A 115343-nucleotide genomic window follows, 5' to 3' on the forward strand; every position below is an offset into this window, starting at 1 on the left:
GCGGTACGGCACTTACGCCAGCGACAGCCCTTGTAGACGGTACATATTATGCAGCTCAGGTAGTTGACGGCTGTGAGAGCGCAGATAGAACGGAAGTAACCGTTACGATCACGAAGACTCCGGCACCGACTATTGATGATGCTACACCAGAGTTCTGTCTGAATGAAAATAAAACGATAGCTGATCTACAAGTTGTAGGAGTAGGCATTAAATGGTACACAACTGCTACGGGCGGTACAGCATTGCCAGAAACTACAGTGCTTGAACACGGGGTAACTTATTACGCAAGTCAAACAGCCAATAGCTGTGAAAGCTTAGAACGTTTGGCGGTAACTCCGGTAGTTAATGATTGTAGTGCTATCTTATCAATAACGAAGGTTGCGAATGATAACAGGGTGAAAGCGGGCGAAAGCACAAGCTTTACACTAACGATCACAAATACAGGTCCTGGTGTGCTGGAAGATGGTGATATCATTAGATTGTTTGAATTACCAAGTGAAGGATTAACGATCGACGGCTATAGTATCAGCAGTGGTAACGCAACAATTGCAGCGACAGGTACTGGTAATACAGCAAATATTACGGTGAGCGAGTTTATAGCAATTGGTGGTACGATTACAGTTGAAGTGACGGCAACGGTATCCGTAGAAGCACCTGAGACAATAAGTAATGGTGTGAAAGTATGGGGGCCAGATACGCCTGATACAGAGGATCCAGATGATGAAGATGAAACACCTGAGATTCCAGTAGATTTCCCATTAATTGAAGCTGTAGATGATTTTGCTGAGGTATTAGCAGGACAAATGGTGAAAATACCTGTTCTTGCCAATGATATCGTTAATGATGTGAGATGGGATATAGACCCATCAACTGTACAACTTGTTCAAGGGCCTACCGGCGGAAGAGTAGAGGTATTGCCGTCAGGAGAGGTCGAGTTCTATGCACCTACGAATAATTTAACTCAGGTTACATTCACGTATCGTGTGCAGGATATAACGGGTAAATTTAGTAATATCGCTACCGTAACAGTAACCATACTGCCGAATCCATTGGTGATTCCGAATATAATTACTCCAAATGGCGATAATAAAAATGATGTATTTTTCATCAAAGGATTGGAGATGTACGATAAGGTGTCGTTAAGTATCATCAACCGTTGGGGTAATGAGATTTACTTCAATGAAAACTATAATAATACGTGGGGTGGAATGGGATTGAATGATGGTACGTATTATTATGTGCTTCAAACGGTGAAAGATGGCAAAACGGAATCACATAAAGGTTGGGTGTTAATCAAAAGCAAATAATTAGATAGATCTTAAACGAATAATCCATGAACAGATTAGCTAAAAAATATATGTTGTTGTTGTCCGTAACCCTTTTAGGAATAAAAGGGTATGGACAACAGAACATCCAATTTACCCAGTACATTTTTAATTCAATCAGTGTGAATCCAGCTTATGCTGGATACAAGGAGGAATGGTTTGGGCAAATGGGTTTGAGAAGTCAATGGACAGGTTGGGACGGTGCTCCCCAGACGGGAACGATTTCAATTGATGGCGTGTTGGATCCTTACGAAAGGAGACACGGGGTAGGTCTTCAGATTACAGCAGACAAACTTGGAGCGCAAGCCGCTACCAGTATTTATGCGAACTATGCACTGCGTCTACAGTTGGATAGAGCAGATGAGCATCGATTGAGTCTAGGTATTGCCGGAGGGGTGACTCAATACAGTCTTGACGGAACTAAATTGATATATAATGACGATGATGATCCCGTTATACCTACCGGTAAAATTGGAACCTGGCGTCCGGATATTCGTTTAGGTGCTTACTACAGCAATCCAAGGTGGTATGCGGGGGTATCCGTACAGGATCTATTTGCTGGCAGTGAGAGTGGTGAAGATTATCAGTTTAATCAAAATTCGCTGGAAAGCTTATACCGTAGTATTCACGGCTATTTTATTGCTGGAGCTCTTTTTGAATTGGATCAGGCTTTATTACTTCGGCCCAGTATATTGGTCAAAGATGATTTTAAAGGGCCAACTTCAGTGGACGTCAATGCAATGTTTATTTTCAACGACAAATTTTGGATCGGTGCGGGATATCGTACACGTGCCCGAATTTTTAATCGAGACTATACCGATTACTCCGCAAATAAGTTGAGCTCATTGAACTCGGTGAGTGGAGTTGCGCAATTTTATGTGTCTCCAAAATTCCGTATTGGATACTCTTACGATCACATGTTGAATCGGATGAGTGGTTTGCAGAGCGGTACACATGAGGTAACATTAGGTGTCACATTCGGTCGTGTAGGTCGCCAGGTATTAAGTCCAAGATATTTTTAATCCGTTTTGAAAACAATTATGAAAGAATTACTATCAAGAACGCATAAGATAACGGTAGGTTTGCTTGCTATAGGACTTTGGGCGGGTGTAAGTCAATTCGGATATGCACAAGAGCAGCCTAGTCGTCAACAAAGGGCCGCGCAATTCTACTATAACATGGAATATGCGAATGCCGCCAAGGCCTATGAGCTAATTGTCAATAAAGATAATCCAGAGTTAGAACCAATGGAGCGTCTCGCTTCTTCTTACCTGTATATCAATCAATATGCGTTGGCTGAAAGCTGGTATGCGCGTGTTGTACAACATGAAAATGCTAATGAACAATCTTTCTTGGATTACGCGAGGGTTTTACAATTGCAGGGAAAATATAGCGAGGCAAAAGCGGCCTATGCGAATTATCAGTCTAAGTATGGTCATAAAGCGGAAATATCACGTGCCATTACAGGGACAGACTCTGCTTCTTTTTGGATGGAAAACCCTTCTAAGCATGTCATCGCGAACGAGCAGGAGATCAATACCTCATTGGCGGAATTTGGTTTGATACCGACTAGCGGTGGTGTATTGTATGCGGCCGAGCCGAATAGTTTATTGGCGGAAAAAAGTGGTATGACGGGGCAGCCTTATCTTAAAATATACTCGGCTACTCGAAATGATGATGGATCATTGAGCTATCCAAATGTAATGCCGGATGCATTTAACGATTCGAAATTTCATCTGGGACCCTTAATTACGGATTCGGAAGAAGAGGTATTGTATGTAACGCGCACCTATCCGGGTAAACAGGTTGAAAAATACCGCGCAAATGGACAGAGATGGAGAAAACAAAATCTTGAACTTAAAATATATAGAAAGCAAGGGAATGATTGGATCGAAGAGGATTTTATTTATAACAATGTAAAAGAGTACTCCGTAGGACATGCAGCTTTGAGTGCCGATGAAAATACACTTTACTTTGCGTCGGATATGCCGGGAGGAAAAGGAGGGGTAGATATCTGGTTTTGTACCAAGCAAGCCGACGGTAGCTGGGGAACACCTGTGAATGCAGGAAATAATATCAATACGGATGGAGACGAAGTATTTCCTTCGGTATTCGATAATATATTGTATTTTTCCAGTACAGGTCATGTGGGTATGGGCGGCCTAGATATTTTTCAGGCAAAAGGCCAAAAAGGGAATTTTGAAAAGCCTCTAAATATGGGGTATCCCGTGAATTCTCCGTCAGATGATTTCGCTTTTGTCGTCGTCGGAGATAATCTGGACGAAAACTTTGGTTACCTTTCCTCGAATCGCCAAGGCGGTATTGGATCGGATGACATCTATTCATTCCGCTATCCGAAACCAAAAATTACGGTTACGTTAGAAGGTATTACAAAGGATAAGAAGACTGGAGAACCATTGTCATTTACTTCCATCAGCTTATCAGATAAAGACGGTAAACTTGTTACAACGGGTAGCAGCAATGATAAGGGGATATTTAGTTTCGAAATTGCTAGAAATACAGCATATCTTGTGTTAGCAGACAAAGCGGGATATATGGCAGACAGTGTGGCTGTACCGGGGGTAATACCACAACAGGACACCACTATACATGTGGTATTGAATTTACAACCTGTTAATAAAGTAGGCGAAAAATTTGTGCTGGAGAATATTTACTATGATTTTGATAAGCATAATATCCGTCCGGATGCAGCTATAATTTTGGACAAATTGGTTACTACGTTACGTAATAATCCAACCCTTAGAATTGAACTTTCAAGTCATACCGATAGCCGCGGAAGTGATTCATATAATATGAAGCTTTCGGATAGACGGGCGAAATCGGCAGTGGATTATATCGTAAGTAAAGGAATTGCGGCCGATCGATTGGTCGCGAAGGGATACGGTGAAAGCCGCTTGGTTAACAAATGTGCCAATGGGGTGAAATGCACGGAGGAAGAACACCAGCAAAACAGAAGAACTGAAGTGGAAGTATTGGCATTTTAAAAAGAAGATACGTTTCCAAAAAATGAGCCCGGATAATTTATCCGGGCTCATTTTTTTTGAAAAAAAATGGAGAAAATAAATCCATCGGCTTCGTTGTCTCGTATATGGTATTAAAAAGGTAATCGAAACGATAACTAAAACAAATTATACCATGAAAAGAGAAAATCCTAAAAACCCATCTATTGTTACACGGAAAGGTGTAGCACAGGATGGTCGCTTGAGAAGACGTGACTTCTTACGGTTTGCCGGTGCAGGTGCAGCTGGAATTGCGGTACTTGGAATGAGTGGTTGTAAGAAGGATAATGATACCGTCGATATGGGCGGTAAAGATTATTATTTCGGAAGTGGAGATATTGCTATCCTCAATTATGCGTATGCCTTGGAGCAATTAGAAGCGGCATTTTATATTCAGGTCGCGAACTCCTTCTATACAGGAATTACAGAGTGGGAGCGAATGCTTTTCACAGATCTTCGTGACCATGAAGTGGCTCACCGTGAGTTTTTTAAGACCGCTCTCGGAAATAGTGCGATTAAAAATTTGGAATTTAATTTTTCTGCAGTGAATTTCTCGAGCAGAAACAGTGTTTTGGCAACGGCTAAGGCGTTTGAAGATCTAGGGGTTTCAGCCTATAACGGTGCAGGCTGGTTGATTAAAGATGAAAATTACCTCTTACTCGCAGGTAAAATCGTATCCGTTGAAGCAAGGCACGCGGCGCTGGTACGCGATCTGATTGACAACGGAACATTTGCCAACTCCGAGGTGATTGATAGTAATGGCTTAGATGTCTCTAAAAGTCCTACGGAAGTATTGCAGATAGCGGCTCCATTTATCAATACGAAAATTGATGTAAAAGATTTACCCACCTATTAATCCCTCATACGATGAACTTATTTAATATTTTTGAAACGATAACGCAGGTTGATCCTGAATTCAACGAACGCGTGAGCCCTCGTCGTGAAGCAATTCGCAATATGGCTTCTTTTGGTAAAAAAGTGACACTGGCAGCTATGCCTTTTGTCATGAGTGACTTATTTAAAAAGGCGTATGGGCAGACCCCAACCGATGTCAATGGTGTACTCAATTATGCACTTACATTGGAATACCTGGAAGCCGAGTATTATACATTAGGTGCCGCAGCTTCTAATCTTGTACCTTCGGGTAAACCTATGGGTGCGATTACAACGATCAGGGATCATGAGGTAGCACACGTTAATTTCTTGAAACAGGTTTTGGGAAATAATGCGGTCTCTAAACCTACATTTGATTTTACTGCAGGAGGTACATTTGCCAATGTGTTCAGCGACTATGACACGTTTTTGGCGTTGGCACAGGCCTTTGAAGATACTGGAGTACGTGCCTATAAAGGACAGGCAGCTATCCTTAAAGGAAATAAAGTGGTGTTGACGGCGGCATTACAGATTCATTCGGTAGAGGCGAGACATGCCTCACATATACGGCAGATGCGAAGAGCTCGAGGTGGGGTAGCAGTAAATCAAAAGCCATGGATTACGGGAGCTAATGATAGTGGAATTGGAGCTGTAGTGGATCCGATCTATGCAGGTGAGGATAACAAGGTACAAGCTGGTGTAGATATTACTACGCTAAATGGTATAGGTGGGAAAGTCTCTATGGATGCGGCAACGCAATCATTTGATGAACCATTAACTGCAACAGCAGTGCTGGACATTGCTCAACTGTTTATAAAAGCTTAGTCGAAGTAGTGGTAGATGGGGGTTTGTCCAAATTGGCGAACCCTCTTTTTTTTGTCCGGCTAGATATTTCCAATCACATAGAGCTGTGACAATGTCGGTGTTGGATTTCCACCTTCTTTTTCTAAAGTGATGGCAAAGGTTTGTGCTTTTTCAATGCGATGCATCGCATTGATTTCGCCGATATCTTCTAATGGGAATACACCTGCATCTACAGGAGTGCCATCTACAATGGCCCACAATTGATATTGCATACCCTCCGGTGCGGCCGGTAGATTCTCCATGCTTAAATAGACTTCTGTCGTCTTTGTATTCCAGAATACATGTGCTTTGAGATCGGGGTGTTGTTCTACTCCCGCTAGTGTTATAGTTTTGATAGCAGGATCTTGAAGCAACTTCCATTTGTTTTGAAGTGATTGAAGCGCCAGCAGAGTTGTTTCATTTGCTGTGGCTAATTCAGAAATCGCGATATCTCGACGTCTATTTTCTTGTTGAAGGTAAATATTAGCACCTATACTTAATGCGCATAATAGCGATGCGGCAATAGCAAAGTTTCGGGTCGTAAGTGAACGTACCGGAACAGCCGCGTCTTCTACAGCAGGTTTATCATCCGGAGAAAATGAAGCCGCTGCTTCGGGAATTTCTGCAGCAGGTTGCTGAGAGATTTTGTTCCAAATTAAATCTTTAACTTCTGTTGGAGGTGGAATAGCATGAACACTGGCAAAATCTTCAAGCGTTTTTTGTGCTTCAAGGATAGCTTGCTCAACTTCAAGATTATTTTTGCGTACGCATTCCAGGATACTCACCTCTTCTTCAGTGGCGAGTCCCATGACATAAGCTTCAATAATGCCTGACGATATGTATTCTTTTATGTCCACTATTATTGGTATTCTTTTAATATTCTTTTTAATTCTAAGAGCGCTCCTCGGGTACGTGTCTTGACTGTCCCCAAAGGGATGTCAAGTTTAACGGCAATTTCCTGTTGCGTATATCCTTCAAAATATGCCATCTCAATAAGTTGCTTCCAATCAGTTTTTAACTCGTTAAGTACAGTTTTAAAACCGATAAAATCTACATCCTCTGCAATAGTAAAGTTATGTTTTTCTTTATCATCTACGATATTTGGAAGAGATTGGTTTTTTTGCTCGTTCTGAACTCCTTTTGATTTGATACAATCTATCGCGACATTACGTGCTATATTAATCATCCAGGTATAAAGCCTTCCTTTAGTGGAATCAAAAGTATCTACATGATTCCATATTTTGACAAAGACATCCTGAATGACCTCGTCTGCATAAGTTTTGCTGAGCACTATTCGGATGATGACACCATAAAGAGCTCCAGCATAGTTGTCGTAAAGATAATTAAATGCCCGCTGATCTTTATTTTTCAATAAAGAAATCAATGTAGTTTCCTCAAGATAGTGTATTGGGCTCAATCAATTCGTCTTAGATGTTAAATATAGGAATTAGAATTGGTTTCTGCGTAATAAATTCCTTTTTAATACTTTTTGAATCTGTTATTTTTCAATTATCTACTTTCAACTAAAAAACGTAGTTTTGCAGTTGAAGCAAACTGGTTCTATCGCTGTCTCGCCTTAGGCGGGAAAGAGGAAAGTCCGGGCAACATAGAGCGACACGCTTCCTAACGGGAAGGATTCTACTTCGGTGGAATACAGAAAGTGCCACAGAAAATATACCGTCTGCCCAATTGGGTAGGTAAGGGTGAAAACGTGAGGTAAGAGCTCACGGTATTGTATGGCGACATGCATTACGGTAAACCTCGTGTGTTGAAAGACCAAATAGGTTACGAAACTCGAAGGCTGCTCGTCTTCTACCGGTTTATCGGTATTCGTAATGGGTAGGTTGATGGAGCTTGTGCGTAAGTGCAAGCCTAGATAAATGATAGAGGACTGATTTATTTCGGTTACAGAACCCGGCTTACAAGGTTTGCTTCTTTTTAAAAAGCTTAATTCTATATATAATCATATATGACTACCGTATTAATTATTGACGACGAAAGACCCATTAGAAGCTCATTACGAGATATTCTTGAATATGAAGAATATAAAGTTTTGGACGTGGACAATGGTATAGAAGGATTAGAGATACTGAAGAAAGAGAAGATTGATCTGGTATTGTGCGATATTAAGATGAATAAAATGGACGGTATGGAGGTGCTTGTTGCCGCAAATGCCATCACGGATGTACCATTCATCATGATCTCGGGGCATGGCACGATCGAAACGGCTGTTGAAGCTGCACGAAAAGGGGCCTATGACTTCCTGGAGAAACCTCTTGATTTGAATAGATTGCTGATTACGGTGCGTAACGCCCTTGAACGGGGAAATCTAGTCAAAGAAACGAAAGTGCTGAAACGTAAAGTTTCAAGAACGAAAGAGATCCTTGGAGGTTCGGATGGTATCACACTGATTAAAGATACGATTGATAAAGTCGCTCCTACGGAAGCGCGTGTACTGATTACAGGGGAAAATGGCTCGGGTAAGGAATTAGTGGCCCGGTGGTTGCACGAGAAATCCAATCGGGTTTCTTCGCCATTAATCGAGGTAAACTGTGCGGCTATTCCTTCGGAATTAATTGAATCTGAATTATTCGGTCATGAAAAGGGATCTTTTACTTCGGCAGTAAAGCAGCGTATCGGAAAATTTGAACAGGCAAATGGCGGAACGCTTTTCCTTGATGAGATAGGGGACATGAGTTTGTCTGCTCAGGCAAAGGTACTGCGTGCACTGCAAGAAAATAAGATTACACGTGTAGGCGGTGAAAAGGAAATCGATGTGAATGTACGTGTAATAGCGGCGACAAACAAAGATTTATTAAAGGAAATTGACAATGGTAATTTCCGTATGGACTTGTATCATCGCCTGAGTGTAATTCTGATCCATGTGCCGTCGTTAACGGAACGTAAGGATGATATTCCATTAATTGCGTCTGCATTCTGCGAAGAGATATGCAATGATTATAATATTCCGACAAAGGAAATCACGACGGATGCGATGAAAAGTTTACAGGCGTTACCTTGGACAGGTAATATCCGTGAGCTTCGTAATATGGTGGAACGTCTGATTATCCTAAGTGATAAAAAAATTACGGAAAAAGAGGTCAGTACTTTTGCAAACCCATCCGCGGCTAAGCATGTGGCGACTGTAGATGTAGCAAATAGAAGTACGGGTTTGGATTTTGATAATTTTCAGTCTTTTCAAGAATTCAAAGATTATGCGGAGGAGCAGTACATTACACATAAGCTCGATAAAAATGCATGGAATGTATCTAAAACTGCAGATGAAATTGGAATTCAACGGTCGCACCTGTACAGTAAAATGGAAAAATTTGGTTTAAAAAGAGATTAGATTAAAATGGAGAAAAGGTCAGCAATTGCTGACCTTTTCTCTTAATCATTAAATTTTCTTTTCTGTCTATTATATAGAATAAAAATAATCACCAGCAACAATAATCCTCCAATGATTAGAAATCCGGTAGGAGAATTAGTCTGTTCTACCTCCGCGGACTCCGCCCAAGCTGTATTCGCTAAAAGCGTAAGGAGTAACACACTTTTCCACTTACTCATAATTTTTCCTTTATTAATTTGTCAATCTTTAAACTTAGATAAATTTGTGTTAATATACAATTATATGCATTGAATATAATTACAAATTCACCGATCTATCCTTATTTCTTCGCAACAAGGATGCCAATCTGTGTCTAATTCCTAAACAATTTCTGCAATAAAGTAACCCGGTCTGTTTATGAGATCGCGTTTGTCGATGATTTCCTGAAGATTGATATGCCCGATAACATATTTAGCATCTTCCCCGTAAAATCTTTCGGATATGGAATTAAATACAATGTTTTCCAATGTGTTTTCGTCTTCATACCTAAGGTATACCTTGAGTTCATAGTCCGTAGTGTATTCAACCTGTTGGGCGTCAAGATGCTTTTTATACTCATACCGATAATCATATCGTAATGCGGTAATGTCTGAGAGCACCGCAGATCCTGTTGGATGTCCTCCGGCACCTTTCCCAAAGAAAAATTGTTCGTCGGCAAAGGCGGCTTTAACTAACACACCATTGTTTTCGTTTTCCACATTATATAAAATACTCTCTTTGGTCAAGAATTTAGGTAATACATAGAGCACGACCTCTTTTGAATTAATTTCCTTAGCTAAAGGAATTAATTTGATTTTGTAGTTCTTTTCCCGGGCATACCTTATGTCGACATGATCTAATTTATCTATACCGAGATTAAGAATTTTGTCGGGATTGATATAAATACCATAGGCATGTGAAGCAACGATCGCTAGTTTGTACTTTGCATCATAACCGCCCACGTCCAATGTGGGATCAGTCTCTGCAAAGCCCAAATCCTGCGCTTTTTTAAGCGCATCGCCATAGCTTTGATTTTCGTTAAAGATTTTGGACAGAATATAATTCGATGATCCATTGAATATACCCGATACGGAATGCAAAAGCTCATTGTCGTAATATTCTTCTAAATTTCGTATGATCGGAATACTACCGCAAACAGCACCTTCGTATAAAAGAGATGTTCCGGTTTCGTGTTGGATTTCTGTTAGCTCTTCCAGATGCAGAGCGATCATTTTCTTATTGGCTGAAACCACGTTTTTTCCGGAGCGAAGTGCACGGACAGTTAATTCAAATGCAGCATCTGCATCATCAATTAATTCTACTACGGTATTGATTTCAGGATCGTCTAAAATAGTGTTAGCATCTGTTGTGAACAATTCTGCAGGAAGATTACGTTTTTTGTCTGCATTTTTAATCACAAATTTTTTAATCTCTAAATTTAAATTTTTGGTTTTGATAATGTCATGCAATCCTTGTCCCACTACACCAAATCCAAACATGCCAATAGTTAGCTTTTTGCCCATTCTAATTATACCGTTTTTAATTTATATTCTTCTTTGGGTTGTCTTAAGCCCCAATAATTTCAAATTTTGGGATTCTCTCGCTTCCCAAAATATGTTAATCAAGTAGTCCAGCGGACTACTTGATTTTTTCAAATGCCTGTTCTAAATCAGCTTTGATGTCATCGATGTGTTCAATACCGACCGACAAACGCAATTGGCCTGCTATTACACCTGCTTTAACTTGTGCCTCATCCGACAATTGCTGATGCGTAGTTGCAGCAGGGTGAATGATTAGGGATTTAGCGTCTCCTACATTCGCTAAATGGCTGATTAACTCCAGCGCATCAATAAATTCATTTGCTTTTTCTGCGCCTCCTTTTACGGTAAAGGATAGTACAGCACCGTATCCATTTTTTAAATATTTTTGTGCATTTTGGTGGTACGGGTGATGTCTCAGACCGGGATAGCTTACCTTTTCAACCTGAGGATGTGCATCAAGCCATTGTGCTATTTCTAATGCATTGTCTACATGTCTTTGAACACGAAGTGATAGGGTCTCCAACCCTTGTACTAATAAGAAGGAGTTAAACGGAGACAAGGCTGGGCCGAAATCTCTTAATCCCTCTACGCGTGCACGAATACCGAACTGTATATTTCCGAAAGGACCTCCTTCGCCGAATACATCTGAAAATACCAACCCGTGGTATCCCTCAGAAGGTTCCGAGAATTGCGGATATTTTCCGTTGCCCCAATTGTAGTTTCCGCCATCGATAATAACACCGCCAATACTGGTGCCATGTCCGCCGATCCACTTTGTTGCAGACTCGACAACTACATGCGCCCCGTGTTCCAGTGGCTTGAATAAATAACCTCCAGCTCCGAACGTATTGTCGACGATCAACGGAAGGTCATGTTTTTTTGCGACGGCTACGATACGCTCGAAATCTGGAATATTATAACTTGGGTTGCCGATTGTTTCGACAAAAATTGCTTTGGTCTGATCATCGATCAAGGCTTCGATATTGTCTGCATCGCTATCATCTGCAAATCGTGCTTCAATACCTAATCTTTTAAAGGCTACTTTGAATTGGTTGTACGTGCCTCCATAGAGGTTAGCACCTGCTACAAAATTTTGACCACTTTCTAATATATTATTCAATGCGATAAATTGAGCTGCCTGTCCCGAAGCTACAGCCACAGCATATGCTCCACTCTCTAACGCCGCGATGCGTTTCTCGAATACCTCCGTCGTAGGGTTCATGATACGGGTATAGATATTCCCGAATTCCTTTAATGCAAAGAGATTTGCGCCATGCTCTGCACTATTAAACACATATGATGTTGTTTGATAGATCGGCAATGCTCTAGCGCCTGTCGTAGGATCAGCTTCTTGCCCTGCATGAATCTGTAAAGTCTCGAATTTTAAGTTTTTGTTATCTGCCATTTCAATGTTTGGTTTATTTATCTAAATATTATCAATTTCTATTTGATGTGTTGGTCGTCATATTGCCCAGCATATAAACTTACTGCTATAAGTATATTGATCTGATGCGACGACTAGCGCATTCGCATGAAACATGAGGTATAGATAGGGGTTGCGGATTGATTCTTGAATTTTAATGTCATAGTCTTATTTCATTTATATGCTCCAAAGCGGTATTGCTTTGGACAGGAATTGGCACCTTTTCAAATCTTTATTTGTAGGTTGCCAGTGGGTCACTGAGCCAGTCTCTCGCCACTTCTTTATAAACCAAGACCTATTTATCAAGGTGTTGATTAGGTGCACTACTATCGAAGTACATTGCAAATATATGTTTTGAAATCAATAGATGCAAGTATTTTGGCAGAAGTTTTGCTAATCGTTGTCGTTTGGCAATCCCAGGGACTAGCTTGATATCAAGTTCTGACTAGCTGGCCTATGAAAGCCGAATGTGTGGAACTTGGGAACGCAATGAATCTACCTTTAATGCCGAATATGTGCTCTCAATGTGCAGTTAATGTGGACTCAACATGGACTCATGGGCAAGTTGGGGATAAGTTGGGGATAAGTTAGGGTTCGGATATTGCGTTGATGATATCGTATTGCGTTATAATATTGATTTTTCCATAGGCATCTTCGACGAGTACAGCTTGCGTATCTTTATTGACGAAAGAAGAAATCTTATCGATCGATGTTTTTAAATCAACAAAAGGGAAGGGTTTAGTCATGATCTCTTCTACAGGAGAAGACTTGAGCATGGGATTTTCCAACAGTGACGACAGAATATCCGATTCGGTAACCTTTCCAACCACCATTCCCTGCTGTGTGACGGGGATTTGGGAAATATTTAATGTCTTCATTAAATTGAAGGTTTCTACTACAGATTGCGCGACGTCGGCAGTTACAATAGCTTGTTCGCCTCTTTTTTTCAATATACTTCTTGCGGTAAGTTTTTCATCTTCGAGAAATCCTCGCTCCCGTAGCCAGTCTTCGTTGTACATTTTGCCCATATAACGTGAGCCATGATCGTGGAATATGATCACCACAACGTCGTCGTCTTTAATGGATGCTCCGAGTTGTAATAATCCCGCTACGGCGGCTCCGGCAGAGTTTCCCGCGAAAATACCCTCTTTGCGTGCAAGGTCACGTGTCATTAACGCAGCATCCTTATCGGTTACTTTTTCGAAAATGTCGATCAAACTGAAGTTTACATTTTCGGGAAGGAAATCTTCTCCGATGCCTTCCGTGATATAGGGGTAAATCTCATTTTTGTCGAAAACACCGGTTTCCTTGTATTTTTTGAAAACCGAACCATAGGTATCGATCCCCCAAACTTTAATTTCCGGATTTTGCTCTCTCAGATATTTTGCAGCACCTGAAATGGTACCGCCCGTGCCTACACCTGCCACCAAATGGGTAATTTTGCCTTCGGTTTGCGCCCATATTTCAGGGCCGGTTTGTTCGTAATGCGCCAACGAATTGGACGGATTGTCGTATTGGTTGGCTTTCCATGCATTCGGTATTTCTTTTTGCAGGCGACTAGATACGGAGTAATAAGAACGCGGATCTTCGGGGTCTACATTCGTCGGACATACGATCACTTCGGCGCCAAAAGCTCGCAACGCATCAATTTTTTCTTTTGATTGCTTATCGGTAGTGGTAAAAATACAACGATATCCTTTGACTACGGCAGCTATTGCCAATCCCATGCCGGTATTTCCCGAAGTTCCTTCTATAATGGTGCCTCCCGGTTTTAGTAGGCCGGCTTTTTCGGCATCTTCTATCATCTTGACCGCCATACGGTCTTTAATGGAGTTGCCGGGATTGCTGGTTTCGATCTTGGCTAAGATGGTGCCTTTTAGACGCCGAGTTACTTTGTTCAGCCTAACTAGGGGTGTATTACCGATCGTTTCAAGAATATTGTTATACCACATTGTTTCTCGCTGTTTCGTTTGTCTACTACAAAAGTAGCTTTCTTTTTAAAACTTCAGGTGCTTTACCGTTAGACCGTTGTTAATGAGTTGTTTTAGCGCATCAATTCCAATGGTTAAATGGGTTTCTACGTATTTGGCTGTAACGGTTACATCGCTCTCGGCGGTCTTTACACCTTCGGGAATCATCGGCTGGTCGGAAACGAGCAGTAATGCACCCGTGGGTATTTTATTGGCAAATCCAACACTGAATATGGTGGCCGTTTCCATATCTACAGCCATAGCACGAATGGATTTTAAGTACTTTTTAAATTTTTTGTCGTGCTCCCATACGCGTCTATTGGTGGTATAAACTGTACCCGTCCAATAATCTCTCGAATGATCACGTATCGTGGTGGAAATGGCTTTTTGTAAAGCGAAGGCGGGTAGTGAAGGCACTTCTGGCGGAAAATAATCGGTAGATGTTCCCTCACCGCGAATCGCCGCAATTGGAAGTATAAGTTCGCCTACAGTTATTTTTTTCTTTAACCCACCCGTTTTACCCAAAAACAGAACTGCTTTGGGATTGATGGCCGATAGCAGATCCATTACCGTGGCAGCCATCGGACTGCCCATGCCAAAATTGATGATGGTAATGCCGCCAGATGAACAGGATAACATGACTTTATCTTCACCGTAAATGGGCGCATCATCGTTCATTACCGAAAACATCTTAATATATTTTGAAAAATTGGTCAACAGTATGTAATCTCCAAATTCTTCAAGGGGTCTTCCAGTATATCGAGGTAACCAATTGTTGACGATATCTGTTTTTGATTTTAATCCGGGGGTAATAGGGGTATCAACTAATTTTTTCTTTGCCATATATCTTAAAATAAAAAGGTTAACTGTTTTAATATAACAAAAAATCCCTCACATTGTGTGAGGGATTTTTCTAAGCAACTTGCAGCTTTTTGATATCTGATTTCGCAAATTTCTGCTTCGCATAGTCGAGCGTAATGTGCAGTGTCTTATCCTCACTTTCATCTTTCGATGTGGGTATTTCAAACATGGCATCGAGCATGATTGCTTCGCAGATACTTCGAAGACCACGGGCTCCTAATTTAAATTCCCATGCTTTATCCACGATAAATTCGAATACTTCCTCATCAAATTTTAACTCCACATCCTCATATTCAAATAATTTAACGTATTGTTTAACTAATGCATTCTTGGGCTTCGTCAGGATACTTAACATGGTTTCTTTATCCAATGGATTAAGATAGGTAAGCACCGGCAGACGACCAATTAATTCAGGTATTAAACCGAAGCTTTTCAAATCTAGCGGTGTGATGTACTTATAAAGATTGTTCAAATCTATGATTTCATCTTCTTCCGTCATTTTATACCCAACGGTTTGGGTTCTTAGACGATTGGAGATTTTCTTTTGGATACCATCAAACGCACCGCCACAAATGAATAAGATGTTGCTGGTGTTGACAGAAATCATTTTTTGATCTGGATGCTTACGTCCGCCCTGAGGAGGTACGTTGACATTTGTTCCTTCTAGAATCTTCAGCAACGCCTGTTGTACACCTTCTCCAGAAACATCTCTTGTGATCGAAGGATTATCACTTTTACGGGCGATCTTATCGATTTCGTCGATGTAAATGATCCCTCGCTCGGCTGCTGCAACATCGTAGTCTGCAGATTGAAGAAGTCGGGTTAATATACTCTCCACATCTTCCCCTACATATCCGGCTTCCGTTAATACTGTCGCATCTACAATAGAGAAAGGTACATTTAATATCTTAGCCACTGTTTTAGCCAATAATGTTTTTCCCGTTCCCGTTTCTCCCACGATGATTAAATTTGATTTTTCAATTTCTATCTCGTCGGATGTCACTTTTTGATTGAGACGTTTGTAGTGATTATATACGGCTACCGAAATAACTTTCTTGGCATCATCCTGACCGATTACGTACTGATCTAAATGCTGTTTGATTTCTAAGGGGCGGATGAGCTTCAGCGTCGATTGCAAAGATTTATTTTTGCGCTGATTTAATTCTTCAGCCAAAATCTCACCTGCTTGTGTCACACATCGATCACAGATATGTGCTCCATCCCCAGCAATGAGCATCTGCGCTTCATTCTTGTTAATACCACAAAAGGAGCATTGTATATCTCTGTTATTTTTACTCATTTTAATTTACTTAATTTCTTTTTTATGAGCTAATACCTCGTCGATCATACCAAATTCTTTTGCTTCGGCAGCTTTCATCCAATAATCACGATCTGAAGATTTTTCTACCCAATCATAGGTTTGACCAGAATGCTCCGCAATAATAGTATACAGTTCTTCTTTCAACTTCAGCATCTCGCGCAGGTTGATTTCCATATCTGAGGCCACGCCCTGCGCACCGCCCGAAGGTTGATGGATCATCACACGTGAGTGTTTTAATGCAGCACGTTTTCCTTTTGCTCCGGCAACCAATAATACAGCTCCCATCGATGCAGCCATACCAGTACAGATCGTTGCTACATCCGGTGAAATGTATTGCATGGTATCGTATATACCTAATCCTGCATATACGCTACCTCCCGGGGAGTTGATGTAGATTTGGATGTCGCGTTGTGCGTCGGTAGACTGTAAGAATAACAACTGTGCTTGTATGATATTGGCTACCTGATCATTTACACCATCTCCCAAAAAGATAATCCTATCCATCATCAAACGCGAGAAGACATCCATCTGTGCGACGTTTAGCTGTCTTTCTTCGACAATGTAAGGCGTCAAATTGGTGGGGATATTTGTCTCTAAACGAGAAATAAAACCGTCAACATGCTGACTACCTATTCTATGATGCTTAATTGCATATTTTCTGAATTCGTTTTTATCTATATTCATTTTGCTATTTTACTTTTTTATAAATTCAATGACTAATATAAATTTAATTTTATGAATAACTGTCTATTCAATGTAATTTGGTAACTCTTCTATAAATTCAAAAGACTCTTTTTCAAAATCTATTCTGCAATAATGGTGTTCTAATCCATTGCTTACTAATAATAACGGGATTTTATGAATACTGTTGTAATTCGCAATTTGCTGAAACGTATTTTGCGTAATTTTAACATGAGGTGCTTTAAATTCTGCTAAAAGAATCTTCATTCCCGCACTGTTGTATATCAATAAATCGCTTCTTTTTTGTAAGCTGTTTAGCTGAAGCCCGCCTTCTGTTTTCATCAGCGATTTAGGGTATTTTTTATGCTGATGCAAATAGTGGATCCAATGTTGTCTTACCCATTCTTCTGGTGTCAAAATAAGATTCTTCTTTCTGAGTATATCAAAAACGAAAACCTTCTCTTGATTTCGAGTCAACTTAAGGGGATAAGCAGGCAGATTCAACGGGATCGGCTTAAACATGGAACAAAGTTACGAAATTTTAGCAATGTATAAATCATTTGAGATTCAAAAAGAAATGTGAGATAATTGCGCATAAATCATTAATTTCGCCTATCCATGAATATCAATACGACGTTAAGCGATATCAAGAACAGGATCTATAAACCGGTGTATTTACTGCACGGTGAGGAGGCCTATTATATCGATTTGATCAGCGACATGCTAGAAAATTCGGTTTTAAATGAAGCACAAAAGGGATTTGATCAAACGATCTTGTATGGAAAAGATACTGATTTTTCGACGATAGTTAATGCTTCAAAGCGCTATCCAATGATGAGCGATTACCAATTGATCCTTGTTAAGGAAGCGCAGGCACTTAAGTGGAAATCTGATGACGAGCTATTTGCAAAGTACATCGAAAATCCAACGCCATCTACCATATTGGTTATTGCGTATAAGTATGGAAAGTTTGATAAACGTACGAAACTTTATAAGGCTATTGATAAAAGGGGCGTGGTACTGGAGTCGGCCAAATTGTATGATGACAAAGTCGCGCCCTGGATCGTTGATCAACTGCAGCAGGAGGGATGGCGAATACATCCGCAGGCTGCTGCCTTGATGGCAGAATACCTCGGTACCGACTTATCCAAGATAGCGAATGAGTTGGAAAAACTGATGCTCAATGTGCCGAAGGATAGTGAGATTTCATCTGCCGACATTGAACGGAATATTGGAATCAGTAAGGATTTTAATGTTTTCGAACTCAATGGCGCGTTGGGTAAACGGGATTCTTTAAAAGCCATTCAGATTGTAGATTATTTCGCAGCAAATCCAAAGTCCAACCCGTTTGTAGTCGTGATGGGGTCGTTGGCAGGATATTTCACGAAAATCCTGAAGTATCATTATTTGCAGGATAAGTCATCTCAGACGGTTGCGAAGGCATTGGGTGTTCACCCTTTTTTTACAAAAGAATATGACGTGGCTGCACGTAATTTTAACAAGCGGAAAACATTTGATATTATTAATACGCTGCGGGAATATGACCTCAAATCGAAGGGGTTGAATACTGGGCCAAATACGACAACGGCTGATTTAATGCGGGAAATGGTATTTAAAATTCTAAATTAATGATATGAGGAAACTTTTACTTTGGGTAGTGGGTATGGTGTTGTTGGGACAGGTAAATGGGCAAACAAGTGTGTATACGCTAATTCAGGCTGGAGGAAATCTAGGGTTTGCAAATGAGGGGTATAAAGGAGCATTTAAAGGATATACCATGCATTTTGTACTGGGGAAGAACTATTATGATAGGGCATTTCTGGGTGTAGGGGTAGGTAATGAAAGCTTTGACGGTAAATATAAGACGAATGATCCCTATGCAGAAGATCAAAAGGAATATGCTTATAGTAAACGTGTGTTGCCAATTTATATTGACGGCCGTCTTCCTATTGGAATAGTAGGGCAGTATTCAAGTATCGGAATCTATGCGAACGGAGGATATGCACCTGATTTGGGAGCTAGCTACGATAGAGGTTTTATGTTTAAAGGTGGTTTTTACTATCTTTACAATTTGAAGTCGGGTTTGGGGATTAATGCTTCTGCCGCCTATGGGTATCAACAGCTCACTGAAAAGAAAATAATAGATAATAGAGATTTTCAACACCAGCATTTTAATATTTCTGTTGGTATTATGTTTAAATAAAGATGGACGGAAAAACGAGAGCTAATATAAAACCGGGTATGGTCGTAAATATTGTACTAAAGAAAGACCAACGGACCGGGATTTTGACGGAAGGTGTCGTAAAAGAATTACTGACATCGGCCCCGTTTCACCACAGGGGAATTAAAGTACGTCTCCAAGATGGGCAGATCGGCCGTGTCCAGGAGATATTGGAAGAAGATGATTGAAATTTGGTGTGTTAACCGAGTTTCAATAATTTTGTTTTTAAAAAAATAATTTTGACTTTTTACTTTTTACTTTGTACCTTTGTCTCCCGTGAAAATTGATGTTTATTGTTTGATTTCAACTGAAAACATGTCTAATATCGACATTGAAAAAGTCATTTGATGATACCGGAAGCCCGTTTGGGCTTTTTTTGTATCTAAATTTTTAAACATCCTATATAAAAGAAGAGAGTAGAATATTATATATATAAAGATGACCAACTATAGTAAATTACCGGCAATTTTAGTCCTCGAGGATGGCACTGTATTTCATGGCAAAGCTGCTGGAAAAATAGGTACCACTACAGGTGAGATTTGTTTTAACACAGGTACTACAGGTTACCAGGAGATTTTTACAGATCCTTCTTATTATGGACAGATCATGGTGACGACCAATGCGCACATTGGTAATTACGGAATTGACGAAGACGATACGGAATCAAAAAAAATTCAGATCGCTGGACTTGTCTGTAAAAATTATAATATCAACTATAGCCGTAAAATGGCGGACGAATCTATTCAAACGTATTTTGAGACCGAAAATCTGGTCGGTATCTCTGATATCGATACACGTTCACTGGTGCGTCATATTCGTGATAAAGGTGCTATGAATGCGATTATTTCTTCGGAAAATTTAGATCCAGATTCGTTGAAAGTAGAGTTGGCTAAAGTGCCGTCAATGGCTGGATTAGAGCTTTCTTCGCGCGTATCTACGCAAGAGCCTTATTTTTATGGTGAAGAGGATGCACCTACACGTATCGCTGTTTTGGACCTGGGCATCAAGAAAAATATTCTTCGCAATTTTGACGCTAGACAGGTTTATGCGAAAGTTTTTCCGGCTAAAACGTCTTTTGCAGAAATGGAGGCATGGGGTGCTGAGGGCTACTTCATCTCGAATGGTCCCGGAGATCCGTCTGCAATGGACTATGCAATCGGTACGGTAAAAGAAATACTGGATGCGGATAAACCGATGTTTGGAATATGCTTAGGTCATCAAATCTTGGCATTAGCCAACGACATCCGTACAGAAAAAATGTTTAACGGTCACCGTGGTATTAATCATCCGGTAAAAAACATCATTGCTAACCGTTGTGAGATTACTTCTCAGAATCACGGTTTTGGCGTGTTAAGAGAAGATATCGAAAATTCGGATGCCGTGGAAGTAACACACGTCAATTTAAATGATAATTCGATCGAAGGTATTCGTGTAAAAGGGAAAAGAGCATTCTCTGTGCAGTATCATCCGGAGTCTTCTCCTGGTCCGCATGATTCCCGTTATCTGTTTGACGATTTTGTGTCGATGGTAAAAAACTAACATATTAAAAGTGATATAATAAGCCGGGCCGTGTAAAAGCCCGGCTTTTTTATGCTAATTTCTCCCTTACTCCAATATTGGCGATATCATAATAATATCTAAAAACCGCACGGGATTAGTTAATAATTTAATAATATTTGCTATTTTTGGAATAATAATAATTTTTGCTAACTTAGTGTTGTTGATACACTAAGTTAGTGTTGATTTAATAGACCATAAAGAAAGAAATGAGCTTAATAATTGATGTACATGCGCGTCAGATTTTGGATTCGCGCGGAAATCCTACTATTGAAGTAGATGTAACTACACAAAACGGTTTTGTTGGACGTGCAGCGGTTCCTTCCGGAGCTTCTACCGGTGCCTATGAAGCAGTAGAATTACGTGACGGTGATAAGACAAAATATTTGGGAAAAGGTGTTCTTAAAGCTGTAGAAAATGTTAATACCAGGATTGCGAAAGCTTTAGAAGGTGTTGATGTTTTTGAGCAAAATGCAATCGACAAGATCATGATCGATCTGGATGGTTCAGAAAATAAAGGAAATTTGGGAGCAAATGCAATTTTGGGCGTTTCCTTAGCTGTCGCAAAAGCTGCTGCACAAGAAAGTCACCAACCATTATACCGTTATATTGGTGGAGTAAATGCAAATACATTGCCCCTTCCAATGATGAATATTATCAATGGTGGATCGCACTCGGATGCGCCTATTGCATTTCAAGAGTTCATGATTATGCCAGTTGGTGCGCCTTCATTCTCTGAAGCTTTGCGTTGGGGTGCTGAAGTATTTCATGCATTGAAAAAAATATTACATGACAGAAACTTGTCTACCGCAGTAGGGGATGAGGGTGGTTTTGCGCCTACATTTGAAGGTACGGAAGATGCAATCGAGACTGTTTTGACAGCAATTAAAAGTGCTGGTTATACGCCAGGTCAAGATATTTGTTTGGCTTTAGATTGTGCTGCGTCCGAATTTTATGTGAACGGTAAATACGATTATACAAAATTTGAAGGTGATAAAGGCGCTGTGCGTTCTAGTGAAGAACAAGCTTCTTACCTAGCTGAATTGTCTGCAAAATATCCCATTATTTCGATCGAAGATGGTATGGGAGAAGATGATTGGAACGGTTGGAAAGTACTTACAGAGAAAATCGGAGATCGTGTACAGTTAGTCGGAGACGACTTATTTGTGACAAATACAAAACGCCTTCAAGAAGGTATAGACAACGATACGGCAAATTCAATCTTGGTTAAAGTAAACCAAATTGGTTCGTTGACCGAGACGATCAACGCTGTTTCTTTGGCGCAAAATTCAGGATATACTTCTGTAATGTCGCACCGTTCGGGAGAAACTGAAGATACAACCATTGCTGATTTGGCTGTGGCATTGAACTGTGGACAGATTAAAACAGGTTCAATTTCTCGTTCTGACAGGATCGCAAAATATAACCAGTTGTTGCGTATCGAAGAAGAATTAGGCGCGAATGCTAAATTTATCGGAAAAGATTTTAAATATGCCCCGAAGAAATAGTTAATTGGAGCTTACAAAAAAGGGAGATGGATAACATTTCCCTTTTTTTTATATCTTTACATTATGGAACGTTTTCTCAACTTAATTAAGAATAAGTTTTTATTGGCTGTTATCGCCTTCGTGATATGGATGTGTTTCTTCGACCGCTACGATTTTGCTGCGCAATACAATTACTACCAAGAAAAATCCAAATTGGAAAAGGAGAAGGAATTCTATGTCTCTGAGATTGCTTATATCGAAAAATCTATTAAAGATGTACAGTTTAATCCAAGTGAGATTCAACGCATAGCCCGGGAGAAATATAAAATGAAAAAGGACAACGAAGATGTATATGTGATTACTGAAGTTGCTTCAAAAAACTAGATAACAAAACAGACGGGATACTTTCTCGGATATTACTTCATATAAAAAAAGTCCATTTCGAAAAATGGACTTTTTTTGGAATGATTTATTCTTAGTGAACAAATAATAGTTCACGTAATTTTGGCAATGGCCATTTGGAATCATCTACGATCTTCTCCAATTTGTTTACATGATAACGAATCTCGTCAAAATATGGTTTTACGACTTCATCATATGCGATAGAGAGTTCGCGGATGTCTTCGATAGCGTTTGCTTTCTTACGGGCTTGACGCATTTCTTCTGCTTTTTCTAACACCGTATTTGCATGTTTAGAAATACGCTCTACTAAATTGATTTGAGAGCTGTACGATTCGGGGCTTAATCCTAGATCTTTCAGTCCTTTTACATTCGCAATTAACTCGTTTTGGTAGGTGAAACAAGCTGGTGCAATTTGGCTGCTTACAACTTCGCCTATAACACGCGCTTCGATCTGCAATTTTTTGTAGAAATTCTCTAACAAGATCTCGTGACGTGCTTCCGATTCACGTTTGGTGTAGATACCTAGTCTTTCAAATAAGGCAAGTGACTCTTCGGATACGTATACATCTAATGCTTTAGGCGTTGATTTAATGTTGGATAATCCACGTGCTTCTGCTTCTTTCTCCCATTCTTCACTGTAACCGTTTCCTTCGAATCGGATAGCTTTCGAATCCTTGATGTACTTGCGGATTACATTTAATAAGGCTAGATCTTTTTTCGTGCCTTTCTTGATTTGCTTATCAACCTCTATTTTGAATTCGATGAGTTGGTTGGCTACGATAGCGTTTAAGATAGTCATTGGCAATGCTGAATTAGCCGATGAACCCACAGCGCGGAACTCAAATTTATTACCTGTAAATGCGAATGGCGAAGTACGATTCCGGTCGGTGTTATCCAATTTTAATTCCGGAATTTTTGGAATACCGTGCCATAGGTTAGCTTCTGCTTTTACTTTCTTAGCTACACGTGCAGATTCTACTTCTTCCAATAGTTCATCCAATTGAGAACCTAGGAAAATCGAAATAATTGCAGGAGGTGCTTCATTGGCACCTAGACGATGGTCATTGGAATGACTCGCGATAGAGGCACGTAATAAGTCGGCATTTTCGTAAACGGCCTTGATCGTGTTTACGAAAAATGTTAAGAACATCAAGTTGTTCTTAGGTGTTTTTCCTGGAGATAATAAATTTATACCTGTATTTGTAATCAATGACCAGTTATTGTGTTTACCGGAACCATTCACACCACTATACGGTTTTTCGTGTAATAATACTTTGAAATTGTGACGGATAGCGACTTGCTCCATTAAGTTCATCAACAATTGATTGTGGTCAATGGCGAGGTTGATTTCCTCGTACATCGGAGCACATTCAAATTGAGAAGGAGCTACCTCGTTGTGACGGGTTTTTAATGGTATACCTAATTTTAAGGCTTCGTTTTCAAGATCAACCATGAACGCTAACACGCGCTCGGGTATAGCTCCAAAATAATGGTCTTCTAATTGTTGCCCTTTAGCAGAAATATGTCCAAACAAGGTACGTCCTGTCAATTGTAAATCTGGACGTGCATTATATAATGACAAGTCTACTAAGAAATATTCTTGTTCAATACCTAAAGAGGCTGTTACTTTTGTGATGGATTTATCAAAGTATTGTGCAACATCTGTAGCCGCTTTATCTACTGCATTGATTGCTTTAAGCAACGGTGCTTTGTAGTCTAATGATTCGCCTGTGTAAGATACGAACACTGTGGGGATACAAAGTGTTTTACCCGCACCTGTTTCATAAATGAACGCTGGAGACGATGGGTCCCAAGCAGTATATCCTCTTGCTTCAAATGTATTACGGATACCTCCATTTGGAAATGAAGAAGCGTCCGGCTCTTGTTGTACAAGTGCATCAGCTGTAAACTTTTCAATGGCTTCTCCGTTTTCATCTGGCTCAAAGAATGCATCATGTTTTTCAGCGGTGGATCCTGTTAAAGGTTGAAACCAGTGTGTATAGTGAGATACACCGTTATTCAGAGCCCATGCTTTCATTGCTTGCGAAATATGCTCTGCTAATTCGCGCGTAATTTGCTCTCCTTCTTCTATCGCTTTTGTTAACTCTTTGTAAGTAGTTTTAGGAAGGTAATCTTTCATTTTAGCAATAGTGAATACATTTTTGCCAAAAATTGTAGTTGCTTTTTTTGTCTCTACTTTTTCTTCAGAGTTGATTTGGCGTGAAGAAGCAGCTTTTACAGATTCAAATCTAAGGTTAGACATTTAATTATTTATTTATAATGCGTGATGTATTTTGTTTTGAATTTGATATCCCTTCAAATTTCATTTCAAAAATAGGTACTTTTTTTAATAAATTAAATACTTTTTTAAAATTTTAATGAAAATTAGGCTTTAAAATTAAAAAATATTCTATTTTTTGCCTTTTGCATTGATTAATTTGTGTTTTTAATTTTTAAATTCAGTCGTTTTCAATAGCAAGTCCCCAGTCTATTCCTTTTTTTGTAGCAGGAACGCCGTTGGATATCCAACTTGCTGCTGGTTTTCCTTTTAAAAAATGGTCGAAGAATTGAAGTTGTCGAATCTGAATGTCTTTTCTGTTTTGTCGTTCCATCAGATTATGGCCATCTCCATTGTAATTGAGCAACCAGGCAGGCTTTCCTAATCTCCGCAATGCCGTGAACATTTCTATTCCTTGATACCATGGCACAGCACCGTCTTGGTCGTTGTGCATGATGGCGACGGGTGTAGTTACGTTGTCCAAGAAAAATAGGGGTGAGTTTTCTATATACAAATCTGTACTATCCCAAAGGGTCTGTCCAATTCTGCTTTGTGTATTTTCGTATTGAAATTGGCGGGACATTCCGGATTGCCAGCGTATACCGCCGTAAGCTGAAGTCATATTCACGACGGGAGCTCCGGCCCATGCCGCGGCATATGCATTTGTTCGGGTTATCAAATGCGCTACCTGATATCCTCCCCAGCTTTGTCCTTGGATACCCATCTTGCTCGCGTCCACCCATGGAAATTCCTGAGCTAAAAATTGCATTCCGGAATTTACGTATTCTTCGGCAGAACGACCGGGATGACCGTTATCATACCGTATATCTGGAGCAAATACCAAGTATCCATTACTGACAAAAAATGAAATATTCAATCGTGACGGTGTTGGTGCCGGAGCTTGATAAGTATAGAGTCCTTCGGTGAGGGTTTCGTAGAAATAGGCGATTACAGGATACTTTTTCGTTGGATCAAAATCTTCTGGTTTATATAAGATGCCTTCGGCTGCTTTTCCGGTTGGTGTTTCCCATTTGACGAGCTCGGCAGTTCCCCAATTGTATTGTTCTTGTTGTGGATTGATCGCAGATAGTTTAGTTTCATTGTTGAAATCTTTAGAAAGATATAGATCGGGCGACAGATTGTAATTTTCTTTGGTATAGATTATTTGATCTTTTTTCGTGTTCGCAGCAAATTGCCTGAACGTGAATGGGGATTGCGTAATTTCTTTTAAATCCCCTTTCTTTAAGTCCAATTGAAATATGCCATTTTGTTTATTCCTTTCATTGTAAGAAGATAAAAATAACTTGGTTTGTGGATCTATTGATACTGTTTTTGCACGCGGATCATCGTTTTTGAAAACGGTCAACCGCAAGGTTATTTTATTGTTTCGGCCAAATCCCTTTGTGATAAGTTGACGCTGTTTCCCGTCAAATGAAAAATACCAAATATCGTATCTGTCGTAAATATATACGCCCTGCATGTCTGCGCTCCATGCGGCTATGCCATAGGCTCCAGGCCGAGCTGGTACGTCGTTCTGTTCATCCGTAAAGCTAATCGCAAGATCCTGGGTAAGTGGAATGGTCTGTTCGGTTGCGATGTTATAGCTTGACCAATTGCCTTCCTCTCTATTAAATAATATGATGTGTTGTCCGCTAGGGGCAAGAAAGCTGGATCCGTTCCATTTTGTTTTTACAGATCTATTGCTGCCGGTTTGTGTCGAGACGGCAAAAATATCATTCAACGTATAGCCTTGCCATTGCGATGCGATACGGCTGCCAAGGTCTGTTGTGGCTAAGCCCCATTCTTCGTTGCCGCTATCTGTAAAAGATATGCGATTGAAGGTGTCATCTAGGAGCGGAACGATACGCTGTTGAGCAATGTGAAAGACCGCAGGATAACTGGCTGATTGATCTCTTTTTAAGTTGCTCAATTGTTGGGGCATGAGATAATCGTCTTGCCAATGCCATATGTCTACTTTTGCGTGTTCGAACTCAATTAATGTCGTGTCTTTTACCTGCGGAATAGGTGCCAATCCAAAATAGCATTTTTCTCCATTTTTGCTAAAGGATAGACCGGCGTCTCCAGATACATACCAGTTTTTTGGAATAAGGGGAGAGGTCTTGCTTGCAATGACGACCGCTGTATCGAGGTTGTGTGTGTAATAGTATAAGTTGAAGTCTTTTAGAAGCGATTTAGCCGGAGTTTTGTCTGCGAGAAAGATTAATTGCCTGGACGCGTCATCGAATGTGAAATTCTTATATGCGCCTCGTCCGGTAGATATTTTTTTTAGTTGTTTTGCTGCAATATCGTAAAAGTATAAACCGTCTGCACCCGAACTGTCTTTTTCTTCTGTTTTTTTATTAAACACCAGATATTTCTCGTCATCACTGACTAGGTAATTTTCAGCGTTTCTGAATTGAATGGTGTCGCCGGTAGGTAAGTTACATAATACAAGCCTGCTTTCTTTTTCGTTCTTTTTGTTTTTTTTGTCAGTGGCAGAAAGCGTATCTTTCGCAGGGGACATTTCTATTTCTTGAATGAATGCTAGGTTATTACGGGACTCCCTGGCGACTTTATAGCTTTTGATGTTGCTGAATTTTAGGGTGTTTTTTGTCGTTATGTCAAATACAGCCAAAGAATCTTTCGGCATTTCATCCGGTTTTTTCTTTTTAATCTTTGCGGTTCTAGTCTCGTGAAATGGGGGCTTAATTAAGCTTATCAAAAATTTTTCATCGTTGGTGAGGGTGACATGGTAACCGCGGGGAATGCGTGTAATTAATTGATTCTTTTTTGTTTTAAATTCGGTTGTCGCATCACCCTCTTGTGGAGAAATCGTATAATAGATATAAGATCCGCCGTTGCTGATACCCGGATTCGTGATACTTTGCCAAGCATCGTAGGTCGAATGGTCCAAGGTTTTTTTTTGTGCCCAGGAAATAAAAGCAATTGTAGAGAGTGCAATTGCAAGAAGGTGTTTTGTTCGTAACATTCCGTAATTAATTGTGTATATTTCAAACTTAGCAAAAAATCGTGCAGAATGTTTATAACAATTTTGGCACATATTTTATAGTATTAACCATGTAAATTATATACATATGAAATATATCGGTGTAACAATTAGTGTCATTGCTGCAATAGCATGTATTGTCTTTGCGAGTATATTGGCGAATGCTTATAAGTATAAGTATAAAGTAAACAATACCATCAACGTGACGGGAAATGCAAAAAAAGATTTTGAAGCGGATATTGTAAAGTGGTCCGCCACATACAGCCGTAAATCCATGGATTTAAGCTATGCGTCCGAACAATTAAAGCAGGACCGGAATCTGGTTAAAGATTTTCTTGTTCGTCAGGGGATTAAAGAAGAAGAGATTTTATTTAATGCAGTGAATATTAATCGGGATTTTACGTATCAAACAGATGGTAGTGGTCATAGTTACAATACGTTTACCGGGTATAGCCTTACGCAGACGATGAGTGTAGAGTCAAAGGATTTGAATAAGGTAGATAATGCGTCTCGCGAAATTTCTACTTTAATATCGCAAGGATTGGAGTTAAACTCCAATTCACCAAATTATTATTACTCCAAATTGGAAGATCTAAAACTGGCGCTGATTGCCGAAGCATCTCAAAATGCCAAATTGAGAGCCGATAATATCGCAAAGGAATCTGGAAGTCGTCTTGGAGGGTTAATTAAGGCGGATTTGGGGATATTTCAAATCACGGGTCAGAATGATAATGAGGAATATTCGTATGGGGGTGTGTTTAATACAACATCGCGATTGAAAACAGCTAATATTACTGTAAAGGCCAGTTATGGACAATAAATAAACGCCTATGAAAGTTTTTTGATATCGATTGATGATGAAGTCTTTTAGAAAAAATAAAGCGCTAGATGTTGTCTAGCGCTTTCCCTTTTATGTGGTTAACCTCAATTAACCTAAATAAGATTTTAAAATTTTACTGCGAGAAGTGTGGCGTAGTCGTTGTAAAGCTTTGTCTTTAATCTGACGTACACGTTCTCTCGTTAAATTAAATTTCTCACCAATTTCTTCAAGTGATAATGGGTGGTTTGAACCAAGTCCAAAGAATAACACGATAATCTCTCTTTCTCTTTCTGTTAAAGTTGATAAAGAACGTTTGATTTCTTCGGATAATGACTCGTCAATTAATGAACTATCTGTGTCTGGATCAGAGTTTTCCAATACATCTAATAGTGTATTCTCCTCACCTTGTACGAAGGGTGCATCCATTGATACGTGTCTACCTGAATTACTCAATGTATCCGAAACTTTATCGACGGTTGTCTCTAGGATATCTGCTAATTCTTCTGGAGAAGGCTCGCGTTCGTATTCTTGTTCTAATTTGGAGAAAGCTTTGCTGATTTTACTTAAAGAACCTACTTGATTCAAAGGTAAGCGTACGATACGCGATTGTTCAGCGATAGCTTGCAAAATAGATTGACGAATCCACCACACGGCGTAAGAGATGAATTTAAAACCTTTGGTTTCGTCGAAACGTTTAGCTGCCTTGATAAGACCTAAATTGCCTTCATTGATTAAATCTCCTAATGTAAGACCTTGATTTTGGTACTGCTTAGCAACTGATACGACGAAACGTAAGTTGGTTTTGGTTAACTTCTCTAACGCCACTTGATCTCCCTCGCGAATCCGTTGAGCTAAGATAACTTCTTCTTCGGCTGTAATTAAATCTACCTTACCGATTTCATGTAAGTATTTGTCTAAAGATTGTGATTCACGATTAGTGATCGATTGCGTAATTTTGAGCTGTCTCATTAATTTATATTACTTCCTTCTTGAAATGTTTGCAAAAATACTAAAATATCTTCATTCTTTTGTAAAGAATGTGTAATTTATTAACTCATTTAGAGGTTGTTATGAAGATTATAGGAGTATATAGTTAGTGTCAAAAACCGTTCCATATTTTAAAATCTCCATTGTTTCCTTTGTATTATTTTTATTGGTATTATTCCGTTGAATAATATTTATATCTCTGAAAACCTTTTAGATCGAGAATTGTTTTAAGATACGAGCAATAAATGCTAAATTAGATTAAAATTATGTTACGTTAGAAATTATGAGTATCAAAATACGTTTGGATGAAGTAATGGCTAAGAAAAAGGTATCTTTAAATGAGCTTAGCAGCCGAGTTGGTATCACCTTGTCAAATCTTTCCATTCTCAAAAATCAAAAATCGAAAGCGATTCGATTAAGTACATTAGAAGCTATTTGCAAAGCATTGGATTGCCAACCGGGTGACATTATTGTATACGAAGATTAATAGTCGAATTAACTTTCAAAACGATAACCCCTTAAAAATTCTTCTACTGACATTTTTTTCTTTCCTTCTATCTGCAGTTGTTTAATCGATAACAATCCGTCGTTTCCCGAAAATTTCAGATAGGATTTTCCGTCTGTCTCATACCTGCCGGGTTGGAACGAGTTGGTCTTCTCCTCTTTTTCTGCTTCGTGAATCTTTAATACTTTTTTGTCTAAATATGTAAAGGCAGTGGGGTAAGGACTCAAACCTCGTATTTTATTATAAATGGTTTGAATGTTGGAATTCCAGTCGATAAGACAGTCATCCTTGAATATCTTAGGCGCGTGTTTCAGTTGAGTTTTTATGATATCTTTTTGAGGGATAGGACGAAGTGTATTTGATTTTAATTTCTGGATAGTTTTTATCAAGGTATTCGCACCTGCTTTCATTAATTTGTCGTGTAGCGAGCCTGCGTTGTCCTTTTCATCAATGGCTACGCTTTCTGATAATAAAATATTTCCCGTGTCGATTTCATGTTGGAGAAGAAACGTGGTTACTCCGGACTCTTTTTCGCCGTTGATAATCGCATGGTTGATGGGAGCAGCTCCTCGGTACTGCGGCAGTAAAGAGGCGTGTACGTTTATGGTCCCTAATGGTGGCATATTCCATACGACTTCGGGTAACATCCGGAAAGCAACTACGATTTGTAAATCAGCTTTGAAGGATCTTAACGTATCGATGAACGCGGTATCTTTTAATTTTTCAGGTTGCAATACCGGGAGATTATTCGCTTCGGCAAATACCTTCACAGCAGATTGGTGCAGTTTTTGGCCTCTTCCGGCGGGTTTATCGGGAGCAGTTATAACCGCAACTATATTTTCGCCTGCTTCAAGTAATGCGCTTAAAGAAGCTACGGCGAAATCAGGAGTACCCATGAAAATTATTCTCATATATCTGAAAATTAGTCTTTATATTGTGATCGACATTTGCACTTATTAAGTGGCAAATTTTATTAACTTTGCGAAGTTACAAATTTAATTTAAGCTTGAATTTTCCATTTTTTCTCGCAAAGCGAATCGTGTTTAAAGGACATCGAACTTTCTCGAAATTGATCGTGAGGGTGACTATCGGTGCTTTGGCGCTAGCTGTAATTGCTATTATACTGTCTGTGGCGATTTTGCGTGGATTTAAAGACGAGGTAACGGTGAAGCAAAGAGGTTTTTTTAGCGATGTGATCATTTCTAAAAATGATCTTAATGACTCGTATGAAAATTCGCCTATTTCTCTTTCGAAGGAAAACCTTGACAGAATTGTACAGCTTCCAAACGTAGTCGATGTAGTGCCTTTTGCGACAAAAGCAGGAATTATGAACGTAGACGGTGAAGTAGAAGGGGTATTGCTGAAAGGGGTAGATAACAGCTATAATCAATCTTTTCTAGCCAAAACGTTGGTTGCCGGTGATACATTGAATTTTTTGAACCCGGATTCGGATACTGAAATTTTAATCTCCAAGCTACTAGCCGACAGATTAAATCTAAAGGTAAGTGACGACTTTATCATGTACTTTGTCCAAAAACCTATTCGTAAACGGAAAATGTTTGTTAAAGGTGTTTTTCAAACGAATTCTGCAGAATTGGATAAGATGTATGTAATAGGCTCTTTGGATTTAATCAGAAGGCTTAATAACCTGGATACTACCGATGCCGGAGCTTATGAAGTGCGGATTAAGAATTTTGACGAAATACAGCAAACGACAATAGCGGTTGATGAAGAACTGCCCGTGGTGTTAAAAGCAACGAATATCATTGAACAATTTCCGGATGTCTTTAATTGGTTAAAGATGTTGGATATGAACGATGATATTATTTTTGTACTGATGGTGGTCGTGGCGATTATAAATATGATTTCGGCTTTACTCATCTCGATATTAGAACGTACTTCTATGATCGGTGTTTTGAAATCGCTAGGCATGGCGAATAGACAAATCCGAAAGATTTTTCTTTACAATTCCATTTATCTCATAGGATATGGATTGATTATTGGCAATGTCATTACGATGGGTCTGTATTTTTTTCAAACGAATACCAAATTTTTCAAACTGGATCCATCGATTTATTATATTGAATACGTCCCTATGTCGATCTCTTGGTACGATGTGATTCTTTTGAATATCGCGATCGTCTTTATTGCACTGATTGCCTTGTACATCCCTTCTATGTTGATATCTCGGATTTCACCGATCAAGACTATTCAATTTAAATAACCTATGTACGTTAACGACTAGGACGCTATTGAGAAAGCTAAATTTTTTGTATATTCCTACGTTTTTAGGATACTAAATCGGTAACGTATTAAAATAGTTAGCTTTGTATGGATAATTTTTTAGATCACTTAAGTGATGCATTTAGAACACCCCTGACTAATCCTGTATTAGTTTTTGCACTCGTTCTATTTATTATATTACTCTCCCCTATCATCCTTCGACCGATTAAAGTACCGGGTATTATTGGTTTTATTTTATTTGGTGTTATCCTCGGTCCGCACGGGTTGAATTGGTTGTCGAAGATCGATCAGCAGGCTGTTAATATGACGGGAGTAGATGCGATAGATTTATTTTCAACCATTGGGCTGTTGTATATTATGTTTATCGCAGGGCTGGAATTGGATATGAATGAATTTCAAAAAACAAAAAATAAAAGTGCGTTGTTTGGATTTTTGACATTTATTATTCCTATCTCTATCGGGTTTCCTGTTTGTTATTACTTTCTAGGCTATAGTTTGCTGCCAAGTATTTTGGTCGCTAGTATGTTTGCAACGCACACCTTGGTCACGTACCCAATCGTAACGAGTTACGGTATCTCTAAAAATGAGGCTGTAGCCATTACAATAGGAGGAACGATATTAACTGATACCGCTGTCTTGATTATACTGGCTGTTATAAAGGGCGTAAACCAAGGTAATATTGGTTCTGAATTCTGGTTTACGCTCGGCGTGTCTTTTGCTATATTTCTCTTTATCATGTTTGGATTGATTCCTAGAATCGCAAAATGGTTTTTTTCTCGAATAGAGGGAGAGAAAACAGCACACTACATATTTGTGTTGGCCGTGGTGTTTTTCGCAGCATTCCTAGCGGAAATTGCAGGGCTTGAACATATTATTGGTGCTTTCGTGGCTGGACTGGCGCTTAATAAACTGATTCCGCATTCTTCTGCATTAATGAACCGAATTGAGTTTATCGGAAATGCCATATTTATACCTTTTTTCCTCATTTCTGTCGGGATGATTGTGGATGTGAGTGTTTTGACAAAGGGGCCTACTGCACTTATTGTTGCGGGTACCTTGACACTGGTAGCGGTTTTGGGGAAGTTTTTGGCGGCAACAGCTACTCAATTCGCATTTAAGTATTCCAAAAGTCAACGAAACTTAATATTTGGATTAAGCAATGCACATGCTGCAGCTACATTGGCCATTATCATGGTAGGCTATAACAGTAAGTTGATCGATGAAAATGTATTGAATGGTACCATTGTATTGATCCTTTTTACCTGTATCATTGCCTCGCTTGTGACGGAAAGTGCCTCTAAAAAGGTGGTATTAGAAGGGTATCAGGATGAGCTTCATGTCGAACATGTTCACGAAAATGATGAACGGATTTTGATTCCTATAGCTAATTTAGACAAGATGGAACCTATATTGGACTTTGCAACATTGATCAAGTCTAAAAAATCTCCCCATCCATTAAATATTTTGAGTGTGGTGACGGATATAGAGCAGGGGGAAAAGAATAAAGTGACGGCGCGGGAGAATCTGGATAAGATGGCGATGTACGCATCGGGTGCGGAAACGGAGGTAGAGTTAATTACGGAAATAAATTATAATATCGCTGGCGGTATCAGCAATGCTTCAAGAGAAATTTTTGCAGATTGCCTGATCATGGGTTGGCCCAGTGCTGTAGGTTTTGTTGAGAAAATAGTAGGAGAAAAGACAGAAAGTATCCTGAATAGGACAGATACGAATTTATTCATGTGTCGCTTGGATAAACCATTTATCCTAAATAAATTGATTACTATTTTTGTTCCACCCTTGGCTGAATCGGAGATGGGGTTTGAATTTTGGATGGAAAAAATGTTGAAATTGTCGCAAGAGCTCTCGCTTCCAATTTCTTTTGTTTGTAATCAACGTACGCAAAGTGCGCTAGAAAGTATGCTGGATAAATTAAATAGCAATGTACTATCCTCTTTTGAGAACTATGAAGATTGGGACGATATTTACGGACTTGCGACTTTTTCCAATTCAGATTCACTCCTGATATTTGTGTCTTCTAGAAATGGTGATGTCTCTTATAGGGATTCGTTGGACGGATTGGCAAAACGGGTAGGACGCTACTATCAAAATCAGAATTTGATATTGGTATTTCCGAGTAGACGTGAAAATCTTCATATCGATGAGTATGAAGATATCCAGACCGCACCGATATTTAGAAAGATAAGTCGAGAAATTGGCAACATGTTTGGTAGGGATAAGGTATAATTTTATAATTGATATACTTATGAGCGAAAAAATCACAATGGGTTCAGACGGACAACTGTCGGTTCCAAATAATACAATTATTCCTTTTATCATTGGTGATGGTATTGGGCCGGATATTTGGCACGCGGCAGTAAGGGTTTTTGACGCTGCGATTGAGACAGCATATGGCAGGCAGCGAAGTATCACCTGGAAGGAGGTGTTGGCTGGCGAAAAGGCATTTAACCAGACGGGCAATTGGCTTCCAGAGGAAACTTTAGAAGTTTTTAGGTCATATTTGGTGGGTATTAAAGGTCCACTGACAACACCCATTGGTGAGGGGATCAGATCGCTAAATGTCGCTTTGCGGAAAGAGTTGGATTTGTATGTTTGTTTACGGCCCACAAAATGGTATGAAGGCGTACCTTCTCCGGTAAAAAGCCCTGAGAATGTTAATATGGTGGTTTTTAGGGAGAATACAGAGGATATTTATGCAGGGATCGAATTTGCTGCCGGTACGGACAATGCAAAACGGATTCAACAATTTTTGGAACAAGAACTTGATGTGGCGTATAATTTTTCGAATACGACCGGAATCGGGATTAAACTGGTTTCAGAAGAAGGATCTAAACGATTGATGCGGTCGGCAATAGCATATGCAATTGCGCATGACTTGCCTTCGGTTACTGTTGTCCATAAAGGAAATATTATGAAATATACGGAAGGGGCGTTCAAAAATTGGGGTTTTGAGGTGGCGGAAACTGAATTTGGACATCTAACGTATACTTGGGGGCAATGGGAGAGGACACGGGCTGAAAAAGGACAGGAAGCAGCTAATACAGCTCAAAAAGAGGCCGAAGAGCAGGGTAAGATCATTGTAAAAGATATGATTGCGGATAATTTCCTGCAACAGATTCTACTGGCTCCAAAAGATTTTTCGGTAATAGCGACCTTGAATTTAAATGGGGACTATATTTCTGATGCTTTGGCTGCGATGGTAGGCGGAATTGGGATTGCGCCGGGGGCCAATATAAATTATAAAACGGGACATGCTATTTTCGAGGCTACCCATGGTACGGCTCCAAGATTCGCGAATACCAACACCATGAATCCTTCCTCGGTTATTTTAAGTGGTGTGATGATGTTGGAATATATGGGTTGGCAAGAAGCAGCTGATGTTATTGTAAATGCACTATCACAGACTATTAAAGATAAAACGGTGACTGTAGATTTTTATAATCTTATGGACGATGCTATTTTGTTGAAAACGAGTGAATTCGCCGATAAAATAATCGAGAAATTTTAATCTAACTGTAGTACAGCTCATGATGAAATATACTGATTTACCGCTTTTCGTACAACATTCTACGGTATTTAATGCGGGTGATATCGATAAACTTTTACAAATGGATCATCTTCCGGATGAGGGGGAAGTAGATGATATACGGCATTTGCCCGAGATTCAGGAGTTGACGAATGCGTTTATAGGAGATGATTCAACACGAAATACACATCTGCAGCTCAAGGCGAAAGACTATCTGCGTAGCGGTGCAATTGAAATGGCCTGGAAAGTAATACTTCTATAAGCTTGTCTGAATTTTCTACTGTAATCGTTTTTTTACTTTGTTTTAAAGAGCGCCGTGGATGAGCTTTTTGAGCTCCTCATGTTCTTTTATACGTATAGCACGCCCGTCTGTAACAATAAGGTTATGTAATGATAGTTCATTCAGTATCCTAAAAACAGTTTCATAGGTTGTTCCGGCGATGTCTGCCAGGTTCTGTCTGCTCAGGTTAATATCAATAAACCCTGCCTCATTGGTTCCAAATTGTTCTTCTAATTTGAGAATAGCTAATATAATTCTTCCCTTAACCATCATATGGGCTAGATTCAGCATTTTAGACTCCGACTCTTTGAGTTCATCTGCAAAAAATAGCATTAACTGATAGGTTAAATCTGTATTCACTTTTAATGTCGATAAGAAAAAATCAAGTTCGATAAAACAGACTGTTGTTGTTTCTAAGGCAGTCGCAGATATAGGGAAAGTAGCATTTTGAGTGCCTAAGCCGCGATGCCCAATAATATCTCCGTTATTCGCGAAACGAATAATAATTTCTTTTTCACCCCATTTTTTATGCACTTTTACTTTTCCATTATACACAAAGTAAATTCCATTAACAGGATCTCCCTCACGAATGATCTGTTCTCCTTTTTTAAATATGATGTTTTTACGATTAACGTCGATGGAATGTTTCCAATCATCAAGCGCTAGTCGGCACATAAAGCAACTTTTTAAATCACAGCTTTTTTTGTTTTTCTTCATAAAGTTTAATCTTCACTTCATCGAGTTAATGGGATGCTGTGCAATAATACAGGAAATTGTTGAAACAAAAAAAGCCCAATCTTTCGATTGCGCTTTATTTTGTGATTCCTATGGGAGGTTTGAACCATCAGATGTTCCGTTTACTTTCTATTGTGTATGTAAAGGAATCTGCGCGGTAACAACCTACGTTATATTCAATAGGATTGTTGTTTATGTCATAAACATATCGTTTTCGGATAAGGATGGGCTCCCCTTGTTTTATTTCCAGTTTTGAAGCAATAAATGCATCTGCTGCTGCGGCACTTATCTCTTCTTTGGAGGTCAGTGCGATAACGCCATAATCCGTTTCGAGGATCTCATAAAGCGGACGGTTAAAGTTTTCTGATGCGGAGATGGGTATTTTTGGATTAAATTCAGAAATGAAATATACAAAAGGTGCATTCTTTTTTCCGCGTAAACGTTCAAGTCTCATAACTTTTGTTGACACCTCAATGTTGAAAAAAGCGGCAACTTCCGCTGATACCTCATGCCGAAATATCTGCAGTTCAAAATTATAAATTTCTATACCAAGGATTCGCATTTCCTCGGAAAAACTGAGCCAGTTACTGACACCGCTAAATATTTTCTTTTTCTGCACGCGTGTGCCGACTCCTTTTTTCCGAACAAGCAATCCTTCTGTCACCAACGTGTTAATCGCCTGCCGTAAGGTGTTCCGTGATATTTTTAATTGTTCAGACAAGTCGACTTCCTTTGGAAGATACTGTCCATCCCGATATTCTGGTTCATCGATAAGCCTCCGAATAAGCTCTTCTGCCTGTTTATGGAAAGGTATCGAGCTTTTGTGATCTATTTGTAATTCCATGTTTCGTGTATAAAAATAAAAAAATAATATGAATTTTTTGTTTTTTAATGAAATGATAATATATTTGTTCTGTTATATGTTTATACATACTAATCATATGACTGAACAATTATTCAATTATAGACATGTTAAGTACTTACAAGAAGAAGCCCGCTATCGGATTAAATGGTTTTGCTGTTGAAGGTTGGAAGGCTATTATTTCTCTTTTGGAAAAGAGAAGCACCGCCAAAAGTATCCTAGTAATAGATTATTACACCGGAATAAACCACGAGGAGCTGCAAACTCAATTTGCGAAGTTCGAAACGGATTTATTTATCCATACAAAAGATCTATTTATATCGGAATCGGATGCCGAAGCATTAACAGCCCGTTTTATGACGGATGATGTGCTGTTTGGATACAATTCTAATATTTCCTTATCGGAATATTTCGATCAGGAGAAATTGCAAACTGCGCAGCTTGCGGTTAAGGAAGCCAAGGGGCGTGTGGTGATATTCGGTCATGGGGCACAACTGGTATCAATTGCCGATACCCTGATTTACGCTGATATGCCGCGGTGGGAAATACAGATGCGTATGCGAAAGCAAGAAGCAATTGCACTAGGTATTGACAATAGAAATGAACCTTTTTCGCTTCAGTATAAGCGTGGACTATTTAACGACTGGCGTGTACTCGACAGGCACAAGCGTGCAATTTACGATAAAGTAGACTATTGGCTCGATACCGTTGTTGCCAATGCCCCTAAGATGATAGACAGGGAGACGTTCTATGCGGGAATGGACAAAGCAGCTGTTTCGCCCTTTCGTGTGGTGCCTTTCTTTGATCCTGCACCATGGGGTGGTCAGTGGATGAAAAAGAAATTTGAGCTCGATGCGTCGAAAGTGAATTACGGTTGGGGCTTTGATTGTGTGCCTGAGGAGAATAGTCTACTCCTTGATGTCAATAACATTGTATTCGAAATGCCTTCTGTGAATCTGGTGTATACGAGGAGCGCTGAATTGCTCGGTAAGCCGGTTGAAGCGCGTTTTGGGAAAGATTTTCCGATCCGTTTTGACTTCCTCGATACGGTAAATGGAGGCAATTTGAGCCTGCAGGTACACCCGACCACCCAATATGCCCGCGATAATTTCGGGCTACCTTATACGCAGGATGAGAGTTACTACATCATGGAGGCGAAAGAAGATGCGCATGTCTATATCGGACTAAAAACGGGTATAGATCGTCACGTCATGATGGATGAGTTGGATAAGGCGGAACAAGGCGATCTTGTTTTCGACGCTGATAAATATGTGAATAAAATTCCAACGAAGAAACACGATCATTTTCTGATCCCCGCCGGTACAATACATTGTTCCGGAATGAATGCAGTGGTACTGGAGATCAGCTCAACACCAAATCTATTTACGTTTAAACTTTGGGACTGGCAGCGGCTAGGCTTAGATGGAAAGCCGCGCCCAATTAACGTGCAACGGGGTAAACAAGTACTCAATTGGGACTGCGATACCGCATATACCGAGGCACAATTGGTGAATAATGTTAAAGTCGTTGCCCAAGGCGAGGGCTGGATTGAAGAACAAACAGGGCTGCACAACAGTGAATTTATCGAAACACGTCGGCATACTTTCTCCGTTCCGGTTACACATTATACGAAGGAAAGTGTCAACGTACTGAATTTAGTAGATGGTGACGAAATTATCGTTGAAAGTCCAACGAATGCTTTCGAACCCATGGTTATCCATTACGCTGAAACGTTCATTATCCCAGCAGCCGTGGGTGCATATCGTATTCGCCCACATGGGGTCTCCGAAGGTAAAGAATGCATCACCCTTAAAGCATCTGTAAGGATTTGATTACTTGACATTAAGATCATACGTTATGCAAAGCAACAAAGAAAATAAATCACCTCTCGTGCTGATACCGATATTTCTCAATTTTTTTATCATGGGGTTTGTAGATATCGTAGGGGTAGCGACGAACTATGTGAAGAAGGATTTTGTATTGTCGGAAACAACGGCTAGTATCATACCGATGATGGTATTTGTCTGGTTTGCCGTATGTGCTGTCCCTACAGGGGTGCTCATGGGTAAAATAGGTCGAAAGAAAACGGTGGCGGTTTCGTTGGTCATCACGGCGCTGGCAATGGGTATTTCATTCCTCGTATACAGCTACTTGGGGATATTATTCGCTTTTGCTTTACTTGGAATTGGAAATACTATTTTACAGGTTTCGTTGAATCCGTTGGTGGCATCTGTCGTACGAAAGGAAAAACTCACCAGTATACTGACTATGGGGCAGTTTATCAAGGCAATTGCCTCGTTTCTAGGTCCTATACTGGTGGGATTTGCGGCAACGCAGGTGGGCGACTGGCGTTTTATATTTTTGTTTTACGGGCTGGCAACAATTTTATCTATCGTTGTTCTCTACACGCTGCATATTGACGAACCGACGGAGACCGTGGAAAAGTCTTCTTCATTCCGAAAGATATTTACCTTATTGAATGATAAATACCTCATCAATTGTATCCTTGTTATCGTATTGATTGTGGGGATCGATGTGGGACTGAATACCAGTATACCCCAGCTATTAATGGACCGTCTAGCGATACCCTTGGAGGATGCTGCGTTGGGTACAAGTCTCTACTTTGCCGCGCGCACCATCGGTACTTTTGTTGGCGCCTTACTTTTGGTCAGGTTATCTGCCGTAAAATTCCTGCGGGGTACTATCGTGTTGGCTGTTTTGGCTTTTGTGGGTATGATATTCAGTTCGTCGTTATGGGGGTTGCTTGCGGCCATTGTGATAGTTGGGCTTGCCTGCGCCAATGTGTTTTCGATTATCTTTTCCCTGGCGCTGCAACATGATATGAAGCATGCAAACGAAATATCGGCTTTGATGATTATGGGCGTATCGGGCGGAGCCTTGGTGTTGCCGTTGCAAGGTTTGATTACCGATATGTCTAGCTTCACAGCCGGGCTGTCGGTCATACTGGTCAGTATGCTTATCATCGGTTCGATTTCATATAAATTTAAATACTAGGCCCATGTACGATTACGACAACCGCATTGTATTGACCTTAGACGCAGGTGGAACAAATATGGTCTTCTCGGCTATTCAAGCGAATAAGGAAATAGTGGACTCTTTCTGTCTTCCGGCATATCCGAATGATCTAGAAAAGTGCCTGAAAACGTTGACTACCGGATTTACGCATATATGGAATCAGTTGCCAACGGCTCCGGTAGCGATAAGTTTCGCGTTTCCCGGACCCGCGGATTACAAAAACGGGATTATTCATGATTTGCCTAATTTTCCGTCATTTCGCGGCGGTGTTCCGCTTGGCCCTTTTTTAGAGGAACATTTTCAGATACCCGTTTTTATCAACAATGACGGTAATCTGTTTGCGTATGGAGAAGCATTGGCGGGCGCATTGCCGACCTTGAATAATCAATTAAAAATACGAGGGGCAAACAAAGAATATCGTAACCTTATCGGTGTAACATTCGGCACAGGGTTTGGGTCGGGCGTGGTGATAAATAATTATTTGTTAACGGGCGATAACGATTGCGGAGGAGATGTGTGGGTGTTTCGTAATAAATTTTTTCCCGATATGATTGCCGAAGAAAGCGTCAGTATACGCGCCATTACACGGGTATACTGTGAACTTGCCGGTGTTACGGACAAGAGGCTAACACCTAACGATATATTTCGCATTGCGGAGGGTGAAAAACAAGGTGATCGGCGCGCCGCGCTAACAAGTTTTGCCCAGTTTGGCGAAGTCGCCGGAGACGCTATTGCACATCTACTCACTTTTGTAGATGGTATAGTCGTTATTGGCGGTGGAATTATGGGTGCGGCGAAATACATTATGCCTGCACTGATAAACGAATTGAAATCTACCTTAACGACTTTTTCTGGAGAACGGCTCTCCCGTCTGCAAATGGAGGTGATCGAAGCCGACGATGATGGCAACTTCAATCAGGCTATTGCAGAAGGGCAAAGGCAGATCCGGATACCAAATACCAATAAAAAAATAAACTACAATCCCCATAAAACGACTTTTATCATGAAAACTAAGCTTGGAACAAGCACAGCCATTTCGTTAGGTGCCTATGCCTATGCGTTACACACATTAGGAAATTAGATTATAAATAACTAAAGATTAAATTATGATGTTATGAAAAATAAGTTATCCATTATCAAGAGCAGGGGACAGACCTCCAGCTTATTCAGCCTAAGACATACAATCTTTCTTCGGTACCTATTATGCCTCTTTTTAGGTATACATACCTTCTCGGTAGCAGCTCAGAACAATAACACGTCAGTAGAGGGCATAGTCGTCAACGAATCCAATACGCCCGTTTCAGGAGCGTCGGTAAAGGAAGTAGGCGGAACGAATGTGACTCGAACGGATTCTGAAGGTCAGTTTACCCTGAATGTGTCTTCTCCTAACACAACCTTGATGGTATCCTACGTCGGCTACGCGACACTGGAAGTTTCGGTGGCTGGAAGATCAAGTTTGCGGATCGTACTCGAGGTAACAAACGAGGAACTTGATGAAGTGGTAGTGGTCGGCTATGGCACGCAAAAGAAAGCGAATGTAACGGGTGCGATTTCTTCTGTTAACATGAAAGAACTGGAAGGAAGACCGGTGGTCAACGTGGTAGAGGCTTTGCAGGGTACGACCCCTGGTTTAACCATACAACAGAGTAATTCACAGCCAGGAAGCCGCCCATCGATTAATATACGTGGTATCAATACGTTGAATAACAATGATCCTATGGTTTTAATTGATGGTATAATTGGTGATATACAGAATGTTAATATGGCGGATATTGAAAGTATATCTGTCTTGAAAGATGCTGCTTCGGCTGCTATCTATGGATCGCGTGCATCTAACGGTGTTATTCTTATCACGACCAAAAAAGGAAGCAAGGGCACCTCACGGGTATCTTATGATTATATTCTTGCGGCGCAGACGCCTACTTTTTTGCCTCAGATAGTCGATTCGTGGGTATATGCCGAACTTCGCAATGAAGCACTCATCAATTCTGGTCGACCGACTCAATTCTCTTCTGAACAGATACGGGATTACCGTGTAAACGGTCCCAATGCCAATTGGATGAAAGAAATCTATCGGGCTAATGCGCCACAGCAAACGCATAGTCTGTCGGTTTCTGGAGGTGGTGAAAAGACTACCTACTTAATTTCAGGCGCGTATATGGATCAGGAGAGTATGTTTAAAGGATCTGATTATGGGCTTGAACGCCTTAATTTTCGTACAAATGTGGAAACTCAGGTATCGGACCGCTTTAAGGTGAATGTTCTTGCCGCATATTCCCGTAATGCACTAAAAGATCATGCGTATTGGACGGAATGGCTCATTGAGCAGGCTACGCGTATGCCATCGATCTATCCCATAAAAAATGCGAACGGTGACTATAACTACCCTGGGGGGAGCAATTCGAATTCCTTAGCCCGTTTGGAGCAAGGAGGACAACGGAGTAGTGCAAATGACGATTTATCGGGTATACTGAATGCGGAATATAAGATCTTGGATGGATTAAAATTACGAGGAATGGTCGGTACACAGTTGTACAACAACCGGCTAAAAGAAAACCGCAAAGCTATACCGGGCTCTGGCGATCTGGAGAATCGGATGACCAATAGTTCGCAACGAATACAGAATATTACGACTAACCTTATCTTGTCGTACGACAAGACTTGGGGAGCCCATACGGTCAATACACTGGCAGGGTATTCTTATGAAGGGGGGACGGACAACCGTTTTGAAACATTCCGACTGGTCGACGAATCCAATTACGATATCATGGGAGGGGCACAGACCTCCAATACAGGTAATCAGGAATGGCAGAATGAGTGGTCTATTTATTCGGCATTTTTGAGCATGAACTATAATTTCGCAGATAAGTACCTGTTTGAGTTTAAACTTCGTGACGATATTTCTTCTAAGTTCAGGGTGGGAAACCGATCTGCGTGGTTTCCTTCGATGTCTGCTGGATGGCGGGTATCCGATGAAAATTTTTATCCCGAGCGTCTGAAAAATATCATGCCTTCCGCTAAAATCAGATCATCCTGGGGTTTAGTAGGTAATAACCGCATTGCGGATTATCAATACCAGGCCACAGTCAATGTTTCTCAAGGATATAATTTTGGCAATACGATGTATCCAGTCGCCTCATTTGATGCTGTTAATCCGGATTTAAGATGGGAGACCACCCAAATGTTCAATATAGGAGCTGACTTAGGTTTCTTAAATAATGCATTGACCCTATCGGGCGAGTATTACGTAAACGATACATACGATATCCTTATCGGTATTCCAGTTCCAGGCTTGTTCGGAGGTGGAACACCGATTCAGAATGCAGGTAAGGTACAGAACAAAGGATGGGAGATAGCCGCACGCTACCAATTTACAACGGGAGGGGTAAATCATACCGTGAGTGGAAATTTATCGGATAGTAAAAACAAAGTGATCGACGTCAAAGGTACTGAATGGATCAATGGATTTGATGTCAACACCGTAGTGCGCGAAGGTTATCCCATAAACTCCTACTACGCTTATCGTTGGGACGGATATTTTCAGAATGAAGAGGAGGTCGCCCAAGGGCCTCATTTGGATGGGATAACGCCAAAGCCTGGCGACATTCGATACTTAGACAAAAATGGAGATGGCCTAATCAGGGAAGATGACGACCGCTTCGTATTGGGAAATAGATTTCCCCGATTTTTATATGGCTTTAATTATGCTGCAGGATGGAAGGGTGTTGACTTCTCCATGTTCTGGCAAGGAGTTGGGCAACGAAAAGTATGGTTAAGAGGTGAGTCGGTAGAAGCTTTCCATAACAATAATGAAGGCCCGGTTTTTAATTTTCATGTCGATCGCTGGACACCAACTAATCCGGATGCAGGGTATCCGCGGCTTACCGTTGGAGCAGAATCGGCTAATAATGCTACGAAATCAAGTTTTTGGATAGAAAATGCGGCCTATCTGCGCCTGAAGAACGTACAACTGGGCTATACATTTCCCGAGAATTGGACCAACAGGGTTTCGCTAAGTCGTCTTCGGATCTATACCAGTATACAGAATGCCTTAACCTTATCCGATATGAAAGGGGGGTGGGATCCGGAGACTTCTGATGGTGGTGGGCGTATTTACCCGGTAAACCGAACCTTTTCTATAGGGTTAAACCTTAACTTTTAAAACGTATTATTATGAAAAAGCACCTATTACGATATAGCATAGCAGCAGTCATAGCCTGTATGCTTTTTGCGTCATGTCACGACCTTGACCTGACGCCACACGATAGAGAAACAGACGTGGAGTATTGGAATAAACCTGAGTCGGCTGCGTATATGATCAACAAATGTTATCAAGGGATGAACAATGCCGACGAGGTAATGTATGCCGATGCCATGACGGATAACGCTTATACCAAGGTGTCTAACTCCCACAATCAGGCCATCGGTAATGGAACGTATTCTACCGCTGATAATTACGTTCGCTCCGTATGGGGCTATCGGTATGCCGGGATCCATCAGTGTAACCAGCTACTCGATAACCTGGACCGCGTACCCGGATTAAGCGACGAACTGCGTAACCGTTATCGGGGAGAGGCGATCTTTATCCGGGCCTATCATTACTTCGAACTCTATTCCAAATTTGGTGATATTCCTTTTTTTACAAGGGTCATTTCCATCGACGAATCAAGAACGGTAGCGCGGACGGCCAAATCTGAAATTGTAGCCAGTTTACTGAGCGAACTATCCGGCATTATTGATAACAACTATCTTCCTACTTCGTACGATGCGCAGGACATCGGGCGCATAACTCGTTGGGCAGCTATGGGGCTTAAAGCACGTATGCTCATGTTTGAAGGATCAGCAAGGTTCAATGAGGTAATACCCATTACAAATAAGATTATTGCAGAAGGCGGGTTTTCGTTGCATAGCAATTATGAAGATCTGTTCCATATTCAGCATGAAAATAATGCTGAAGTTATGTTAGACGTGCAGTACAAGCCTGTAGACAGAGAGCACCAAGTACAATACCATTTTCTACCTCCGTCGCTGGGTGGTTATTCCCAGCTGTCTCCGCTACAGGGATTGGTAGATAATTATATCACCCTGGATGGTTATCCAATCGCAGATGCCCCTTTATCGAGTTACGATCCCGCTGATCCCTTTGCTAATCGGGATCCACGGCTGGCGGCTACTATTATATATACGGGCAACTCGTATACGTTGGCCGACGGTTCACTTCATGTCGTAGACAGTAGGAAAGGGGTGGCGCCTAACGGATTTGAGTTCGCTTCTGATGCCTCGGCTACTGGATACTACATCAAAAAATATTGGGACAATACGTACCGATCTAACCTGATGTCGGGTCTAAATATTATATTAATGCGCTACGCGGATATCCTATTGATGCATGCTGAGGCCTTAGCCGAACAAGGGCAGTTGAATGCAACCGAATGGAATCGGACCATACGGCCTCTCCGTAGCAGGGCTGGATTTACGGAAGCCAGTGCACTGGAATTTCCTACCGGCGGTAACCTGAAAGAAATCGTGCGCCGTGAGCGCCGTAGCGAATTGGCGCTTGAAGGTTTACGGCATAAGGATATTATCCGCTGGCGGATAGCCGAGCAGGTACTCAATGGATGGAGTCATGGTCTGTATACAGGCGATGCGGTGGGTACAGACAACGGATATGTGCGCGTGGAGAACCGAAAATTTGATGCTGCGAGGCATTATTTGTGGCCTATCCCACAAAATGAAAGAGATTTAAATAGCAACCTGACACAAAATTCGCAATGGTAACCTTTAAACTGAATAGCATGAACTATCTATCTTTATCAATTATAGCAGCCGTTCTACTCTTGCTGAACGGCTGTGCGAAAGACTATCAGCTGTCTACCGATTTTACGGTGCCGACCGCGTTATCATCGCCCGCGAAAGTAGGGCTGGATGTAACATCAACCAATAATATTGTTCTATCCTGGAGCGGCGGCGGTCCCGGCGACGGATCGTACGTGTTATACGAAGTGGTCTTCGCCAAAAAAGGGGCAGACTTATATGAGCCAGTAGAACGGATTAAAAGTGATTTCGGCGCGGAGCCCAAATTGACACTTACACACGCTACACTAAATGCGATTGCGCGAAAAGCGGGCATAAAACCTGGTGAGACAGGAGAGATTTCGTGGTCGGTACTGACCTCCAAAGGAGGGGATGTGAAAACGACGGATCTAAAAAATGATGTCGAAGTGACTCGGGGCGACGGAATTGACAATATGCCGAACAACCTGTATTTATATGGAGCTGGCAATGAAAGTAATGGAGCCGAAGGTTCTTTATTCCGGAAAGCTGCGGACGGTGTCTATATTATCTATTCGAAAGTAGCAGGAAACGGAGAACTGGAACTAAAAGGAAAAATCGAAGAAGAGGAATTTGGCTATTACCTGGATGGTACTAAGCTAATGGAAGGTGTAGGAACGATGAATTTAGCGCCCAATACAAACCCCTATCGGATTACAGTAGATTTCAATACACTGTCCGTAAAAACTGAGGTTATATCGAACGTACGCTGTATATGGGGAGCAACATATGATGTAATTGGTCAGCTAGCTTATGTGGGCGATGGTAAGTTTGTCGCAGCGAACAGTGCGATACGGTTTATCGACCCGAGTAAGCCGGAAACGAATCCGCCGGGATGGCTCAGTTGGATAGAGGAAAGATACTATTTTATCGCAGCCGTGAACGGTGCAGACAAGTGCTGGGGAAGAATGGATGGCGTAAGTAGCGAGCGGCCTGCAGGCGGGGAGCCCTTATCATTTTACGAAATTGGAGAGTTCTCCTGGAGCCAATGGGATCATCTCTGGAAGATGAAAGGCGATCTCAATTCGAAAAGAGCAACTATTACAATCAATACCAACAAGGAAAATTTGATGGTACATGAATTTTCTAATATTACAAATTTATAAACGTATGAAGAAGTTATGTTATTTACTATTATTTGCTTTTATCATCACGGGCTGTGATGATGGATCAGAGCCCTATGTAAAACCGGACGATAATACATCGCCGGTAGAAACGGTAAATGCTCCAGCACGGGCAAAGGAAATTTTTGATCTTATCAATCAATACTATAAGGCAGGCGACCTGTTTAAGGAGAATTATCCCATGCAGTCTGGAGACGCTACTTACTCCTATCTATGGCCGTATGATGCGGTCGTGAGCGGCGCCTCCCAACTGCATCAATTGGGATATGATGTGCGATACAACGATATTGTTGCGGGCTTTGAAAAATATTATAGACAAACTGCGCACGGTAACACTATAGGAGGATATGGATCTTCTACTAATGGGAGTACTGGCGGTGGAACCCGTTTTTACGACGACAATTCCATTATTGGGGTTAACTTACTGGAAGCTTATCACATTACGCAGGATGTAACCTACATCGAACGTGCAGCACGGATTGTGCCGTTTTTGGAAAGTGGAATGGATGATAAATTAGGAGGTGCCTTGTGGTGGAATGAAGATCACCGATACAATCCGTCATCTGCTGAAGCCAACAAGCCCACCTGCTCAAACGGTTACGCTACCCTTTTTCTGCTTATGTATTATGAGGTGTGTCCGGAGGCGGAAAAACCACATGTGCTACAGTTAGCAACTAGCTTGTACAGTTGGTTGCGCGCCAACCTGTATGATCCGGCTACAAAATGCTACTGGAACGATAAGAATGCAAACGGTACAATAAATACCCGATTGTGGACGTACAATGCTGGTGTGATGGTACAAAATGGAATACGGCTAGCCGAGATTACCGGAAATAGCCAGTATTTGGAAGAAGCAAAAATGACAGCACAGGGTGCATATGATTATTTCGTCAAAACCCGCAACGGAATCTTATCCTATACCGATACTGACCCTTGGTTTAATACGAAATTGTTGCGTGCTTATATCGATTTGGCGGCATATGATGAGAGCGCCAAAACATACATCAATACGTATTACAATTTTATAAACAATGGGTATAAGAAAGCGCGAACGGATGTAGGTTTCTTTTATGAGGACTGGACCGGAGCTAATCCTGGCAGATATTATTCGTTACTTATGCAGGGCGCTGTCGTTGAATCCTATGGTGCACTAGCGCTCTATCGCGGAGAAACTAAAAATTGATGAATATGAAAGCAGGACTGTCTTTACTTTTAGCGCTCTGTATGTTGGCATTTACTGTGCACGCACAGCAAAAAAGTAGTTATCTGCAGCGAGCTGAAGAGACTATCGGGCTTGTGTGGGAAAAATATCGGGTGCACGAGCATGGACTATTCGCTGAATATTATCCAAATAGTTACAAACCGGACCTAACGTATTTTCAGGAGGGCGGACAAAAAGCCAAGGAGGTTTCTTATCTGTGGCCGATGAGCGGGGTATTTTCGGCTGTCAATGTACTTATGGAGTTGAAACCAAATAGGTTTAAACCTTATCTTGACTCCATGGTAATAGCAGTGGAACAATACCTGGATAAGACCCGTACACCGTATGGATACCAGGCGTATCCGTCCAAATTTGAAACCGTGGACCGGTATTATGACGACAACGGCTTGGTGGGTATTGATTATATGGATTCCTATTCAATCACAGGGGACGCATCGTACTTAGCGAAAGCGAAAGAGGTGATGACCTTCATCGAGAGCGGTTGGACAGACAGTTTCGGCGGTGGTGTCTCCTGGCTGGAAGGGATAGATGATCAAAAGCCTGCCTGTAGTAACGGCAAAGCTACAGTGTTGGCTTTGAAGATTTATCAGGCTTCGGGTGAAGAAAAATATCTACATTACGCCATGAAATCGTATAACTGGATGCTTGCTACACTTCGTGATGACACGCTGGGCATCATATGGAATGCATTGCTGACCCCGGATCGTACGACAGGACACGTGCAGAAACACGCTTATACATATAATACGGGTACGATGATTCAATCGGCCGTGAGGCTATATAAGATCACAAGCAACGCCAAATATCTGGAGGATGCTCATGCGTTGGCAGAAGGCTCTTATAGATACTACTTCGATTATACCACGGAAGGTATTCCACAGGTCAAGGATATTCCTTGGTTCACCCTGGTATTATTTAGAGGTTATCACGAATTGTACGAGATCGATCAAAACCCCAAATATGTGGATGCAGTAATCGAACGCGCGGATTGGGCATGGGAGCATGCGCGTGACGAAGAAGGCTTACCTTGTGCAGATTGGACGGGTCGAAAAGATGAGATGAAAAAGCCGAAATGGTTACTGGATACATCCTGTATGGCCGAACTGTATGCCCGTATTGCCCTGATTAAAAATAAGGGCGGTTAATAATAACTTTCAATAACGTATATAAAATGAAACAAACGAATCTACTCTTATTGCTGGCAACTCTCCATATACTGATCTCATCCTGTGCAGGAAACAGAGAAACTGTAGAAAAATTGTCAGATCATGTGAATCCCAATATAGGATCGGTACACAGTCGCTGGTTCTTCTATACACCTGCTGCCGTGCCTTTTGGAATGGCCAAACTGGGGCCGTCTACTAACGGGTCCTATGGGAATGCGAACGGTTGGGAAGCCGTAGGATACGAAGATGGCCACAGCTCTATCGAAGGCTTTGCTTGTTTTCATGAATTCCAGATCGGAGGTGTAATGTTGATGCCAATTGTCGGGGAGTTAAAGACCAAACCGGGAACATTAGAAAACTCTGCTGAGGGTTACCGGTCCGTTTTCAAAAAGGAAAATGAGTATGCTACATCTGGATTTTATAGCGTCTTGCTGGATAAATACAACACCAAAGTAGAGCTTACTGCAGCGGATCGGGTAGGATACCAACGGTATACGTTTCCGCAGTCGGATGAGTCGTATATCTTATTTGATATTGGAAACAAATTGGGCGAAAGCGGTGCTGTAGAAGATGCTTATATTAAAGTGATCGATGATACGACTATTGAAGGTTATGTAATAACGAAGCCAGAATACGTCAAAAAGTACCAACCGGAGGCTTCCGTAAATATGTACTTCTATGCGAAGTTGAGTAAACCTTTTACGGATGCTAAGACATTCCTGCGCGCGGATACGGTTACCACTGAGAAAGAAATAAAGGGAGCGGGAGCCTGCTTGGCTGTGAAATATAATACAGCAACGGATGAGCAGATTACGGTAACAATAGGCCAATCTTACACATCGATTGAAAATGCAAAACTGAACTATGAGGCGGAGGCCTTGGATCAGAATTTTGATAGCGCCATGGAAAAAGCATCACAACGATGGAACGATATGCTTGGACGTATACAGGTAGAAGGGGGTCGTCAGGAAGATAAGGTAAAGTTCTATACCGGACTCTACCATGCCCTGTTGGGAAGAGGATTGGCAAATGATGTCAATGGGGCATATCCTAAAAATGACGGTACTATTGGACACCTTCCATTGGATAAAAATCAAAAACCAACGTATAATTATTATAATACGGATGCAATCTGGGGTGGATTTTGGAACCTCACCCAATTATGGGCATTAGCTTATCCAGAATATTATTCGGATTGGGTACAGAGCCAGTTATTGGTGTATAAAGAAACGGGTTGGCTAGGCGATGGAATTGCTAATAGCAAATACGTGTCTGGTGTTGGAACGAATTTTACTAGTCTCGCTATCGCGGCTGCTTATAATTGTGGGATCCGGGATTTTGATTACCAACTCGGATATGAAGCAGCGTTAAAGAATGAGATCGATGAGGTCAATCGACCTTCTGGCGCAGGTAAGTTGGATGTTGGGGCGTTTGTAAAACGTGGCTACTGTCCATATATTCCAAGTGACGATTACTTCATTACTAAGCAGGATGAAGGTTCGGTGTTTGGAGCTTCCCATACCATGGAGTATTCTTTTAGTAGCTATGCTGTGGCCCAATTCGCAAAGAACTTAAATAAAGAAGACGATTATCAACGTCTTTCTAAAATGGCATCAAACTGGGAGAATCTCTTTGATTCCGAAACCGAACTGATCCGTCCACGCATGTTGGATGGAAGTTTCTTGAAAAACTTTGATCCTATGGCAGCGTGGGCAGGCTTTCAGGAAGGTAACGCTATACAGTATACTTTTTACGTGCCGCACGAACCGAATAAATTAATTGATAAAGTGGGGCAGGATGTCTTTAACGAGCGTTTGGACAGTATTTTTATTCATTCTCAAAAAAATACCTTTGGTGGTGGTAAAACAGTGGATGCATTTGCTGGCGTACATGCATTGTATAACCACGGTAACCAGCCAAACCTGCATGTATCCTGGTTGTTCAATTTCTCCGGAAAGCCGTATTTGACCCAAAAATGGGTACGCGCGATCTGTAATGAATTTTACGGTGTTGATGGATTACATGGCTACGGATACGGTCAGGACGAAGACCAGGGACAGCTGGGCGCGTGGTACGTGATGGCGGGAATGGGGTTGTTTGACGTGAAAGGTTTAACACAGATCAATCCAGAATTCCAGATTGGTAGTCCTCTATTTGATCGTATAGAGGTGAAGTTAAATAAGAAATATTATAAAGGCGATAAGTTTGTTATTGAAGCACGGAACAACGCTCCGGAAAACATGTATGTGCAGTCACTCAACATAAATGGTAAAGCACAACAATCGGTAGCTATACCATTTCAGGATGTAGTAAACGGCGGAATACTGAAAATAGAAATGGGAACGGAGCCAAATCATGATTTAAAGCAGTAGAACTTGCGAAGTCAAATACTAACTAATATGATACGCATTCAGTTTATTTTAATTACGTTCGGTCTTATATTTAATGCCACGTCAATATATGCCCAGCAGCATGTCGTTTGGCAGATTGGTAGCAATGACAATCAGAGTGATGATATGTCTTTATATCCGAAGTCGTTCGAAAAGTTCCTTGAGTATGATTTTGGCTATGAAGACCGATGTTTTTTGATCGGATCGGCCGACACGCAAACCGAGTTTCCTTTTGTACTGCCCGGACCAAAAAATGCTTGGGGAGGAACGGGAAATACCGCAGGTATCCGTTCTCATTTTATAACACTCAGTTTTGAGCTGAATGAATTTCCGCGCAATAGATCCTGGAATCTTTCCTTGGATCTTCTTGGTGTCGATCCAAAGCATGGCTCTGTTCTTAAGCTACTCGTGAATGATAAGCCTTACATCTTCAGGCTCGAAAAGGGAAAAGGAAACGCTGATCCGATAGGTCCTTTTACCAAAGACCAGGAGCAAGTTGTCGAATTCGTATTGCCGGATGATTTAATCAAAGAAGGTTACAATGAAATCGTGATTACTTCACTCGATGGCGGTTGGATTGCTTTTGACGAAATTAAGTTAGTCGGTCCCGAGCAGGCGGCATTAAAGCCGGCGGCTGATGCATTAATAAGGAGCATACGACCAGCGACGTTTCAGACTGCAGATAATAAGCAAACTCTTCTAATCGATGTCGTTGATGTATATGATATGCCTACAATTGCTGTACAGCTTGATGGTAAAGAAATCATGAATCAACGGCTTGAGGCTGGTCGCGCTATTCTGGAAGCTCCCATGCCTTCAGTAACCGGTAAGAAAACCAGCTCCTATAAAATACTGATCAACAATAAAGAATATACTTCCGGAACGGTCGTTCGTGAACCTCAGCAAGAGGTGAGTTCTGCTGATTATGTCAATACCATGATTGGTGCTGCCCATTCACGTTGGATGCTGGCGCCGGGGCCATGGATGCCATTTAGCATGGTCAAACTGAGCCCGGATAATCAAAACCGCGGATGGCAAGCGGGTTATGACCCAACTTTTGAATCCATAGGTACATTCAGCCATATCCACGAGTGGACCATGGCGGGATTGGGGACATTTCCGGTAACCGGTGAATTGATCACTTTTGTTGGTGATCAAAATGGTCTGGAGGGAGGCTATCGGTCGAAAATTGATAAAACAACAGAAAAAGCCCCACTGGGATATTATAAAGTAGATCTTACCGACTATAACATTCGTGCTGAATTAACAGCTTTAACTCGAAGCAGTTTTCAACGATACACCTACAATGAGGGGGATACAGGCAGAATTATGGTTGATCTTAAAATCCCTGCAGAATACGATTATGAATTGCAGGGGGTAAAGATCACAAAAGTAAGCGATACCCGAATAGAAGGAGTAAGCGAACAGCGATCAGAAAATGTGTGGTCTGGTGGCGTAAATCAAGATTATATTGTACATTTCGTCATGGAGTTTGATCAGCCTATCATCAATTATGGTTCGTGGCTGAATGATCAAGTCAGCGTTAAAAAAAATCTACACGCAAACAACGCAAAAAACGCGGGGCTATTTGTCGAATTCGATCTTAAAAATAGTAAAATCGTTCAACTTCGTACCGGCATATCTTATGTAAGTGTCGAAAATGCTGCATTAAACCTTCAGCAAGAAATCAGCGTTCCATTTGGGTGGTCGTTTGACGGGGTAGTTGCTCAAAACCGATCAACCTGGAACGAGTTACTGAGCCGGATAGAAGTGGGCAGCAATGACTACTTGCAGAAAGAGAAATTTTATACCAACATGTATCGGGCTCTCGCTAGTCGCAATATTTTCAGTGATGTAGATGGAAGCTGGCGATCCGCGGATGAAAAGATTCACAAGTTTACGCGTGCAGATGACTTGGCTCTCGGCTGCGATGCTTTCTGGAATACCTTCTGGAACCTTAACCAGTTTTGGAACCTCGTTACTCCAGAATGGAGCAACCGCTGGGTGCGATCGCAATTAGCAATGTATGATGCTAATGGTTGGCTTGCTAAAGGACCTGCAGGTATGGAATATATTCCTGTGATGGTTGCTGAGCATGAAATCCCGCTTATTGTGGGGGCTTATCAAATGGGTATCCGGGATTATGATGTCGAAAAAGCTTTTGAAGCGGTGAAAAAAATGCAAACAACGCTTCCCGAAGTAGTAGCAGGTGGTTTTGCCGGTAATCGTGATCTTGAAGCTTATTTAAAATATAAATATGTTCCTTTTGACAAAGGCAGGTTCTCCAATTCGCTTGAATATAGTTTTGACGACTGGACGGTCGGTCAATTTGCTAAAGCCTTGAGAAAAACGGACGATTATGAAATTTTCAATGAGCGTGGGCAATGGTGGAAGAATGTAATTGACCCAGAAACCGGCTATGCACGCATGAAAAATTCGGACGGCAATTGGCTTTCAGATTTCGATCCTTTTAAATCGGGTGCCAATGAACATTATGTGGAGGGCAATGCCTGGCAACTTACGTTCTTTGTACCACAGGATGTTATTGATCTGGCAGATCTCATTGGACGGGATAAATTTCTTGAACGTCTCGATTGGGGCTTTGAGGAGAGCAATAAGTGGCGTTACAATGGACCTAATGATCAATATTGGGATTATCCTGTCGTGCAAGGCAACCAGCAATCCATGCATTTTGCTTATTTGTTTAATTGGGTCAAAAAACCATGGGTTACACAAAAATGGAGCCGCTCAATCGGTGAGCGATACTACGGGTCTGGTGTATCGAATGCCTATTTAGGAGACGAAGATCAAGGGCAAATGAGTGCGTGGTATCTGATGAACGCCATTGGCCTCTTCCAGATGGATGGAGGTACACGGGTAGAACCTGTCTATGAAATAGGAAGCCCGCTATTTGAAAAAGTTACCATCAATCTTGGTGGCAGGTATAACCGTGGAGAGCGCTTCACCATCGAAGCTAAAAACACCAGCAAGACCAATATTTATATTCAAACAGCAACCCTTAACGGGAAGCCTCTGAATGATTTTAAATTTCCGGCAAAGGAACTTCTAAAAGGGGGCAGTTTAGTGCTTGAAATGGGGCCAGAACCTAATAAAAGCTGGGGATTTGGGGATCTGAAAGCCCAAATCCGTTCCGATTCCCGTCTGTCGACGGTGAAGGATAAGGCCGTTGAGCTCGTTAAAAGCGGATTTACGGCGGGTGATGGTTACAGCGAAGTGTGGATCAGAGATTATAATACGTTCATCACTGTGGCGAGTATGGTTCATGACCCTAAATCCGTTAGAGAAAACCTAAGGGTATTCTTTAGGCTGCAAGGAAAGGACGGAAACATCATTGATGGTTTCGTACCAAAGAAGAAGGTTGAAAGCGCTGTCGAAGCTTATCAATACATTTATTCTGAACTGGAGCCTGATTATGCCGGACACAAAAATACAGTAGAAACCGATCAGGAATCCTCGTTGATCCAAGCTGTTTATAAATATATTATGGCTACAGGAGACAAAAGCTTCTTAGATGAAGCGATTGGCGGTATCACCGTAAAAAAACGTTTAGCTTTAGCGCTGGATTTTCTCATCAAGCATCGCTATAACAAGAGGTATGGATTGCTTTGGGGGGCCACAACAGCTGATTGGGGCGATGTCCAACCGGAACATGAGTGGGGAGTTTACCTCGATGAGAACTCCAACCTCGCTATTGATATTTATGATAATGCCATGTTTTTGGTTGCTATCGATAATTATCTTGAACTGGTTTCTGATGGTAACCGTAAGTGGGAAAAAATCAGAAAAGATATCGCAACAAACGCTATGAAGCATTTATGGGATGCAGACCGGCAAAAATTCATCCCCCATGTGTATCTGGATAAATCGCCTTTTCCTTCTACGTTTAATGAAGATGAAATCTTTTATCATGGCGGTACTGCAATTGCCATCGAAGCAAATTTACTTTCGAGGGAACAAGCAAAGGCCTCATTTGATAAAATGATAGAGAATGTTGAAAAATTAGGGGCACCTTCTGTAGGATTAACAATTTATCCTACCTATCCCGAAGGCAGTTTTCAAAATCCGGGCATGTCTCCCTACCATTATCAGAATGGAGGAGACTGGACTTGGTTTGGCGGACGTATTATCAAACAGATGATCAGGAATGGTTTTTATCAGCAGGCTTATGAGCAGATTATCCCGATGCTTGACCGTGTGTTAGTGAATAATGGCTTCTTTGAATTTTATGCCATTGACAATAAACCAAGTGGTTCTGGTTCGTTTAGAGGGTCGGCCGGCGTATTGTACGATGCGATTATATTACTGGAAGAATATGCCGCATCGGCATCTGAGCAATAATAATATTATTCGTTTTCATTCCTTTGGATACAAAAAAAGCCCAATCTTTCGATTGAGCTTTTTGTTGTGATCCCGCTGGGATTGTTGGCGTCCCGCTTTCCCCGTACTCAAGGCTGCCAAGAAATTGTTCGAACCCATCCCAACGCTTCTGTTCTCATCCCTTTGGGCACAAAAAAAGCCCAATCTTTCGATTGAGCTTTTTGTTGTGATCCCGCTGGGATTCGAACCCAGGACCCATACATTAAAAGTGTATTGCTCTACCAGCTGAGCTACGGAATCCTAATTCTGTATTGAATTATCCTTCGATGTTTGAAGTGATGCAAAGGTAAAAAAATCTATAATACAGACCAAATGAAATGGTTTTTATTTTGTTTAAAAAGTATTAAGTCTTTGTTTTTCATTGGAATAATTTTTTTAATAGCAATGAAGCTTGCTTGCCTGCGCCAAGTAGGTTTCAGTTTGAAATAATCTATTTATTAATTTAATAGGAGGTTGTTGCTTTTTTTGCACTGATCATGCGGTCTACACCATTGATGTCTTTTAGAATCGTGACTTGTGTAAATCCCTTTTTGTGAAGTAAGGATGCCGTTTCATGGCTTAGATATTGATTGATCTCGAAATAAAGCATGCCAGTTTCCTCCAGATGTGCCAATGCGAAGTCCGAAATGTAGTCATAGAAAATCAGTGGAGCACTGCTTTCAACAAATAGGGCGAGATGTGGCTCAAAGGCAAGGACATTTTGATGCATCTCTTCTTTCTCTGCTGATGTAATGTAAGGCGGGTTACTTACAATAATATCAAATCGTTCACCATTAGTAAACAAATACTCCCATTCTAAAATATCTGCATGGACAAACTGAATATCTACTTTTTGTTTTTCCGCATTTTGTTTAGCAATTCCAAGGGCTTCTGATGAAATATCTATAGCCCAGATTTTTGCATCTTGTATGTGTTTCGCAATGCTAACGGGAATGCATCCGGTACCTGTTCCAATATCTATTAGACGTAGATTTCTCTGTGTGCCGTGTGATTTCAATATCAAATCTACCAATTCTTCTGTCTCTGGTCTAGGAATCAATGTATGTTCATTGACATTAAAGTCGAGTCCATAAAAATGTGTGCTGCCGGTAAGATGTTGTATAGGTTTGCCGTATTTTAATTGATGGAGCATTTCAAGTAATTGATGCTGTTGATCTGAAGTAATAGCGCTACTTTTCTCAAGTAAGTAGTTCGTTTTTTTTAGCTGAGTAATGTGTTCGATAGCAATATGAAAAATCGCTTTAATTTCTGCCGGATCATATAGATTAGCTAATTCATCTAAAAAAACTTGTTCGATATCACGCCATGTGTTCATGATACAAACTTACAATATTATGCATTATTTAGGCGCAATTCACTAAGTTTGTTGTATGGATAGGCGTGAATATTATATGCAAAGGTGTTTGGATCTTGCTGTTTTAGGAATGGGAACAGTGAGCCCAAATCCGATGGTAGGTGCAGTCGTTGTGTATCAAGATACCATAATCGGAGAAGGGTATACTTCTCCATATGGCGGACCGCATGCAGAGGTCAACGCTGTACAATCTGTCGTTACAAAATACGGAACGGAAAAAGCAAATCAACTATTGGCTGATAGCACCATTTACGTAAGTTTGGAGCCTTGTGCGCATTTCGGAAAAACCCCACCCTGTGCAGATATGCTGATTGCTTATGGTTTACCAAAAGTTGTTATAGGTTGTTCAGACCCTTTCTCTAAGGTAAATGGTCTGGGGATAGCAAAACTTCGATCGGCCGGAATAGAGGTTGTTACAGGAGTATTGGAAGATAAATGCCAGTATATAAATCGTAGATTCTTTACGCAGATAAACAAAAGCAGACCTTATGTGGTTTTAAAATGGGCCGAAACTGATGATGGATATTTTGCGCCTGCCGATAAAGCTCAGCATTGGATAAGCAACGCTGCAAGTAAGCAGTTGGTACACAAATGGCGCAGCGAAGAAGATGCTATCTTGGTAGGGAAGAATACGGCGCTAATTGATAATCCAAGTTTAACAAATCGATGCTGGACGGGCAAGTCTCCGAAGCGGATTTTGATCGATAAGAATCTTGATGTTCCAGCCGATTATTATCTTTTGGATCAATCTATCGAAACAATTGTTTTTAATGCGGTGAAATCGGAATGGAATCAGAATCTTAAATATATCGAAATGGAAAACTTTGACCTATACCTACCTCAAAACATCTTATATCAATTGTACTTGATGGATGTGCAATCTATTATTATCGAAGGTGGCGCTAAAACCCTACAGATGTTTATAGATGCGGGTCTATGGGATGAAGCGCGGGTTTTTGAGTCCAAAGAATCGTGGGGAACTGGGGTGATTTCTCCAAAAATAGGCGGTGTTTTAGATCGGAAATTGCAAGTCTCCGATGATCAATTATTGATCTATTATCCAATTCATTAGTGATTTATTTTAAAATGACATATTAAAACGGTAAATTTAAGGTATGTCATTCCCGGAAGAGTTACTCCACTTCATTTGGCGTTTTCGCTTGTATAACCAATTGGATTTAAAAACATCTGATGGAGATACACTGCAGGTGATAGAGATAGGACAGTATAATGTTAATGCAGGTCCCGACTTTGAATTCGCATGTGTCCGAATTGATAATGTGCTATGGTATGGTCATGTAGAAATTCATATTAATGCTAAAGATTGGGAAAAGCATGGGCATTCATCTGATCCGGCATATAACAATACGGTATTGCATGTGGTATGGAATAATGATTTTGCTGTACTACGATCTGACGGGACTAAAATTCCCACCATATGTTTGCAGTCTTATGTACAAGAAGGAAGATTGTTGAAATATCAATCTCTCATGCAAAATCTAAATTGGATACCCTGCGAAAATCAGATTTCTCAAATTAATGATATCGTGGTTTATCCATGGCTAAAGCGACTTGCCATAGAACGGTTAGCGGATAAATACGACTATTTTTTACGAATTATTCAGGAAACTAAACAAGACTGGGAAAGGGTATTGGCTATTGCATTGGGAAGAGCCTTCGGTATGCGGGTAAACTCGATAGCTTTTGAAAAAATGATGTCTTCCGTGGATTTACTTTTGTTCCAAAAATATCAAAATGATGAAATAAAGACGAGCAGCTTGCTTTTTGGGACCGCAGGTCTATTGAAGCCTGAAATGGAGGAGGATTATCCGAATACGTTACTCTCTGAATTTGAGTACTTGAAGAAAATTCATAAATTAAAGTCTATGCGGACAGAAGAGTGGAAATTTTTACGGATGAGGCCATATAATTTTCCTACTTATCGTATTGCACAGCTGTCGACATTATTATGTAATAAAGCTTATTGGTTTGAATTTATTTTAAGTGAGGATAGGTTGACTATTTCGGCTACGATTCAATCCTTTGAACTCCAAAGTTATTGGAAAGATCATTACAGGTTTGACAGACAAACAAAAGTTCATTCCGTTTCTTGGTCTAAGGATTTTATTTCCCATCTCTTCGTGAATTGTTTTATACCAATAGTATTTGCCTATGGTAAGTTTTATAACATCGAAAAATACATGGAGAAGGCGATACAATGGTTGGAGGAAATTGAGACGGAAAATAATTCCATTATTACAAGATTTAAGAAAATGAATGTAAAATCAATCACTGCATCTGATTCACAAGCCTTGCTACATCTGAAAAATAATTACTGCGATACCAAAAGGTGTTTAGAATGTGCTATCGGTGTTTCACTTTTAAAACACTAATTTACTTTCAAAATCTCCGCTATCTCATGAAAACCTTTATCTGCGGCCAAATCTGCTGCCGTAGCACCTAAATCTGTAACAATGCCGATATTAGCTCCTTGTTCCAACAATAAAATAATCAACTCAATATTACCGTGTTGAGCGGCCAAATGTAGTGGAGTAATACGGGCGGTCTGGACTACATTTACTTCGGCTCCTGCTTCAATAAGCATTTTACTTATTTCCTCATTGTTGATACTTAATGAAGCATGTAGGGGATACACGTTGTAGCCGTTTTGTGAAGGTATATTTGGATCGGCATGGTGGGCTAGCAAAATTCTTACAATATCTTCTTTACCAAAATGTGCTGCAATACCGATAGGAGTAAAGCCGTGAGAAGAAATTTCGTTAATTACCGCTGGTTTTTGCTCAACCATCAGTTGCACGTGCTGTGCTAATCCCGCGGCACACGCTTCATGAATGGTGATCGAAGTAATATATTTTAAGATTATTTGTGCAATTTGGGGTTTGTGATAGTAACAGGCTAATAACAAAGGTGAAATATCATGGCTTGTATTTTCTTTAACCAAAGAAGGGTTTTTAATTAGTAACAAATCTAAATCTTGAAAGTTACCCGTTTCAATATATTCCTCTAATACTGTTAAGCTCATTTTATTTGAATTTCCTGTTTCAGCTCCGAAATAAAGAAAAAAATATGGATTCGACACAAATTGTGAGTAAAATTTTGTTTGTGGATTAATAATGCCGTTTTTGAAATCTTAGCCAAATATATTTTATAATACTTAAAACGTAAAAAATAGTTTTTATGTAGTATTCAGACTACAAATTTTTAATTTTAACGATCAAACTAGCGGTAAAGTGTTGCAAATAAGGAAAGGATGCTTACTTTTGTAGTGCCCTCCCCAAGGGCATGTTTTTCATAGGTAGATGTAGGGTCGAATATTTCTTATTCGACCCTTATTTTATAGCTTTGTTCTATGAAACGAAAAATCATAGTTGCGATCACAGGAGCGTCGGGTTCAATTTATGCAAAACTTTTATTGGATAAACTGAGTTTACTGACGGATCAGATAGAAGAGATAGGCGTCGTTATGTCAGATAACGCGAAGGATGTCTGGCAATTCGAATTACAGAATGAGGCATTTAAAACATATACCTTTGTATTCTATTCAAAAAATGATTTTATGGCCCCTTTTGCATCGGGATCGGCGAACTTTGATACGATGATTGTTTGTCCTTGTTCGATGGGAACTTTAGCGCGGATTGCAAATGGTACCTCTTCGGATTTAACTACGCGCGCTGCAGATGTTATTCTGAAAGAAAGAAGAAAATTAATTCTCGTCGCTAGAGAGACCCCTTTAAACTTAATACATTTACAAAACATGCTAACGGTGACACAAGCAGGAGGAATTATCTGTCCGGCTAGTCCATCATTTTACAGTCAACCTCAATGCATTGAAGACGTGGCGTCAACAGTAGTGGATAGGGTTATTTCTTTGGCTGGCCTTAAAATAGATAGCTATGAGTGGGGACAGCATAGGAATAAACTATAATAAATACGTTTACATTTTAAGAGTATTTTGTACATTTGTTTTTTAATGGAGCAATTTGATTTTTCGGTTTTTTCTGAAAGAAATCTTTTAACAGAGCAATACGCTAAACCGCTTTTTTTTCCTGAAAGTGTTTGTGTTATTGTTAATTGTTTATTTTTAAAGGAATCAATGCGCTTATTTCAAAGACCATCAAGAACTTTCATGGCTGTCGGGGTCACCGCTATCGTGAAGTTTTTTTTACTAGATTACTTCAACTCCATTGTATTAATTAGCAAAATTTAATTTCTAGCATATTATATCCATGAATACGATCTTAATTACTTCTGCAAAATTGATTTTACCAGGGCATACATTTAATCAACAAGAAGTTGATGTGCTGATAAATAAAGGTAAAATTGCGGATATAAATAAGAAAATTAAACCAACTGATGAGAAAACTCGGGTTATTGAGGGGAAGGGAGCGATATTAGCACCAGGATTCTTTGATTTGAATGTAAATATTGGTGAACCGGGCTATGAGACGAAAGAAGATTTGCAGACGGGTACTGCAGCTGCAGCAGCGGGAGGGTTCACCGGTATCGCTGTCCATCCGAATACAAGTCCGGCTATTCAAAGTCGATCGGAAGTTGCGCTAATTGTAAATATGTCTAAGGGCAATCTTGTAGACGTATATCCAATTGGAGCTGTTAGTAAAAAGAGAGAGGGTAAGGAGATGGCGGAGCTTTATGATATGAAGGTAAACGGTGCGATAGCTTTTTCAGACGGTAATCACAGTGTGCAACAAGCTGGATTAATGGGGCGTGCATTATTGTATGCCCGTGGATTTAATGGATTGGTTATATCTTTAGCGCAAGACGAATCCATTGCAGGTGGTAATCAAATGAACGAAGGTGTGATGAGTACATTTTTAGGTATGAAAGGCATTCCGAATCTAGCAGAGGCGTTAATGGTTTCGCGTGATTTGTATTTGGCAGAATATAATGAAGCACCTATTCATTTTACGACGATCTCTACAGCGGAATCGGTAGAGCTGATAAAAAAGGCAAAGGCGAAGGGTTTGCAAGTAACCTGCGATGTAGCGGCACACAGTTTGGTGTTTACAGACGATAATATAGAGGGGTTTGATAGTAATTATAAAGTGAGTCCTCCTTTACGTACGCATAAGGATGTAAAAGCATTAATAAAGGGTCTTAAGGACGGTGTTATAGATGCTGTAGTTTCACAACATACGCCACAAGAGGTCGAGTTTAAGGCGGTTGAATTTCATATTGCAAAAAATGGTATCACCGGTTTACAAACGGTATTGCCGATGTTGCTTAAAGCAGGATTGAGCGAAGATCAAATTGTTGAAAAATTAGCGATAAACTCGCGTAAAATAGTAGGCTTAAAAATACCTAGCTTAGCAATAGGCGAGGAAGCGAATATAGTTTTATTTAATTCAGCGGCTACTTGGGAATTCAACAATAAAACAAATAAATCGAAATGTAAGAATAACCCGCTTTTTGGACAGACTCTAACAGGAAAAGTACTAGCGGTAATAAATAATAATCAAGTGGCTATTAATAATTAATATTATGGATATTAAAGTAAAAAAAGCAGTAGAGGCAGGTGTTAATACATATGCCAACCTTGAAAAAATAGAGGCAGCAGCGTTTCAAAAAGCCATCGAACTTGCATTCGACGCGGAAGCTGCATTCATGAATAAACTTGAACAGGTAGATACTGTTTTTGATGACCACCAATCTTTTGAAGAACTTAGAGAGGTGTTTTTCGATTTGTTAATGATTAACTTTTTTGCAGAGGATGTGCAAAAGCTCGAAGAGGATTACCTCGATTCTGAAGAGTGGGAGGCTATAGAAGAAGACACATTAGATAGGGGTACCGAGCTGCTAAATGTGTTTTTATACCTCAAAGAATGTGCGGATGATAAAATCGCTCCGGAATTGGAAGACTACTTAAAAGAATTCTTATTGGTGGAAGAGGATGAATTTCAGGATGAGTATCGTATCTATGAAAAAATAATTGCAAATCAGATTCTTGTTGAAAGTGATTATTCTGAAATTGCAAAAGTATCCGCCACAGTACATGATGAAGATGAATTATATGAACTTTTTAATCCTATAGTTAGTTTCTTCTACGAGCCAAATCCTTCGTCTGATCAACTCGCTGAGTTCACTGAGCATGCGTCAAATAAATCGCTAGAGACCGCATTGTATCAAATCATTACCAATTTTAATAAATAGTAATTTATGAATGATTTAAGTACAAAGGAAAAAAGGAACGGATTGATATATGGAGCAGTTGTAGGTGTAATATCTATAATCCTTTCCGTTTTGAGTATTTATTATACTCGAAATGCGGAGACCTATTCTAACCTGTATATTGTCAGCACAATATTGAAGATCCTAGGATCTATTGCTGTCCCTGTATTTTTTGTTTACTTATTAAGACGCAGTAGCGGTGGAGATTGGATATTTAGCAAAGCGCTAAAAAGTATCTATATTCTTTTGGCTGCGAGTATCGTGGTTAGCTCGCTCGGTATTACCATCTATCAGAAAACTATGGATAAGGTAGTGTTGGAAGAAAGTTATCAAAATTTGATGAACTTGAAAATAGTAGAGATGGAAGAAAAGGGCGCTAGCAATGAAGAGATAGATCAACAAATGGAGGTCATTGAACAGGATCGTGAATTTGCTTTTAGTCCAATGACTTTTAGAAATACCATTCCTCCAATTTTTATCAGCCTATTGTTGAACTTTATATTTGCTCTGATTTTAGCTTTATTATTTAGGGATAATACGCAAAAAGTTAACTAAGCGATTAATTATAAATCTTTATGGACATTTCGGTAGTTATACCTTTATATAATGAAGCAGAGTCGTTGCCCGAATTGACGGAGTGGATCCGAAGGGTAATGGAACAGCATAGTTTTTCATACGAAATTATTCTCGTGGATGATGGAAGTAAAGACACTTCGTGGCAGGTTATAATGGATTTGAAAAAGGGAAATGAACAGATCACAGGTGTCAAATTTCGAAGAAATTATGGGAAATCAGCCGCACTTAATGTTGGTTTCGCTGCTGCTCAGGGAGATGTGGTCATTACCATGGATGCTGACTTGCAGGATAGTCCTGATGAAATTCCAGCGCTTTACGACCGTGTGAAAAATCAAGGTGCGGATCTTGTGTCGGGATGGAAGCAAAAGCGATACGATCCCCCAACAAAGACGATACCTACCAAATTATTTAATTCGGTTACCCGCAGTATGTCTGGAATCCACAATCTTCATGATTTTAACTGCGGATTGAAAGCCTATCATAAAGATGTCGTAAAAAGTATTGAAGTATATGGTGAAATGCATCGGTACATTCCCGTTTTAGCCAAATGGGCGGGATTTACGAATATTCAAGAACAGGTAGTACAACATTATCCCCGAAAATATGGCACAACTAAGTTTGGCCCTGGAAGATTTATAAAAGGATTTTTAGATCTGCTATCTATATTTTTTGTTGGCAAATTTAGCAAGCGTCCAATGCATTTTTTCGGTCCTATCGGAGTAATTAGTTTTATGATTGGATTCTTCATTACCTTTTATTTAATCTGTGAAAAGTTAATGAGTATAGCGCAAGGAACGCCCTATAGAAACGTAACAGATCAACCCTTATTCTTTTTATCATTGTTAGCGATCATGATAGGCACGCAGCTGTTTTTGACCGGGTTTATCGCGGAGCTGATATCTAGAAATAGTTCGGAGCGAAATAAATATCAAATCGAACGTGTAGTATAGTCGGTATGTTTTTTTCCATTATTATCCCTCTTTACAACAGACCCCAAGAAATTAAGGAACTTTTACAATCTTTGGTTTCCCAAATGTATAGCAACTTTGAAGTGATTGTTGTCGAAGACGGATCTACGGATTCGGCGAAAGATATTGTGGAATCATTCTCTACGGATCTCCAAATTAACTATTTTTTCAAGCAGAATGGAGGTCAGGGATTTGCACGGAATTATGGATTTGAAAGAGCAAAAGGGGATTATTTTATTGTATTCGATTCTGATATTATTGTCCCTTCTGAATATCTTTCTATAGTGTTGTCTAGTATTCAAGAGAATAGTTGGGATGCATTTGGAGGGCCGGATGCTACTCATTCTTCTTTTACTGCTGTACAAAAGGCTATCAGCTATTCGATGACAAGCCCTTTTACAACTGGTGGAATACGAGGGAATAAAAGACATGTAGGACAATTTCATCCGCGCAGTTTTAACATGGGAATATCGCGCGCGGTATGGCAAAAAACTGGAGGGTTTAGATTGTCTAGGCGTTCAGAAGATATTGAATTTAGCATTCGAATGATCGAAAGCGGATGTAAAGTTGGTTTAATTCCAGAAGCATTCGTATATCATAAACGGAGATCGAATTTTGCACAGTTTTATAAACAGACCTATTCGTTTGGTAAGGGGAGAGTTGATATTGCACAATTATATCCCAGCGAATTGAAACTTATTCATGCACTTCCTTCTTGTTTTACCGTCGGGGTTATCGGATTGTTGATTTTAAATTTCATTAATATGCTTACGTTCGATGAAATCGTGCTATTACATTATTTAGCGTTGATAGGAAATACATTGGTGCTGTTTTTTTGCGGATTATTATTCGTACATAGCCTCTCCGTGACTAAAAGCATCCGTGTGGCAGTGTTGTCTGTCTTAGCATCATTTACACAATTGATAGCATATGGAAGCGGATTTATTCAAAATTATATAGACTGTGTGGGGTTGAAAAAAAATACTGTACAGTAAACTTTTGTTTAAAAAAATAGGATTGGTATATTGAGCATAATATGGTGATATCATTTACACAGTATAATTTAGATAAGATAGAAAGCCTCTTTAATGATTTGGGATATAAAGTCCGTTATGAGAAAGGAAATTTCAAAACTGGTGCATGTGTAATCCAAAATTCGAAAGTCATTGTGGTCAATAGGTTTTCTAATCTAGAAATTAAGATTTTGTCTTTGATTCAACTTTTAAAAGATTTTGATCTAGAGAAAGGGCAATTAGATGAGAAACAGCATATATTTTTTAAATCTTTAATTAAAATAACCGTATAAATTTTGAAACCGAGAAGTAAATAATGTTGGATTATTTACTTCGAGCTCTCATCAGCAAATGATAAAAAAATAAATAGATGAAAATTCGATTTTTAGGAACTGGAACCTCACAAGGTGTACCTGTTATTGCTTGTCAGTGTAACGTGTGTCAATCGACAGATACGCGGGATAAGCGATTGCGGTCTTCTATCCTCATCGAATTGGATAAATATAATATCGTTGTTGATACGGGGCCCGACTTCCGGTATCAGATGTTAAGATCGCATGTGACACATTTGGACGCGGTACTGATGACACATTCCCATAAAGACCATATTGCAGGATTAGATGACGTACGGGCATTTAACTATATACAGCAAGCCTCAATTCCTATATATGCTACTGCGACAACGCACGAAGCGCTAAAGCGGGAATTTTATTATGCGTTCAGTAATACCAAATATCCAGGTGCTCCACTTTTAGAATTGGAAGAAATTGAGCCTGGAATACCCCTTAATCTATTTGGCCATGAGATTATCCCTATTGAAGTGATGCATTACAAAATGTCTGTAATGGGATTTCGTATTGGCGATTTTGCGTACATTACGGACGCAAAAACCGTATCTCCTGAGTCAAGGAAACTCTTAGAAGGTGTAAAGGTTATGGTGGTAAATGCCCTTCAAATGATGCCGCATATATCGCATTTTACCTTGGAAGAGGCGCTTGTCTTTATTCATGATATTAATCCTGACCAAGCTTATCTTACCCACATCAGCCATCGTTTTGGCACGCATGGAGAAATCCAATCCCTTTTGCCTCCTAATGTCTTCGTCTCCTTTGACCAATTAAGCATTGAAATAAGATAGAAAAAGTTAGTCCTTCAAAAACTTTCCATACAGCAATTTGTTATTTTATTATAACGCTATAAATAATTAGTTAAAAAGGGGTAAAATTTATTAATTATTCAAACTATGGGAAATTTACTTTACACGATTGCAGTAATTTTGGTAATTATTTGGGCAATCAGTTTTTTTGGAGGTTATGCCACAGGTGGCATTATTCACATTTTATTAGTAATTGCAATAATTGTTGTTTTATTGCGGGTGATACGCGGCAACGCCTAACTCATTTTTTTAAATAAATTTGGGCAATTTCAATATCTTCTGGAAATGTAATTTTGATATTTTTGTGATTACTTTCTAAAAGATAGATGGAGCTGCCCATTTTTTCTACTACAGAAGCATCATCTGTAAAATCAGGTTGTTCATCCTGTTCGTAAGCATTTATTAGAAGTTGAGATGGAAAAGTTTGTGGTGTTTGTATAAGCCATATGTTATCCCTTTTCATCGTTTTTGAATTACCTATAGTCCCGTGGCGTATTGAGTTTGTACTTGGTATGGCCAAAATATTAGCTTTTCCCTTATGGGCCATCTCAAAAGATTTTGTGATTAATATTTTATCGGCCAGCGGTCTCGCTCCATCATGGACAGCAATTATAGTGTTGTGTAACAGCATCTCGCTATACTTGTTTTTGAAGTATATTAGTCCATTTTTAACACTTTGAAAGCGGGTGGAACCTCCATGTACAATGTCGTGCGGGATGTTAAATTGATGATTTTGACAGAGTGTTGTCCAGTATTTTTCCATTTCAGCATGTAATACAACAATAATCTGAGTAGCCATAGGAACGAAAGCTTCAATCGTGTGCATTAACACCGGTCTGCCTTCCAGTAAAAGATATTGTTTTGGAATATCCGATTGCATGCGGGATCCGATGCCGCCAGCTACGATGATAACGATATTGTTTGCCATGGGGGTGTGGATAAAATAAAAAAGCGTGAATTTACCATTCACGCTTAAAATTATTGAATATTTTTTAAACTAGATAATCAACATCGCATCGCCATAACTGTAGAAGCGATATTTTTCTTTAACGGCTACGTCATAGGCATTCATTACATTTTCATAACCGGCGAACGCCGCAATCATTACTAATAACGTTGATTCCGGAGTATGGAAATTTGTAATCATTGAGTTTGCAATACTGAAATCGTAAGGGGGATAGATGAATTTACTTGTCCAGTCTGTTGCTGGCTTGAGGTGTCTATCTGCCGATACCGATGATTCAATTGCACGCATAGAAGTGGTGCCTACAGCACAAATGCGACGTTTATTGTCTATACCTTTATTGACAAGTTTAGCGGCTTCATCTGTGATGATGAATTGCTCAGAGTCCATTTTATGTTTTGTTAAATCTTCTACTTCTACGGTACGGAAGGTTCCTAGTCCAACATGAAGTGTTACTTCTGCAAAGTCAACTCCTTTTAGCTCCAATCTTTTCATTAATTCGCGTGAAAAGTGTAAACCCGCTGTGGGAGCCGCTACTGCACCTTCGTTTTTAGCGTAGATCGTTTGGTAACGGAATTTATCTTCAGGTGTAGCTTTACGTTTAATGTATTTAGGCAGTGGCGTTTCTCCTAAGATTTCGATGTTACGACGAAATTCTTCGTCCGTACCGTCAAATAAGAAGCGGATAGTACGACCTCTAGAAGTTGTATTGTCAACTACTTCAGCAACTAGTAAATCATCGTCGCCAAAATATAATTTATTACCTACACGTATCTTACGTGCGGGATCAACTAGTACATCCCATAGTCGTAATTCCTTATTCAACTCACGCAATAAAAAAACTTCTATAGTGGCACCAGTCTTTTCCTTATTTCCGTACATACGGGCAGGAAATACTTTTGTGTTGTTAAGGATCATGACGTCTTTGTCATCAAAATAATCCAAAACATCTTTGAAAATTTTATGTTCTATTTTACCAGTATCACGGTGTAAAACCATTAAGCGAGATTCGTCGCGGTGTTCTGAAGGTTCAGATGCTAATAGTGATTCTGGTAAATTGAATTTGAATTGTGATAATTTCATCGTGTAATCAATATTAATAATTTTTATCCTGCTTACAAATTGGGATAAAAAAGAATACAAAGGTAAGTATTTTATTGGATATTGAGGCACTCTTAATATTATAAAAATGTAGAATCGAGTTTGAGATAAATTGTTAGTTCTTAAGAAAGATTTTTTTTATTTTTTTTCCATAAAAAACTGATTTCCCAAAAATTAGTCGTATTTTAAATGCAACTAATATTGACAGTTGAAAAAAAATAGAATAATATTTTATGGGCGATATAAAAAAAGAAGAAATAGCATTAGAAAGGGTAACTGAAGAATCGTTCGAAGGGGATATACAGCACGTAAATAATCCCGTACTTGATCTGCCAGAGATAGAAAAAAAATACCTTCGATCGGTTACCGGATATGTAAAAGACGGGAATAATTTCGTTTTTACAGACGGGAAGGCGCAAGTAGAAGTCAAGGTGGTTACTGATGATGTAATACGTGTGCGCTTGGCTCCTCAAGGAGCTTTCTTGGATGATTTTTCGTACGCTGTAATCGAGCAGGAAAAACATACGCATTCTTATGATATAAGGGAAGACGATAAAAATTTTCATGTTAAGACAAATAACGTGATCTGTACAATTGCAAAAAAGGATTTTTTGGTATCTTTTTCTGATATAAACGGCAAAACACTTAATGCAGATCACGCACCTATGCATTGGGAGGAAAATCCGGACTTTGGCGGCTACTATGTCTATTGTACAAAAAAGGCATATGAAGATGAGGTTTTCTTTGGAGGGGGTGACAAGGCGTCTAATCTGAATTTGCGGGGTAGGAGAATTAAAAATTGGAACTCCGACACGTATTCTTTTGCATTTAATCAGGATCCCTTGTATAAAACAATTCCCTTTTATATCGGCGTGACCCAGGGAGATGCTTACGGTATCTTTTTCGATAATACGTTTAAAACTTTTTTTGATTTTGCTGCAGAACATCAAGATCAAACCAGTTTCTGGTCTGAAGGAGGTGAACTCCAGTATTACTACATTCATGGTCCCCAAATAATGGATGTAGTACAACGTTATCATGCCCTTACCGGTACGCATTTTTTGCCACCTATGTGGGCGATTGGTTACCATCAGTGCAGGTGGAGTTATTATCCCGAAAAGATGGTTCGCGATGTGGCTTCCGAATTTCGGAAACGAGAGATACCGTGCGATGCGATTTATCTGGATATAGATTATATGGAAGGCTATAGGTGTTTTACCTGGAATAAACAATATTTTCCCGATCCTAGAAAAATGATAAGTGATTTGTCGGCCAATGGTTTTAAAACCGTAGTAATGATCGATCCGGGTATTAAAGTTGACGAAAATTATTGGGTTTTCAAAGAGGGGCACGACAATAAATATTTTTGCCGTCGAGGCGATGATTATTTTATGGAGGGATTTGTTTGGCCTGGCCGTTGCCAGTTTCCGGATTATACCAATCCTGATGTGCGAACCTGGTGGGGTACTTTGTATAAAGGACTAGTGGACGATGGAGTAGCGGGGTTTTGGAATGATATGAATGAACCAGCGGTTTTTGGGCGAGGTACATTTCCGGATGATGTTCGTCATAATTACGACGGATATAGGGGGTCACATCGTAAAGCCCATAATATATATGGTATGCAAATGGTTCGCGCTACTTATGAAGGGCTTCTCAAATTATACAAAAATAAAAGACCGTTTACGATAACACGAGCAGCATATTCGGGTACGCAACGTTATTCATCTGTATGGACAGGTGATAATATTGCTACGTGGGAACATTTGCGCATAGGTGTACTACAATTACAGCGCTTATCTGTTTCCGGTTTGTCGTTTTGTGGTACAGATATCGGTGGTTTTACGGGTAATCCGGACGGCGAATTATATACACGTTGGATGCAATTCGGTGTATTTTCACCATTTATGCGTGTCCATTCGGCTGGTGATACCCGCGACAGGGAGCCATGGAGCTTTGGTCCAGAGTGGGAAGCGATCTGTAAAAAGTTTATTGAACTAAGATATCGTTTGCTGCCTTATATCTATTCTATTTTCTGGCAACAACATAAGTATGGACTTCCGATCTTACGTCCTGTTGCATTGCTGGAACAGCATGTCTATAAAAATTTACTCCGGGAAGAGGAATTTGCATTTGGAGACAAAATACTGGTATCTCCTGTTTTGAATCCCGGCCAGATGTCTAAGGTGGTTTATCTTCCGAAAGGAGAATGGTTTTATTATTTCACCAATGAAGTGTTCAAAGGTGAAGAAGAAGTATCTATCCCGACTCCCCTGGATCAAATGCCGATGTTTATTAAAGGGGGTACTATACTTCCTGAATATCCTGTTATGCAGTACGTCGGTGAAAAAAAGATTGAGGCGCTAAAATTGAATGTATATTATTCGGAAGGTGAACACCACAGTTATGGATACACAGATCACGGAGATACGTTTGCTTTTGAACAAAATGTGTATTTGGAGAAGCATTTTATTTTCACAGCGGAAGGGAATAAAGCGAAAATTTTGCAACAACGAGATGGCTTATTCACGGAAAGATATGATGATTACAACATCTATTTGATCGGTTTTCCTTTTGAGGTGAACCAGGTAATAGCAGATGGTATCGTGGTGCCTGTCTTGTCGAAAGAGAATGGTGAGAAATACGTAGTTGTAGATAATGATTTCAAAAAAATAACCATAGAATAAATCATATTATGAGTAAAGCTGTAGAAGTTTTTTCTTTGCTGACAGATTTTGACATTGAACTCTTTAGAGCCGGAAAGCATTTTCGGTTATATGAAAAGTTGGGTTCTCAAACAATCTATTTAGACGGCAGACAGGGTGTTTATTTTGCTGTGTGGGCACCTAATGCACAGGTTGTATCTGTAGTAGGCAACTTCAATGGCTGGAATCCGCATAGTCATCCTTTAAATGTAAGATGGGATGGAAGCGGTATTTGGGAAGGTGTTATTTTTGGCATTGAAATGGGAGAAGTGTATAAATACCATATACAATCTTTTTCTGGCAGTCATGTAGAAAAAAGTGATCCTTTTGCTTTAATGACAGAAATACCCCCACATACGGCATCTATTGTAAGTACGACCTGGTATCAATGGAATGATGAGAAATGGATGCGCCATCGTAATGTGAATAATAGCTTGAATAGCCCGATTTCTGTCTATGAGATGCACATCGGTTCTTGGATTAGGGATCCAAATGATCCAGAACGGCTTTTATCTTACCGTGAGGTTGCCGAAAAGCTCGTTCCGTATATCAAAAATTTAGGTTTTACACATGTAGAACTTATGCCAATCATGGAACACCCTTATTATCCATCATGGGGATATCAGGTTACAGGGTATTACGCCGCAAGTTCGCGGTATGGCAGTCCACAGGACTTGATGTTCTTAATCGAACAGCTTCATAAAAATGAAATTGGGGTGCTGTTGGATTGGGTTCCTTCTCATTTTCCGGGTGATGATCATGGACTTCGCAATTTTGACGGTACATCGCTGTATGAACATGAAGACCCGAGAAAGGGATTTCACCCGGATTGGAAATCTTATATTTTCAATTACGGACGAAATGAAGTTCGTTCGTTCTTAATCAGCAATGCTTTATTTTGGTTGGATCGTTATCATGTGGATGGGATTAGAGTAGATGCTGTTGCGTCTATGCTTTATCTCGATTATTCGCGAGAGGAAGGGCAGTGGATTCCAAATGAATTTGGAGGACGTGAAAACCTAGAGGCTGTTCATTTTCTAAAGGAACTCAACGAAGCTGTATATGCCAATTATCCGGAGGTACAGATGATCGCAGAAGAATCCACCTCTTGGCCTGGTGTGAGTAGACCCACTTTTAGCAATGGATTAGGGTTCGGTATGAAATGGATGATGGGATGGATGCATGATACACTCAATTATTTTAAGGAAGATCCAATTAATAGAAAGTTTCATCATGACAAATTGACTTTTTCAACGGTATATGCATTCCACGAAAACTTTATGCTCCCCTTGTCACACGATGAGGTCGTGTATGGTAAACAGTCATTAATATATAAAATGCCGGGAGACGAATGGCAGAAATTTGCCAATTTGCGAGCCCTGTATTTATACATGTTTACTTTTTCTGGTACGAAGCTTTTGTTTATGGGAGGAGAGTTCGGACAGACTTCAGAATGGAATGTAAATCAATCTTTAGACTGGCATCTACTTGACTACGCTCCGCATAAAGGTATGCATCAATACATAAAGCAGTTAAATGAGATCTACAAATCAGAACCTGCATTATATGAAAAAGCGTTCAGTGGTGATGGATTTGAATGGTTGGAATATGGTGATAATGATAATAGTGTACTTGCTTTTATAAGAAAAGGATTTATACCTTCAAGTGATGTTATAATAGCTCTTAATTTAACACCGATTGTGAGACAGGATTATCGAATTGGTGTGCCGGAATCCGGTAATTGGGAAGTGATATTCAATTCGGATGATATTTCTTTTTTTGGTTCTGGTATGGAAACGCCAAATGCTAAATCGGAGCAGATTCCCTGGATGCATAAAGCCAATTCTATCAAAATTAACTTACCTCCTCTGGGCGGGCTAATACTTAAAAAAACGACGTAAAATATCTTGTTATGGAAGTTATACATCTAAGTGTTGAGTGTTTTCCTATTGCAAAGGTTGGTGGACTAGCTGATGTGGTAGGTGCGCTGCCTAAATACCAACGTACGTTGGGAATAGATGCAAAAGTAGTTATTCCTTGGTTTGATCGTCCTTTTGTAAAAGAGCATGAATTCGAAATTGTAGCTGCTGGCTCATTTTCTCAAGGATCCGAAGAGTTACAATACGAGATTCATAAAGAAAGAAGTGATGTTTTGGGGTTCCCTCTTTTTCTGATTAAAATACCAGGAAAATTAGATAGGGAAGAGGTCTATTGTTATCCGGATGAAGCAGAGCAATGGATTGCTTTTCAGCATGCTTTTTTACACTGGATACAAAATAATGGGATACATCCATCTGTTATTCATTGTCACGATCATCATGTTGGATTGATCGCTTTTTTATTACAACATGGTACGGATTTTAGAGAATTGGCCAGTACTAAAACTGTATTTACAGTGCATAATGGCCAGTACCAAGGCTGGATGAGTTGGAGTAAGGGGATACTGTTACCCGCTTTTGATACATGGAAGTGGGGATTGTTGGATTGGGATGGACTAATTAATCCGCTTGCTACCGCGATTAAGTGTAGCGACGCTTATACGACTGTATCTGATGGGTATTTGAATGAACTCTTTATAGAGGCTAATGGGTTACAGGGATTGTTTAACGCGGAATCTGCTAAAGGTTACGGAATCGTGAATGGAATAGACACAGCATATTGGAATCCTCAGGTAGATGCGTTAATCGAAAAGAAATACAATAAAATAACTGTCCATAAGGGTAAAGAAGAGAATAAGCGAATTTTGTGTGAAAAATATAATCTTCGTCCCGATTTACCTCTAATTTCGTTTATCGGACGATTTGCAAAGGAAAAAGGTGCCGACTTATTGTTTGAAATTTTTGTAAAATTATTTTCTATTCAAGAAAATATGAGTATATTTATTTTAGGCTCCGGTGACAAAGAGATTCAAAACAAACTTAAGGAACTGGAACTTAAATTCGAGGGTAAACTAGCGCTGTTCTTTGGCTATGATGAGGTGCTTGCACATCAGGTATATGCAGCATCGGATATGTTGCTCATGCCATCAAGAATAGAACCTTGTGGTTTGAACCAACTTTATGCTTTAAAATATGGTACAATTCCAATAGTACGTTCCATAGGTGGGCTTAAAGACACGGTTGTAGACGTAGCAAATGAAGGATATGGATTCGTCTTTGAAAAATTAAATGCAGATGATGCTGTCGAGGCAATTGGTCGATCGCTTGACGCCTATTCCGATATTAAAACATGGAAAGGCATTCGTAAGAAAGCAATGCAGCTTGATTTTTCTTGGGATAGATCCGCTAAAAAATATGTAGAATTATATAACCAATTACTTAAATAGCTATGGCACAACATAAAGTAGTATCGATAGTATTAGGAGGAGGGAGAGGTACGCGCCTTTACCCGCTCACAGATCAAAGATCAAAACCTGCAGTTCCAATTGCAGGGAAATATCGTTTGGTAGATATTCCTATTTCTAATTGTCTTAATTCTGGATATAATAAGATCTTTGTTTTAACACAGTATAATTCTGCCTCGCTAAATAAGCATATTAAGAACTCTTATAACTTCAGTATTTTTAGTAAAGGGTTTGTTGATATTTTGGCGGCGGAACAAACAAATGATGGCGACAAATGGTTTGAGGGTACGGCAGATGCGGTGCGCAGAACGCAAAAAAACTTGATCAATGTAGATTATGACTATGTATTAATCTTATCGGGCGACCAACTTTACCAAATGGATTATTCGGATCTAGTGGACTTTCATGTTCAAAATGGTGGCGAAATCACCATTGGAACTATTCCTGTTGTTGCAAAAGAAGCTTCAAGTTTTGGAATTTTGAAATCCAACGAAGCCAATGAGGTTGTATCATTTATTGAAAAGCCAGTCAAGGATTTACTTCCTGATTGGACTTCTGATGTTCCCCCGGATTTAGAAAGACAAGGACGTAATTATCTTGCTTCTATGGGAATTTATGTTTTTTCAAAAGGCGTTATGCGACGACTGCTGTCGGAGAATCCAGGTATGGATTTTGGTAAAGAGATAATCCCCGAGGCTATCGAAAATTGTAAAGTGTTGAGCTATCAGTTTGATAGCTATTGGACTGATATCGGTACCATACCTTCGTTCTTCGAAGCGAACATTGGATTGACAGATGATATTCCATCCTTCAATTTGTTTGGAGAAACAGTGTATACGCGAGCGCGTATGCTTCCTCCTTCCAAAATTTCGGGCTCTACATTGAATAGTGCTATTATTGCTGATGGTTGTATCTTAATGGCTGATAAAATAGAGCGGTCCGTGGTTGGAATTCGATCGCGTGTGGGTAAAGGATCTGTTATCAAATACACGTATATGATGGGAACTGATTATTACGAAGATTTGAACGAAGTTGTGGAGCTTACTAGTTCACAGCAACCTCCTCCCATTGGCGTAGGCGAACGCTGTTATATTGAAACTGCTATTTTGGACAAAAACTGCCGTATTGGTAACGATGTGCGAATTAAGGGTGGAAAACATCTAGAAGACGGTGATTTCGAACATTATACGGTGGTAGAAGGGATCGTGGTTGTGAAGAAAAATGCAGTCATACCTAATGGTACAACTATCGGTTGCTAATTAGTGTTAACTGAAAACGAGTATATGTGAGTACATAAACATAAAAAAGGCTAGATTAATCTAGCCTTTTTTATGTTGTGTTGAATTAACACCTTATTATGCCAAATTGGCTAATGCTTGTTTTATCCTTCTTAATGCTTCTATCAGGCTCTCATCAGATGCAGCATAAGAAAGACGGATATAGTTATTATTTCCAAATGAGTCTCCACCTACTGTAGCCACGTGGCCGAAGTTTAGCAAGTATAAAGCCAAGTCAGCTGAATTTTTAATTTCATTACCATTAGGATCTTTTTTACCAAAGAATGAACTGATTTCAGGAAAGAAATAGAATGCGCCTTCCGGTAAGTTTGTTTTTACACCTGGTATATCATTAAGTAATTCGTAGACCAACTTGCGACGGCGTAAAAAAGCATCTTTCATCTCATTCACACTTTCTAATCCCTGTTCGTATGCTACAATTCCTGCACGTTGAGCGATAGAGCATGTTCCGGAGGTTGTCTGTCCTTGTAGTTTATCATTAGCTGCTGCTATTTCTTTATTTGCTGCGATATAACCCAAACGCCACCCCGTCATTGCGAATGCTTTTGAAAAACCATTTACGATGATCACACGATCTTTGATACTGTCAAATTGTGCAATGGACTCGTGTTGGTCAATAAAGTTGATATGCTCATATATCTCATCCGAAAGAATGAAAATATTAGGATATTTTTCAAATACGACAACAAGAGCAGCTAACTCATCTTTACTATATACGGATCCAGTCGGATTACAAGGAGAGGAGAACATGAAAAGCTTGGTGTTCGGTGTGATAGCCGCTTCTAACTGTTCTGGAGTAATTTTAAAATTACTTTCAATATCGGTGTCGATGAAAACGGATTTTCCTTCCGCTAGGGTTACCATTTCGGAGTAAGATACCCAGTATGGGGTAGGAATGATTACTTCCTCTCCTGGATTTATTAGCGTCAATATTACATTAGATAGTGACTGTTTAGCGCCGGTAGACACGACAATTTGTGAAATGTCGTAATCAAGTCCATTTTCAGTTTTGAGTTTATTGACAATTGCTTGGCGCAAATCTGGATATCCCGGTACTGGCGAATAACGTGTATAGTTGTCGTCTAATGCTTTTTTTGCGGCATCTTTTACATGTACTGGCGTATTAAAGTCAGGTTCACCAACACTAAGACTGATGACGTTGATACCTTTTGATGCCAGCTCACGACCTAATTTGGTCATTTTTAAAGTCGCTGACTCGGATAGATTGTTAATCCTGTTTGATAAAAATGATGTTGTGCTCATGGTAGTGCAAATATATTATATAAGCTTCATTTTTAGTGCTAAAATTTTGATAAATTGTGAAAAATATGACGATTTATATATGAAATTGAAATTCGACAGTTTTATAATGGCTTTACTGATTGCGATTGGTCTGGCTTATTTTTTTCCGCAAGCGGTTTTGTTCCAAGATGGACAGTTCTTAGAAGCAATTACTACAGTAGGAGTATCCCTTATCTTTTTTTTCTATGGTTTGAAATTAAGTATTACAGATATAAAGTATGGCTTAAAGAACTGGAAGCTTCATGTTGTCGTCCAATTGGCAACTTTTACATTGTTTCCTTTATTGGTATTAGCTTTGAAGCCTTTTATTACTGATGTTGTACAAGAAAATTTTTGGCTTTCATTTTTCTTTTTAGCAGCACTACCTTCTACGGTTTCATCATCCGTGGTGATGGTTTCTATTGCTAAAGGCAATGTGCCAGCGGCCATTTTTAATGCTAGTATTTCAGGGTTAATCGGCGTGATCGTCACGCCGCTATGGATGAGCTTATTTTTAGATTTTCACACGGAAAATGTGTTTGATGATGTGTATTGGGGATTGATACGTGAAATTATCATACCGGTAATTTTAGGTTTACTATTACAGCGTTATTGGGTCGGGTGGGCGTCTAAATATAGCAGACAGTTAGCACAGTTTGATAAGACGGTTATTCTTCTAATAGTTTATAGTAGCTTTGCCGATTCCTTTAGCTCCGGTGTATTTCGAACGATAAGTAGATCCTATTTGATTTATGTTTTTGTAGCCGTTATTGTTCTATTCCTACTGATTTATGGTATATTATATGTTTTGACGAAATATGTGTTGAAATTTTCTATTAGGGATCAGGTAACTGCACTCTTTTGTGGGTCTAAAAAGTCATTGACCCATGGTAGTGTTTTTGGGAAATTTTTGTTTTTCAATAATCCAAGTGCGGGTCTTTATTTTTTGCCCCTGATGATTTACCACGCTTTTCAAATTTTTCTTGTGACTGTTATAGCACAGCGTTATCACCGTAGAAAGGAGGCTGACTAAAAAGGTTATTATATTTTTTTGTCATCCTGACGGCAGAAATTTTGAGCCAATTATTCATGCAGTTTAATACGAACACGAATGAATAACGATCTAAAAACTATGTTGCTAATCATGTTTTTACGATTACCTGTGATGAGCTCGCGGGCTCGGTTATCTCCAACGAACTCCTCGGGTAATGATGTTAAGTTAAGGAAGATTCCATAAGTGTTACATGTTAAGAGCCTTAATATTGCGCTAAACGGTACGACCCATTGGGGGGTCGAATGTCTTTCTTTTTATAAAGGTTTGACCTCAATAAGATCCTTTATCTTCCTCAGCTTAATGATTGCCCTTCGGAAAGCGAAAGCCTCAGAATGATAATTTATATAGTTTAATCTTGCTTTTATACACCTTCTTTTTAGAGTTCTTTACGAAGTCGGGCAACTGGGATATTCATGGCTTCCCGGTATTTTGCGACAGTACGACGGGCAATGGTATAACCCTTTTCCTTAAGAATGTCGGTTAATTTTTCATCCGCCAATGGTTTGCGTTTGTCTTCGTTGGCTATACATTCTTCCAGAATCTTTTTTACTTCCTTGTTTGACACCTCTTCTCCGGAATCAGTTTGAATAGCTTCTGAAAAAAATGATTTCAGTAAGAATGTCCCAAATTCAGTTTGTACATATTTCGAATTGGCCACACGGGAGACGGTGGAAATATCCATCTCGATCTTATCTGCGATATCTTTTAAAATCATCGGCTTAAGCATGCGGTCGTCACCCGTTAAGAAATAGTCGTATTGATATTCCATAATGGCATTCATCGTTTTTAAAAGTGTTTGTTGGCGTTGCTTGATCGCATCGATAAACCACTTTGCAGAATCTAATTTTTGTTTTACAAATTGAACAGCTTCTTTCATTTTCTTATCTGATTTCTCTGTCTTTTCGTAGTGTTCAAACATGTCTTGATAAGATCGCGAAACGCGTAGTTCGGGGGCATTACGGCCATTCAGTGTCAAATGTAATATACCATCATTGTTCATGATATGGAAATCAGGAATTACATGCAGCTGTTTTCCGGCTACAGCTCCAGAATCTCCTGGCTTAGGATTCAATTTTAAAATTTCATTGATTATTTCTCTCAGTTCTTCAGAATTTACGCCTAATTGCTTCTCTATTTTGTCGTAATGTTTCTTGATAAATTCATCCAAATAGTTTTCGACAACTTGAATTGCCTTTTTAACGATCAAATTGCTTTGATCTTTTTTTCGAAGCTGGATAAGGAGACATTCCTGTAAATTTCTGGCTCCAATACCTGCAGGCTCAAATTCCTGGATAATTTCCAGCATTTCCTCTACTTCTTTTTCATCTGTAATTACATTTTGAGAAAAAGCGAGATCATCTATCAGCGATGGGATAGGTCGTCTTAAGTATCCGTCGTCATCTAGACTGCCAATGATTTGGTTGCCGACAAGATATTCTTTCTCGGATAAAGCGAGTAAGTCCAGCTGATTTTGTAGTTTTTCGAAAAATGAATCTTGTATAGCGATGGGGATCTCCTTACGGTCGTCCTCATCATCGTTGGAATAATTACTTCCGTAATCATTAAAATCATCTTCTTGTATATATTCTTCTACACTAAACTCTTCATCATATGAATCATCACTGCTTTCGAAATTTTCGTCCGGATCTTTATCTGGATATTCTTCAACAGGATCATTCATATTTGCCAAACTGCCATCCTCCAATGCTGGATTTTCTTCCAGTTCTTCTTTTATTCTGGTGTCTAATGAAGCGGTAGGAACCTGCAACAATTTTATAAACTGTATTTGTTGAGGTGATAATTTTTGTAGTAATTTTTGTTGTAATGTTTGTTTTAACATGCTTAAGCTAATTACAAATGTAAATTTAGTTAATAATATTGAGATAATTTAAATTTAGGATAGTGAGAAGGGTGTGCTTATAGTGTAAATAAGATATTTTAAGAAGTAACGAGGTGATTTTTACCCGTTATTCTTATTTGTTAAAATTCGTTAATTTTTTTATTCGTCATTATCAATTAATCCTTTAATATGTAGTTTTTTCAAACATTTTATTCATATTTACCACATGTTTACACGAGTAAAAAACAAGCCCCTTCGCTACCTTCTTATTGCTATCTATAGCATCATATTATTTACGTGCGCTGTTCAACTTAATTTTTTAGGTCTTTTTGGGTATACCCCTACCAAAAAAGACATCGTTATGCCTACATTAAATGTAGCTTCTGAGGTATATACGGCTGATTCGGTGTTGATTGGCCGTTATTTTGAAGAAGATAGGGATCCGGTGTCCTATGATAGTATTGCTTCTTCAGTTTTGGAAGCGTTGATTGCGACAGAAGATATTAGATTCTATAAACATAATGGTATTGATTTTTTGGGATTAATTTCAGGAGCGGTTTCAACGTTGAAAGGAGATCCGCGTGGAGCTAGTACAATTACGCAACAGCTTGCAAAAAACTTATACCGTACGCGTTACGCTCATTCACAGGGATATTTAAGCAGAATCCCTGGGATTAATATTCTCATTACTAAATATAAAGAGTGGATGACTGCCTATAAGCTGGAACAAAAATATTCGAAGAACGAAATCATTACGATGTATTTGAATACTGTTTCTTTTAGTAACAATGCATATGGGATCAAGTCTGCATCTCTTCGGTATTTCAATAAGCTGCCAAGTGCGCTTCAAGTTAATGAGAGTGCATTGTTGATCGGCATGTTGAAGGGTACAACTATTTATAATCCTACGCGTAATCCTAAAAATGCACTTCAAAGGAGAAACGTGGTACTGAGTCAGATGCAAAAAGCAAATTTTATTTCTTCTGCCGAAGTCGCGCTTCTTAGTCAAGATTCGTTAAAATTAAACTTAAATCATCAAGATAATAGGGATGCAAATGATTCTTACTTACGTGCTGCTGTGGAACGGTGGTTGGATAAATGGAGTCAAGACAATGAAATAGATATTTATAAGGCAGGACTAAAAATATATACTACTATTGATTCAAGGATGCAGAAAATCGCTGAAGATGTCGTGGCAAAACAGATGAAAGAGCTGCAGCGCAGGCTGGAAAATACTTGGCGTGGTCAAGAGCCTTGGCGCGATAAGTCAGGAGAAGTGTTGCCTGATTTTTTGGAAAACCATGCACGTAAGCTTCCAATATATAAGGAATTGATGGAGAAATATCATGATGAGGACTCTGTCTTTTCCGTTTTGGATCAGAAAAAGAAAATGAAAGTATTCACTTGGAACGGTATGGAAGAAGTAAATTATTCTACTATGGATTCTTTAAGACATTATATCGTGATGCTGAATACGGGTATGATGGCAATGGATCCGTATAATGGTGAAATAAAAGTCTGGATCGGTGGCATTAACCATTCTTTCTACAAATTTGACCATGTCAACCAATCTAAACGTCAGGCGGGATCCACATTTAAACCTTTTGCCTATCTGGCGGCGTTGGAATCTGGAATGACACCTTGTGATAAATATGTCGATCAACCCATTAAAATTGATTTTGTCAATTTAAAAGGAGAAGCTGAGGTTTGGGAACCGAAGAATGCGGATTGGACATTTTCCCATCAAAATATGTCATTAAGATGGGCGATGGCTAGATCGCTTAATTCTATCACTGCACAGGTCACGCAAGATGTGGGATGGGATAAAGTCGTGGAAGTAGCGCACCAATGTGGAATAGAAAGTAAATTGGAACCTGTCCCTTCTGTAGGATTAGGATCTAATGACGTATCGGTATTCGAAATGGTACGGGCATATAGTACATTTATGAATGCGGGTAAAAAAACGGAGCCGATCTTGGTTTCTAAAATTGTGGATATGGAGGGGCATACAATAGCAGAGTTTAAATCAGATCAAAAGCAAGTAGTAGATCCTGAGAATGCGTGGTTGATGACGTATATGCTTAGAGGTACGATAGAAGAGCCAGGTGGCACGTCACAAGCACTTTGGGAATGGGACCTATTTCGTAATAATAACGAAATTGGTGGTAAAACAGGGACTTCTTCAGACTATGTCGATGGTTGGTATATGGGCGTGACCAAGGATTTGGTAGCTGGCGTATGGGTGGGGTGTGATGAGCAGAGTATACATTTTAAAAATTCGCAAACTGGAGAAGGTTCTAAAACGGCATTGCCAATTTATGCGGCGTTTATGGAAGAGATATATAAAAATCCAGAATTTGGTGTGACCTTTGGGGAATTTCCGGAAGCAACAGTAGAGATCAAAAAAGAATATAAGTGTCCTAGTCCTCGAATTCCGGTGCAACAAGATACTGTAAGGGCAGAACGGGATTCATTGGGAGATATTGATGTTAATATGTTGCCCACTTTACCGCAGATAAGACCAAGTTTGCCGCAAAATTCCAGTTCAAATGCGGATTCCGACGAAAATATTTAGATATTGATATAATAAGGGGAAGGAATTTATTATTTTAGGCATTATGCTAACAATTATGAAAAAGAATTTAACCATTACGATTAGCCGTTTTTTTGTAGCATTTTTAATGTTAATGGTAGTCATACCTGCATCTGCACAATATTTTGGGCAGAATAAAATGCGCTATAAAAAGCTGAATTTTAAAGTTTATGATACACCGCACTTTAATATGTATTATTATTTAGAGAATGATACGCTGGTGAAATGGCTAGCTAAGGAGAGCGAAGTATGGTATGAATTGCATCAACAGGTATTTCAAGATACGTTCTCGCGGAAAAATCCATTGATTATTTATAATAATCATCCGGAATTTCAACAGACTACAGCTATTTCTGGCGAGATAGGTGTCGGAACGGGCGGTGTGACAGAGGCCTTTAAACAAAGGGTGGTAATGCCCATTATGCAGATTAATCAGCAGACTAGGCATGTTTTGGGACATGAATTGGTGCATGCCTTTCAATATCGGGTGTTGATGGAGGGGACTGATTCTACTCGTTTGGAAAGTATCGGTAATATTCCATTGTGGATGATAGAAGGTATGGCCGAATACTTTTCTATTGGTAAAAAAGATGCGTTCACCTCGATGTGGATGCGTGATGCCTATGTCAATAAGGATATTCCATCCCTTAGACAGATGACAGAGCAGTCGTATAATTATTTTCCTTATCGATATGGTCAGGCATTTTGGTCGTATATTGGATCTACTTATGGAGATACTGTAATTATGCCTTTATTTATTGAAACTGCGAAATATGGGTATGAAAATGCTATCCGTCGTGTATTTGGTTATGATGCGCAGACGATTTCAACGTTATGGAAGAATAGCATGGAGAGCACTTATCGTAATCTGAATAAGGATACTACTTCTAATCCGATCGGTATTAGTCTGATAAATCGTACAAACGGAGGTCGGATGAATGTTTCTCCTACAATTTCTCCGGATGGGAAATATGTCGTTTATCTTTCGGAACAGGATCTCTTTAGTATCGATCTCTTTTTGGCGGATGCCAACACAGGAAAAACGATACGAAAGTTGGGGAGCAAATTGACAAATAGTGATATCGATGAATTTAGCTTTTTAGAATCAGCAGGAACATTTTCTCCGGATTCTAAGCAGTTTGCTTTTAGTGTTTTTAGTGATGGCAAAAACAAATTGATGTCTGTAGATGTACAAACCGGGAAGGTTGTATTTGTCGAATCTATGGCCGATATAATAGAGTTTACAAATATTACTTGGTCGCCCGAAGGGGACAAAGTTGCTTTCTCTGGTTTAAGAAATGGACATAGTGACATCTATATTTATAACTTGAAGACGAAGCAACTTAATCAACTAACAAATGATCTTTACTCCGATTTTCAACCTAGTTTTTCCCGTGACGGTAAATATATAGTATTCAGTACAGATCGGGTTGCTTTACAGTCGGACTCCCGTTCAGTGGATATTCCGATGAATTTGGCTATAATTAATGTTGTTAGCAAAGAAATTCGAAATATTGAAATATTTCCCGGGGCAAATAATTTGAATCCACATTTTTCGTCGAATGATCAAGAAATCTATTTCCTTTCCAATGGAGATGGTTTTAGGAATATGTACCGTTACCTTATTAATTCGAATACTGTAGAAAAATTAACGGATTATTTTACTGGTATAAGCGGCATTACGGAATATTCTCCTGCCATGAGTATCTCTGCAAACGACGAAATCGTATATTCTTATTATAAAAAGAATCAATATACCGTCTATAAAGCAAAAAGTACGGATTTTCAAGCTCAGGTCGTAGATGGCAATGTGACGGACTTTAATGCAGCGATGCTTCCGCCAAATGTAAATCGGGGAATAAATGTTGTCAATACGAACTTGCAGAACTTTAATGTGTTTCAACGGATTGATGATTCGCAGATAAATAATATAGCGTATCAACCAAAGTTTAAATTAGATTATCTAGCAAATAGCGGTGTGGGGATGTCTGTAGGATCTCGCTATGGTGCAGGTATTGCGAGTGGTGTACAAGGGATGTTCTCTGATATTTTGGGATATAATCAGATTTTTGCCGCACTTAATATCAATGGCGAGATTTATGATTTTGGAGGTCAAGTAGCGTATATTAACCAACGCAGCCGCTGGAATTGGGGGGGATCTCTGTCGCATATTCCTTTTCGGTATGGTTTCAATAGTTACGAACTTGAGGATTTTGGATATGGTGATGAATATTCAATTAACACTTATATGATCCGTCAATTCCAAACGCAGTTTGATGCATTTGTGGCTTATCCATTCAATAGGCATCATCGGTTTGAATTAGGTGGAGCAGTTTCCCAATATAATTACAGAGTTGAAAAATGGCGTCAAAGTTATTACTATGGCTACGGAGATCGTGAAAAGTTGTCGAATCAAGAAGCACGGGAACTAGGCCTTGGTAATTTTCAATCTGCTTTTCTACAACAAACAAGCGCAGGATTTGTAGGGGATAATGCGGTTTTTGGTATAGCCGCACCTTTACAGGGATTTAGGTATCGATTGGAATATGGTCGTGTATTTGGCGACTATAATTTTTCAACAATAAATGTTGATGTTCGTAAATATCAACGCTTTAAACCGATCACGTTAGCAGCAAGAGTGTATTCCTATATGCGTGTAGGTAAAGATGAGGATCAATTGTACGGAATGTACATTGGTTATCCCTATTTGGTAAGAGGGTTCGAAAATGGTGATTTCGATACTTCCGGAAAAATAAGTTGGTCTGATTTAATGGGCTCACGGATGGCTGTTGCTAATTTTGAGGTTCGTTTGCCATTTACCGGGCCAGAGAAACTCGCCGTGTTAAAATCTGGATTCTTATTTTCCGATCTTAATTTCTTTGTAGACGCCGGATTGGCTTGGAGCAAAGGAAACACGGTGAAGTGGAATAAAACGGATGCGGATTTAATCACAGAAACAGAAAATGGCCAGACTATCACTTATTATGATTCAAATGTAAGGATGCCGGTTTTCAGTACAGGAGTTTCACTACGCGTGAATTTATTTGGGGCAATGATTCTTGAACCGTATTATGCGATCCCTATTAACAAGACACGTTCAAAATTTGGTACATTCGGACTAAACTTTGCGCCGGGATGGTAGTCTAATCTTTGAGTTTGCACGTAAGATGATGCGTGTTGAGGTTGTTAAGGTCGTTGTTTAAGCTTAGGCATAAACAACGGCTTTTTTTGTATGCGGCGCTGATCTCTGGATGATATTTAACCAGTTTGGGTTATGTTTTCTAATGAGTCTTTCTTTTTGCATCCGTGTAAAGTGTTTAATTTCATCAACGCGTTTTTGTGCCGCTTCAAAAGAAGGAAGTTCTTCACTATATATTATTCTATTAAATTTAGGAGCAGAAGAAAACAAAGGCCCGTCAGCTTGTTCAATTTCATGAAGTTTTAAGAATACATCTTTGCAGTATCCTACTTCTAGATACAGTCTGTTGCTATCTGTTATTATGTAAATACAGTGTTTTTTCATGTTATTTGCTAAATTATTTGGTTTTATGTTTTTTCTTCACTAATTTTATTGGTACAATATTACTAATAATTTTAGTATTTAAAAATATATTTAAAAAAATATTATGTCAAACATCGCTTCTAATCTTAAATATTTAAGAAAAAATAAAGGACTTACTCAACAGCAATTTGCGGATGTAATGGATATTAAACGTGCTTCGGTGGGCGCATATGAAGAAGATAGAGCGGAGCCTAAGTATGAGTTGCTAAAGAAAATAGCTGATTATTACGCGCTCTCGATGGATGAATTGGCTAATGATGTAATCGATGAAAAATGGAAGCCTACCCCTAAAGGAAATGCCTCTAACTTACGCGTGCTGAGTATTACAGTGGATCAATCAGATCGGGAGAATATAGAGCTAGTGCCTATAAAAGCCAGTGCAGGGTATCTTAATGGATATGCAGATCCGGAGTATGTAAAGGAATTGCCAAAATTCAATCTTCCTATGTTCAATCAGGGGACGTATAGAGCTTTTGAGATCAAAGGGGATTCCATGTTACCATTGCCGTCGGGTAGTGTCATTATAGGTGAATATGTTGAGAATTGGAATGATATAAAGCCAGGTCAGACATATGTAGTGATCTCAAAAGATGAGGGAGTGGTGTATAAACGTATTGCTTTTAAATATAAAGAAGATAAAGGACTTAAACTTGTTTCTGATAATAAAGTTTATGAATCGTATTGGGTTGGGCCTGCTGATATTTTGGAAATATGGAAAGCTAAAGCTTTTATATCGACCGAACTTCCGGAACCTGTAGCGGAGCCTACGATGGAAACGTTAACTTCTATGATGGCTCAAATGCAGAAAACTATTAATTCAGTGGTAGATACGAAAAAATAATAGTACGGATTTTTGTTTCTGTGAAAAATTTTATACCTTTGTGGTATCTGAAAGGAAGGGGGCATCGTATGCCCCCTTTTTTAATTCAATGATTAGAATATGCAAGTTGAACAACGGGTAAAGGAATTAGTAGAAGAAAAAATTGGAGATCGTGACGATTTATTTATCGTAAGCATCAAAATGCAGAGTAATGGGGTGTTAGCGATTTTGCTAGACGGTGATCAGGGGATTTCTATAGACGATTGCGTTAAAGTAAGCAGACATGTTGGTTTTCATCTTGAAGAAGAGAATGTAATAGAAACTGCATATCGTTTAGAAGTCTCTTCGCCAGGTATTGATTCTCCACTTGTGTTGTTGCGTCAGTATATGAAAAATATAGGACGTGATGTACGATTGAAGCTAGAGGATGGGACTGCAAAAGAAGGTAAATTGATCGCTGCAACAGCGCAAGAACTTACAATTGAAGAAAAAGTAAAAGAAAAAGGAAAGAAAGCTGAAATAAAAGAAGCTGTATTTCCCTTAAGCCAAATAAAAGAAACAAAGGTTTTAATTTCATTTAAATAAAAATGAGCAGCAATATCAATTTGATTGACTCTTTTCAGGAGTTTAAAGAGTTCAAAAATATTGACCGTCCGACGGTAATCACAGTGCTTGAAGAAGTATTTCGTAGTATGATTCGTAAACGTTTTGGTACAGATGAAAACGTAGACGTTATTGTAAATCCAGATAATGGGGATTTGGAAATTTGGAGAACCCGTGTTGTAATGGAAGACGGATTTTCTGAAGACGACGATCTTGAAATCGAACTTGCAGAAGCACATCAATACGATCCAGACTTAGAGGTAGGGGACGAACATATAGAGCAGATTACATTAGAAAGTTTTGGGCGTCGTGCTATTTTAGCTGCTCGTCAGACATTAGTTTCTAAAGTATTGGAATTAGAAAAAGACGAAGTATTCAAAAAGTATAAGGATCGTGAAGGCGAATTGGTAATAGGGGAAGTATATCAAATCTGGAAAAAGGAAATTTTGGTGCTGGACGAAGATGGTAATGAACTTATTCTTCCAAAAACAGAGCAAATTCCTGCCGATTATTTCAAAAAAGGAGATAGTATTCGTGCCGTAGTTTCTAAGGTAGATATGATGAATAGTAATCCTAAGATTATTATTTCACGTACTGCACCTGAATTCCTACAACGTTTATTTGAATTGGAAGTTCCTGAAATTTTCGATGGGTTGATTACCATCAAGAAAATTGTTCGCGAACCAGGAGAGCGCGCTAAAGTTGCAGTCGAATCGTATGATGACCGTATAGATCCGGTAGGTGCTTGTGTAGGTATGAAAGGATCTCGTATTCACGGTATCGTGCGCGAACTGCGGAATGAAAACATCGATGTAATCAATTTCACGACAAACCATTCGCTTTATATTACGCGTGCGTTGAGCCCAGCTCGGATTTCTTCCATCAAAATTGATGAAGATGGTAAGGCTGCAGCAGTGTACTTAAAACCTGATCAGGTTTCTTTAGCAATCGGACGTGGTGGTCATAATATCAAGTTGGCTGGAAAATTGACAGGTTATGAGATTGATGTATACCGTGAAAATGATGAAATCGAGGAGGATGTGGATATCGAAGAATTCGCAGATGAAATCGATAGCTGGATCATCGATGAATTAAAACGAGTTGGATTGGATAGTGCAAAATCTGTTTTAACACTATCGCATGAAGAATTAGTTCGTCGTACGGATTTAGAAGAAGATACTATCCAAGAGATAGTTCGCATATTGCAAGCTGAGTTTGAATAACTATGTGCCTGCATCACCAAAAACAAAATGTAAATATTTGTTATTTGCGTGTAAAAAAAACATATTTTTGTAAAGACTAAAATTTTTAGAGGTTAATAATAGATGACAGAAGGTAAAAGTATAAACTTACTTAAAGCAGCAAAAGAACTTAATATAGGTATTGGGACTGCCGTAGAATATTTGGCAAAAAAGGGATTTGAGGTAGAATCAAAACCTAACACTAAATTATCTTCGGATATGTACAATGTTCTTTTGCATGAATTCCGGGGTGATAAGATCGTTAAAGACGAGGCTAAGCAAATTGTCATTGGCAAAATTCGTCGCGATGAATCACCTTCAACAGGAGGGAATACACCTTCTCTGGATTCTAATGCCTCTGAGAACGACGATACAAAAGAGGTTAAGGAAATCTTAATCAAGAATGTAAGTAATGCTGCTGCGCTTGAATCTCCAACAAAATCCGAATCGAAGAAAGAAGAAGATGCTGGAAATCAGCTTAAAGTAGTAGGTAAAATTGATTTGGATAGCTTGAGTAGAGGTAAGTCGAAAAAGAAAGAAGAAGAAATAGTTAATCCAGAGCAAACTTCCCAACCTGAAAAAGTTGAGGAGAAGAAAGAAGAACCTAAGGTTGTAGCGGAAGAACCGAAGAAGGAAGAACCGAAAGTGGAAACACCTAAGATTGAAACGCCTAAGATTGAAGAGTCTGTAGTAGAAACTCCGAAAGTTGAACTACCGAAAAGAGAGGAATCTAGACCGGTTCCCATGGTAAAGGCAGAGGAGAAAAAAGAAGAACCTAAGACGGTTACCCCCGTTACTAAGACAGAAGCTCCAGCGAAACCTCAGGACGATGTAATTCGTGCCCGTTCAGAAAAATTAGAAGGACCAAAGGTTATAGGTAAGATTGTATTGCCTACTTTCAAACCAAAAGAAAAGCCTGTGGCATCTTCTTCTAACGCAAATGCCGACAACAAACGTAAACGTAAGCGTACAAATAAGCCAAATACACCGGTATCTCCAAATGATCAAAATAACCAACAACAAGGTCAAGGCGGTCAAAATAGAGGTCCTGGTACCCATACAAATGCACCTGGTGCAGGGCAACGTCCTGACAACAGAAACCACAGCAGACCTGGAGGTCCAGGAGGTAATCAACCTGGTAAAGGGCGACCAAATTTCCAAAATAGAGGAAGACAGGACGCTCCTAAGGAAGAATTGTCGGAAAAAGAGATTCAAGATCAAATCAAAGCAACGCTTGCTCGTTTAAGTGGTGCAGGTAAATCAGGTAAATTTGCACAGCGCGCCAAATTGCGTCGTCAAAAACGTGATGATATAGCCACTTCTGCAGAAGAAGCAGCATTGGAACAAGAAATGATGTCCAAAGTGTTAAAAGTAACAGAATTTGTTACAGCTAACGAATTGGCAAATCTGATGGACGTTCCAGTTACACAGGTAATAGGTACGTGTATGAGCTTGGGTATGTTTGTGTCTATCAACCAGCGATTGGACGCAGAAACATTGACTATCGTAGCAGATGAATTTGGATACAAAGTAGAATTTATCAAGCCGGAGGATGAAGAGGTTGCAGAACTGGAAGAACCGGATACTGAGGAAAACTTGATCTCCCGAGCACCGATTGTAACTGTAATGGGGCACGTTGACCATGGTAAGACATCGTTATTGGATTATATCCGTAAGGCAAATGTGACAGGGGGTGAAGCTGGTGGTATTACGCAACATATTGGTGCATATGCCGTTAAACTAGAAGATGGTAGAAAGATTACATTTTTAGATACTCCGGGCCACGAGGCCTTTACTGCCATGCGTGCACGTGGTGCTAAGGTGACAGATATTGTTATTATCGTCGTTGCAGCAGATGATGCCGTGATGCCTCAGACAAAAGAAGCAATTAATCACGCTCAGGCGGCTGGCGTACCGATTGTATTTGCCTTCACGAAAGTGGATAAACCGGGAGCGAATGCAGACCGTGTGCGTGAACAATTATCCGCAATGAATATCCTAGTGGAAGAGTGGGGCGGTAAATACCAAGCGCAAGAGATTTCTGCTAAGACGGGTTTAAATGTTGAACTTTTATTAGAAAAAGTATTATTAGAAGCTGAATTGCTTGACCTTAAGGCGGATCCTACGAAACGTGCTGTAGGTTCAGTCATTGAAGCAGCTTTAGATAAAGGGCGTGGTATCGTTACTACGGTATTAGTTCAGGGTGGTACTCTCCGCGTCGGAGACCCAATATTAGCAGGCTCACATTCTGGTAAGGTGAAAGCTTTGACTAATGAGCGTGGCGAACGTGTGAAAGAAGCCGGACCATCTCAGCCAGTACAGATTTTGGGTATGGCTGGTGCGCCGACTGCAGGAGATAAGATATATGTTATGGAGAGTGAGTCAGAAGCTCGTCAAATGGCAAATAAACGTCTTCAATTACAGCGTGAACAAGGTATGCGTGCTACGAAACACATTACCTTGGATGAAATTGGCCGTCGTTTGGCTATCGGTAACTTTAAGGAACTTAATATCATTGTTAAAGGTGATGTGGATGGTTCTATCGAAGCGTTGTCCGATTCGTTATTGAAATTATCTACCGACGAAATCCAAGTGAATATCATTCACAAATCTGTAGGTGCGATTTCTGAGTCCGATGTATTGTTAGCATCTGCATCAGACGCAATTATTATTGGTTTCCAGGTTCGTCCTTCACAAGGTGCACGTAAACTAGCCGAAGGTGAGCAGATCGATATCCGTCTTTACTCCATCATTTACGATGCAATCGAAGAGATTAAATCTGCGATGGAAGGTATGTTGGCTCCGAAATTTGAAGAGAAAATCGTTGCTGAAGTTGAGATCCGCGAAACATTTAAAATCTCTAAAGTCGGTACAATTGCAGGTTGTATGGTATTGAGCGGTAAAATCAATCGTAACAATGATATCCGTATTATCCGTGAAGGTGTTGTAATTCATACCGGTAAATTAGCTTCATTGAAACGCTTTAAAGACGATGTTAAAGAAGTTTCTTTCGGATATGAATGTGGTCTGAATATTGACCGATACAATGATATCCAAGTAGGCGATATCGTGGAAGCATACGAACAAGTAGAAGTAAAACGTAAGTTGTAATAACTTATCAACAATAGCATAGTGAAATCCTGACCTTAGTGTCAGGATTTTTTATATCCTATAATATTTATTTGATTATTTTCTGTGAAGATTTTATCTTTAAAACATGCATAAGTTTAGAGTATCTGAAATTATTCGACAACCCAATCATAATATTACCATACGCTTTGATGATATTGACAGTGCTTTTCCAACCTACAAAGCCGGTCAATTTTTGACCTTATCCTTTTTGTTTGGAGATAGGGAAGTACGTAGATCATATTCCTTTAGTAGCTCTCCGGCGTTAGAAGAGAAGCCCGAAATCACTGTAAAACGTGTCGATAACGGTGAAATATCCCGTTTACTGCATCATAAGACTAGGGTAGGCGACGTTATCCATGTAATGGATCCGCAGGGATTATTTGTGTATGAACCTCGGGAAGATAGTTCAAGAACTATTTTTCTTTTTGCGGCAGGTGTAGGAATTACACCTTTATATTCTATTCTGAAAACGGCATTAACGGCTGAAAAGAAAAGCAAAGTAGTATTGATATATAGTAATAACGCACAACAAAATACGATTTTTTACGAGGAGTTGTTGGCTTGGCAAACGCGGTATCCAAAGCGTTTGAAGATTGAATTTATCTGGTCCAATACCAAGAACTTATTACGTGCTCGCCTCAACAGAGATTATATTATTGATTTGGTACAATCAAACCTTAGTGAGGGAGAGGAAGCGGTGTTCTATACTTGTGGACCTGTTTTCTATATGGATCTGTGTCGTTTTACCCTTTTAGGTATGGGATTTCCAGATAACACGATAAAACGGGAAACATTTCATTTTCCAGAAGAGGAAGAGGACGAAGACGAGAAAGAGGAAGAACCAGTAGATAAGGTAAGTTACGAGGTTAAGTTGAAGTTCCAAGGGCAAGAATACGATTTGATTATTCCGTATAATAAAACAATTCTCGACGTAGGTTTAGAACATAAAATAAAATTGCCCTACTCCTGCAAATCGGGTATGTGCAGTACTTGTATTTCTCAGGTTACTGAAGGAGAGGTGCGTATGGATTATAACGAAGTACTTACGGATCGGGAAGTGGAAAATGGGAGATGCTTGATTTGCACTTCACACCCCCTGTCAAGTGGTACTACAATCGAAGTTATTTAATATCTTACAATGATAAAAAAGTAATTACATAGATGAAAAATATAGTTTTATTGTTTTTCTTAGCGCAGGGTATTTTATCTTTAGCCTTAGGTCAGGATAAGTATAGAATTACCTATCAGTCTTTTTATAATGGACAGATATCCAAACAGGAACCTATCGTAGTTTATGCAAGTCCAGATTATTCTGCAATTACCAAAGAAAGCATACTGTCGGGAGAACAGAAATTTCCTCATGAATATTATTTTATAGATCAGCAGGCTAAGCTGTTTTATAAAGAAACGGCATTATCAAAGGATAAAAAAATAGCGGCGGTGGATTCTAATGTCTTTGGTAAGTATGTTTATAATCAGACTCGTGAGACCAAGTTAATTCTGGGGCACAGTGCGCGGAAAGCTAGCCTATCTGTTAATTCGAATGCAATAGAGATATGGTATACCAACGAGCTAAATGTTTATGGAGCTCCTAATGAAACAGGTCTTCCACTTGGTCTGGTATTGGAGTACATGCGCAACGGGAGTAGCAGCTTAGTCGCTACAAAAATCGAAAAAGTAGATACATTTCCAAGTTCGGTTCAACCACCAGAAGCTCGATATCTTTTGGACGAATTAACATATCGTGATATCCTTTGGAAGAGTCGCTTTATTCAAGTGCCAATTTTTAAAGATGAACTAATATCTTTCAATCCCGAGCAGGTTAAATCAGATTCTATATTACGCTTCGCGGAAGGCACGGTAATCGTAAAGAAAGTCAAAATTCCAGAGGTGGCAGGGAATAGTCAGGTGTTCATTGAGCTGATTGAAAAATCAAACGGAGATGCTTACGATCGTACGGGATCCGTTTTTTTAATCGCAGATGATCAGGAACTTACCTTTTTGGACGGGATGAAAAATGGGATGACGACATTACCTCGCTATGATAATGGAGATGGCAATAATTATCTAGGGATGATCCGAACGGATAAATTCAGTCCGGTATACGAGCTGATGCGTTTTTTTACTCCGTTTGGCGTGAGTCACTTTAATGATAGGTTGACCCTAAAAGGGAAGACTTGGCAAGATAGCGTCATCTATAGGCAAGAAATTTCCGAATTTTTGAAAGTGCTTACGGGTAAAGAGGTCTATATTGGAACTTATATTGGAAATTATGATAAAGGGGGGCATAAAGTGAGCCTGGAACTCACTATTCATTCTGGCAATTCTTCGTATGCAAAAGGCAAAAGCAGCATCGCATTATTCAATACAACCAACGTGATGGAGATGGGAGGACAAACTTACGCCACTTTATTTGGTCTGGAAAAGGGACTGCAATTTACGTTTGATATTCCGAAAGATATTGAAAATGTACAGCTCAGATATATTACAACGGGACATGGTGGATGGGGAAATGGAGATGAATTTGTGCCTAAAGTAAATAGTATCTATCTTAATGGGCGACTTTCATTTCAGTTTACGCCATGGCGATTAGACTGTGGTGGCTACCGACTTTATAATCCCGTGTCAGGTAATTTTGAGAACGGATTATCTTCATCAGATTTAAGTCGTTCAAATTGGTGTCCCGGTACCGTTACTAACCCGATTTTCATCAACTTAGGGAATCTAAAAGCCGGTAAACATACCATTCGTATTCATATTCCACAGGGACCCCGGGAAGGCGATAGCATGAGCTTTTGGAATGTGAGTGGTGCTTTGATTTATTAAAAAAATCATCTGGTAAAGATAATTATACCTCCTACAATAATAAGCATGTTTTTACGTTGAATAAGTAATTGATATAACCAATTAAAAAGGAGGTCGTTATGAATCTATTGTACAAAATAGAACATTGGGGAGATACTCATCATCCTCGTTGGCTTGATTATTTAAGAATTGTTTTGGGCATTCTGATTTTTTTTAAAGGAATAAGTTTTATTTCAGATACGGATGCTGTTGCTAGATTAATTGCGCTTACTAATTTTCAACTGTCAATATGGGGTGCAGTGCATTATGTTGCTTTTGCGCATTTGGTTGGAGGTATATTTATCGCCTTCGGATTAGTTACACGGTTAGCAGTATTAATACAAATTCCCATTTTGATTGGCGCTGTATTTTTCGTTAATATCACCAATGGTTTTAGTTTTTTAAACTCCGAGTTTTGGCTGTCGTTGATTGTATTACTATTATTGATTTTGTTTTTGATTGTTGGTTCCGGAAAGTATTCTTTAGACCATGCAATGCGTAAACCCGGTTATCTGCGTAAGATATAATGTAAAGAACCTTTTTCTTTACATACCCCTTTCGCTTAATATACGGAGTTAATATTGGTGCTTGTTGGTGTAAAGTTAGTATTAAACGGCTAATAAATTGTCGGGATGGCAGGATTTGAACCTACGACCTCCAGCACCCCATGCTGGCGCGATACCTGGCTACGCTACATCCCGATAATGCAAAAGTATAATAAAAAACAATAAATAAAAATAGATCGGTAAAATTTTAAATCATTAAAACTTCTGAACAAAAAACACCTTTTGGTTTTAAAAGTATTTATAGTGCTGCCACTTTTCCACTCGAGGAAGTATTAAAGTTTCTTTTGGCAGGAGATCCTTTATAAGATATTCGTGCGCTGGATGATGCATTTGCTTCTAATTCCTCCGTTACCCATATAAGGGACTTCGCAGATGAACTTGCATTTACCGTAGCTGTTGTTGTCTTTAATCCACTTAGATCTGCTGAAGCACTTGAAGATGTCTGAATAGTGCCTGTTGATGCTGTTCCAGTAAGCACAGCCTTAGCACTACTTGTCGCCTTTAAAACCAATATATTGCTTTCCACCTTTCCCTGATATTTTGCAGAGGACGATATAGAGGCAGTTATATTTTTAGCTTTTACATTCATGTTTAGTTGTCCGGAAGAAGAAACCTGAATATTTAGATCATTGGATACGACTACAGGATGGATGTTAAGAACAGCGCTTGATGAAATAGTGATTGTATTCAGACCTTGATTTCCATATATTGCTACTTTCACATTACGTATGGTTTTGAGACCTCGGCTGTTCTCAATATGTATTTTAAGCGTGCCATCTTCTACCGTTGTTTTGATATATTGTAGATCACTTTTTTTCTCGACTCGTACAACTACTTCCTGACGATCCGACTTGATGTACTCTGCAACAATTCCGGTGGCCACTGAAATGCCATTGTAAGAACCCGTTTTTCTTATTTCTTGTTCTTGTGCAAACGCGAGGTTGGTAATAAGTGTTAGAAGAATGATGATACTTTTCATGTTTAACTAAATTAATTTTGCAATTTATGGTTGCAATAATACTAATTTCATTATAAATGGTATCTGTCGTATTAGGCCGAAGGCCTTTGTCTTTCGGTGAACGCGGATATATTGTCGGTAAACATCGATGACTTACGAAAGTGAACCAATGTATCTGAAGACAATAGATTATCTTTTATTGATGATCCGCACATATAGCTCCTCGACTTTCTGACGTGCCCAGGGTGTTTTTCTCAGAAAGGTAAGGGACGATTTCATGCTTGGGTTTTCATTAAAACATTTAATATTTATTCGTTTACCCAAACCTTCCCACCCTCCATAATAGCTCACAAGGTGTTCAATGATAGTATCTAATCTTTTTCCATGTAAGGGATTGTTGAGTTGTTCTTGCATAGGATAAAAGTAATAAAAATTATCATTTTCATTGGAAAGATCGAAGAGAACCTATTCGCAAATCTCCTTTAAACGTTTGAGTGCCTTAGGCCACGTTTTGTCAAAATAAGCAACGTATTCATCATTCGTATCTACCGCTATATCGACGGTTGTAATACCACCATTTTCTTTAAAAGTATAATTCTCCAGCGCTCCGGCCCAACCCGCTACTGCGGGTCCCTCCGTAATTTCGATATCGTTGTCCAATATGCCGTAATGTCGGATAGAGATGTATTCATTTGGAATATGTTCTGCAATTTGAGCGATCATCCCTTCACATTTCCCTGTCTCATTGGTGGAAGTAAAATAGATCTTGTCGCCTTTATTCCACCCACCTTTAAAATCAGAAGTAGGATTAAATTCCGATGTCCATTGTTTGTATGTATCTCTGTTTAGCATGGTATCGAAAACTTTTGATACGGGTGCTTGAATGTCGATATTATATAGTAGAGTTTTCATAGTCATTTATATTAATGCTTTAATTATAATAGATGTTTACCGTATTTTGTTTTAATCGTTTTTGATTTCGTCATTGCTTTTAAAATCGCAGCTATTTAAATCAATTTTAGGCTTATTTTTTTGAAATAAACTTGCCATATGATAAGAAAACGCTTACGTTAAATAGGATAGAGATTTATATTATTTAATGACATTAACGTGTCATTAAATAATATAAAAAAAATGAACTTTGCCTAACACTGTTAAATGATTTTATATATTTAAACAATGGGCAGTAAAGAACGTATACAACGTCTAAAAGACGACAACAGAAATAAAATCCTCGATGCCTCTCTTCAGATTGTTAAAGAAGAGGGATGGCAGGCTTTGAGTATGCGTAAGATAGCGGATATTATCGAATATACTGCACCCATGATTTATGAATATTTTGCTAATAAAGAGGCGATCTTAACAGAACTTGCCAATCAAGGATATCTACTACTTGCTAAAAAGGTGAAAAATGCCAAGGATGAAACAACAGATTTGGAAAAACAATTAGAAGCAATGTGGTTCAGCTATTGGGATTTTGCTTTTGAAGAAAGAGAACTTTACCAACTTATGTTTGGTGTGGGAACCGCTTGTTGCGGACTGGAAAAGACTTATACATGTGTCGAATCCCATGGTAAAATTATTAGTGATGTTATCCGCGAAGTAATGAAGGACCAACAACCGTCCGAAGAATTGGTCTGCCGAAAATACTTCACCTATTGGTCAGTTATTCACGGACTTATTTCGATCAACTTGGTCAACCAAGGCAACGGTGATGTTACCAATCAACAAGTGCTTAAAGATGCCATTTACGGTATCACCAGATCCCTAACCGGGTAAATTTTTTTGTCTGTAATAATACATTGTTAGACTATTTAACGATGTTAAATACGTAATACTACAATACACACATTATAATTTTTCTCAACACATAAAAAATCATTAAATGATCTCATGGAAACATTAACGCAACAACTTAACACTGTTAAACAATTTAATATTGTAAAAATTAGTTATTTCTTATCCGCTGTATTGCTCTATAGTTGTTCTACAGGTACGAGTAAGCCAGTGGAACTTCCTTCTCCAAGTTTGCCCGTGATGACGGTCGAGAGCGTAGATGAAACACTTTATCGGGAATATCCTGCATCTATAGAAGCTTTGGCTAATATTGAAATCCGACCACAGGTAAATGGTACACTGGAGCGTATCTACATCGATGAGGGGGCAAAAGTCAGCAAAGGACAACCTCTTTTCAAGATTAATGATCAAGCCTATCAAGAGCAATTGAATCAAGCAAACGCCAATCTGCAGGCGGCAAAAGCTGCGCTAGAAAATGCAGAACTAGAAGTAGAAAAAAAGACACGCTTAGTTAACAACAAAGTATTAACAGATTTTCAACTACAGACAGCTGTTAGTAGTCGAAACGCTGCAAAGGCAAGCGTACAGCAAGCGTTGTCTGCCGTAGAATCGGCTAAGATTAATCTCGGGTATACGCTTATAAAAGCTACTGTAGACGGATATATCGGCCGTTTGCAGAAAAAACAAGGAAGCCTAGTTGCTCCTACTGATCAAGAAGCACTTACGGAGTTATCCAATGTAAAAGAGTTACACGTTTATTTTTCTTTAGGTGAAAATGATTTCATTGATTTTAAAAATAATGTCCAAGGAGCTAGCATAGAGCAGAAACTCAATAATCTTCCGCCAATAACATTGGCTCTATCGGATCAGAGTATTTATGAGCACGAAGGTAGAATTGATATGGTAGATGGTCAATTTGACAAAAACACCGGTTCGATAACGCTTAGAGCTACATTTCGTAACCCCGAGGGTATATTACGTAGCGGCAATACCGGAAAAATTAGAATTGAAAAGAAATATAGTCAGACACTTCTTATTCCTCAGGTGGCAACTGTAGAAATGCAGGATAAAATATTCGTCTATACGGTAGATAAGGAACACAAAGTTAGTCAGCAGCCTATAGAAATTATCGGTAAAAGTGGAGCGAACTACTTGGTGAAGAGTGGCATAAAACAAGGGGATAAAATTGTGTACAAAGGCATCGATCTCTTGCAAGATGGACAGCTTATTACTCCTCAGTTAGTATCAAAAGATAGCATCAATTAATATACTATAAGGTTAGACATAAAATGCTTAAAAAATTTATAGAAAGGCCCGTACTGGCTACCGTTATTTCGATACTGCTGGTTATTTTGGGGATCATCGGGATCTTGAAATTACCGCTACAACAATTCCCTGATATTGCCCCTCCTGCAGTACAAGTAACTGCCTTATATCCGGGTGCTAACGCTGAAACCGTATTACGCGCAGTCGCCCCATCATTAGAAGAATCTATAAATGGGGTTGAGAACATGAGTTACATGAGCTCAACAGCTAGTAATGACGGATCCTTAATGATCACAGTATATTTTAAATTAGGAACAGATCCTGATCAAGCTGCTGTCAATGTTCAGAATCGTGTTTCCCAGGCAACGAGTCAGCTTCCAGCGGAGGTTATTCAAGCGGGTATCACTACAGCAAAGCAACAGAACAGCTTGATCATGGTTTTGGATCTGTATACAGAGGATGAAGGGAAGTATGATCAAACTTTTATCACGAATTATGCGCAAATTAATATTATCCCAGAGCTTAAACGGATCTCGGGTGTAGGACAAGCCGTTGCATTTGGTGGTAGCAAAGATTATTCTATGCGGGTGTGGCTCAACCCTAATCAAATGGCCACTTATAAACTTACCCCAGCAGAGGTGATGGCGGCTATTCAGGATAAGAATGTAGAAGCTGCGCCAGGAAAATTTGGAGAAAGTAGCACAGAAGCATTTGAATTTGTTATTAAATACAAAGGAAAATTAAATCAACCAAGTGACTATGAAAATATCATCATCCGCTCAAATGTAGACGGTTCGATCTTAAGACTTAGGGATGTTGCACGAGTAGAGCTTGGTTCCTACACATACGCAAGTCACACCCGTATAAACGGCAAAGCAGGACTTAATATTGGGGTCATGCAACTCGCAGGCTCTAATGCGAATGAAATCCAGATAGCTATCCAGGAATTTATGGAAAAAGCGTCGCTCAGTTTTCCTAAAGGAGTTAAATATCTGGTATTGTATAATACTAAGGATGCCCTAGATCAATCTATTGATCAAGTAAAGCATACGCTTGTGGAAGCATTCATTCTGGTATTTCTGGTTGTATTTCTATTTCTTCAAGATTTTAGATCCACCCTTATTCCGGCAATTGCTGTTCCCGTCGCCATCATTGGTACGTTCTTTTTTATGCAGCTTTTTGGATTCTCGATCAATTTGTTAACTCTATTCGCACTTGTTCTCGCTATAGGTATAGTAGTTGATGATGCCATTGTGGTCGTTGAAGCGGTGCATTCTAAAATGGAACATGATCACCTCCCACCTAAGTTAGCCACTACATCCGCTATGAGTGAGATCACAGGAGCAATTATCTCCATCACGCTAGTCATGTCTGCGGTATTTTTACCTATTGGGTTTATGGAAGGATCTACAGGCGTATTTTATAGGCAGTTTGCATTTACGTTGGCTATAGCGATAGTTATCTCCGCAATTAATGCGTTGACACTTAGTCCGGCACTCTGCGCGTTATTTCTTAAATCTTCACATCATGGTGGAGCAACAGGTAAAGAAATAGGTTTTAAAGAAAAGTTTTTCACCGGATTCAATGTCGGTTTCGATCGACTTACTAAAAACTATCTGGGCAGTCTTAAATTTTTGATTCGCTACAAATGGGTGGCATTGTCGGGTTTGGCCTTGGTACTTATTCTTAGCATATTTATGATCCGAAAAACACCAACAGGATTTATTCCGTCAGAGGATCAGGGATTTATTGCAATTTCACTTTCCATGCCTGCTGGAGCATCGTTGGATCGAACTTCTGAGGCGCTACGAGAGGCTGAGAGACAGTTACAAACAGCCCCATTTACGAAAACTTTGAATGTGCTCGCTGGGTTCAATATTCTGACCCAGTCAACAAGTCCGTCTGCGGGTGTAGCCTTCATCTTGCTCAAACCGCATAAAGAACGGGGTGACATTAAAGATATTAATACCATCATGGGGGATGTGAATCAAAAATTAGCAAATATAAAGGGTGCAAATTTCTTTGTGTTTACTTTTCCTACTGTTCCTGGTTTTAGTAACGTAGATGGATTAGACATGGTTTTACAAGATCGTACGGGTGGGCAATTGGGTAAATTCAGTGAAATCGGTCAGGGATTTATCGGACAACTGATGCAGCGTCCCGAAATTCAAATGGCATTTACAACGTTCAAAGCTGATTACCCACAATACGAACTTCAGGTAGATGACATTAAGGCGGAACAACTTGGAGTGAATACAAAAGATATATTACAGACGATGCAAGCCTATTTTGGTAGCGCCCAGGCGTCCGATTTTAATCGATTTGGAAAGTATTACCGAGTGATGGTACAAGCTGATATTGCAGATCGTACCGAACCATCATCTATGGATGGCATCTATGTAAAGAACAGGTCTGGCGATATGGTTCCGATCAACACCCTTGTCAAATTGGATAGAGTATACGGTCCCGAAACAGCTTCTCGTTACAACCTCTTTAATTCTATCGGCATCAACGCGATTCCCAACCCTGGGTTTAGTTCCGGAGATGCAATTCGTGCCGTTGAAGAGGTTGCGAGTCAGCATTTACCTACCGGCTATACATATGAATTTTCAGGTATGACAAAAGAAGAAATTGTGTCGGGAGGTCAGTCCACCCTGATCTTTATCCTTTGTTTGATTTTTGTATATTTCTTACTGGCAGCACAATATGAAAGTTATATTATACCACTCGCAGTCGTTCTTTCCATTCCAACAGGAATATTCGGCGTATTCGCTGCCATTGGACTGACCGGAATCTCCAATAATATCTACGTACAAGTAGCACTTGTCATGCTGATTGGATTATTGGCCAAGAATGCTATTCTTATCGTCGAATTTGCTATTCAAAGACGCAAACGCGGGGAATCAATCTCAAATGCGGCGCTTGAAGCCGCTAAGCTTAGATTGAGGCCTATCATTATGACATCTTTGGCATTTATCGTAGGGATGATACCAATGATGGGAGCAGTGGGGCCATCTGCTCAAGGTAATCATTCGATCAGTATAGCGGCAGCGGGTGGTATGCTATCTGGAGTTGTATTGGGGTTATTTATTATTCCTATACTTTTTATCATATTTCAGTATTTACACGAAAAAATATCAAAATCGTCTTCCAAAGAACAGCATATACCGTTGGCTCCGAGAGCACGTCAGGAATTTGAGACAACATCTGTTCAGACCTACACCGAGTGATACAACATTTTTAAAAAATACATTCATGAGCATAAAAAATAACTTCAGTATTACATTATTTTTATCCTTGTCGTTAACGGCTTGCCAGACGCAACAGGTGGTAAATACATTACCTCCGGAGCTTCCTGATCAATATAGGGCGGGAGATAGCATGGAATCGGAAACCAATATGGCATCCATACCATGGCGCGATTTTTTTCAGGACAGCCTATTAAAAGAGTTGATAGACATCGCAATAGATCAAAATGTTGATATGCAGCTCGCCATCAAAAATATAGAAGCTTCGCAATTAATGCTTCGTCGAGCTAAAGCCGCATATCTTCCAAACCTTCAATTCAAGGTAGCCGCTAATAGTACCAATCCTTCTAATAACAGCATGAGTGGACTAAGCCTTGGCGAATTTTTAGGACAAAATCATGTAGAAGACTATACTGCGGCGCTTTCCCTTTCATGGGAAGCAGATATTTGGGGAAAGATTAAAAATCAAAAAGCAGCTGCATTAGCATCTTACCTTCAAACTGAGGAAGTAAGGAAAGCAGTACAGACACAGCTTGTTGCACAAGTCGCACAGGGTTATTACCAGCTTCTTATGCTTCACCAGCTTCACGATATTGCCCGACAAAATCTAAACCTGAGTGATAGTACCCTCCGCATTGTGCAACATCAATATGAGGTCGGTGATATCAGTCTACTTGCGGTAGAGCAAGTTGCAGCTCAAAAATTAGCAGCCGCATCTTTGATGCCCGATTTTGAACAGCAGATTCAGATTCAGGAAAATGCTATCCAAATTCTCAGTGGAAGATTGCCGCAGGGAATCCGTACCATGGGAACGCTGAATACGATTGTTTTACCTTCTTACGTGGATGTTGGTATACCTGCAGAACTATTGAGTAAAAGACCTGATGTTAAGCAGGCTGAGCTTGTTGTTACTGCAGCACATGCATATCAACAGTCCGCAAAAGCTAAAATGTATCCCTCGCTAGTGATAAGCGCGGAAGCAGGTGTCAATGCACTCAAAGCCAGCAATTGGTTCAATATACCAGCCTCTGTATTTGGCGCCGTAGCAGGCAGTATTACACAACCGGTCTTGCAACGTAGGGAATTGAAAACGCAATATGAAATCGCTCGTGTTGAGCAAGAAAAAAGCGTCATTGTATTTAGACAATCTGTTATTAACGCTGTAGGAGAAGTTTCTGACGCACTGATTTCCATTCAAAAACTGAAACAAAAACAACAAATTGCCCAGGATAGAACAAATCGATTAAAGAATGCCATACAACATGCCGATCTACTTTTTGAAACAGGGATGGCTACATACCTGGAAGTAATTACGGCGCAAAGCAATGTTCTTCAAAGCGAATTAGAGCTTACACAGATTAAGAAAGCGGAATTATCCGCAGTAGTGAATCTTTACAGATCGTTAGGCGGTGGTTGGTCTGCTTTCTAAGTGGTCCAGAAGAGATGACCAAGTTTTTGACAATGGGGGCCGACGACCTTTTTTAGACGTCCCCATTGTCAAATTATTCAGATTAAAGGTGGACCCCACCAGCCACTTCGATCCGCTGTCCGTTTATCCATTTGGAATCGTTGGAAACCAGAAAGGCGGCTACATGACCAATATCATCGGGTAAACCCACCCTACCCAAAGCAGTAACTCCTGCTATCATTGCATTTACATCTTTATTATCCCGCACAGCACCGCCACCGAAATCTGTTTCTATTGCCCCAGGAGCCAATGTATTTACACGGATACCTTTATCTCCTAAGAATTTTGCCTGATAGCGAGTAAGGGTTTCTACACCTCCTTTCATAACAGCATATGCGTCGTAACCGGTAGTGGTAAATCTTGCTAACCCTGACGAAATATTTACAATACTACCACCATTTGAAATGAGTGGAAATAGTTTTTGTACTAAAAAGAACGGTGCTTTCAAATGCACATTTACCATTGCATCAAACTGTTCTTCAGTAGTGTTACTCATATCAGCGTGAATGCCAAACCCAGCATTGTTTATCAACGCATCAATGTACTGCGAATGGAATTCAGTTTCTAATAGGATTTTTAGATTCTCTACAAATAGATCGAATGTTTTGCTTTGCGAAACATCCAGTTGTAAAGCAAAAGCCTTGTTACCACCTGCTTTCATATCGGCTACAACCTTTTCCGCTTCAGCTTGTTGACTGTTGTAAGTAATGATCACATCAAAACCTTTTTTTGCAGTTTTCAAAGCCATATCTTTTCCCAATCCACGACTTCCTCCCGTAATAAGGACTAGTTTTTTTCTATTGTCTGACATTTTTTTCGTTTTAAAATTTATAATACAAATGTCGTGACTAGTTAATAAAGGTAGTTGCAAAATTCAATGGATTAGTTGCGAAAATCAAATATTGTATTCTTGCTAAAGCTACCGGGTTAATAGAACTGGTTGATTTATCTAATTATTGCGCTTTAATCCATTACATCTCTATACGACAGTGGCGATATGTTCGTGTTCTTTTTAAAGAAATTTGAAAAATGAGCCACTTCTTCAAATCCCAATCCGTAAGCGATTTCGGAAATATTCCATGGTGTTTGCTTCAATAAGATTCGTGCCTCCTGCAGTATTCTTGCTTTTATAATTTCGGTGGTGGTTTTTCCTGTTCGTTCTTTTAATACTTTATTTAGATGATTTACATGTACTCCAAGCGTTTGTGCATAGTCTATCGCCGACTTTAATCGTATGCTTTGCGAGGGCGACGAGATAGGAAATTGTCTCTCCAACAATTCAATAAAAAGAGTTGAAATTCTTGCAGATGCATCAATACTACTTGAGACACTTTCAAGGGGTGTGAGCTTTTGACCGTAGTGAATTAGTTCCATCACATAGTTACGGAGGAGGTCATATTTATAGATGTAATCGGAATTGATTTCCTGATGCATTTTCTCGAAAACAAGCTTTACCTCTTTAGACTGATTAGCAGCTATGCGATAGATGAATTCCCCATTGAGTTGAAAAATAGGTAACTCGTCTATATGCATTCCGCTATTAGCCTTAGCCAAAAAATCTTTGGTAAATACACAAAAATGACCAGCTTGATTTACTTCTTGAGGAACATAACGATACGGGATCCTTGGCGTAGCAAATAGCAAGGCATAGTCATCTATGGTAATTACCTTGTCGGCATATTCCACTGTATTTTTACCTTTTATTAAACTGATCTTATAGTACGTGCGTCTATTGTAAGGCATTGTCGGTTTTGTTGACGATGCATTTTTTCTATCATAGAGTGTTGCAATATCGAACACGTTAAAATGTCCGATATCTACATTGTTCTGATCTTTTAGATAACGCGCTATTTGAGGACAATATTCACCAAAAATGTCATTATAAAAATCTTGTATAGTAATCAGATTTGTTTGCATAATTTGTAAAATTCAAACTTAGATAAATTTTCCTTTCGGCGCAATTATAATCGCGTTTTGATATAAAGGCAAATTATTCATAAGTATATGCTCAGAATGCATGAATGAGCGCTACGCGGTTTTCGGTTTCTCCTCAACCTTTGAAAACTTATTTATGGAGGAATTATAAAGAAATAATGGAACTATTCAAAAATCGTTTTGCAATAGGTATAAATCATAAATATTCCACTGACGTCGATGATATATAATACGAAGCTGCATCCTAAAACAATTATGCTGAATTCGTTGTTCTGACTTTAAAATCATTCATCATGTGGAACGAGTCGGATAATAAATTATACAGGTGTTTTACCTTCAGCGATTTTTCGGAAGCTTTCGCTTTTATGGTACGTGTAGCGATTCTCGCAGAATCGCAAAATCACCATCCTACCTGGAAAAATGAATACAATAAAGTAGAGATTTGGTTGACTACACACGACGCAGGCAACCGAGTAACAAATAAGGATCAAAAATTAGCAGAATCGATAAACAGGTTATTGTCATGAGTGCCGATACGAAGAAATTTACGGTTTTAGGTGGATTCAATCAAGTCTTGTTATTGCTAGTATTGATTTTTTTTATCCTCCATTATGCAAAAACTTTTCTAGTTCCTATCGCGATAAGCGGTCTGATGGCTATGCTTTTGGTTCCTGTATGCCGTAGACTTGAAAAATGGGGCATAAAACGAGCTCTGACGGCGGCGATAACAGTGTTGCTGACACTTCTGCTGATTAGTGGAGTCATTTACGTCCTGATAAATGAGCTAGTCAATCTAGGTACAGGTATGACGGTTTTAGGAGAACGCTTAAATACAATGCTTGGTAATGGACATGAATTTATCTCCGAACATTTCAACGTTTCCAAGGGAAAACAAAAAGAGTATTTACAGAGTCAAGTTTCCGAATGGTCTAATTCAGCTGGAAAACTCGTCAGTGGAGCGGTTTTTTCTATTGTTTCCCTATTGGGTAATCTGCTAATTATCACCGTATACACGATTTTGATTCTAATTTATAGAAGTCGAATCAAGAATTTTGTTCTTCAATTGGTAAATAGGTACGCAGGAACAGGAGAGGTGGCTCACACTAAGTTTATTGTTGATGAAATTACACAGATATCCAGCTTGTATGTAGGCGGAATATTTTTAGTAGTACTCATACTTTCTATTATCTATTTTACCGGCCTAACTATAATTGGTGTCGAGAATGCGTTATTCTTTGCTATCATTTCAGCTCTAATCAACGTGATTCCCTATATCGGATCGGTAGTAGGCGGAATAATAGTCGTGCTTTATACGTTGATCACGAGAGATACTCTTACAGTCCCAATCATCGTGACTATATTTTTTACGGTTGTGCAGCAATTGGACAGCTATGTACTTACACCAAATATTACAGGTAGTAAAGTCCGTTTAGGCCCTTTGTTTACCATAATGGTTCTTCTTTTGGGAGGTATGGTTTGGGGAGCTGCAGGAATGATCTTATTTATTCCAATACTGGGAATTTTTAAGGTGATTTTTGACAATGTAGATCCTCTGAAGCCTTATGGTTATTTAATTGGAGATACGTAGATTTTTTTGGTCTGTTAAGTCAGATCCAATTCCTGTCGCTGGCCGCTAGCACAGGCGCGATATATGGCATCTATAATCTTCATATCTTGGAGGCCGACTTTACCATCTACAGACAAAATGGGTGTTTTGCCATCCAGGATGATGCTCGCCATCTCATCCATCTGAATGGTTTGATGTGGCACGTGTGGGTGATTTAATTCTCCCTTGTTTGTACGTCCTTTTATGGGCCCGTATCCTGTTGATGGTCTCATTTCGGCAAAACCCTTCTCACCGTTTAGAAAGAAACGATCCAAAGAACCCATATTGTATGTAGATAAGCAGGAGGCTACGGCACCATTGGGAAAACCTAACTGAAATTGAATGGTTTCGTCCACTCCTTCCTTGAATTTGATCGGATCAGTTTTTGTTTCCTGTGCTGTCACCCAAATTGGATCTTCACCTATCATATATCGGGCACCATTTATTGCATAGATGCCGATATCCATAAGAGAACCTCCGCCTGCCAATTCCTTATTAAGACGCCATTGATTTGGATCTCCAATACGAAATCCAGACAGGCCTTGAAAAAACTTGATATTTCCGAATTCACCATCATTTCTCATGCGGACGACCTCAAGTGTATTGGGCTCAAAACGCATACGATAACCAATCAATAACTTCACGCCGGCAGCTTCACAAGCATCTACCATTTCGCGGCCCTCTTCTGCATTGATGGCCATTGGTTTTTCACAAATGGCATGTTTGCCCGCCCTAGCTACTCGTATAACCTGATCGTGGTGCAGCGAATTAGGTGTAATGACATATATTGCGTCGACTTCGGGGTTATTCTTGATATCATCAAAGTTTGCGTAATTATAATGATTTTGCTCAGGTACATTATACTTCTTGCCCCATTCTTCTAGTTTAGAAGGAGTGCCACTGATCAGCGCCGTTATTTTAGCCCTCTTGCAGGATTGCATAGCTTCGGCAACGTGCTGAGCGTAACCTCCTAATCCCATGAGTGCAACGCGTAAGACAGGTTTTTGAGGATCTATTGTCGACCACTGATCAAGATCTGAAGTAGCGTAAGAAGGTAAAAGGGGCAAAGCGATAGCCGATAAGGCTAATTTTTGAAGAAAGTTGCGACGTGAATTACTCATACTTGTTGGTTTAACGTAATATTTGATAAACAAAGTGCTCAATATATAGTTTGCCTATATTGCAAATATGTCGTTTTTATCCGAGACTTATCCACGAATCAGAATAAAAAAAGAGCAATGTCATAGTAAGACGGTTGCTCTTGAATGGTATGTACATTAGGTGATTCCTTCTATCTAGCTTGCTGCGGATAAATCTTGATCTTCACTGGATTCTTCCAAGATAGCCATCAATAAAAGATAATATCCTTTTTCTAGACCTAATTTTGCTGCTTTTACTTCAATATTTTCCATAATCTATTATATTTAGTTGTTAAGCCCTGTATTTGGATAATGTTTTTCAAAGCACATGCCAAAAAACAGAGGACATGGAAAACAAGGGATTAATCTCCCGTTTTAAGCGCATTTTTCTCGTATAAGGGTATTAATAAGGTTATTCCCGATGAAAATACGGAGTGAAATACGTGATCTACTGTTCTGTAAAAATGAAAGGCCTTCAGTCGGGGAGACTGAAGACCTTTACTAACCAATTATAAACCTAGAACAAAGATAGTGTATTTTATACACTTAGTCAAAATGTTTTTTTGTTTTTTTTTTAAAATGGTGTAAAGATGTAAGTCGTTAAAAACATGCAAGTTCTTATGTTATTTATATGCTTATAATTATAATACAACCTTTACAGAGTCATCTTCTTTTTTATCAAATATGGAATAACCATGTTTTGTCTCCGAAAGGGGAGAGAATGGGTGATGATATCATCAAGCACCATCTTAGTGTCATTTACGAGTTCAATAAGTTTGAATAGCCAGCGTACAGATCGGTATATGCTTTTTCGTTGTTCTACATAGTTGTCCGTTTAGGTCAATCAAAAGCCAGCAGTAAGGAAAGTTCAACTATTTTAGTAGAAGCATTCACTGATTAAAAACAGCACGTATCCCTATGGAAATTAAAACTTTAATGCCTTTGCAATGTTTACTTAAGATAGTATGGTTTGTTTACGTTTAACATTATGAAGATTATATTAACAGGAACAACCGGGATGGTAGGCGAGGGCGTTCTTTTGGAATGCCTTGCTAATCCATATGTTACCGAAGTGCTGAGTGTAAGCCGTAAGCCCTGTGGCCACGTAAATTCCAAACTGAAAGAGTATATTCTGCCTGATTTTTTGGATTTAAAGACGGAAGACGAACGGCTTAACGGATATGATGCTTGTTTTTTTTGTGCTGGAATTAGTAGCGTAGGACTTAAGGAAGAAGAATATACACGGATTACCTTCGACACGACTATCCATTTTGCGGAAGTGGTGTTGGCGCAAAATCCGAATGCTGTATTCATCTATGTAAGTGGTGCCGGTACCGATAGTACCGAAAACGGCCGCAGCATGTGGGCTCGGGTAAAAGGGAAGACAGAAAATACGCTGACGATGATGCCGTTTAAAAAAGTGTATAATTTTCGTCCCGGTTTTATGAAAGCAACAGACGGACAGAAGCACCTGCTACCGCTGTATAAATATATCGGTTGGATGTACCCGTTATTAAACGTACTGATTCCAAACGGTACAAGTACACTTCAGCAGGTTGCTAAGGCCATGATTCGTCTCGTTCATGCCGATTTTCAAAAAAAGATCATTAGTGTCAAAGAAATTAAAGCGTTGGCGTAATTTAATCGCTATTCTCTACATAATGTTTCAGCAGGTTCACGTTGGCAATTGCTTCGCCAATAGTATTGTTGAAATAAACAAAGACTTCTTTCCCGGATGATAGCCAATCTTTGATATAATAACTGTATTCCATTAAAAAATCATCATCATAACTTCCTTTGAAATCACCATTCGGACCATGGAAACGTAAGTAAATAAATTTTGTTTCCATCTGTTCTATATTCAAACCAATACTGCTTTTATCGTGAAAAACCATCGAAACTCCATATGCATCCAGTAATTTATATGTTTCCGCTCGGTACCATGATGCTTGCCTAAATTCAACACACACCTTCCAGTCTTGTTTAGGATTGCTTGCTGAGATTCTTTCCATTAATTGTTGTAAACGGGCAAAGGAATGAAATCCGGTCGACGGAGGCAATTGCACTAATAAGCAGCCTTTTTTTTCGCCAATAGCATCTATAGTCTCCATAAAACTCGTAACATCAACTGGATTAAAGATAAGTCCTTTCGTATGGGTAATACCTCTCCATAGCTTGAACGTGAATCGGAAGTTATCTGTTACCTCCTCCGACCATCTGCGTACAGTATTCGAAAGCGGAACCTTGTAGAATGAACTATTTACTTCCAGTGAGTTGAATAATATACTGTAAACAGCAAGCCTACTTTTAAGCCGTAAAGGTTCGGGATAAAAACTCTTGTTCTTATATGGTAAAAGAATACCACTTGTGCCAGAAAAATATAATGGATTCATTATAGCTGTCATTTTACCTGGATATAACAATCGAAACAGGTTTAAGTTGCTCAGCCTAGTTTCGAGAATCCCTGTGAGGTTAGTTAGTCTTGTAATAGGTTTTAACTATTGTGATATAGAGTTAATTGATTTTGATGACACTTATTAATATATTATCTTTATATTTCAAATGAGCCGATATAAATAATGGAATCATTGAAACCTATAGGATAAACGTTATTTGGCCGTAAAAATTAAATAGATATAAACAACCATATATTCAATAAAAACTATAAAAAATGGAAAAAGAAACAAACGATATCAGCAAGTGCCCGTTTCATAACGGAAGTATGAAACATAATGTAGGCGGTGGTGGTACTAGAAACCGTGATTGGTGGCCTAATCAGCTAAAACTGAATATCCTACGTCAACATTCTTCTTTATCAAATCCAATGGGAGAGGAATTTAACTACGCCGAAGCTTTTAAAAGCCTTGACTTAGAAGCTGTGAAGACCGATCTTCATGCGCTCATGACCGATTCACAAGATTGGTGGCCAGCAGATTTCGGTCATTACGGTCCTTTGTTCATTCGTATGGCCTGGCATAGTGCAGGCACGTACCGCGTAGGCGACGGTCGTGGCGGTGCAGGTGCAGGACTACAACGTTTTGCCCCACTGAATAGCTGGCCGGACAATGTAAGCCTCGATAAAGCCCGCCGGTTGCTTTGGCCCATCAAGCAAAAATATGGCCGGAAAATTTCATGGGCAGATTTGATGATCCTAACCGGTAACGTGGCATTGGAGTCTATGGGTTTTAAGACGTTTGGCTTTGCTGGCGGACGTGAAGATGTCTGGGAGGCAGATGAATCTGTTTATTGGGGTTCTGAATCTACTTGGTTAGGTGGCGACCTCCGGTATGGTCACGGCTCCGAAGGTGTGCCAAAGGAAGAAGGCGTATTAGTTTCGGACGATGATGCTGATGGTGATATACATTCCCGAGACCTCGAAAAGCCACTTGCCGCCGTGCAGATGGGCTTAATCTACGTTAATCCTGAAGGTCCTGATGGAAATCCTGATCCTATCGCAGCTGCCAAAGATATACGTGATACCTTCGGTCGCATGGCGATGAATGATGAAGAAACTGTCGCACTGATTGCGGGGGGGCATACCTTCGGCAAAACCCACGGTGCAGGTAATTCAGACCTAGTAGGAGCTGAGCCTGAGGCAGCCTCCATCGAAGAGCAAGGTTTGGGTTGGAAGAATAGTTTTGGCACAGGAAAAGGAGCAGATACGACGACCAGTGGTTTGGAAGTTACCTGGACATCATCCCCGACGAAATGGAGTAACAATTTCTTCTGGAATCTGTTCGGGTATGAATGGGAGTTAACGAAGAGCCCGGCTGGTGCACATCAGTGGCGACCAAAGCACGGTATGGGAGCTGATACGGTGCCACATGCACACGATCCTTCAAAACGAATTGCGCCAGCCATGCTTACGACAGATCTTGCGCTACGGTTTGATCCCGTCTATGAAAAGATATCAAGAAATTTTCTTCAAAATCCAGATCAATTTGCAGATGCCTTTGCCCGAGCATGGTTTAAATTAACACATCGCGATATGGGACCCCGTGAACGCTACCTAGGGCCAGATGTTCCGCAAGAAGAATTGCTTTGGCAAGATCCCATTCCTGCAGTCGACCATATATTGATAGATGACCATGATATTGCGAGCCTAAAAGCAAATGTATTGGAATCTGGTTTAACGGTGTCAGAATTAGTTACTACAGCATGGGCCTCAGCCTCGACCTTCCGGGGGTCTGACAAACGTGGCGGTGCAAATGGTGCACGTATCCGCTTGACTCCTCAAAAAGACTGGCAGGTCAACAATCCTCTGCAACTGCAAAAAGTATTAAACATATTGGAGGATATTCAAAGCGATTTTAATGCTGCGCAGGCAGATGGGAAGAAAGTGTCGCTAGCAGATTTGATCGTGCTAGCTGGTTGTGCCGG

At 39.6% G+C, this 115343-nt stretch carries 90 protein-coding genes, 2 tRNA genes, 1 other RNA gene and 1 riboswitch (1 of these 94 running past the window's edge); of the genes, 61 read left to right on the forward strand and 32 right to left on the reverse strand.

Annotated features, from left to right (window positions below; genetic code table 11):
• From FAZ15_RS19360 to FAZ15_RS19380, 5 genes are all read left to right on the forward strand, one after another.
• The coding region (locus tag FAZ15_RS19360; RefSeq protein WP_136902999.1) for a T9SS type B sorting domain-containing protein at positions 1 to 1307 on the forward strand (1307 nt) is incomplete at its 5' end.
• A 26-nt stretch (positions 1308 to 1333) separates the two neighbouring features.
• Positions 1334 to 2347: a PorP/SprF family type IX secretion system membrane protein gene (locus tag FAZ15_RS19365; protein WP_136903001.1), complete on the forward strand. Its 1014-nt coding sequence runs from the start codon at positions 1334 to 1336 to the stop codon at positions 2345 to 2347.
• Positions 2348 to 2365: 18 nt separating this feature from the next.
• Positions 2366 to 4330, forward strand: coding sequence for an OmpA family protein (locus tag FAZ15_RS19370; protein WP_136903003.1), 1965 nt, complete (start codon positions 2366 to 2368; stop codon positions 4328 to 4330).
• 151 nt (positions 4331 to 4481) lie between these two features.
• Entirely contained in the window at positions 4482 to 5201 is a 720-nt protein-coding gene (locus tag FAZ15_RS19375) for a ferritin-like domain-containing protein (RefSeq protein ID WP_136903004.1), read from the forward strand.
• A gap of 11 nt (positions 5202 to 5212) precedes the next feature.
• Entirely contained in the window at positions 5213 to 6043 is an 831-nt protein-coding gene (locus tag FAZ15_RS19380) for a ferritin-like domain-containing protein (protein WP_136903006.1), read from the forward strand.
• A 59-nt stretch (positions 6044 to 6102) separates the two neighbouring features.
• Here the strand turns inward: FAZ15_RS19380 and FAZ15_RS19385 are convergent, their stop codons facing one another.
• Together FAZ15_RS19385 and FAZ15_RS19390 are read right to left on the reverse strand one after the other, a co-directional pair.
• Positions 6103 to 6918 (reverse strand): anti-sigma factor, encoded by an 816-nt coding sequence (locus FAZ15_RS19385; RefSeq protein WP_238387322.1) that lies wholly within the window; start codon positions 6916 to 6918, stop codon positions 6103 to 6105.
• A gap of 2 nt (positions 6919 to 6920) precedes the next feature.
• Positions 6921 to 7478 (reverse strand): RNA polymerase sigma factor, encoded by a 558-nt coding sequence (locus FAZ15_RS19390; RefSeq protein ID WP_136903008.1) that lies wholly within the window; start codon positions 7476 to 7478, stop codon positions 6921 to 6923.
• Positions 7479 to 7608: 130 nt separating this feature from the next.
• Here FAZ15_RS19390 and rnpB point away from each other — a divergent pair.
• Together rnpB and FAZ15_RS19400 are read left to right on the forward strand one after the other, a co-directional pair.
• Positions 7609 to 7999: RNase P RNA component class A (rnpB, locus tag FAZ15_RS19395), an RNA gene on the forward strand.
• Between the two features lie 31 nt (positions 8000 to 8030).
• Positions 8031 to 9410 (forward strand): sigma-54-dependent transcriptional regulator, encoded by a 1380-nt coding sequence (locus FAZ15_RS19400; protein WP_136903009.1) that lies wholly within the window; start codon positions 8031 to 8033, stop codon positions 9408 to 9410.
• A gap of 41 nt (positions 9411 to 9451) precedes the next feature.
• Here the strand turns inward: FAZ15_RS19400 and FAZ15_RS19405 are convergent, their stop codons facing one another.
• The 8 genes from FAZ15_RS19405 to FAZ15_RS19440 form a co-directional block, all read right to left on the reverse strand.
• Positions 9452 to 9628, reverse strand: a complete 177-nt coding sequence (locus FAZ15_RS19405) for an LPXTG cell wall anchor domain-containing protein (RefSeq protein WP_136903011.1) — start codon at positions 9626 to 9628, stop codon at positions 9452 to 9454.
• A 141-nt stretch (positions 9629 to 9769) separates the two neighbouring features.
• A complete protein-coding gene (locus FAZ15_RS19410; protein ID WP_136903012.1) occupies positions 9770 to 10951 on the reverse strand; it encodes a homoserine dehydrogenase in 1182 nt (393 codons plus the stop codon).
• A gap of 115 nt (positions 10952 to 11066) precedes the next feature.
• Positions 11067 to 12374, reverse strand: a complete 1308-nt coding sequence (locus FAZ15_RS19415) for an O-acetylhomoserine aminocarboxypropyltransferase/cysteine synthase family protein (RefSeq protein WP_136903014.1) — start codon at positions 12372 to 12374, stop codon at positions 11067 to 11069.
• 192 nt (positions 12375 to 12566) lie between these two features.
• A riboswitch (SAM riboswitch) is annotated at positions 12567 to 12682 on the reverse strand.
• A gap of 297 nt (positions 12683 to 12979) precedes the next feature.
• Positions 12980 to 14344 (reverse strand): pyridoxal-phosphate dependent enzyme, encoded by a 1365-nt coding sequence (locus FAZ15_RS19420; RefSeq protein WP_136903016.1) that lies wholly within the window; start codon positions 14342 to 14344, stop codon positions 12980 to 12982.
• Positions 14345 to 14389: 45 nt separating this feature from the next.
• On the reverse strand, positions 14390 to 15205 hold the full coding sequence (locus FAZ15_RS19425) for an AMP nucleosidase (RefSeq protein ID WP_136903018.1): 816 nt from the start codon (positions 15203 to 15205) through the stop codon (positions 14390 to 14392).
• A gap of 70 nt (positions 15206 to 15275) precedes the next feature.
• Positions 15276 to 16523: an ATP-dependent Clp protease ATP-binding subunit ClpX gene (gene clpX / locus FAZ15_RS19430; protein WP_136903019.1), complete on the reverse strand. Its 1248-nt coding sequence runs from the start codon at positions 16521 to 16523 to the stop codon at positions 15276 to 15278.
• Between the two features lie 6 nt (positions 16524 to 16529).
• Positions 16530 to 17228 carry an ATP-dependent Clp endopeptidase proteolytic subunit ClpP gene (clpP, locus tag FAZ15_RS19435; protein WP_136903021.1) on the reverse strand — a complete coding sequence of 233 codons (699 nt, stop codon included), beginning with the start codon at positions 17226 to 17228 and terminating at the stop codon, positions 16530 to 16532.
• 63 nt (positions 17229 to 17291) lie between these two features.
• Positions 17292 to 17747 carry a type I restriction enzyme HsdR N-terminal domain-containing protein gene (locus tag FAZ15_RS19440; protein ID WP_136903023.1) on the reverse strand — a complete coding sequence of 152 codons (456 nt, stop codon included), beginning with the start codon at positions 17745 to 17747 and terminating at the stop codon, positions 17292 to 17294.
• Positions 17748 to 17843: 96 nt separating this feature from the next.
• Here FAZ15_RS19440 and holA point away from each other — a divergent pair, with 96 nt between their 5' ends.
• The 6 genes from holA (at position 17844) to FAZ15_RS19470 (ending at position 22874) form a co-directional block, all read left to right on the forward strand.
• Positions 17844 to 18854 (forward strand): DNA polymerase III subunit delta, encoded by a 1011-nt coding sequence (gene holA / locus FAZ15_RS19445; RefSeq protein WP_136903025.1) that lies wholly within the window; start codon positions 17844 to 17846, stop codon positions 18852 to 18854.
• 4 nt (positions 18855 to 18858) lie between these two features.
• Entirely contained in the window at positions 18859 to 19428 is a 570-nt protein-coding gene (locus FAZ15_RS19450) for a hypothetical protein (protein ID WP_136903026.1), read from the forward strand.
• Positions 19429 to 19430: 2 nt separating this feature from the next.
• Positions 19431 to 19634: a YwbE family protein gene (locus FAZ15_RS19455; RefSeq protein ID WP_136903027.1), complete on the forward strand. Its 204-nt coding sequence runs from the start codon at positions 19431 to 19433 to the stop codon at positions 19632 to 19634.
• 250 nt (positions 19635 to 19884) lie between these two features.
• Complete coding sequence (gene carA, locus FAZ15_RS19460) at positions 19885 to 20985, forward strand: glutamine-hydrolyzing carbamoyl-phosphate synthase small subunit (RefSeq protein WP_136903029.1); 1101 nt, start codon at positions 19885 to 19887, stop codon at positions 20983 to 20985.
• 227 nt (positions 20986 to 21212) lie between these two features.
• A complete protein-coding gene (eno, locus tag FAZ15_RS19465) occupies positions 21213 to 22511 on the forward strand; it encodes a phosphopyruvate hydratase (protein ID WP_136903031.1) in 1299 nt (432 codons plus the stop codon).
• A gap of 63 nt (positions 22512 to 22574) precedes the next feature.
• Complete coding sequence (locus tag FAZ15_RS19470) at positions 22575 to 22874, forward strand: septum formation initiator family protein (RefSeq protein WP_136903033.1); 300 nt, start codon at positions 22575 to 22577, stop codon at positions 22872 to 22874.
• A 91-nt stretch (positions 22875 to 22965) separates the two neighbouring features.
• Here the strand turns inward: FAZ15_RS19470 and FAZ15_RS19475 are convergent, their stop codons facing one another.
• Positions 22966 to 25155, reverse strand: a complete 2190-nt coding sequence (locus FAZ15_RS19475; RefSeq protein ID WP_136903035.1) for a glutamine synthetase III family protein — start codon at positions 25153 to 25155, stop codon at positions 22966 to 22968.
• 196 nt (positions 25156 to 25351) lie between these two features.
• Positions 25352 to 28159, reverse strand: a complete 2808-nt coding sequence (locus FAZ15_RS19480; RefSeq protein ID WP_136903036.1) for a S9 family peptidase — start codon at positions 28157 to 28159, stop codon at positions 25352 to 25354.
• Positions 28160 to 28265: 106 nt separating this feature from the next.
• On the opposite strand from FAZ15_RS19480, the gene FAZ15_RS19485 reads away from it, so the two are divergent.
• Positions 28266 to 28997, forward strand: coding sequence for an SIMPL domain-containing protein (locus FAZ15_RS19485; RefSeq protein WP_136903038.1), 732 nt, complete (start codon positions 28266 to 28268; stop codon positions 28995 to 28997).
• Positions 28998 to 29105: 108 nt separating this feature from the next.
• Here the strand turns inward: FAZ15_RS19485 and FAZ15_RS19490 are convergent, their stop codons facing one another.
• Positions 29106 to 29966: a sigma-70 family RNA polymerase sigma factor gene (locus FAZ15_RS19490; protein ID WP_079642450.1), complete on the reverse strand. Its 861-nt coding sequence runs from the start codon at positions 29964 to 29966 to the stop codon at positions 29106 to 29108.
• A 301-nt stretch (positions 29967 to 30267) separates the two neighbouring features.
• Between FAZ15_RS19490 and FAZ15_RS19495 the strand changes: the two genes are divergently transcribed.
• The gene (locus tag FAZ15_RS19495; RefSeq protein ID WP_136903039.1) at positions 30268 to 30471 is read left to right on the forward strand and encodes a helix-turn-helix domain-containing protein; all 204 of its coding nucleotides are present in this window, start codon (positions 30268 to 30270) and stop codon (positions 30469 to 30471) included.
• A gap of 8 nt (positions 30472 to 30479) precedes the next feature.
• Here the strand turns inward: FAZ15_RS19495 and fmt are convergent, their stop codons facing one another.
• Positions 30480 to 31400: a methionyl-tRNA formyltransferase gene (fmt, locus tag FAZ15_RS19500; RefSeq protein ID WP_136903041.1), complete on the reverse strand. Its 921-nt coding sequence runs from the start codon at positions 31398 to 31400 to the stop codon at positions 30480 to 30482.
• A 95-nt stretch (positions 31401 to 31495) separates the two neighbouring features.
• On the opposite strand from fmt, the gene FAZ15_RS19505 reads away from it, so the two are divergent.
• The 4 genes from FAZ15_RS19505 (at position 31496) to FAZ15_RS19520 (ending at position 36542) form a co-directional block, all read left to right on the forward strand.
• Entirely contained in the window at positions 31496 to 32713 is a 1218-nt protein-coding gene (locus FAZ15_RS19505; protein ID WP_136903043.1) for an ABC transporter permease, read from the forward strand.
• Between the two features lie 107 nt (positions 32714 to 32820).
• On the forward strand, positions 32821 to 34980 hold the full coding sequence (locus tag FAZ15_RS19510) for a cation:proton antiporter (RefSeq protein ID WP_136903044.1): 2160 nt from the start codon (positions 32821 to 32823) through the stop codon (positions 34978 to 34980).
• A gap of 19 nt (positions 34981 to 34999) precedes the next feature.
• Positions 35000 to 36262, forward strand: a complete 1263-nt coding sequence (gene icd / locus FAZ15_RS19515) for an NADP-dependent isocitrate dehydrogenase (protein WP_136903046.1) — start codon at positions 35000 to 35002, stop codon at positions 36260 to 36262.
• A 19-nt stretch (positions 36263 to 36281) separates the two neighbouring features.
• Entirely contained in the window at positions 36282 to 36542 is a 261-nt protein-coding gene (locus tag FAZ15_RS19520) for a hypothetical protein (protein ID WP_136903048.1), read from the forward strand.
• Between the two features lie 42 nt (positions 36543 to 36584).
• Here the strand turns inward: FAZ15_RS19520 and FAZ15_RS19525 are convergent, their stop codons facing one another.
• Both FAZ15_RS19525 and FAZ15_RS19530 read right to left on the reverse strand, forming a co-directional pair.
• Positions 36585 to 37277, reverse strand: a complete 693-nt coding sequence (locus FAZ15_RS19525; RefSeq protein ID WP_136903050.1) for a Crp/Fnr family transcriptional regulator — start codon at positions 37275 to 37277, stop codon at positions 36585 to 36587.
• Between the two features lie 127 nt (positions 37278 to 37404).
• A complete protein-coding gene (locus FAZ15_RS19530; RefSeq protein ID WP_136903052.1) occupies positions 37405 to 38139 on the reverse strand; it encodes a GntR family transcriptional regulator in 735 nt (244 codons plus the stop codon).
• A gap of 125 nt (positions 38140 to 38264) precedes the next feature.
• On the opposite strand from FAZ15_RS19530, the gene FAZ15_RS19535 reads away from it, so the two are divergent.
• The 10 genes from FAZ15_RS19535 to FAZ15_RS19580 are packed head-to-tail and all read left to right on the forward strand — an operon-like array spanning position 38265 to position 57286.
• The gene (locus FAZ15_RS19535; RefSeq protein ID WP_136903054.1) at positions 38265 to 39989 is read left to right on the forward strand and encodes a class I mannose-6-phosphate isomerase; all 1725 of its coding nucleotides are present in this window, start codon (positions 38265 to 38267) and stop codon (positions 39987 to 39989) included.
• Between the two features lie 25 nt (positions 39990 to 40014).
• On the forward strand, positions 40015 to 41172 hold the full coding sequence (locus FAZ15_RS19540) for an MFS transporter (protein ID WP_136903056.1): 1158 nt from the start codon (positions 40015 to 40017) through the stop codon (positions 41170 to 41172).
• Positions 41173 to 41176: 4 nt separating this feature from the next.
• A complete protein-coding gene (locus FAZ15_RS19545; RefSeq protein WP_136903058.1) occupies positions 41177 to 42274 on the forward strand; it encodes an ROK family protein in 1098 nt (365 codons plus the stop codon).
• 33 nt (positions 42275 to 42307) lie between these two features.
• Entirely contained in the window at positions 42308 to 45355 is a 3048-nt protein-coding gene (locus FAZ15_RS19550) for a SusC/RagA family TonB-linked outer membrane protein (protein WP_136903059.1), read from the forward strand.
• Between the two features lie 11 nt (positions 45356 to 45366).
• Complete coding sequence (locus FAZ15_RS19555) at positions 45367 to 46971, forward strand: RagB/SusD family nutrient uptake outer membrane protein (RefSeq protein ID WP_202912458.1); 1605 nt, start codon at positions 45367 to 45369, stop codon at positions 46969 to 46971.
• A 17-nt stretch (positions 46972 to 46988) separates the two neighbouring features.
• Positions 46989 to 48131: a SusE domain-containing protein gene (locus FAZ15_RS19560; protein ID WP_136903060.1), complete on the forward strand. Its 1143-nt coding sequence runs from the start codon at positions 46989 to 46991 to the stop codon at positions 48129 to 48131.
• Between the two features lie 4 nt (positions 48132 to 48135).
• A complete protein-coding gene (locus FAZ15_RS19565; protein ID WP_162305019.1) occupies positions 48136 to 49332 on the forward strand; it encodes a glycoside hydrolase family 76 protein in 1197 nt (398 codons plus the stop codon).
• Positions 49333 to 49337: 5 nt separating this feature from the next.
• Complete coding sequence (locus FAZ15_RS19570; RefSeq protein WP_136903062.1) at positions 49338 to 50516, forward strand: glycoside hydrolase family 76 protein; 1179 nt, start codon at positions 49338 to 49340, stop codon at positions 50514 to 50516.
• Positions 50517 to 50542: 26 nt separating this feature from the next.
• Positions 50543 to 52909, forward strand: a complete 2367-nt coding sequence (locus tag FAZ15_RS19575) for a GH92 family glycosyl hydrolase (RefSeq protein ID WP_136903063.1) — start codon at positions 50543 to 50545, stop codon at positions 52907 to 52909.
• Positions 52910 to 52936: 27 nt separating this feature from the next.
• A complete protein-coding gene (locus FAZ15_RS19580; protein ID WP_136903064.1) occupies positions 52937 to 57286 on the forward strand; it encodes a GH92 family glycosyl hydrolase in 4350 nt (1449 codons plus the stop codon).
• Positions 57287 to 57492: 206 nt separating this feature from the next.
• Here FAZ15_RS19580 and FAZ15_RS19585 read toward each other — a convergent pair.
• Positions 57493 to 57565 (reverse strand) — tRNA-Lys (locus tag FAZ15_RS19585).
• Positions 57566 to 57767: 202 nt separating this feature from the next.
• Positions 57768 to 58640 (reverse strand): peptide chain release factor N(5)-glutamine methyltransferase, encoded by an 873-nt coding sequence (gene prmC, locus FAZ15_RS19590; RefSeq protein ID WP_136903065.1) that lies wholly within the window; start codon positions 58638 to 58640, stop codon positions 57768 to 57770.
• A 55-nt stretch (positions 58641 to 58695) separates the two neighbouring features.
• Between prmC and ribD the strand changes: the two genes are divergently transcribed.
• Positions 58696 to 59751, forward strand: coding sequence for a bifunctional diaminohydroxyphosphoribosylaminopyrimidine deaminase/5-amino-6-(5-phosphoribosylamino)uracil reductase RibD (ribD, locus tag FAZ15_RS19595; protein WP_136903066.1), 1056 nt, complete (start codon positions 58696 to 58698; stop codon positions 59749 to 59751).
• Positions 59752 to 59794: 43 nt separating this feature from the next.
• Positions 59795 to 61072, forward strand: coding sequence for a DUF2851 family protein (locus FAZ15_RS19600; protein ID WP_136903067.1), 1278 nt, complete (start codon positions 59795 to 59797; stop codon positions 61070 to 61072).
• On the opposite strand, the gene FAZ15_RS19605 is transcribed toward FAZ15_RS19600, so the two are convergent.
• Positions 61069 to 61722, reverse strand: coding sequence for an ankyrin repeat domain-containing protein (locus FAZ15_RS19605; protein WP_136903068.1), 654 nt, complete (start codon positions 61720 to 61722; stop codon positions 61069 to 61071). The two genes, FAZ15_RS19600 and FAZ15_RS19605, sit on opposite strands and share 4 nt — an antisense overlap.
• A 327-nt stretch (positions 61723 to 62049) precedes the next feature.
• Here FAZ15_RS19605 and FAZ15_RS19610 point away from each other — a divergent pair, with 327 nt between their 5' ends.
• From FAZ15_RS19610 to FAZ15_RS19650, 8 genes are all read left to right on the forward strand, one after another.
• Positions 62050 to 62625 carry a UbiX family flavin prenyltransferase gene (locus FAZ15_RS19610; RefSeq protein ID WP_136903069.1) on the forward strand — a complete coding sequence of 192 codons (576 nt, stop codon included), beginning with the start codon at positions 62050 to 62052 and terminating at the stop codon, positions 62623 to 62625.
• Between the two features lie 301 nt (positions 62626 to 62926).
• The gene (locus FAZ15_RS19615) at positions 62927 to 64195 is read left to right on the forward strand and encodes a dihydroorotase (protein ID WP_136903070.1); all 1269 of its coding nucleotides are present in this window, start codon (positions 62927 to 62929) and stop codon (positions 64193 to 64195) included.
• Positions 64196 to 64199: 4 nt separating this feature from the next.
• The gene (locus FAZ15_RS19620; RefSeq protein ID WP_136903071.1) at positions 64200 to 64868 is read left to right on the forward strand and encodes a hypothetical protein; all 669 of its coding nucleotides are present in this window, start codon (positions 64200 to 64202) and stop codon (positions 64866 to 64868) included.
• Positions 64869 to 64874: 6 nt separating this feature from the next.
• Positions 64875 to 65441, forward strand: coding sequence for a DUF4199 domain-containing protein (locus FAZ15_RS19625; protein WP_136903072.1), 567 nt, complete (start codon positions 64875 to 64877; stop codon positions 65439 to 65441).
• A 20-nt stretch (positions 65442 to 65461) separates the two neighbouring features.
• Positions 65462 to 66412 (forward strand): glycosyltransferase family 2 protein, encoded by a 951-nt coding sequence (locus tag FAZ15_RS19630; protein WP_136903073.1) that lies wholly within the window; start codon positions 65462 to 65464, stop codon positions 66410 to 66412.
• Positions 66413 to 66417: 5 nt separating this feature from the next.
• On the forward strand, positions 66418 to 67425 hold the full coding sequence (locus FAZ15_RS19635) for a glycosyltransferase (RefSeq protein ID WP_136903074.1): 1008 nt from the start codon (positions 66418 to 66420) through the stop codon (positions 67423 to 67425).
• A 388-nt stretch (positions 67426 to 67813) separates the two neighbouring features.
• Positions 67814 to 68581, forward strand: a complete 768-nt coding sequence (locus FAZ15_RS19645; protein ID WP_136903075.1) for an MBL fold metallo-hydrolase — start codon at positions 67814 to 67816, stop codon at positions 68579 to 68581.
• 105 nt (positions 68582 to 68686) lie between these two features.
• Complete coding sequence (locus FAZ15_RS19650; protein ID WP_136820368.1) at positions 68687 to 68839, forward strand: lmo0937 family membrane protein; 153 nt, start codon at positions 68687 to 68689, stop codon at positions 68837 to 68839.
• 1 nt (position 68840) lies between these two features.
• Here FAZ15_RS19650 and FAZ15_RS19655 read toward each other — a convergent pair whose 3' ends face one another.
• Complete coding sequence (locus tag FAZ15_RS19655; RefSeq protein ID WP_136903076.1) at positions 68841 to 69527, reverse strand: 2-C-methyl-D-erythritol 4-phosphate cytidylyltransferase; 687 nt, start codon at positions 69525 to 69527, stop codon at positions 68841 to 68843.
• 69 nt (positions 69528 to 69596) lie between these two features.
• A complete protein-coding gene (gene queA, locus FAZ15_RS19660; protein WP_136903077.1) occupies positions 69597 to 70646 on the reverse strand; it encodes a tRNA preQ1(34) S-adenosylmethionine ribosyltransferase-isomerase QueA in 1050 nt (349 codons plus the stop codon).
• A gap of 251 nt (positions 70647 to 70897) precedes the next feature.
• Between queA and FAZ15_RS19665 the strand changes: the two genes are divergently transcribed.
• From FAZ15_RS19665 to FAZ15_RS19680, 4 genes are read left to right on the forward strand one after another with little or no spacing between them, the layout of a single operon-like run.
• Positions 70898 to 73351 carry a glycoside hydrolase family 31 protein gene (locus FAZ15_RS19665; RefSeq protein ID WP_136903078.1) on the forward strand — a complete coding sequence of 818 codons (2454 nt, stop codon included), beginning with the start codon at positions 70898 to 70900 and terminating at the stop codon, positions 73349 to 73351.
• Between the two features lie 8 nt (positions 73352 to 73359).
• A complete protein-coding gene (gene glgB / locus FAZ15_RS19670) occupies positions 73360 to 75270 on the forward strand; it encodes a 1,4-alpha-glucan branching protein GlgB (protein ID WP_136903079.1) in 1911 nt (636 codons plus the stop codon).
• An 11-nt stretch (positions 75271 to 75281) separates the two neighbouring features.
• Positions 75282 to 76694: a glycogen synthase gene (locus FAZ15_RS19675; RefSeq protein WP_136903080.1), complete on the forward strand. Its 1413-nt coding sequence runs from the start codon at positions 75282 to 75284 to the stop codon at positions 76692 to 76694.
• A 2-nt stretch (positions 76695 to 76696) separates the two neighbouring features.
• Positions 76697 to 77971 (forward strand): glucose-1-phosphate adenylyltransferase, encoded by a 1275-nt coding sequence (locus FAZ15_RS19680; RefSeq protein ID WP_136903081.1) that lies wholly within the window; start codon positions 76697 to 76699, stop codon positions 77969 to 77971.
• Between the two features lie 96 nt (positions 77972 to 78067).
• Here FAZ15_RS19680 and FAZ15_RS19685 read toward each other — a convergent pair whose 3' ends face one another.
• A complete protein-coding gene (locus tag FAZ15_RS19685) occupies positions 78068 to 79210 on the reverse strand; it encodes a pyridoxal phosphate-dependent aminotransferase (RefSeq protein ID WP_136903082.1) in 1143 nt (380 codons plus the stop codon).
• A 142-nt stretch (positions 79211 to 79352) separates the two neighbouring features.
• Here FAZ15_RS19685 and FAZ15_RS19690 point away from each other — a divergent pair, with 142 nt between their 5' ends.
• The gene (locus FAZ15_RS19690) at positions 79353 to 80324 is read left to right on the forward strand and encodes a bile acid:sodium symporter family protein (protein ID WP_136903083.1); all 972 of its coding nucleotides are present in this window, start codon (positions 79353 to 79355) and stop codon (positions 80322 to 80324) included.
• A 397-nt stretch (positions 80325 to 80721) separates the two neighbouring features.
• Here the strand turns inward: FAZ15_RS19690 and rpoN are convergent, their stop codons facing one another.
• The gene (gene rpoN / locus FAZ15_RS19695; RefSeq protein WP_136903084.1) at positions 80722 to 82185 is read right to left on the reverse strand and encodes an RNA polymerase factor sigma-54; all 1464 of its coding nucleotides are present in this window, start codon (positions 82183 to 82185) and stop codon (positions 80722 to 80724) included.
• 361 nt (positions 82186 to 82546) lie between these two features.
• On the opposite strand from rpoN, the gene FAZ15_RS19700 reads away from it, so the two are divergent.
• Both FAZ15_RS19700 and FAZ15_RS19705 read left to right on the forward strand, forming a co-directional pair.
• On the forward strand, positions 82547 to 84760 hold the full coding sequence (locus FAZ15_RS19700) for a transglycosylase domain-containing protein (protein WP_317130496.1): 2214 nt from the start codon (positions 82547 to 82549) through the stop codon (positions 84758 to 84760).
• Positions 84761 to 84815: 55 nt separating this feature from the next.
• Complete coding sequence (locus tag FAZ15_RS19705; RefSeq protein ID WP_317130497.1) at positions 84816 to 87920, forward strand: peptidase MA family metallohydrolase; 3105 nt, start codon at positions 84816 to 84818, stop codon at positions 87918 to 87920.
• A gap of 63 nt (positions 87921 to 87983) precedes the next feature.
• Here FAZ15_RS19705 and FAZ15_RS19710 read toward each other — a convergent pair whose 3' ends face one another.
• On the reverse strand, positions 87984 to 88301 hold the full coding sequence (locus FAZ15_RS19710) for a GIY-YIG nuclease family protein (RefSeq protein ID WP_136903086.1): 318 nt from the start codon (positions 88299 to 88301) through the stop codon (positions 87984 to 87986).
• A 103-nt stretch (positions 88302 to 88404) separates the two neighbouring features.
• Here FAZ15_RS19710 and FAZ15_RS19715 point away from each other — a divergent pair, with 103 nt between their 5' ends.
• The 7 genes from FAZ15_RS19715 (at position 88405) to FAZ15_RS19745 (ending at position 97507) form a co-directional block, all read left to right on the forward strand.
• On the forward strand, positions 88405 to 89181 hold the full coding sequence (locus tag FAZ15_RS19715) for an XRE family transcriptional regulator (protein ID WP_136903087.1): 777 nt from the start codon (positions 88405 to 88407) through the stop codon (positions 89179 to 89181).
• Between the two features lie 99 nt (positions 89182 to 89280).
• The gene (gene rimP / locus FAZ15_RS19720) at positions 89281 to 89745 is read left to right on the forward strand and encodes a ribosome assembly cofactor RimP (RefSeq protein ID WP_136903088.1); all 465 of its coding nucleotides are present in this window, start codon (positions 89281 to 89283) and stop codon (positions 89743 to 89745) included.
• A 2-nt stretch (positions 89746 to 89747) separates the two neighbouring features.
• Positions 89748 to 90986 (forward strand): transcription termination factor NusA, encoded by a 1239-nt coding sequence (nusA, locus tag FAZ15_RS19725; RefSeq protein WP_136903089.1) that lies wholly within the window; start codon positions 89748 to 89750, stop codon positions 90984 to 90986.
• Between the two features lie 102 nt (positions 90987 to 91088).
• Positions 91089 to 94115, forward strand: coding sequence for a translation initiation factor IF-2 (gene infB, locus FAZ15_RS19730; protein ID WP_136903090.1), 3027 nt, complete (start codon positions 91089 to 91091; stop codon positions 94113 to 94115).
• Between the two features lie 106 nt (positions 94116 to 94221).
• Positions 94222 to 95265 (forward strand): ferredoxin--NADP reductase, encoded by a 1044-nt coding sequence (locus FAZ15_RS19735; protein ID WP_136903091.1) that lies wholly within the window; start codon positions 94222 to 94224, stop codon positions 95263 to 95265.
• Between the two features lie 32 nt (positions 95266 to 95297).
• Complete coding sequence (locus tag FAZ15_RS19740) at positions 95298 to 96962, forward strand: PNGase F N-terminal domain-containing protein (RefSeq protein ID WP_136903092.1); 1665 nt, start codon at positions 95298 to 95300, stop codon at positions 96960 to 96962.
• 98 nt (positions 96963 to 97060) lie between these two features.
• Positions 97061 to 97507, forward strand: coding sequence for a DoxX family protein (locus tag FAZ15_RS19745; protein WP_136903093.1), 447 nt, complete (start codon positions 97061 to 97063; stop codon positions 97505 to 97507).
• A gap of 100 nt (positions 97508 to 97607) precedes the next feature.
• Here the strand turns inward: FAZ15_RS19745 and FAZ15_RS19750 are convergent.
• From FAZ15_RS19750 to FAZ15_RS19765, 4 genes are all read right to left on the reverse strand, one after another.
• Positions 97608 to 97681: transfer RNA gene (locus FAZ15_RS19750), tRNA-Pro, on the reverse strand.
• A gap of 103 nt (positions 97682 to 97784) precedes the next feature.
• Entirely contained in the window at positions 97785 to 98525 is a 741-nt protein-coding gene (locus FAZ15_RS19755) for a GIN domain-containing protein (protein WP_136903094.1), read from the reverse strand.
• 168 nt (positions 98526 to 98693) lie between these two features.
• Positions 98694 to 98918, reverse strand: a complete 225-nt coding sequence (locus FAZ15_RS19760; protein ID WP_136903095.1) for a VF530 family protein — start codon at positions 98916 to 98918, stop codon at positions 98694 to 98696.
• A 51-nt stretch (positions 98919 to 98969) separates the two neighbouring features.
• Positions 98970 to 99416, reverse strand: a complete 447-nt coding sequence (locus FAZ15_RS19765; protein ID WP_136903096.1) for an SRPBCC family protein — start codon at positions 99414 to 99416, stop codon at positions 98970 to 98972.
• A 267-nt stretch (positions 99417 to 99683) separates the two neighbouring features.
• Between FAZ15_RS19765 and FAZ15_RS19770 the strand changes: the two genes are divergently transcribed.
• The 4 genes from FAZ15_RS19770 (at position 99684) to FAZ15_RS19785 (ending at position 106244) form a co-directional block, all read left to right on the forward strand.
• Positions 99684 to 100283, forward strand: a complete 600-nt coding sequence (locus FAZ15_RS19770; RefSeq protein ID WP_136903097.1) for a TetR/AcrR family transcriptional regulator — start codon at positions 99684 to 99686, stop codon at positions 100281 to 100283.
• Between the two features lie 114 nt (positions 100284 to 100397).
• Positions 100398 to 101567, forward strand: coding sequence for an efflux RND transporter periplasmic adaptor subunit (locus FAZ15_RS19775; RefSeq protein ID WP_136903098.1), 1170 nt, complete (start codon positions 100398 to 100400; stop codon positions 101565 to 101567).
• A 23-nt stretch (positions 101568 to 101590) separates the two neighbouring features.
• Complete coding sequence (locus FAZ15_RS19780) at positions 101591 to 104797, forward strand: efflux RND transporter permease subunit (RefSeq protein WP_136903099.1); 3207 nt, start codon at positions 101591 to 101593, stop codon at positions 104795 to 104797.
• A gap of 25 nt (positions 104798 to 104822) precedes the next feature.
• The gene (locus FAZ15_RS19785; RefSeq protein ID WP_136903100.1) at positions 104823 to 106244 is read left to right on the forward strand and encodes an efflux transporter outer membrane subunit; all 1422 of its coding nucleotides are present in this window, start codon (positions 104823 to 104825) and stop codon (positions 106242 to 106244) included.
• 82 nt (positions 106245 to 106326) lie between these two features.
• Here the strand turns inward: FAZ15_RS19785 and FAZ15_RS19790 are convergent, their stop codons facing one another.
• A complete protein-coding gene (locus FAZ15_RS19790; RefSeq protein ID WP_136903101.1) occupies positions 106327 to 107094 on the reverse strand; it encodes an SDR family NAD(P)-dependent oxidoreductase in 768 nt (255 codons plus the stop codon).
• 152 nt (positions 107095 to 107246) lie between these two features.
• A complete protein-coding gene (locus FAZ15_RS19795; RefSeq protein WP_136903102.1) occupies positions 107247 to 108200 on the reverse strand; it encodes a helix-turn-helix domain-containing protein in 954 nt (317 codons plus the stop codon).
• 311 nt (positions 108201 to 108511) lie between these two features.
• Here FAZ15_RS19795 and FAZ15_RS19800 point away from each other — a divergent pair, with 311 nt between their 5' ends.
• Together FAZ15_RS19800 and FAZ15_RS19805 are read left to right on the forward strand one after the other, a co-directional pair.
• Positions 108512 to 108745 (forward strand): 4a-hydroxytetrahydrobiopterin dehydratase, encoded by a 234-nt coding sequence (locus FAZ15_RS19800; RefSeq protein WP_136903103.1) that lies wholly within the window; start codon positions 108512 to 108514, stop codon positions 108743 to 108745.
• The gene (locus FAZ15_RS19805; RefSeq protein ID WP_136903104.1) at positions 108742 to 109806 is read left to right on the forward strand and encodes an AI-2E family transporter; all 1065 of its coding nucleotides are present in this window, start codon (positions 108742 to 108744) and stop codon (positions 109804 to 109806) included. Before FAZ15_RS19800 ends, FAZ15_RS19805 begins: the two co-directional genes overlap by 4 nt.
• Positions 109807 to 109820: 14 nt before the next feature.
• On the opposite strand, the gene FAZ15_RS19810 is transcribed toward FAZ15_RS19805, so the two are convergent.
• Positions 109821 to 110945 (reverse strand): Gfo/Idh/MocA family protein, encoded by a 1125-nt coding sequence (locus FAZ15_RS19810; RefSeq protein WP_136903105.1) that lies wholly within the window; start codon positions 110943 to 110945, stop codon positions 109821 to 109823.
• Positions 110946 to 111951: 1006 nt separating this feature from the next.
• Here FAZ15_RS19810 and FAZ15_RS19815 point away from each other — a divergent pair.
• A complete protein-coding gene (locus tag FAZ15_RS19815) occupies positions 111952 to 112602 on the forward strand; it encodes an NAD-dependent epimerase/dehydratase family protein (RefSeq protein WP_136903106.1) in 651 nt (216 codons plus the stop codon).
• A gap of 1 nt (position 112603) precedes the next feature.
• Here FAZ15_RS19815 and FAZ15_RS19820 read toward each other — a convergent pair whose 3' ends face one another.
• Positions 112604 to 113356 carry a DUF72 domain-containing protein gene (locus FAZ15_RS19820; protein WP_136903107.1) on the reverse strand — a complete coding sequence of 251 codons (753 nt, stop codon included), beginning with the start codon at positions 113354 to 113356 and terminating at the stop codon, positions 112604 to 112606.
• 278 nt (positions 113357 to 113634) lie between these two features.
• Between FAZ15_RS19820 and katG the strand changes: the two genes are divergently transcribed.
• Positions 113635 to 115343 carry the 5' portion of a catalase/peroxidase HPI gene (gene katG, locus FAZ15_RS19825; protein WP_136903108.1) on the forward strand. It continues 574 nt past the right edge of the window, so 1709 of the gene's 2283 nt are visible here — the first part of the coding sequence; its start codon is at positions 113635 to 113637; its stop codon lies beyond the right edge, outside the window.

This window comes from Sphingobacterium olei (assembly GCF_005048855.1).
GTDB lineage: Bacteria > Bacteroidota > Bacteroidia > Sphingobacteriales > Sphingobacteriaceae > Sphingobacterium > Sphingobacterium olei.

Bases quoted from the DNA above. Each gene is read 5' to 3' on its own strand.
- FAZ15_RS19680 (WP_136903081.1), top strand. From the start codon at position 76,697: ATGGCACAACATAAAGTAGTATCGATAGTATTAGGAGGAGGGAGAGGT.
- FAZ15_RS19655 (WP_136903076.1), bottom strand. From the start codon at position 69,527: ATGGCAAACAATATCGTTATCATCGTAGCTGGCGGCATCGGATCCCGC.
- FAZ15_RS19470 (WP_136903033.1), top strand. From the start codon at position 22,575: ATGGAACGTTTTCTCAACTTAATTAAGAATAAGTTTTTATTGGCTGTT.
- FAZ15_RS19815 (WP_136903106.1), top strand. From the start codon at position 111,952: ATGAAGATTATATTAACAGGAACAACCGGGATGGTAGGCGAGGGCGTT.
- FAZ15_RS19510 (WP_136903044.1), top strand. From the start codon at position 32,821: ATGGATAATTTTTTAGATCACTTAAGTGATGCATTTAGAACACCCCTG.
- FAZ15_RS19530 (WP_136903052.1), bottom strand. From the start codon at position 38,139: ATGGAATTACAAATAGATCACAAAAGCTCGATACCTTTCCATAAACAG.
- FAZ15_RS19400 (WP_136903009.1), top strand. From the start codon at position 8,031: ATGACTACCGTATTAATTATTGACGACGAAAGACCCATTAGAAGCTCA.
- FAZ15_RS19715 (WP_136903087.1), top strand. From the start codon at position 88,405: ATGTCAAACATCGCTTCTAATCTTAAATATTTAAGAAAAAATAAAGGA.
- FAZ15_RS19415 (WP_136903014.1), bottom strand. From the start codon at position 12,374: ATGGCAGATAACAAAAACTTAAAATTCGAGACTTTACAGATTCATGCA.
- FAZ15_RS19690 (WP_136903083.1), top strand. From the start codon at position 79,353: ATGAAATTGAAATTCGACAGTTTTATAATGGCTTTACTGATTGCGATT.
- FAZ15_RS19450 (WP_136903026.1), top strand. From the start codon at position 18,859: ATGAGGAAACTTTTACTTTGGGTAGTGGGTATGGTGTTGTTGGGACAG.
- FAZ15_RS19600 (WP_136903067.1), top strand. From the start codon at position 59,795: ATGTCATTCCCGGAAGAGTTACTCCACTTCATTTGGCGTTTTCGCTTG.
- FAZ15_RS19620 (WP_136903071.1), top strand. From the start codon at position 64,200: ATGGATATTAAAGTAAAAAAAGCAGTAGAGGCAGGTGTTAATACATAT.
- clpX (WP_136903019.1), bottom strand. From the start codon at position 16,523: ATGAGTAAAAATAACAGAGATATACAATGCTCCTTTTGTGGTATTAAC.
- FAZ15_RS19495 (WP_136903039.1), top strand. From the start codon at position 30,268: ATGAGTATCAAAATACGTTTGGATGAAGTAATGGCTAAGAAAAAGGTA.
- FAZ15_RS19475 (WP_136903035.1), bottom strand. From the start codon at position 25,155: ATGTCTAACCTTAGATTTGAATCTGTAAAAGCTGCTTCTTCACGCCAA.
- FAZ15_RS19630 (WP_136903073.1), top strand. From the start codon at position 65,462: ATGGACATTTCGGTAGTTATACCTTTATATAATGAAGCAGAGTCGTTG.
- queA (WP_136903077.1), bottom strand. From the start codon at position 70,646: ATGAAATTATCACAATTCAAATTCAATTTACCAGAATCACTATTAGCA.
- rimP (WP_136903088.1), top strand. From the start codon at position 89,281: ATGCAAGTTGAACAACGGGTAAAGGAATTAGTAGAAGAAAAAATTGGA.
- FAZ15_RS19785 (WP_136903100.1), top strand. From the start codon at position 104,823: ATGAGCATAAAAAATAACTTCAGTATTACATTATTTTTATCCTTGTCG.
- FAZ15_RS19765 (WP_136903096.1), bottom strand. From the start codon at position 99,416: ATGAAAACTCTACTATATAATATCGACATTCAAGCACCCGTATCAAAA.
- glgB (WP_136903079.1), top strand. From the start codon at position 73,360: ATGAGTAAAGCTGTAGAAGTTTTTTCTTTGCTGACAGATTTTGACATT.
- FAZ15_RS19525 (WP_136903050.1), bottom strand. From the start codon at position 37,277: ATGAAGAAAAACAAAAAAAGCTGTGATTTAAAAAGTTGCTTTATGTGC.
- FAZ15_RS19635 (WP_136903074.1), top strand. From the start codon at position 66,418: ATGTTTTTTTCCATTATTATCCCTCTTTACAACAGACCCCAAGAAATT.
- FAZ15_RS19820 (WP_136903107.1), bottom strand. From the start codon at position 113,356: ATGAATCCATTATATTTTTCTGGCACAAGTGGTATTCTTTTACCATAT.
- FAZ15_RS19770 (WP_136903097.1), top strand. From the start codon at position 99,684: ATGGGCAGTAAAGAACGTATACAACGTCTAAAAGACGACAACAGAAAT.
- FAZ15_RS19425 (WP_136903018.1), bottom strand. From the start codon at position 15,205: ATGGCAAAGAAAAAATTAGTTGATACCCCTATTACCCCCGGATTAAAA.
- clpP (WP_136903021.1), bottom strand. From the start codon at position 17,228: ATGAATATAGATAAAAACGAATTCAGAAAATATGCAATTAAGCATCAT.
- FAZ15_RS19555 (WP_202912458.1), top strand. From the start codon at position 45,367: ATGAAAAAGCACCTATTACGATATAGCATAGCAGCAGTCATAGCCTGT.
- FAZ15_RS19790 (WP_136903101.1), bottom strand. From the start codon at position 107,094: ATGTCAGACAATAGAAAAAAACTAGTCCTTATTACGGGAGGAAGTCGT.
- FAZ15_RS19665 (WP_136903078.1), top strand. From the start codon at position 70,898: ATGGGCGATATAAAAAAAGAAGAAATAGCATTAGAAAGGGTAACTGAA.
- FAZ15_RS19545 (WP_136903058.1), top strand. From the start codon at position 41,177: ATGTACGATTACGACAACCGCATTGTATTGACCTTAGACGCAGGTGGA.
- FAZ15_RS19700 (WP_317130496.1), top strand. From the start codon at position 82,547: ATGCCTACATTAAATGTAGCTTCTGAGGTATATACGGCTGATTCGGTG.
- icd (WP_136903046.1), top strand. From the start codon at position 35,000: ATGAGCGAAAAAATCACAATGGGTTCAGACGGACAACTGTCGGTTCCA.
- FAZ15_RS19375 (WP_136903004.1), top strand. From the start codon at position 4,482: ATGAAAAGAGAAAATCCTAAAAACCCATCTATTGTTACACGGAAAGGT.
- FAZ15_RS19605 (WP_136903068.1), bottom strand. From the start codon at position 61,722: ATGAGCTTAACAGTATTAGAGGAATATATTGAAACGGGTAACTTTCAA.
- FAZ15_RS19480 (WP_136903036.1), bottom strand. From the start codon at position 28,159: ATGTTACGAACAAAACACCTTCTTGCAATTGCACTCTCTACAATTGCT.
- FAZ15_RS19615 (WP_136903070.1), top strand. From the start codon at position 62,927: ATGAATACGATCTTAATTACTTCTGCAAAATTGATTTTACCAGGGCAT.
- FAZ15_RS19705 (WP_317130497.1), top strand. From the start codon at position 84,816: ATGAAAAAGAATTTAACCATTACGATTAGCCGTTTTTTTGTAGCATTT.
- FAZ15_RS19485 (WP_136903038.1), top strand. From the start codon at position 28,266: ATGAAATATATCGGTGTAACAATTAGTGTCATTGCTGCAATAGCATGT.
- FAZ15_RS19365 (WP_136903001.1), top strand. From the start codon at position 1,334: ATGAACAGATTAGCTAAAAAATATATGTTGTTGTTGTCCGTAACCCTT.
- FAZ15_RS19775 (WP_136903098.1), top strand. From the start codon at position 100,398: ATGGAAACATTAACGCAACAACTTAACACTGTTAAACAATTTAATATT.
- FAZ15_RS19675 (WP_136903080.1), top strand. From the start codon at position 75,282: ATGGAAGTTATACATCTAAGTGTTGAGTGTTTTCCTATTGCAAAGGTT.
- FAZ15_RS19370 (WP_136903003.1), top strand. From the start codon at position 2,366: ATGAAAGAATTACTATCAAGAACGCATAAGATAACGGTAGGTTTGCTT.
- FAZ15_RS19650 (WP_136820368.1), top strand. From the start codon at position 68,687: ATGGGAAATTTACTTTACACGATTGCAGTAATTTTGGTAATTATTTGG.
- eno (WP_136903031.1), top strand. From the start codon at position 21,213: ATGAGCTTAATAATTGATGTACATGCGCGTCAGATTTTGGATTCGCGC.
- FAZ15_RS19740 (WP_136903092.1), top strand. From the start codon at position 95,298: ATGAAAAATATAGTTTTATTGTTTTTCTTAGCGCAGGGTATTTTATCT.
- FAZ15_RS19535 (WP_136903054.1), top strand. From the start codon at position 38,265: ATGTTAAGTACTTACAAGAAGAAGCCCGCTATCGGATTAAATGGTTTT.
- FAZ15_RS19570 (WP_136903062.1), top strand. From the start codon at position 49,338: ATGAAAGCAGGACTGTCTTTACTTTTAGCGCTCTGTATGTTGGCATTT.
- FAZ15_RS19710 (WP_136903086.1), bottom strand. From the start codon at position 88,301: ATGAAAAAACACTGTATTTACATAATAACAGATAGCAACAGACTGTAT.
- FAZ15_RS19455 (WP_136903027.1), top strand. From the start codon at position 19,431: ATGGACGGAAAAACGAGAGCTAATATAAAACCGGGTATGGTCGTAAAT.
- nusA (WP_136903089.1), top strand. From the start codon at position 89,748: ATGAGCAGCAATATCAATTTGATTGACTCTTTTCAGGAGTTTAAAGAG.
- fmt (WP_136903041.1), bottom strand. From the start codon at position 31,400: ATGAGAATAATTTTCATGGGTACTCCTGATTTCGCCGTAGCTTCTTTA.
- FAZ15_RS19745 (WP_136903093.1), top strand. From the start codon at position 97,061: ATGAATCTATTGTACAAAATAGAACATTGGGGAGATACTCATCATCCT.
- infB (WP_136903090.1), top strand. From the start codon at position 91,089: ATGACAGAAGGTAAAAGTATAAACTTACTTAAAGCAGCAAAAGAACTT.
- FAZ15_RS19575 (WP_136903063.1), top strand. From the start codon at position 50,543: ATGAAACAAACGAATCTACTCTTATTGCTGGCAACTCTCCATATACTG.
- FAZ15_RS19760 (WP_136903095.1), bottom strand. From the start codon at position 98,918: ATGCAAGAACAACTCAACAATCCCTTACATGGAAAAAGATTAGATACT.
- FAZ15_RS19380 (WP_136903006.1), top strand. From the start codon at position 5,213: ATGAACTTATTTAATATTTTTGAAACGATAACGCAGGTTGATCCTGAA.
- FAZ15_RS19565 (WP_162305019.1), top strand. From the start codon at position 48,136: ATGAAGAAGTTATGTTATTTACTATTATTTGCTTTTATCATCACGGGC.
- FAZ15_RS19645 (WP_136903075.1), top strand. From the start codon at position 67,814: ATGAAAATTCGATTTTTAGGAACTGGAACCTCACAAGGTGTACCTGTT.
- FAZ15_RS19440 (WP_136903023.1), bottom strand. From the start codon at position 17,747: ATGTTTAAGCCGATCCCGTTGAATCTGCCTGCTTATCCCCTTAAGTTG.
- FAZ15_RS19755 (WP_136903094.1), bottom strand. From the start codon at position 98,525: ATGAAAAGTATCATCATTCTTCTAACACTTATTACCAACCTCGCGTTT.
- rpoN (WP_136903084.1), bottom strand. From the start codon at position 82,185: ATGTTAAAACAAACATTACAACAAAAATTACTACAAAAATTATCACCT.
- FAZ15_RS19800 (WP_136903103.1), top strand. From the start codon at position 108,512: ATGTGGAACGAGTCGGATAATAAATTATACAGGTGTTTTACCTTCAGC.
- FAZ15_RS19610 (WP_136903069.1), top strand. From the start codon at position 62,050: ATGAAACGAAAAATCATAGTTGCGATCACAGGAGCGTCGGGTTCAATT.
- holA (WP_136903025.1), top strand. From the start codon at position 17,844: ATGAATATCAATACGACGTTAAGCGATATCAAGAACAGGATCTATAAA.
- prmC (WP_136903065.1), bottom strand. From the start codon at position 58,640: ATGAACACATGGCGTGATATCGAACAAGTTTTTTTAGATGAATTAGCT.
- FAZ15_RS19520 (WP_136903048.1), top strand. From the start codon at position 36,282: ATGATGAAATATACTGATTTACCGCTTTTCGTACAACATTCTACGGTA.
- FAZ15_RS19625 (WP_136903072.1), top strand. From the start codon at position 64,875: ATGAATGATTTAAGTACAAAGGAAAAAAGGAACGGATTGATATATGGA.
- FAZ15_RS19685 (WP_136903082.1), bottom strand. From the start codon at position 79,210: ATGACCAAATTAGGTCGTGAGCTGGCATCAAAAGGTATCAACGTCATC.
- FAZ15_RS19420 (WP_136903016.1), bottom strand. From the start codon at position 14,344: ATGTGGTATAACAATATTCTTGAAACGATCGGTAATACACCCCTAGTT.
- FAZ15_RS19405 (WP_136903011.1), bottom strand. From the start codon at position 9,628: ATGAGTAAGTGGAAAAGTGTGTTACTCCTTACGCTTTTAGCGAATACA.
- FAZ15_RS19490 (WP_079642450.1), bottom strand. From the start codon at position 29,966: ATGAGACAGCTCAAAATTACGCAATCGATCACTAATCGTGAATCACAA.
- FAZ15_RS19540 (WP_136903056.1), top strand. From the start codon at position 40,015: ATGCAAAGCAACAAAGAAAATAAATCACCTCTCGTGCTGATACCGATA.
- FAZ15_RS19780 (WP_136903099.1), top strand. From the start codon at position 101,591: ATGCTTAAAAAATTTATAGAAAGGCCCGTACTGGCTACCGTTATTTCG.
- ribD (WP_136903066.1), top strand. From the start codon at position 58,696: ATGGATAGGCGTGAATATTATATGCAAAGGTGTTTGGATCTTGCTGTT.
- FAZ15_RS19410 (WP_136903012.1), bottom strand. From the start codon at position 10,951: ATGGGCAAAAAGCTAACTATTGGCATGTTTGGATTTGGTGTAGTGGGA.
- FAZ15_RS19810 (WP_136903105.1), bottom strand. From the start codon at position 110,945: ATGAGTAATTCACGTCGCAACTTTCTTCAAAAATTAGCCTTATCGGCT.
- FAZ15_RS19550 (WP_136903059.1), top strand. From the start codon at position 42,308: ATGAAAAATAAGTTATCCATTATCAAGAGCAGGGGACAGACCTCCAGC.
- FAZ15_RS19735 (WP_136903091.1), top strand. From the start codon at position 94,222: ATGCATAAGTTTAGAGTATCTGAAATTATTCGACAACCCAATCATAAT.
- FAZ15_RS19805 (WP_136903104.1), top strand. From the start codon at position 108,742: ATGAGTGCCGATACGAAGAAATTTACGGTTTTAGGTGGATTCAATCAA.
- FAZ15_RS19795 (WP_136903102.1), bottom strand. From the start codon at position 108,200: ATGCAAACAAATCTGATTACTATACAAGATTTTTATAATGACATTTTT.
- FAZ15_RS19580 (WP_136903064.1), top strand. From the start codon at position 52,937: ATGATACGCATTCAGTTTATTTTAATTACGTTCGGTCTTATATTTAAT.
- carA (WP_136903029.1), top strand. From the start codon at position 19,885: ATGACCAACTATAGTAAATTACCGGCAATTTTAGTCCTCGAGGATGGC.
- FAZ15_RS19560 (WP_136903060.1), top strand. From the start codon at position 46,989: ATGAACTATCTATCTTTATCAATTATAGCAGCCGTTCTACTCTTGCTG.